The sequence below is a fragment of the Cupriavidus cauae genome, assembly GCF_008632125.1.
Taxonomy (GTDB): Bacteria; Pseudomonadota; Gammaproteobacteria; order Burkholderiales; family Burkholderiaceae; genus Cupriavidus; species Cupriavidus cauae.
This window is the reverse complement of the sequence record NZ_VWRN01000017.1, coordinates 57,393-161,934: the sequence shown is the minus strand read 5'-3', so window position 1 is coordinate 161,934 and position 104,542 is coordinate 57,393. Positions and strand designations below refer to the sequence as shown.

At 65.7% G+C, this 104,542-nt stretch carries 93 protein-coding genes and 3 pseudogenes (1 of these 96 running past the window's edge); 54 read left to right on the top strand and 42 right to left on the bottom strand.

The genetic code is table 11. From position 1 onward, the window contains the following. Positions 1-170: 170 nt before the first annotated feature. The 9 genes from F1599_RS05470 (at position 171) to F1599_RS05430 (ending at position 10,946) form a co-directional block, all read left to right on the top strand. Positions 171-1,700, top strand: a complete 1,530-nt coding sequence (locus F1599_RS05470) for a type II and III secretion system protein family protein (RefSeq protein WP_223819485.1) — start codon at positions 171-173, stop codon at positions 1,698-1,700. A gap of 14 nt (positions 1,701-1,714) precedes the next feature. Then, a complete protein-coding gene (locus F1599_RS05465; RefSeq protein ID WP_149319894.1) occupies positions 1,715-2,980 on the top strand; it encodes an AAA family ATPase in 1,266 nt (421 codons plus the stop codon). Between the two features lies 1 nt (position 2,981). Next, on the top strand, positions 2,982-4,307 hold the full coding sequence (locus F1599_RS05460) for a CpaF family protein (protein ID WP_149319895.1): 1,326 nt from the start codon (positions 2,982-2,984) through the stop codon (positions 4,305-4,307). Then, the gene (locus F1599_RS05455) at positions 4,300-5,226 is read left to right on the top strand and encodes a type II secretion system F family protein (protein ID WP_149319896.1); all 927 of its coding nucleotides are present in this window, start codon (positions 4,300-4,302) and stop codon (positions 5,224-5,226) included. The genes F1599_RS05460 and F1599_RS05455 overlap by 8 nt, the downstream gene beginning before the upstream one ends. Before the next feature lie 10 nt (positions 5,227-5,236). Beyond that, positions 5,237-6,400 carry a type II secretion system F family protein gene (locus F1599_RS05450; RefSeq protein ID WP_150082437.1) on the top strand — a complete coding sequence of 388 codons (1,164 nt, stop codon included), beginning with the start codon at positions 5,237-5,239 and terminating at the stop codon, positions 6,398-6,400. Between the two features lie 173 nt (positions 6,401-6,573). Beyond that, positions 6,574-7,383: a tetratricopeptide repeat protein gene (locus tag F1599_RS05445; RefSeq protein WP_190286312.1), complete on the top strand. Its 810-nt coding sequence runs from the start codon at positions 6,574-6,576 to the stop codon at positions 7,381-7,383. Positions 7,384-7,459: 76 nt separating this feature from the next. Then, positions 7,460-7,816, top strand: a complete 357-nt coding sequence (locus F1599_RS05440) for a DUF3613 domain-containing protein (RefSeq protein ID WP_223819484.1) — start codon at positions 7,460-7,462, stop codon at positions 7,814-7,816. After that, the gene (locus F1599_RS05435) at positions 7,817-9,526 is read left to right on the top strand and encodes a TadG family pilus assembly protein (protein WP_150082436.1); all 1,710 of its coding nucleotides are present in this window, start codon (positions 7,817-7,819) and stop codon (positions 9,524-9,526) included. A 49-nt stretch (positions 9,527-9,575) separates the two neighbouring features. Then, a complete protein-coding gene (locus F1599_RS05430; RefSeq protein ID WP_150082435.1) occupies positions 9,576-10,946 on the top strand; it encodes a sigma 54-interacting transcriptional regulator in 1,371 nt (456 codons plus the stop codon). 115 nt (positions 10,947-11,061) lie between these two features. On the opposite strand, the gene F1599_RS05425 is transcribed toward F1599_RS05430, so the two are convergent. Both F1599_RS05425 and F1599_RS05420 read right to left on the bottom strand, forming a co-directional pair. Next, the gene (locus F1599_RS05425) at positions 11,062-11,367 is read right to left on the bottom strand and encodes a helix-turn-helix domain-containing protein (protein ID WP_150082434.1); all 306 of its coding nucleotides are present in this window, start codon (positions 11,365-11,367) and stop codon (positions 11,062-11,064) included. 67 nt (positions 11,368-11,434) lie between these two features. Beyond that, positions 11,435-11,830, bottom strand: coding sequence for a hypothetical protein (locus tag F1599_RS05420; protein ID WP_317845730.1), 396 nt, complete (start codon positions 11,828-11,830; stop codon positions 11,435-11,437). A gap of 256 nt (positions 11,831-12,086) precedes the next feature. On the opposite strand from F1599_RS05420, the gene F1599_RS05415 reads away from it, so the two are divergent. Together F1599_RS05415 and F1599_RS05410 are read left to right on the top strand one after the other, a co-directional pair. Further along, a complete protein-coding gene (locus F1599_RS05415; RefSeq protein WP_150082433.1) occupies positions 12,087-12,380 on the top strand; it encodes a helix-turn-helix domain-containing protein in 294 nt (97 codons plus the stop codon). 2 nt (positions 12,381-12,382) lie between these two features. Continuing rightward, complete coding sequence (locus F1599_RS05410) at positions 12,383-13,732, top strand: type II toxin-antitoxin system HipA family toxin (protein ID WP_190286310.1); 1,350 nt, start codon at positions 12,383-12,385, stop codon at positions 13,730-13,732. Positions 13,733-13,838: 106 nt separating this feature from the next. Here the strand turns inward: F1599_RS05410 and F1599_RS05405 are convergent, their stop codons facing one another. Together F1599_RS05405 and F1599_RS05400 are read right to left on the bottom strand one after the other, a co-directional pair. Beyond that, entirely contained in the window at positions 13,839-15,953 is a 2,115-nt protein-coding gene (locus F1599_RS05405; protein WP_150082431.1) for a TonB-dependent receptor, read from the bottom strand. 278 nt (positions 15,954-16,231) lie between these two features. Then, positions 16,232-17,167: a LysR family transcriptional regulator gene (locus F1599_RS05400; RefSeq protein WP_150082430.1), complete on the bottom strand. Its 936-nt coding sequence runs from the start codon at positions 17,165-17,167 to the stop codon at positions 16,232-16,234. A 129-nt stretch (positions 17,168-17,296) separates the two neighbouring features. Here F1599_RS05400 and F1599_RS05395 point away from each other — a divergent pair, with 129 nt between their 5' ends. The 5 genes from F1599_RS05395 (at position 17,297) to F1599_RS26125 (ending at position 22,782) form a co-directional block, all read left to right on the top strand. Further along, on the top strand, positions 17,297-18,817 hold the full coding sequence (locus F1599_RS05395) for a CoA-acylating methylmalonate-semialdehyde dehydrogenase (RefSeq protein WP_150082429.1): 1,521 nt from the start codon (positions 17,297-17,299) through the stop codon (positions 18,815-18,817). 284 nt (positions 18,818-19,101) lie between these two features. After that, complete coding sequence (locus tag F1599_RS05390; RefSeq protein ID WP_150082428.1) at positions 19,102-20,088, top strand: Bug family tripartite tricarboxylate transporter substrate binding protein; 987 nt, start codon at positions 19,102-19,104, stop codon at positions 20,086-20,088. A 6-nt stretch (positions 20,089-20,094) separates the two neighbouring features. Then, positions 20,095-21,288, top strand: a complete 1,194-nt coding sequence (locus tag F1599_RS05385; RefSeq protein ID WP_150082427.1) for a CaiB/BaiF CoA transferase family protein — start codon at positions 20,095-20,097, stop codon at positions 21,286-21,288. A 315-nt stretch (positions 21,289-21,603) separates the two neighbouring features. Then, positions 21,604-22,410, top strand: coding sequence for an MFS transporter (locus F1599_RS05380; protein ID WP_223819483.1), 807 nt, complete (start codon positions 21,604-21,606; stop codon positions 22,408-22,410). Between the two features lie 24 nt (positions 22,411-22,434). Next, positions 22,435-22,782 (top strand): hypothetical protein, encoded by a 348-nt coding sequence (locus F1599_RS26125; protein WP_223819482.1) that lies wholly within the window; start codon positions 22,435-22,437, stop codon positions 22,780-22,782. Between the two features lie 161 nt (positions 22,783-22,943). Here F1599_RS26125 and F1599_RS05375 read toward each other — a convergent pair whose 3' ends face one another. The 4 genes from F1599_RS05375 to F1599_RS05360 form a co-directional block, all read right to left on the bottom strand. Beyond that, positions 22,944-24,413 (bottom strand): PDDEXK family nuclease, encoded by a 1,470-nt coding sequence (locus tag F1599_RS05375; protein ID WP_223819481.1) that lies wholly within the window; start codon positions 24,411-24,413, stop codon positions 22,944-22,946. Further along, complete coding sequence (locus tag F1599_RS05370) at positions 24,391-24,897, bottom strand: 2,4'-dihydroxyacetophenone dioxygenase family protein (RefSeq protein WP_150082426.1); 507 nt, start codon at positions 24,895-24,897, stop codon at positions 24,391-24,393. The genes F1599_RS05375 and F1599_RS05370 overlap by 23 nt, the downstream gene beginning before the upstream one ends. Before the next feature lie 82 nt (positions 24,898-24,979). Continuing rightward, positions 24,980-25,513 carry an ester cyclase gene (locus F1599_RS05365; protein WP_223819480.1) on the bottom strand — a complete coding sequence of 178 codons (534 nt, stop codon included), beginning with the start codon at positions 25,511-25,513 and terminating at the stop codon, positions 24,980-24,982. Continuing rightward, positions 25,471-26,547, bottom strand: a complete 1,077-nt coding sequence (locus F1599_RS05360; RefSeq protein ID WP_223819479.1) for a Bug family tripartite tricarboxylate transporter substrate binding protein — start codon at positions 26,545-26,547, stop codon at positions 25,471-25,473. The genes F1599_RS05365 and F1599_RS05360 overlap by 43 nt, the downstream gene beginning before the upstream one ends. A gap of 87 nt (positions 26,548-26,634) precedes the next feature. On the opposite strand from F1599_RS05360, the gene F1599_RS05355 reads away from it, so the two are divergent. From F1599_RS05355 to F1599_RS05345, 3 genes are all read left to right on the top strand, one after another. Then, positions 26,635-27,174, top strand: coding sequence for a VOC family protein (locus F1599_RS05355; protein ID WP_150082425.1), 540 nt, complete (start codon positions 26,635-26,637; stop codon positions 27,172-27,174). After that, positions 27,171-27,947, top strand: coding sequence for an SDR family NAD(P)-dependent oxidoreductase (locus tag F1599_RS05350; RefSeq protein WP_150082424.1), 777 nt, complete (start codon positions 27,171-27,173; stop codon positions 27,945-27,947). The genes F1599_RS05355 and F1599_RS05350 overlap by 4 nt, the downstream gene beginning before the upstream one ends. Before the next feature lie 97 nt (positions 27,948-28,044). Further along, positions 28,045-29,118, top strand: coding sequence for a LacI family DNA-binding transcriptional regulator (locus tag F1599_RS05345; RefSeq protein ID WP_150082423.1), 1,074 nt, complete (start codon positions 28,045-28,047; stop codon positions 29,116-29,118). Positions 29,119-29,182: 64 nt separating this feature from the next. Here the strand turns inward: F1599_RS05345 and F1599_RS05340 are convergent, their stop codons facing one another. After that, positions 29,183-29,647 carry a YaiI/YqxD family protein gene (locus F1599_RS05340; protein ID WP_150082422.1) on the bottom strand — a complete coding sequence of 155 codons (465 nt, stop codon included), beginning with the start codon at positions 29,645-29,647 and terminating at the stop codon, positions 29,183-29,185. A gap of 129 nt (positions 29,648-29,776) precedes the next feature. After that, positions 29,777-30,661 carry a LysR family transcriptional regulator gene (locus F1599_RS05335; RefSeq protein WP_149319911.1) on the bottom strand — a complete coding sequence of 295 codons (885 nt, stop codon included), beginning with the start codon at positions 30,659-30,661 and terminating at the stop codon, positions 29,777-29,779. Between the two features lie 137 nt (positions 30,662-30,798). Here F1599_RS05335 and argC point away from each other — a divergent pair, with 137 nt between their 5' ends. Beyond that, on the top strand, positions 30,799-31,722 hold the full coding sequence (argC, locus tag F1599_RS05330; RefSeq protein ID WP_150082421.1) for an N-acetyl-gamma-glutamyl-phosphate reductase: 924 nt from the start codon (positions 30,799-30,801) through the stop codon (positions 31,720-31,722). 298 nt (positions 31,723-32,020) lie between these two features. Beyond that, a complete protein-coding gene (locus F1599_RS05325; RefSeq protein WP_150082420.1) occupies positions 32,021-32,488 on the top strand; it encodes a septation protein IspZ in 468 nt (155 codons plus the stop codon). Positions 32,489-32,578: 90 nt separating this feature from the next. Here F1599_RS05325 and F1599_RS05320 read toward each other — a convergent pair whose 3' ends face one another. The 6 genes from F1599_RS05320 to F1599_RS05295 form a co-directional block, all read right to left on the bottom strand. Then, positions 32,579-33,544 carry a Bug family tripartite tricarboxylate transporter substrate binding protein gene (locus F1599_RS05320; protein ID WP_223819478.1) on the bottom strand — a complete coding sequence of 322 codons (966 nt, stop codon included), beginning with the start codon at positions 33,542-33,544 and terminating at the stop codon, positions 32,579-32,581. 240 nt (positions 33,545-33,784) lie between these two features. Next, on the bottom strand, positions 33,785-35,266 hold the full coding sequence (locus tag F1599_RS05315; RefSeq protein ID WP_150082419.1) for an FAD/NAD(P)-dependent oxidoreductase: 1,482 nt from the start codon (positions 35,264-35,266) through the stop codon (positions 33,785-33,787). A gap of 17 nt (positions 35,267-35,283) precedes the next feature. Continuing rightward, entirely contained in the window at positions 35,284-35,592 is a 309-nt protein-coding gene (locus F1599_RS05310) for a (2Fe-2S)-binding protein (protein WP_150082418.1), read from the bottom strand. Further along, a complete protein-coding gene (locus F1599_RS05305; RefSeq protein ID WP_150082417.1) occupies positions 35,576-36,721 on the bottom strand; it encodes an NAD(P)/FAD-dependent oxidoreductase in 1,146 nt (381 codons plus the stop codon). The genes F1599_RS05310 and F1599_RS05305 overlap by 17 nt, the downstream gene beginning before the upstream one ends. A gap of 247 nt (positions 36,722-36,968) precedes the next feature. Then, on the bottom strand, positions 36,969-38,036 hold the full coding sequence (locus F1599_RS05300; RefSeq protein ID WP_223819477.1) for a LysR substrate-binding domain-containing protein: 1,068 nt from the start codon (positions 38,034-38,036) through the stop codon (positions 36,969-36,971). A 64-nt stretch (positions 38,037-38,100) separates the two neighbouring features. Next, positions 38,101-39,780, bottom strand: a complete 1,680-nt coding sequence (locus F1599_RS05295) for an amidohydrolase (protein WP_150082416.1) — start codon at positions 39,778-39,780, stop codon at positions 38,101-38,103. Between F1599_RS05295 and F1599_RS05290 the strand changes: the two genes are divergently transcribed. Both F1599_RS05290 and F1599_RS05285 read left to right on the top strand, forming a co-directional pair. Continuing rightward, entirely contained in the window at positions 39,767-40,048 is a 282-nt protein-coding gene (locus F1599_RS05290) for a hypothetical protein (RefSeq protein WP_150082415.1), read from the top strand. The genes F1599_RS05295 and F1599_RS05290 overlap by 14 nt on opposite strands. Positions 40,049-40,186: 138 nt before the next feature. Then, positions 40,187-41,251, top strand: a complete 1,065-nt coding sequence (locus F1599_RS05285) for a VWA domain-containing protein (RefSeq protein WP_150082414.1) — start codon at positions 40,187-40,189, stop codon at positions 41,249-41,251. A 334-nt stretch (positions 41,252-41,585) separates the two neighbouring features. Here the strand turns inward: F1599_RS05285 and F1599_RS05280 are convergent, their stop codons facing one another. Both F1599_RS05280 and F1599_RS05275 read right to left on the bottom strand, forming a co-directional pair. Then, positions 41,586-43,322 carry a UvrD-helicase domain-containing protein gene (locus F1599_RS05280; RefSeq protein WP_150082413.1) on the bottom strand — a complete coding sequence of 579 codons (1,737 nt, stop codon included), beginning with the start codon at positions 43,320-43,322 and terminating at the stop codon, positions 41,586-41,588. Beyond that, the gene (locus tag F1599_RS05275) at positions 43,315-45,384 is read right to left on the bottom strand and encodes an ATP-dependent nuclease (protein ID WP_150082412.1); all 2,070 of its coding nucleotides are present in this window, start codon (positions 45,382-45,384) and stop codon (positions 43,315-43,317) included. Before F1599_RS05275 ends, F1599_RS05280 begins: the two co-directional genes overlap by 8 nt. 239 nt (positions 45,385-45,623) lie before the next feature. Between F1599_RS05275 and F1599_RS05270 the strand changes: the two genes are divergently transcribed. Beyond that, a complete protein-coding gene (locus tag F1599_RS05270; protein ID WP_190286309.1) occupies positions 45,624-45,965 on the top strand; it encodes a DUF6572 domain-containing protein in 342 nt (113 codons plus the stop codon). Between the two features lie 425 nt (positions 45,966-46,390). Here the strand turns inward: F1599_RS05270 and F1599_RS05265 are convergent, their stop codons facing one another. Further along, positions 46,391-46,795: a VOC family protein gene (locus F1599_RS05265; protein ID WP_150082411.1), complete on the bottom strand. Its 405-nt coding sequence runs from the start codon at positions 46,793-46,795 to the stop codon at positions 46,391-46,393. Between the two features lie 124 nt (positions 46,796-46,919). Between F1599_RS05265 and F1599_RS05260 the strand changes: the two genes are divergently transcribed. From F1599_RS05260 to F1599_RS05245, 4 genes are all read left to right on the top strand, one after another. Then, on the top strand, positions 46,920-47,132 hold the full coding sequence (locus F1599_RS05260) for a ParD-like family protein (protein WP_150082410.1): 213 nt from the start codon (positions 46,920-46,922) through the stop codon (positions 47,130-47,132). Beyond that, on the top strand, positions 47,129-47,902 hold the full coding sequence (gene map, locus F1599_RS05255; protein ID WP_150082409.1) for a type I methionyl aminopeptidase: 774 nt from the start codon (positions 47,129-47,131) through the stop codon (positions 47,900-47,902). The genes F1599_RS05260 and map overlap by 4 nt, the downstream gene beginning before the upstream one ends. Before the next feature lie 102 nt (positions 47,903-48,004). Continuing rightward, positions 48,005-48,574 carry an isochorismatase family cysteine hydrolase gene (locus F1599_RS05250; RefSeq protein WP_150082447.1) on the top strand — a complete coding sequence of 190 codons (570 nt, stop codon included), beginning with the start codon at positions 48,005-48,007 and terminating at the stop codon, positions 48,572-48,574. Between the two features lie 115 nt (positions 48,575-48,689). After that, entirely contained in the window at positions 48,690-49,043 is a 354-nt protein-coding gene (locus tag F1599_RS05245) for a YggL 50S ribosome-binding family protein (RefSeq protein WP_150082408.1), read from the top strand. 1,332 nt (positions 49,044-50,375) lie between these two features. Here F1599_RS05245 and F1599_RS26660 read toward each other — a convergent pair. Continuing rightward, a pseudogene (locus F1599_RS26660) lies at positions 50,376-50,444 on the bottom strand (YaiI/YqxD family protein); the annotation flags it as partial. 279 nt (positions 50,445-50,723) lie between these two features. Between F1599_RS26660 and dgt the strand changes: the two are divergent. From dgt to F1599_RS05220, 3 genes are all read left to right on the top strand, one after another. Continuing rightward, complete coding sequence (gene dgt / locus F1599_RS05230) at positions 50,724-52,172, top strand: dGTPase (RefSeq protein ID WP_190286308.1); 1,449 nt, start codon at positions 50,724-50,726, stop codon at positions 52,170-52,172. Next, on the top strand, positions 52,169-52,732 hold the full coding sequence (locus F1599_RS05225; RefSeq protein WP_150082406.1) for a primase 1D-like protein: 564 nt from the start codon (positions 52,169-52,171) through the stop codon (positions 52,730-52,732). The genes dgt and F1599_RS05225 overlap by 4 nt, the downstream gene beginning before the upstream one ends. A gap of 148 nt (positions 52,733-52,880) precedes the next feature. Further along, positions 52,881-53,348 (top strand): VOC family protein, encoded by a 468-nt coding sequence (locus F1599_RS05220; RefSeq protein WP_150082405.1) that lies wholly within the window; start codon positions 52,881-52,883, stop codon positions 53,346-53,348. Here the strand turns inward: F1599_RS05220 and F1599_RS05215 are convergent. After that, on the bottom strand, positions 53,326-54,255 hold the full coding sequence (locus F1599_RS05215; protein WP_150082404.1) for a LysR family transcriptional regulator: 930 nt from the start codon (positions 54,253-54,255) through the stop codon (positions 53,326-53,328). The two genes, F1599_RS05220 and F1599_RS05215, sit on opposite strands and share 23 nt — an antisense overlap. A 350-nt stretch (positions 54,256-54,605) precedes the next feature. Here F1599_RS05215 and F1599_RS05210 point away from each other — a divergent pair, with 350 nt between their 5' ends. Both F1599_RS05210 and F1599_RS05205 read left to right on the top strand, forming a co-directional pair. Next, positions 54,606-55,538, top strand: coding sequence for a pyridoxal-phosphate dependent enzyme (locus tag F1599_RS05210; protein ID WP_223819476.1), 933 nt, complete (start codon positions 54,606-54,608; stop codon positions 55,536-55,538). 25 nt (positions 55,539-55,563) lie between these two features. Next, positions 55,564-56,533 (top strand): annotated as a pseudogene (locus F1599_RS05205) (tripartite tricarboxylate transporter substrate binding protein). A 129-nt stretch (positions 56,534-56,662) separates the two neighbouring features. Here the strand turns inward: F1599_RS05205 and F1599_RS05200 are convergent. The 10 genes from F1599_RS05200 to F1599_RS05155 form a co-directional block, all read right to left on the bottom strand. Beyond that, positions 56,663-58,099, bottom strand: a complete 1,437-nt coding sequence (locus F1599_RS05200; protein WP_395894922.1) for a 3-deoxy-D-arabino-heptulosonate 7-phosphate synthase — start codon at positions 58,097-58,099, stop codon at positions 56,663-56,665. A 165-nt stretch (positions 58,100-58,264) separates the two neighbouring features. Further along, the gene (locus F1599_RS05195; RefSeq protein ID WP_150082403.1) at positions 58,265-59,383 is read right to left on the bottom strand and encodes an NAD(P)H-dependent flavin oxidoreductase; all 1,119 of its coding nucleotides are present in this window, start codon (positions 59,381-59,383) and stop codon (positions 58,265-58,267) included. A 26-nt stretch (positions 59,384-59,409) separates the two neighbouring features. Beyond that, positions 59,410-60,297, bottom strand: coding sequence for a LysR family transcriptional regulator (locus F1599_RS05190; RefSeq protein ID WP_150082402.1), 888 nt, complete (start codon positions 60,295-60,297; stop codon positions 59,410-59,412). 239 nt (positions 60,298-60,536) lie between these two features. Then, positions 60,537-62,003 carry an MFS transporter gene (locus tag F1599_RS05185; protein WP_150082401.1) on the bottom strand — a complete coding sequence of 489 codons (1,467 nt, stop codon included), beginning with the start codon at positions 62,001-62,003 and terminating at the stop codon, positions 60,537-60,539. A 203-nt stretch (positions 62,004-62,206) separates the two neighbouring features. Further along, positions 62,207-63,160, bottom strand: coding sequence for a VOC family protein (locus tag F1599_RS05180; protein ID WP_150082400.1), 954 nt, complete (start codon positions 63,158-63,160; stop codon positions 62,207-62,209). A gap of 200 nt (positions 63,161-63,360) precedes the next feature. Continuing rightward, positions 63,361-64,713 (bottom strand): MFS transporter, encoded by a 1,353-nt coding sequence (locus tag F1599_RS05175; RefSeq protein ID WP_150082399.1) that lies wholly within the window; start codon positions 64,711-64,713, stop codon positions 63,361-63,363. Positions 64,714-64,826: 113 nt separating this feature from the next. Next, the gene (locus F1599_RS05170) at positions 64,827-65,726 is read right to left on the bottom strand and encodes an alpha/beta fold hydrolase (RefSeq protein ID WP_223819474.1); all 900 of its coding nucleotides are present in this window, start codon (positions 65,724-65,726) and stop codon (positions 64,827-64,829) included. Beyond that, positions 65,723-67,468 carry a benzoate-CoA ligase family protein gene (locus F1599_RS05165; RefSeq protein ID WP_223819473.1) on the bottom strand — a complete coding sequence of 582 codons (1,746 nt, stop codon included), beginning with the start codon at positions 67,466-67,468 and terminating at the stop codon, positions 65,723-65,725. Before F1599_RS05165 ends, F1599_RS05170 begins: the two co-directional genes overlap by 4 nt. 104 nt (positions 67,469-67,572) lie before the next feature. Next, the gene (locus tag F1599_RS05160) at positions 67,573-69,141 is read right to left on the bottom strand and encodes a 3,4-dehydroadipyl-CoA semialdehyde dehydrogenase (protein WP_149319934.1); all 1,569 of its coding nucleotides are present in this window, start codon (positions 69,139-69,141) and stop codon (positions 67,573-67,575) included. Beyond that, positions 69,138-69,632 (bottom strand): DUF4863 family protein, encoded by a 495-nt coding sequence (locus F1599_RS05155; RefSeq protein ID WP_149319935.1) that lies wholly within the window; start codon positions 69,630-69,632, stop codon positions 69,138-69,140. Before F1599_RS05155 ends, F1599_RS05160 begins: the two co-directional genes overlap by 4 nt. Before the next feature lie 491 nt (positions 69,633-70,123). Here F1599_RS05155 and boxC point away from each other — a divergent pair, with 491 nt between their 5' ends. After that, on the top strand, positions 70,124-71,782 hold the full coding sequence (gene boxC, locus F1599_RS05150) for a 2,3-epoxybenzoyl-CoA dihydrolase (RefSeq protein ID WP_150082398.1): 1,659 nt from the start codon (positions 70,124-70,126) through the stop codon (positions 71,780-71,782). 85 nt (positions 71,783-71,867) lie between these two features. Next, complete coding sequence (boxB, locus tag F1599_RS05145) at positions 71,868-73,295, top strand: benzoyl-CoA 2,3-epoxidase subunit BoxB (protein WP_150082397.1); 1,428 nt, start codon at positions 71,868-71,870, stop codon at positions 73,293-73,295. On the opposite strand, the gene F1599_RS25760 is transcribed toward boxB, so the two are convergent. Continuing rightward, positions 73,288-73,449: a hypothetical protein gene (locus F1599_RS25760; protein WP_190286314.1), complete on the bottom strand. Its 162-nt coding sequence runs from the start codon at positions 73,447-73,449 to the stop codon at positions 73,288-73,290. The genes boxB and F1599_RS25760 overlap by 8 nt on opposite strands. Between F1599_RS25760 and boxA the strand changes: the two genes are divergently transcribed. Next, positions 73,414-74,703, top strand: a complete 1,290-nt coding sequence (gene boxA, locus F1599_RS05140; protein ID WP_149319939.1) for a benzoyl-CoA 2,3-epoxidase subunit BoxA — start codon at positions 73,414-73,416, stop codon at positions 74,701-74,703. The two genes, F1599_RS25760 and boxA, sit on opposite strands and share 36 nt — an antisense overlap. Before the next feature lie 100 nt (positions 74,704-74,803). Here the strand turns inward: boxA and F1599_RS05135 are convergent, their stop codons facing one another. The 4 genes from F1599_RS05135 to F1599_RS05120 all read right to left on the bottom strand — a co-directional run bounded on the left by F1599_RS05135 (position 74,804) and on the right by F1599_RS05120 (position 79,913). Then, positions 74,804-76,003 (bottom strand): CaiB/BaiF CoA transferase family protein, encoded by a 1,200-nt coding sequence (locus F1599_RS05135; protein ID WP_223819472.1) that lies wholly within the window; start codon positions 76,001-76,003, stop codon positions 74,804-74,806. Positions 76,004-76,016: 13 nt separating this feature from the next. Next, the gene (locus tag F1599_RS05130) at positions 76,017-77,000 is read right to left on the bottom strand and encodes a tripartite tricarboxylate transporter substrate binding protein (RefSeq protein ID WP_150082396.1); all 984 of its coding nucleotides are present in this window, start codon (positions 76,998-77,000) and stop codon (positions 76,017-76,019) included. 83 nt (positions 77,001-77,083) lie between these two features. Next, complete coding sequence (locus F1599_RS05125) at positions 77,084-78,295, bottom strand: acyl-CoA dehydrogenase family protein (RefSeq protein WP_150082395.1); 1,212 nt, start codon at positions 78,293-78,295, stop codon at positions 77,084-77,086. 64 nt (positions 78,296-78,359) lie between these two features. Further along, complete coding sequence (locus tag F1599_RS05120; protein WP_150082394.1) at positions 78,360-79,913, bottom strand: AMP-binding protein; 1,554 nt, start codon at positions 79,911-79,913, stop codon at positions 78,360-78,362. Positions 79,914-80,020: 107 nt separating this feature from the next. Here F1599_RS05120 and F1599_RS05115 point away from each other — a divergent pair, with 107 nt between their 5' ends. Next, on the top strand, positions 80,021-80,911 hold the full coding sequence (locus tag F1599_RS05115) for a LysR family transcriptional regulator (RefSeq protein WP_150082393.1): 891 nt from the start codon (positions 80,021-80,023) through the stop codon (positions 80,909-80,911). Positions 80,912-81,151: 240 nt separating this feature from the next. Next, positions 81,152-81,526, top strand: a complete 375-nt coding sequence (locus F1599_RS05110) for a hypothetical protein (protein WP_149319945.1) — start codon at positions 81,152-81,154, stop codon at positions 81,524-81,526. On the opposite strand, the gene F1599_RS05105 is transcribed toward F1599_RS05110, so the two are convergent. Next, entirely contained in the window at positions 81,498-83,591 is a 2,094-nt protein-coding gene (locus tag F1599_RS05105) for a TonB-dependent receptor (RefSeq protein WP_150082392.1), read from the bottom strand. The genes F1599_RS05110 and F1599_RS05105 overlap by 29 nt on opposite strands. A 492-nt stretch (positions 83,592-84,083) precedes the next feature. Between F1599_RS05105 and F1599_RS05100 the strand changes: the two genes are divergently transcribed. Next, positions 84,084-84,662 (top strand): DUF2062 domain-containing protein, encoded by a 579-nt coding sequence (locus tag F1599_RS05100; protein WP_149319947.1) that lies wholly within the window; start codon positions 84,084-84,086, stop codon positions 84,660-84,662. A gap of 76 nt (positions 84,663-84,738) precedes the next feature. Here F1599_RS05100 and F1599_RS05095 read toward each other — a convergent pair whose 3' ends face one another. Continuing rightward, on the bottom strand, positions 84,739-85,563 hold the full coding sequence (locus tag F1599_RS05095; RefSeq protein WP_150082391.1) for an HpcH/HpaI aldolase family protein: 825 nt from the start codon (positions 85,561-85,563) through the stop codon (positions 84,739-84,741). 273 nt (positions 85,564-85,836) lie between these two features. On the opposite strand from F1599_RS05095, the gene F1599_RS05090 reads away from it, so the two are divergent. Further along, the gene (locus F1599_RS05090) at positions 85,837-86,022 is read left to right on the top strand and encodes a hypothetical protein (RefSeq protein ID WP_006575737.1); all 186 of its coding nucleotides are present in this window, start codon (positions 85,837-85,839) and stop codon (positions 86,020-86,022) included. 378 nt (positions 86,023-86,400) lie between these two features. Here F1599_RS05090 and F1599_RS05085 read toward each other — a convergent pair. The 4 genes and pseudogenes from F1599_RS05085 to F1599_RS05070 all read right to left on the bottom strand — a co-directional run. Next, positions 86,401-86,679: pseudogene (locus tag F1599_RS05085) on the bottom strand (2Fe-2S iron-sulfur cluster-binding protein); the annotation flags it as partial. A 69-nt stretch (positions 86,680-86,748) separates the two neighbouring features. Continuing rightward, complete coding sequence (locus tag F1599_RS05080) at positions 86,749-87,042, bottom strand: ferredoxin (protein WP_150082390.1); 294 nt, start codon at positions 87,040-87,042, stop codon at positions 86,749-86,751. A gap of 25 nt (positions 87,043-87,067) precedes the next feature. Beyond that, the gene (locus tag F1599_RS05075) at positions 87,068-87,436 is read right to left on the bottom strand and encodes a 2Fe-2S iron-sulfur cluster-binding protein (RefSeq protein ID WP_149319950.1); all 369 of its coding nucleotides are present in this window, start codon (positions 87,434-87,436) and stop codon (positions 87,068-87,070) included. 111 nt (positions 87,437-87,547) lie between these two features. Next, complete coding sequence (locus F1599_RS05070; protein ID WP_149319951.1) at positions 87,548-89,086, bottom strand: hypothetical protein; 1,539 nt, start codon at positions 89,084-89,086, stop codon at positions 87,548-87,550. 345 nt (positions 89,087-89,431) lie between these two features. On the opposite strand from F1599_RS05070, the gene F1599_RS05065 reads away from it, so the two are divergent. The 14 genes from F1599_RS05065 to F1599_RS05000 form a co-directional block, all read left to right on the top strand. Beyond that, on the top strand, positions 89,432-90,229 hold the full coding sequence (locus F1599_RS05065; RefSeq protein ID WP_150082389.1) for a sulfite exporter TauE/SafE family protein: 798 nt from the start codon (positions 89,432-89,434) through the stop codon (positions 90,227-90,229). A 149-nt stretch (positions 90,230-90,378) separates the two neighbouring features. Further along, complete coding sequence (locus F1599_RS05060; RefSeq protein ID WP_150082388.1) at positions 90,379-91,329, top strand: ornithine cyclodeaminase family protein; 951 nt, start codon at positions 90,379-90,381, stop codon at positions 91,327-91,329. A gap of 184 nt (positions 91,330-91,513) precedes the next feature. Next, a complete protein-coding gene (locus F1599_RS05055; protein ID WP_149319954.1) occupies positions 91,514-92,245 on the top strand; it encodes a TenA family transcriptional regulator in 732 nt (243 codons plus the stop codon). A 72-nt stretch (positions 92,246-92,317) separates the two neighbouring features. Beyond that, on the top strand, positions 92,318-93,763 hold the full coding sequence (locus tag F1599_RS05050) for an aldehyde dehydrogenase family protein (RefSeq protein ID WP_150082442.1): 1,446 nt from the start codon (positions 92,318-92,320) through the stop codon (positions 93,761-93,763). A gap of 69 nt (positions 93,764-93,832) precedes the next feature. Then, positions 93,833-94,312 carry a GlcG/HbpS family heme-binding protein gene (locus tag F1599_RS05045; protein WP_006575728.1) on the top strand — a complete coding sequence of 160 codons (480 nt, stop codon included), beginning with the start codon at positions 93,833-93,835 and terminating at the stop codon, positions 94,310-94,312. Positions 94,313-94,412: 100 nt separating this feature from the next. Continuing rightward, on the top strand, positions 94,413-95,414 hold the full coding sequence (locus tag F1599_RS05040) for a 2Fe-2S iron-sulfur cluster-binding protein (protein WP_150082387.1): 1,002 nt from the start codon (positions 94,413-94,415) through the stop codon (positions 95,412-95,414). 187 nt (positions 95,415-95,601) lie between these two features. After that, positions 95,602-96,306, top strand: a complete 705-nt coding sequence (locus F1599_RS05035; protein WP_150082386.1) for a GntR family transcriptional regulator — start codon at positions 95,602-95,604, stop codon at positions 96,304-96,306. A gap of 317 nt (positions 96,307-96,623) precedes the next feature. Then, entirely contained in the window at positions 96,624-96,815 is a 192-nt protein-coding gene (locus F1599_RS05030; protein WP_149319957.1) for a hypothetical protein, read from the top strand. Positions 96,816-97,456: 641 nt separating this feature from the next. After that, a complete protein-coding gene (locus F1599_RS05025; protein ID WP_190286313.1) occupies positions 97,457-98,887 on the top strand; it encodes an amidase in 1,431 nt (476 codons plus the stop codon). A gap of 167 nt (positions 98,888-99,054) precedes the next feature. Continuing rightward, complete coding sequence (locus tag F1599_RS05020) at positions 99,055-100,389, top strand: MFS transporter (protein ID WP_150082385.1); 1,335 nt, start codon at positions 99,055-99,057, stop codon at positions 100,387-100,389. A 474-nt stretch (positions 100,390-100,863) separates the two neighbouring features. After that, a complete protein-coding gene (locus tag F1599_RS05015; protein WP_223819470.1) occupies positions 100,864-101,181 on the top strand; it encodes a cobalt-zinc-cadmium resistance protein in 318 nt (105 codons plus the stop codon). Positions 101,182-101,335: 154 nt separating this feature from the next. Further along, entirely contained in the window at positions 101,336-102,625 is a 1,290-nt protein-coding gene (locus F1599_RS05010; protein ID WP_149319960.1) for a TolC family protein, read from the top strand. 2 nt (positions 102,626-102,627) lie between these two features. Beyond that, the gene (locus F1599_RS05005) at positions 102,628-103,788 is read left to right on the top strand and encodes an efflux RND transporter periplasmic adaptor subunit (RefSeq protein ID WP_150082384.1); all 1,161 of its coding nucleotides are present in this window, start codon (positions 102,628-102,630) and stop codon (positions 103,786-103,788) included. Between the two features lie 5 nt (positions 103,789-103,793). Then, positions 103,794-104,542: the 5' end (the start) of an efflux RND transporter permease subunit gene (locus tag F1599_RS05000; protein ID WP_149319962.1), read on the top strand. The gene runs 2,371 nt beyond the window's last position; only the first 749 of its 3,120 coding nucleotides appear in the window; it begins with the start codon at positions 103,794-103,796; its stop codon lies off the right edge, out of view.

Below are 104,542 nucleotides of genomic sequence, written 5' to 3'. Positions count from 1 at the left end.
GGCCTGGGTCGCGCTGGCCGGCCTCGCCGGCGGTGCGTCCAAGCCGCGCACGCTCGTCGCGCGCCCCGAGCCGCCGCAGATCGCACAGGCCAGGCCCGCCGCCGCGGCCTCGCCTGCCGGTGTCGAAGTGATCCGCGCCGGCAAGCGCGCCATCGAATAGGGACACGACGATGACCTCCCCGCTGCCGACGGCGCGTCGATTCCACTTCCAGGCCTTTCCCGCTGTGTCCTTCCACATGAAGTCATTCCACCGGCCGCGCCAATCCCGTACGCTGACGGCGCTGCTATTGGCGGCAAGCCTGCTCGGCCCCGCGCCGCTGGGCGCGCAGCCTGCGCCATCCCGCGCGCCGGCAAACGCTCCGGGCAGCGCGCAGGGCAGCGCTCAGGCCGGCGATCAAGTCAGCGATCGCGCCGAGCCCACCGCGCAAGGGCCGTCGCAGCGTGTGACCCTCGCCGTCGGCGCGCAGCGCGAAATCCGTATCGGCCGGCAGCTCGAACGCATCGCCATCGGCAACCCCGACGTCGCCGACGCCCTGCTGCTCAAATCGCGCGGCGCGAGCACCGCCGTACTGCTGGTCGCACGCAAGCCCGGCAATACCGATCTGATGGTGTGGCCGTCCGGCGAGGCGCCGATCCGCTACGCGGTGCAGGTCGATGCGATGGCCTCCGACGGCCAGGGCGCGCAGATCGACGTCGCGGGGCAGGGCGCCATCATCCGCGGCCAGTCCGCCGATGCCGCGGCCGCCGCAGGCGCGCAACAGGCGGCGCGCGCGACGGTGGGCAACGGTCCGGTGATCGACCGCTCGACCGTGCCGGTCAGCGGCACCGTGCAGGTCGACGTGCGCGTGGTCGAGATCAGCAGGAACGTGCTGAAGCAGGCCGGCTTCAATTTCTATCGCAACCGCTCCGGCTTCGCGTTCGGCAGCTTCTCGCCGTCCACACTGACCAGGGCCACATTCACGCCGCGGCCGGGCGGCAGCAACACCGGCGGCGGCCTTGCCACGGAATCGACCGCGCCGATCAGCAGCGCCTTCAACCTGGTCGCGGCCTCGATGAGCCACGGCATCTTCGCCAACCTGAGCCTGCTTGAAGGCAACGGCATGGCGCGCATCCTGGCCGAGCCCAGCCTGGTTGCGCTGTCCGGGCAGAGCGCCAGCTTCCTTGCCGGCGGCGAGATCCCGATCCCGGTGGCGCAGGCACTGGGCACCACGACGATCCACTACAAGCAGTTCGGTATCGGCCTGACCGTCACGCCGACCGTGCTGTCGCCGGACCGCATCGCACTGAAGGTCGCGCCCGAGGCGAGCGATCTCGATCCCTCGCGCGGCATCGTGATGAACGGCGCGACGATCCCGGCGATCGTCACGCGCCGCGCCGACACCACGGTCGAACTGGGCGATGGCGAGAGCTTCGTGATCGGCGGCCTGGTCAGCCGCAATACGGTCAGCAATATCGACAAGGTGCCGGTGCTCGGCGACCTGCCGCTGATCGGCGCCTTCTTCAAGAACCTGAACTTCCACCAGGAAGACCGCGAACTGGTGATCATCGTCACGCCGCACCTGGTGCGACCGCTGGCGAAGGGTTCGAGCGCGGCGGCGCGGGTCGGGGCCGACGGCCGCACCTCCGCCAATCCACCGGTCTGGGGCAAGTTCCTCGGCGGCGAACTGGTCGATCCGGCCTTGCCGGGCTTTTCGAGGTAGAGGAAGGCATGGACATGACGCTGCCCCCCATCGATGCGGCCCCCGTGGCCAGCAATGCGACCTTCCTGTTGAACACCACCGGCGAGGCGCCGCGGCGCTGGCTCGAACGTGCGCTGGCGCCGCTGGGCCAGGTGCATGCGGTCGATGGCGTCGACCCCTCGCGCGACGGCATCGTCGAGCGCATCGGCACCGCCAATCCGGGCATCGTGTTCCTGCATTTCAGCGCGGAGCATGCCCAGGCCTCGACCCGGCTCGGCCAGCAACTGGCCCGGCTGTTCCCGAACCTGCCGCTGGTCGCCCTGGGCGAGGCGCAGGAGCCCGAGCTGATGCTGGCGGCGCTGCGTGCAGGCGTGAAGGACTTCGTCGACATGCGCTCGCCCGCCGCCAATGCGATTGCCACGGTGCAGCGGCTGCTGGCCACGCGCGAGGTCGTGCAGCCGGCGCGCCGCGGCAAGGTGCTGGCGGTGCTCGGCGCGCGGCCCGGCGTGGGCGCGACCACGCTGGCCACCAATCTCGCGGTGGCCGCGCGGCGCCGGCAGAACGGCGAGGTGCTGCTGCTCGACCTCGGCTTGCCGGCGCGGGACGGCGCTCTGTACACCAACGTCGCGCCGGGCTTCCACTTCGTCGAGGCCGTGCGCAATCTGCGCCGGTTCGACCAGGTCTTCGTGCAGACCGCGCTGACCCGGCATGCCGGTGGCGTCGCGGTGCTGCCGCTGCCGCAGACGCTGGCCGAACTGCGCGACATCTCGTTCTCGGAGGCGCTGTCGCTGCTCGGCACCCTGCGCAGCCATTTCGATCTGCAGGTAATCGACCTCGGCGGCTTCAGCAATCTCGACTTCATGGCCCAGCTGATCAAGGTCGCCGACGAGGTGCTGGTGGTGGCCGAGCAGAGCGTCGCGGCGATCGTGTCGGCGGCCGAGCTGCTGGAGGAACTGGGCCGTCGCGAGGCGGGCCGCGAGTCGATGCGGCTGGTGGTGTCCCGCTATCAGGCACGGCTCGGTCTCGACGCGGAGCAGATCGCGCAGCGGCTCGAGCTGCCGCTGGCCGGCACGCTGCCCGATTGCCGCGAGACGATGCTGGCCGCGATGAACAGCGGCGTGGTGCTGGCCGACCGGCAGCCCGCCGCTCCTTACGTCCGCGCGCTGGCGCCGATGCTCGAGCGCCTCGGCTACCGCTGCGAAGCGCGCGCCTCGGGCCCCGGATGGCTGGAGCCGATCGCGCAGGCGGTGCAGCGGCTGCGCCTGGGCCATGCAGCAGGCAAGAACAAGGCAGACCATTGAGATGACGCAACCGATCGAATTCTCCGACAACGCCGCCGCGCCGTTTCCGACCTCGCAGGAATTCCACACGATCAAGGAAGCCGCGCACGAGCACCTGCTGACGCGCATCGAGGAACTGGGCGCGGAGTTCGGCCGCTGGTCGCGCACCGCCATCCAGCGCTTCGTCGATCTCGAACTGGAGAGCTTCACGCGCTTGCGCCGGATTCCGATCAACGAGGCCGAACTGCATCAGATCGCCGAGGCGCTGACCAAGGAACTGGCCGGCTTCGGTCCGATCGAGGACCTGCTGAACGATCCCGCGGTCGAGGACATCCTGGTCAATGGCCATCTCGACGTCTACGTGTCGCGCCACGGCATGCTCGAACGCATCCCGGTGCGCTTTGCGGATGCCGGGCATCTGCTGCGCATCGTGCGCCGGATCCTGGCGCCGATCGGCCGGCGCCTCGACGAATCGAATCCGATGGTCGATGCCCGGCTGCCCGACGGCGGCCGCATCAACGTCGTGATCCCGCCGCTGGCGCTGCAGGGGCCGGTGGTGTCGATCCGCAAGTTCCGCAAGGATCCGCTGACGCCGGAGGCGCTGCTCGGGCTGGGCACCATGAACCAGGAGATCGGCGATCTGCTGGAGGCCGCCGTCAAGGCGCGCTGCAATATCCTGGTCAGCGGCGGCACCAGCTCGGGCAAGACCTCGCTGCTGAACGCGCTGGCGATCTTCGTGCCGGACAGCGAGCGTGTGATCACCATCGAAGACACCGCCGAACTGGCGCTGAACCATCCCCACGTGGTCCGCCTCGAAAGCCGGCCCGGCGGATTCGAGGGCACCGGCGTGGTGTCGATCCGCGACCTGCTGCGCAACAGCCTGCGCATGCGGCCGGACCGGATCATCGTCGGCGAAGTGCGCGGCGGCGAGGTGCTGGAGATGCTGCAGGCGATGAGCACGGGCCACGATGGCTCGATGGGCACCATCCACGCGAGCAGCCCGCGCGAGTGCCTGTACCGGCTCGAGATGCTGGCGGGCTTCGCCGGCTTCCAGGGCAGCGAGGTCAGCCTGCGCCGGCAGATCGCCAATGCGATCGACTTCATCGTGCAGATCGGCCGGTTGTCGAACGGCAAGCGCCGCATCCTGTCGATCACCGAAGTGACCGGCATGGGCGACAACATCGTCACCACGCAGGAACTGTATCGCCACGACCCGTATATCGGACCGGATGGCGTCGAGGTCGACCGCTGGCAGTCGCTCGGCATCCTGCCACATTCGCCCAAGCTGGCGCGCCTGCGTCAGGCCGGTTTCGGCATGGACGATCCGCTGGGCCGCTTCGATGTCTAGCGCCGCCCTGGCCATCGCCGCCATCGCCTTGCTGCTGCTCGGCGCCGGCCTGCTGTTGCTGGCGCAGGCCGGCACGCGTGCGCAGCGCGAGGCGGCGCGGGCCTTCGTGCAGGCGCAGACCGAGCAGGTACGTTCTCGTTATGCGTCCGCGGCCGAGCTGCCTCCCGTCACCGGGCCACGCGACTTCAAGCGCCGCTGGGCCGATCTGCTGCGGCGCGCGGACCTCGAGCCGACGCGCCGCACCTATCTGCTGTGGGGCGGGCCACCGCTGCTGCTGTGCGCCGCGGCCTTGATCGGCGGCGGGTTGGTCGCGGCCGCCGCGATGGCGGTGGTCTGCCTTGCCATCTGTGCCTGCCTGTTGTGGCGCCGCACGATCCGTTTTCATCAGCGCCTGTGCGAGCAGCTGCCGGGGTTTCTCGATGGCGTGGTGCGGCTGATGACGATCGGCAGCGCGGTACCGGCGGCGTTCCAGCATGCGATCGGCAATACCGAACTGCCGCTGCGCCAGTGCCTGGTGCAGGCGGTGCATCTGCAGCGCGCCGGCAAGGAACTGGACCAGGCGGTGATGCAGGTCGCGCGCAGCTATCGCTTCGACGAACTGATCCTGCTGGCCTCGGTGCTGCGGCTCGCCACGCGCTACGGCGGCCGCGCCGACATCGTGATGGAACGCACCGCCGCCTATATGCGCGACCGCGAGCAGGCGCAGCGCGAACTGTCGGCGCTGTCGGCGGAAACGCGGATGTCGGCGTGGATCCTGGGTTTGCTGCCGGTGGTCGTGGCCGGGCTGATGTTCGTGTTCAATGCCGGCTACCTGCTGATGATGTGGAACGATCCGTCGGGCCGCCTGATGCTGATGGCGGCGTTCGGGCTGGAGATCGTCGGCGCGCTGCTGCTGTATCGGCTGGCGCGTTCGGTATAGGGGCGATGCGATGAACCGTGACAGCCTGATCGCTCTCAGCCTGCTGATCGCCGCGCTCGGTGTGGCGGCGCTCGCCCTGCCGCTGTTGCAACAGTGGTGGCTGCGCTGGCGCTCGGCGCGCACGCTGGACGCCGCGCTGGCGCGGCAGGGGGCGGCGGCGGGGCAGGGCGCGAAGACGGCCGTGGGTGAGCCCGGGGCGGCGTCGTCGGGCGGAGCGGTGCCTGCTGCCGGGCGTCAAGGTGCGATGCCGGCGGCGAACGCGTCCGCCGCAGCAACCGGCGCGGTCAATGCGTCGGGAGCGTCGACAGCGCCGGCCGCGGGCGCGGGCCGTGCGGGTGGTGTGGGTGCGGGTGGTGTGGGTGTGGGCGGCGTGGGCGGCGCCGGCGGAGCACGGGCGCGCCTGGGCGCCCAGCTCGGCGGCCGCTTCGACGAACGCTGGCTCGCCAGTCCAATCGGCAAGGCCATCGTCGGCCCTGAAGAACTCCGCTTGCTGGAACAGTGCGGCTGGTATGGCCCCAAGGCCCGCGCCATCTTCGGCGGCCTGCGACTCTGTGTGCCGCTGCTGATCGCCGCGGTGCTGATGCTGTGGCGGCTGCCGGAATCGCTGCAGGGCGCGGTGTTTACCGCCTTCGGCGGCTTCGCGGTGTCCTTTCTCGCGTTCAAGTCGGTGCTGCGTCGGCGTGCCGCCGGCCGGATGCGCCAGCTCGACGACGAACTGCCGGTGCTGGTCGACATGCTGCGGCTGCTGCAAGGGGTCGGCATGTCGATCGACCAGAGCCTGCAGCTGATCGTCACCGAGTTCGGCAGCATGCTGCCCGTGCTGGGGCCCGAACTGAAGCGCGCCAACGACCAGTTCGCCTCGGGCCGCTCGCGCGAGCAGACGCTGCAACGCATCGGCAAGCTGTTCGAGAGCGAGGACCTGCGCAATCTGATCATGCTGCTGAACCAGGTGGATCGCTTCGGCGGCGCGGTGCAGGAGCCGCTGAAGCTGTTCGGCCTGCGGCTGCAGGAGGCGCGCAAGATGCGCCTGAAGGAAAAGGTCGGCCGCCTGACGGTGAAGATGACCGGCGTGATGGTGGTCAGCCTGCTGCCGGTGCTGCTGATCGTGACCGCGGGACCGGGGTTCCTTGGCGTGATCCGGATGCTGGCGAAGTTTGCTGGAGATATGCAATGACGGTGTTTGCTAGCGCGCTACGTGCGGTGGCATGTTTTCTTCCTTCTACCGCGAGCGGGAGGCATGTGGCGGCGTGTTTTCTCTCCTCTCCCGCGCGCGAGAGAGGGGCCGGGGGAGAGGGCAGTCTTCTGCCCGTGGCAACGCGTTGGCGTCGGACATTGACCGCGGTTACCGTGGCTACCGCAAGTTGGCTCGCCGCCGGCTGCGCCACCACCAGCGACCCAGCCTCGCTGATGAGCAAGCAGGCCGACGCACAGATCGCGCTGTCCAAGCTGCAGGACAAGCAGGCGCAGGAGCAGTACGACGATCGGGCCGTGTACCGCGGACTGATCGAGCGGATGCAGCAGCAGGGGCTGTACTACGCCTCGCTCGCGCATCTCGACGCCTATCAGCAACGCTTCGGCGACAACGCCGACGTGGCGATGCTGCGCGCCGATGCGCTGCGCGAAACCGAACAGGACGAGGCCGCCGCGGTCGCCTACCGGAATCTGCTGGGCACCGGTTACGCCGCGCGGGCCTATCACGGCCTCGGCCTGCTGGCCGGCCGCAGCGGCGATTTCGGCGAAGCGGTGACGCAGCTCGAAGCGTCGTTGTCGCGCGATCCGACCAATGCCCTGGTGGCGAGCGACCTGGGCTATGCGCTGATGCGCGCCGGACAGTTGCAGCAGGCCCGCGTGCCGGTGATGCAGGCCCTGCAGCTCGATGGGGCGAATCCCCGCATCGTCAGCAATGCCGCCGTGTGGATGCTGGCAAACCGCCAGCGCGACCAGGCGACCGCACTGATGGAGCGCGCGTCGATGTCGGCGGCGACCCGCAAGGCGATCGCGCAGGAGGCGGACCGCATCGCGCGCGAGGCAGCGCGGCAGGAGCGCGCGGCTTCACGGGTTGGCGGTGCACGGCCGCCCAAGCCGCAGCGCATCGCGCTGACAACGGCCGCGCAGCCGGGCGAGGGCGCGACACAGAACCCGGCCAGCGCACCGTGATCATCGCGAGACGATCCGCGATCGACGGCAAGCTGGCAGGGACGGGACAGCAAGCGGACAGCAAGAGGAGAAGTGCATGAACATCATGAGACCGTCGCGCATCGCGAGTACGGCCGCAATCGCCTTGTGTGCCGCGAGCTGGCTGCCCGTTGCCGGAGCGCAAACCATGGCGCCGGCCAGCCCGGACACAGGCGCAGCCGCGCAAATCCAGAAACCATCGAACACCGCCATCGGCACCGACACACGCAGCCTGCTGGCAATCCAGCGCGAAGGCAGCCAGGCCGGCGCCATGCTCCCCATGCCGGGCGAACAGGCCGCGCTGGCGCATGCGCGCTATCTGAAGAGCTTCCAGCACCCGATTCCCGAGCGTTTCGTCGGCCAGCCGAGCGGCGGCAGCGGCGTCAGCCTGCTCGGATTGACGCCCTCGCGGTAAATGATGATGGGTCGGCGTAGCAGGACACGCAGCACACGCGCGCAATCGCGCGGTGCGGTCAGCATTCTGATGGTGGTGCTGCTCGCCACCATCGGCATGGCCGCGCTGGTGTCCATCGACGTCGGCCATGTTTTCTACCGGCAGCGGCAGCTGCAGTCGGTTGCCGACATGGCGGCGCTGGCCGCCGCCCAGCAACTGCGGCGCGCCGACACCAACGCGGCGATGACCGAACGGGCGCTGGCGGCGGCACAGGCGTCCGCGGGCCAGAACGGCTTTACCGGCGCGGCGCGCCAAGACTGCGGCGCCAGCCCCGTGGGCGAAGACGGCATGGCCGTCTGCGCGGGCGTGTGGGATCCCAACGATGCGGCTGCCCCTGCCGATGGCCGTCATTTCCGCGGCAGCTTCGATCCGGCGCGATTGTCACCGAACGCGGTGCGGGTCGTCGTGTCGGAGACGGTGCAGATCCTGTTCGGGCTTCCCGGCGGCGACGGACGGCGGCTGCGCGCCGAGGCGATCGGCAACGCCAGCCCGCCTGTCGCATCGTTCTCGGTCGGCAGCGGGTTGCTCAATTTCGAATCGTCGCGCAGCGCGCTGGCGCTGCTCCTCGGCAATACCATCAGTCTGTCGGCTGCGGACTGGCAGGGGCTGGTCGATACACGCGTGACGCTGGACCAGTTGCGGCTTGAGGCCGGCCTCGGCACGGTCGACGAATTGTTGAACGCCGACTTGTCGCTATCGCGCTTCTATGCGCTGGTGCTCCGTGCCGCGAACAAGGAGTCGCTGCTCAATGCGATGCTGGGTGGAATGCCCGGGATCATCGATGCGCGAGCCCTGGCGGCGGGGCTAAGTGTCGGACGAGTGCTCGACCTCGGCGTGCTGGCGCCGGCGATGTCGTCGGCGGCGGATGTGGGGCTCAATGTGGCGGAGTTGTTGATGCTGGCGGCGCAGGTTGCGAACAAAGGGGCAGCGGTCGATCTGGCTGGCGCGGTCCCACTATTGCCAGGCACGCAATTGGCGTTGCAGATCGTCGAGCCGCCTCGCATGGCGGTGGGGCCGGTGCGGGCATCCAGCACCGATCCAATGGGTTGGGAGACCACCGCACGAACGTCGCAGGTCGATCTCGGTGTGAGGTTGAACCTTGGTGGAGAGATTCTTGGTGGCTCCTTGATATCGGTGAATCTGCCACTGCGCGTGCAACTTGGTACTGCTCACTCCGCGCTGACGGGCATGCGCTGTGCCTCTGCGCGATCAGACCGCCGAGCGACCCTCAACACGGTAACCACAGCGGCGACGGTTTGTCTTGCCCGCGACGATTTGAGCCAGTGTGCTACCTCGGATGTCGTTGTCACCAACCTTGCGGGTATCAAGATCACGGCCAGTCCCAAACAGCAAACCATCCCGGGCAACGGTATGACGTCGACGCTTGCGCCTGGCGAGCAGACCTCGACCGCCTCCCAAGGCCAATTGGCGGCATTGGTCGAAAGTCTGGCGCGCAATCTCGACGTGAAGCTCATCGTCGCTCCAGTTGGCATCCCGATCGTCAACCTGGATCTGAAACTCGGCGGCATTGTCAGCGCCCTGAGCTCCGTGATATTCGGCCTGCTTGGCCCCACCCTCGACGGCCTCCTCGCCGCCCTCGGCATCCAATTAAGCAACGCCGATCTCTGGGTTCACGACGTCGATTGCGACAACACCAGACTCGTCTATTGAACCGCGACATGAATACGACCAGCCGCCGCGCGGCAATTGCAGCATCGCCATGAAAACAGACCGCTGGGCCTACGAAAATCTCGAAGTCTACGTATGGGAAGGCAAGTACGAATTTGCCGACCGCGTAGCCCGCTTTCTCGCGCCGCTTGGCGCCGAAGTGATCCGCGCTGGTGGGCTCGAAGGCTTGCCGACCGAGCCGCGCCTGAAACTGTCGGTGGCGATCATCAGCGTGTCGGTGATCGGCGCCGCCAAGTTCACCGCCCTGGATTGGGAGGCGGTGCACGGCATGCCCGTGATCTGGGTCGCTGCCCCCACGCGAGAGAACGATCCGGGCCGCTTTCCGCCGGAATACGCACACATCCTGTCGGACGATTTCACCGGCGCCGACCTGCGTGCCCAACTCGGCAAGCTGCTGCCGCAACTGCTCGCGGCCAGCGAGGTGCAGCCGGAGATCGCCGAGCTGGTGGCCGGCTCGCCGGCGATGCAGCAGCTGATGTCGCATGTCGACACCTACGCCGACTTCGACAGCAACGTGATGCTGTATGGCGAGACCGGTGCGGGCAAGGAACGCATCGCCCGGCTCTTCCATGAGCGGCATAGCCTCTATGGCAAGGGGCCGTTCGTCGCCGTCAACTGCGGTGCGATTCCCGACGGGCTATTTGAATCGCAGTTCTTCGGCCACGCCAAGGGCGCGTTCACCGGCGCGATGTATGCGCACCGCGGCTACTTCGAGCAGGCCAACGGCGGCACGCTGTTCCTCGACGAAATCGCCGATCTGCCGCTGTTCCAGCAGGTCAAGCTGTTGCGCGTGCTGGAGGAGAACGTCGTCACGCGGCTTGGCTCGACGCTGCCGGTCAAGCTCAATTTCCGCCTGGTCGCCGCGACCAACAAGGACCTGCGCGAGGCGGTCGGGCAAGGCAAGTTCCGCGCGGATCTGTATTTCCGGCTGGCCGTCATCGAACTGCGGATTCCGAGCCTGGAGGAGCGGGGCGCCGCCGACAAGGTCGGACTGCTCCAGGCCTTCCTGCGGCAGATTCTCGGACGGTCCGGCTACGAGGCACTGCCGCCGATGCCGGACTGGCTCAAGGGCGCCGTTGGTACCGCTTACTTCGCCGGCAACGTACGGGAGTTGCGCAATCTGGCGGAGCGCGTCGCGATCGTGGTGCAGCACGACGGCCTGTGGGACCAGGATCGCATTCGGCCGCTGTTCCGCGCGCTGCGGCCCGGGGCGTTCGAGGGCAATGACCGCGGCGTCGACTGGCGCACCGAGGTCGAAGAACGTCGCCGCATCATCGCCGCGCTCGATGCCAACGGCTGGCGCCGCCAGGACACGGCCGCCAGCCTCGGCATCAGCCGCAAGGTGCTGTGGGAGAAGATGCGCAAGTTCCAGATTGCCGACAACGAGGCGGAACCGGCCTGAGCGCGGGCCGGTCCGCGCGGCCATGCGGCCATGCGGCCATGCGGCCATTCGGCCATGCGGCCATGCGGCCACGCGGCCACGCCTTGGCGCGATATCGGGACAGGGCTGCCGATCCTTACCGACTCCGCTTCGCCGCCTCGTGCTCCAGCAATTGCCGCAACTCCGCCCGGATCGTCCGCAGCAGCACGATCCGTTCTTCCGGCGTCGGCTCGCGCAAGAAGGCGTACGCGTGCAGCGTCAGCGGATGCAGGCCGAGGACACTGGCGATCTGCGCCACCTTGTCCAGCGTCGGGCTCTTCTGCCCACGCTCCAGGCTGCTGACATAGGTGCGGCTCGATACGGTGCCGAACGCCTGCTGCGACATGCCTCTGGCAGTGCGCGCGGCCCGCAGCGCCCCGCCGAAATGCAGCCGGAAGTTCATCTTTTTCAGGTTCAGGAGGACGTCGGGATCTGGGCCTTGCTGCATCTTCGGTAACTCGTCATCACATTCATCGCGCGCCCGCCGTCGGCTCGCGCACGGACAGCCCGCCGCCGAAGGCAAAACCCTGGCCGAAAGGCAGGGCGGGTTGCGCGGGCGCGTGCCGCGGGCGGGAGGCCGTATCCGCAGCCCGGTGGCCATCTGCCGATGAGCCGGACAGGATCTGCCGGATGCGCGCCAGATAGCGTTCGCCGACGGCCCGGTTGGCCCGCGTCGTTTCCATGCGGAAGGCACTGCGCGCCGGCGGACGAATGTCCAGCGCACGGCAGACTTCGGACACATAGGGCTTGGACTCGCCGTTCAGGCGCCTGGCAGCGAGCCGCACCGCGTCGTCACCGACCTGTTGGCGCAGCCACCGAAGGACGAGACGGTCGTATTCGTTCTGAATCCGGATCAGGTCTTCCATGGGCACTCCCGCAACTGTATGTTTGTACAGGTACTGTAAGGATATACAGTATCTGCGCGGATGCAAGGAAAAATTGTTGACGAGGCACACGATCTGTGTGGCTCGGCCTGAGGCGTTGCCCACGCGACATTTTACGCACCAAAGGCTGTATCTTTGTTTTACTGCTTGAAGCGAGTATTCTTTGGATACAAAGGAAAGCCAGTAAATCCGAAATACAATCGATCCGTTGTAAAGCAGGAAAACAGCCGAGGCCCGTATGCGCAACTTCACCGTCCGAACGTCCGACCAGTTACCGCAGTTGCTTCAAGCGTTCCGCAAGGAAGCAGGTCTGACGCAAGCCGAGGCCGCAATGCGCATGGGCGTCAGCCAGCAGACCTTGTCAGCGCTGGAACGCAACGCCGCGCGCATCAGCGTCGAACGGCTCATGCGCCTGCTCGGCATCCTTGGCATCGAGTTCGTGCTGCGCAAGGAGGCTCCGTCACCCGGCAATAGCGACAGCCATAGCGACAGCAATAGCGGCGAGGCGTCGTCGACCACGCAGGCCTGGTGACAATGGGGCGACGGTCGCACACTCGCGCGCTCGGCCTGTGGATGAACGGCGCCTTCGTCGGCACGTGGCGGTTCCATCCTCATGCGGGGGACACGCTGGAATACGCCCCCGAGTGGGTGGCCTCCGCGCAAGGACGGCCGTTGTCCCTGTCCTTGCCATTCACCCCCGGCAACTTGCCACATCGCGGCGAGAAGGTGCGGGCCTATTTCGAGAACCTGCTGCCGGATACCCGGGAAATCCGCGAGCGCATTGCGCGGCGGTATCGCACCGGCTCGATTGACGCCTTCGATCTGCTCGCCGAGATCGGCCGCGACTGCGTGGGCGCGCTGCAACTGCTGCCGGACGGTGCGTCGCCATCCGCGGGGCAGGCGGTACAAGCCGAGCCGCTGACCGAGGCGCAGGTCGCACAGGTGCTGCGCGGCACGCTGGCGCCGGCGCCGCTGAGCATCGTTCACGACGAGGACGAGTTCCGCATCTCGATTGCCGGCGCGCAGGAGAAGACCGCGCTGCTGTATCACAACGGCGCGTGGTGCCTGCCGCATGGCCAGACGCCAACCACGCACATCCTGAAGCTGCCGCTTGGCCTGGTGGGCGGGCTGAAACTGGACCTGAGCGAATCGGTGGAGAACGAGTGGCTGTGCTCGCTCGTCCTGAAGGAATTCGGCTTGCCGGTGGCCAGTTGCGAGCTGGTGCGGTTCGAGGACATGAAGGCGCTCAGCGTGCAGCGATTCGACCGCGTCTGGTGGCAGGGCCCGGCGGGCGACAGCCGCCTCGTCCGGCTGCCGCAAGAGGACATGTGCCAGGCGAAGGGTGTGCCGCCGACGGCGAAGTACGAAGCCGATGGCGGCCCGGGCATCGACACCATCATGGACACGCTGGCGGGGTCGATGACGCGCGAGCAGGACCGCAGGACCTTCTTCCAGGCACAGGTCATTTTCTGGATGCTGCGCGCACCCGATGGGCACGCAAAGAACTTCAGCCTGTTCCTGCGTCCCGAAGGGCGGTATCAGCTGACTCCGCTCTACGACGTGCTGTCGGCCCATCCCATCATCGGCGAAGCCCCGGGCCGGCTCTCTCCATTCAAGATCAGGATGGCCATGGCGGTGCGGTCGCAGAACGCACACTACAAGATGCGCGAAATCGAGCGCCGGCATTGGGTGGCCCTCGGCGAGCGGCATGGCGTACTGACGCCCGACGGACGGCCGGCACGGTATGTGGTGGAAGACCTCGCAGAACGCGCCCCGGCGGTGGCTCAGGCGGTGCGGGCGCAGTTGCCGGCGGACTTCCCCGAACGGCTCGCCGAGTGCGTCCTCGATGGGATGTTGGCGGAGGCCGAAAGTCTTGCCGGGTAGCGCCCCGGGGGTAATTGCCTGGGGTAATGCCCCGGGTAACGCCGGGCGGGCGGAGCCCTTCAGCGCGCCATCGTCATGAGGTCTTCATGAGCGGCGCGCCGCCGCCTCAGAAGTCCACCGTCATGGCGACCTTGAAGGTGCGCGGGGCGCCCATGATCAGGTAACCACCATATGCGGACGCCCAATACGCCTTGCCCGCGACGTTCTCGATGCCGGCGCGCAGCGTGTAGCGCTGCTGCGCCGCCTTGAAGGTATAGCGGGCGCCCAGGTCGAAGCGTCGCCACGACGGCAGGCTGACCCGGTTCGCCACGTCCAGATACTGGCGTCCCGTCTGCAGATAGCGGCCCGATACGGTGAAGCCCGGCACGCCGGGGATGTCCCACTCCGCGCCGACATTGAGCGTGTAGTTCGGTACGCCGACCGCCTTGTTGCCATCGTTCGCCGGCGTGCCGGTACGGTTCAACCTGGCGTCGATATAGGCCACGCCGGCCAGCAGGCGGATGCCGGGCAGCGGTTCACCGAAGCCGCTCAGTTCGATGCCCCGATTGCGCTGCTCGCCGGCCAGCGAATACACATCGCCCTGCAGGATGCCGGACGGCTGCTCGATCTGATAGACGGCCAGCGTGCTGCCGAACTTGCCGGCGTCCCACTTGACGCCGGCCTCGACCTGCCTGGACTTGATCGGCGGGAACACTTCGCCGCGGTTGGCCGCCGTATTCGGCGCGGTCGGTCCTTGCGCCAGGCCCTGAATGTAGTTGGCATACAGCGAGATCTGGCGCGTCGGCTTGACCACCAGCCCGAAGGCCGGCGACGTGGCCGACTCGTCGTAATTCGACTGTTGCACGCCCGTATAGCTGTAGCCGCGCACGCTCAGGTTCTGCTGCCGCACGCCGGCGGTCAGCAGCACGCGGTCGTCGAGGAAGGACAGCGTGTCCGAGATGGCGAACCCGCTGAGGTTGGTCCTGCCGGTGACGCCGGGATTGGCCATGTCGCCGCCGGTCAGCGTGGTGCCGGGCCGCGGCGTCTGCACCGGGTCGTACAGGCCGGTAGCGAAACGGCCCGACATCTCGTAGGCCGTGCGCTTGACCGATTGCATGCCCGACCACGCCAGATTGATCCGATGCTTGACCGGCCCGGTATGGAAGGCGCCGCGCACGCCGACTTCCTCGGACGTGGTGTTGGACTTGTACGGCACCGTCAGCCGCGCCGCGGTCCCGACGCCGCTCCCGTTCACCGTCAGCGAGGAATAGTTGCCGAACTCGTTCGTGTGGTGCGCGCCGACCGCGAGATAGGTGGTCCAGTCGGGCGCGACGTCGTATTCGGCGCGCAGCGTGCCGTAGGTGTCCTCCAGCATCGAATCGGTCCAGGCCTGCGCGAAGTTGGCGCGCGCCGACGGCACGGCGGGCAGCGTGGTGCCCGTCAGCGACACCATCGGCCGGCCCTGTCGAATGGTCTGCTTCTGGTAACCGAAGTCGGCCGACACGCGCAGCTTGTCGCCCTGGTAATCGAGGCCCGCGCTGAACAGGCGCTGCTGGCGGCGCTCGTCGTCGATGGCAGCCTCGCCGCCGCGCGCCAGCGCATTGATGCGCACGCCCCAACGCTGGTCCTCGCCGAAGCGGCGGCCGATGTCGACATGGCCACCGGCTCGGCCCTGGCTGGTGTAGTCGATGGTGGCCTGGGTCAGCGGCTGGTAGGGCGCAAACTTGGGAACCAGGTTGATGCTGCCGCCGATGCCCGTGCCGGTCGGCGTGACGCCGTTCAGAAAGGCGCTGGCGCCGCGGAAGACCTCGACCCGATCGAGCCCCTCAACGGCCACGAGCTGGCGCGGGGCAATGCCATAGAGGCCGTTGTAGCCGATGTCGTCGCCATTCAGCTGGAAGCCACGGATCACGAACGTCTCGGAGAAATTGCCGAAACCCAGGCTGCTGCGCACGCCGGGATCGTTCGCGAGGACATCGGCGACGCTGCGCGCCTGCTGGTTCTGGATGGTCTCGGCGGTGTATGCCGTGATGCTGAACGGCACGTCCATCATGTCCTGATTGCCAAGAATGCCAAGCCGGCCGCCGCGCGCCACCTGGCCGCCGGCATAGGCGGGCGGCGGCTGGTCCGGCGTCGTCTCGGCGCGGACGGTGACCTCGGGCAGGGTTTCCGCCGACTCCGCGGCGGTGGAGGACTGGGCTTGCGCCAGGGCCGTCAGCGGCAGGGCCCCGGCGACCGCCATGGCAAGGACATGCGGTCGAAACCGGTGCGCGCGGGACGGGCGGGCCCACTCGGGGCGGCTGGCATGGAGTCGGGCAGACGGGGCGCGAACGGGGAAGCGGAGCGGAGACACGGGAGGCAATGTCGTATTGAAAGGACATAATGATAATCGTTTTCATTATCATTTGTGCCGACAAGGCCGCGTCGAACATGGGCGTGGACAGGTGCTGCATTCCCGTTGCGCATCCGGTTGCGCACCCGGTTGCGCATAGGGCCGCGCATCGGGAGACCGGCTTCGCCTCACTGCGTCCCGAATCCCTCCTTCAACGCCTCGCGCAGATAGTCCACCAGCAGCCGCACCGGCCGCGGCAGCAGCGGGCTGTAGGGCCGGATCGCGTAGATCGTGTCGCCGAACGCCCCCGAAGGCCGCCAGCCCGGCAGCACTTGAACGAGCTTGCCCGCATGCAGATCAGCCTGCGCGGTGAAGTCGGGCACCAGCGCGATGCCCAGGCCGCCCAGCGCGGCATCGCGCAGCGCCTCGCTGTTGTCCGCCGCGAAATTGCCGCGGATGCCGACGCTCTGCCGGGCCGCACCGCCCCGGACCGGCTCGAAGCTCCAGGTCGGCTGCTCCCCCCGGCGGAAGTAATGCAGGCAGTTGTGCGCGGTCAGGTCGGACGGCGAAACGGGTGTGCCGTGGCGCCGCAGATAGGCGCGCGTCGCCACCAGGACCGTGCCGGTGCGGCACAGCGTCCAGGCGATGTGGGTATCCGGTGCGCGCGAGGCGTGGCGCACTGCCAGGTCGAATCCCTCGCGCGCCAGCGAGGCGAAGCTGTCCGACAGTTCCAGCTCCACGCGGATCTGTGGATACATCGCCAGAAACGGCGGCAGCCGCGGCACGATCTGCTGCCGGCCCAGCGCCACCGGTGCCGTCATCCGCACCAGCCCGCGCGGCTCGCCGCCCATGTCTTTTACGTCGCCGAAGCTGCGCTCGATCGACTCGAACGGTATCCGGGTCGCGTCCACCAGCCGCTGCCCCGCCTCGGTCAGCCGCACGCTGCGCGTGGTGCGCTGCACCAGCGGGATGCCGGCCGCCCGTTCCAGCTCGGCGATGCGCTGGCTCATCGCGCCCTTGCTGATGCCGAGTTGCGTTGCGGCGGCGGTATAGCTGCCCACGTCGCCCAGCACCACCAGCGAGTGCAGATGCACCCACAGCGATTCGATCTTTTGCTTGTCCATCGACGGATTGTTTAATTCATTGAACAGTGAGTCAAGCGCGGCGCTATTGAATGAGGCCGGGAGCGACGCCTACACTGGCCCCATTCCACCGATTCCAGAACTGATTCCAGAACTCCAAAGGAGCCCGAGATGACCCAAGCGCATGCCTATACCGACCGTGCCGACGTCGGCCACTACATCGGCGGCCAGCGTACGAGCGGCAGCAGCCAGCGCCGGCAGGACGTGTTCAATCCGGCCACCGGCGAAGCCGCGCGCAAGGTTCTGCTCGGTGAAGTCGCCGATGTCGACGCCGCCGTCGCCGCGGCCGCCGCTGCATTCCCCGCCTGGGCCGACACGCCGCCGATCCGCCGCGCCCGCGTGATGCAGCGCTTCCTGCAATTGATGAACCAGCATCGCGACACGCTCGCGGCGATCATCACCGCCGAGCACGGCAAGGTCTTCTCCGACGCGCAGGGCGAAGTCATGCGCGGCATCGACGTGATCGAGTTCGCCTGCGGCATTCCCCAACTGCTCAAGGGCGATTACACCGATCAGGTCAGCACCGGCATCGACAACTGGACCATGCGCCAGCCCCTGGGCGTGGTGACCGGCATCACGCCGTTCAACTTCCCGTGCATGGTGCCGTGCTGGATGTTCCCGGTGGCGATCGCGGCGGGCAATACGTTTGTGCTCAAGCCAAGCGAGCGCGATCCGAGCGCGAGCCTGTTCATGGCCGATCTGCTGGCCGAGGCGGGTTTGCCGGCCGGCGTGTTCAACGTCGTGCAGGGCGACAAGGTGGTGGTCGACGCGCTGATCGCGCATCCTGAAGTGAAGGCCGTCAGCTTTGTCGGCTCGACGCCGATCGCACAGGCGATCAGCGAGCGTGCCGCGCAATTCGGCAAGCGCGTGCAGGCACTGGGCGGCGCCAAGAACCATCTGGTGGTGATGCCCGATGCCGATCCCGAGATGGCCATCGACGCGCTGATCGGCGCGGCCTACGGTTCGGCCGGCGAGCGCTGCATGGCGGTGTCGGTCGCGGTGCTGGTCGGCGATACCGCCGATCGCCTGATTCCGAAGCTGGCCGAACGCGCCCGTGCGCTGAAGATCGACAACGGCATGAACCCCGAAGCGGAAATGGGCCCCGTGGTCACGCGGCAGGCGCTGGAACGCATCGAGGGCTATATCGGCCTGGGCGTGGAAGAGGGCGCGACGCTGGTGCTCGATGGCCGCGGCCATCGCGTGGCCGGCCATGAAGGCGGCTTCTTCACCGGCGCCACGCTGTTCGACAACGTCACGCCGCAGATGCGCATCTACCGCGAGGAAATCTTCGGCCCGGTGCTGGCCTGTGTCCGCGTCAAGGACTTCGCCGAGGCGGTCGAGCTGATCAACGCGCACGAGTTCGGCAACGGCGTGGCCTGCTACACCAGCGACGGCGGCATCGCCCGCGAATTCGCGCGGCGGATCCAGGTCGGCATGGTCGGCATCAACGTGCCCATCCCCGTGCCGATGGCCTGGCATGGCTTCGGCGGCTGGAAGCGCAGCCTGTTCGGCGACACGCATGCCTACGGCGAAGAGGGCGTGCGCTTCTACACCAAGCAGAAGTCCGTGATGCAGCGCTGGCCGCAGAGCATCGGCAAGGGTGCCGAATTCGCGATGCCGACGGCGAAGTAAGGCGCGCCACAAACGGCGACATCCGGCGGCGCCGGCGGGGGAATACCCGCCGGCGCCGTTTTTTTTGCCGCGATTCCGAACGCTTCCACACGCGGATGCCGGTGCGGTGCGGTGGCAGAGGTCTCCCAACATTCTTGGCCGTTCAAGATAGCGAAACAACCGTGGCATGGATGACGCCTCGCGCGTTAGTTTGCATGCGCAAGTTCCCGGCGCGGGATCGACGTCCACGCCGATAGCGCCACGGAGCAACACCGCAAATATCGGCGGTTAAAGGGAGACAAACCATGAATACACGCAGGCAATGGCTGGCCGCCGTGCTGGCACTGACTGCGTCATCGATGGCTTCATCGATGGCATTTGCGCAGGATAACGAGGGCTGGCCGAACCGCCCGGTCAAGCTGGTCGTCGCCAGTGCGGCTGGGGGCGGTACGGATGCGCTCGCGCGCATTCTTGCCGAGCAACTCGGCTCGGTGTTCGGCAAGCCGTTCGTGGTCGAGAACAAGCCCGGTGCGAACGGCCTGATCGCCAGCGAAACCGTGTCCGCCGCCGCCCCGGACGGCTACACGCTGCTGCTGACCTATGCCGGCGCGATGGTCGTCAACCCTGCGCTCTACACGCGGGCGCCGGATCCGCTCAAGCGTTTCGAACCGATTGCGCAGATCGGCAGCTTCGGCAATCTGATGGTGGCTTCGCCCAAGGTGCCGATCCACAACCTGAAGGAGCTCGTCGCCTACGCCAGGCAGCGCCCGGGCCAACTCAGCTACGGATCGTGGGGCATGGGATCGGGTGGGCACCTGACCATGGAGAGCTTTCTGAAGAAGGCGAATCTCGAGATGGTCCATGCGCCGTACAAAGGTACCGCAGCCGTGGCGACGGACGTCCAGAGCGGCCTGTTGCCCGTCGGCTGGGTCGACGTCAGCTCCCAGATCGGCCTCGTCAAGGCCGGCCGGCTGGTGCCGATCGCGGTCAGCGGCTCCAGTCGGTTGCCGCAGTTCCCGAATGTGCCGACCATGGGAGAGCAAGGCTATCCGTTCCCGACCACCAGCTGGTATGGCATGTTCGCGCCGGCGGGCACCTCCGCGGCGCTGGTGGATCGGTTGAACAAGGAGGTGGTGCGCGCCATCGCGACGCCGGCGTTCCGCGACCGCCTGACCGCGCTGAACCTCCCCGTCGCTCCCGCCCTGACACCGGCGCAGTTCCGCAAAGTGGTCGCCGACGATACGGTGGCATGGCAACGCATTGCACAGGACGCCGGCGTCAAGCCGGAGTAAGAAGGTATGCAATCCAAGGATTCATTCGATAGCAGCGGCCTGGATGGGACCGTGTTGGACGGACTGCGCGTCGTCGATTTCGGCCAGTTCATCGCCGCGCCGTCAGCGGGTCAAATCCTGGCCGATCTGGGCGCCGACGTAATCAAGGTCGAGCCTCCGGGCGGCGATGCCAGCCGTCGCTCTGGATGGCAGGCCGATGCCTGTGGGCCCATGTTTTCCGCTTATAACCGCGGCAAGCGTTCGATCGTGCTCGATCTGCGCCGCGAAGAGGATCGAGATGTGGCGATGGATCTGGTGCGCCGCGCCGATGTGGTGCTGCAGAATGCGCGTCCGGGCGTAATGGAGAAATACGGGCTTGGCGCCGAACAGCTTCGGGGCGAGCTTCCGCGGCTCGTCTACGGCTCCGTCAACGGCTTCGGCGACAGTGGGGCGGCGGCGGCGCGGCCGGGCCTCGATATCGCCGCGCAGGCCGAAAGCGGCATGATGAGCATGAACGGCGATGCCCATGCCGATCCAACACGCGTCGGCTTCACGGTCGTCGATGTGCTGGCCGGCCGTACGCTGGCGACAGGCGTGCTCGCTGCGCTGGTGCGCCGTGGCATCACCGGACAAGGTGCCCATGTCAAGGTGTCCCTGATCGACGTGGCAGCGGATGCGCTGAGCCAGCAGTGGGCCGAGTACCAGATCCTCGACACGGTGCCGTCACGCTGCGGCAACGGCCAGCCGACGATGGCGCCGGCGGCGGATGTGCTAACGACTGCCGACGGCAGAATCGTGATTTCGGCCTATCTGCAGGAACACTTTGCCCGCTTGTGCGAATGCCTGGGACTGCCCGAACTCGCACAAGACCCACGCTTTCACGACAACGCCTCGCGCGTGGCGAATCGACCCGCCTTGCTCCGGGTGCTTGCCGGCGCGTTGTCGGCACTGACCACCGAAGACGCTTGCCGAAGGCTCAATGCCGCTGGCGTGGTGTGCGGCGCGGTGCGGGATCTGCAAGATGCCATCCAAACCGCGCAGGCCACGACACCGGAACGCGTGATCAACGTGCCGTCGCCCGGCAACCGGTCGCTGCGCATGCCGGCTTTGCCCATGACGATCGACGATGCAAGCTCGCGCGATGCCGCGCTTCCCGATCTCGGCCAGCATACGGCGGAGATCCTGGCCGAATTGGACCGGCAGCGGGAAACGATGGCATAAGCCGATGGCATAAGCCGCTTCAAACGAGCGCCTCGCGATGGACCATGAAGGTCCCGAGCCAGCGAATTCCGATTGGTAGCGGACCCGGGCGCCGGCATCCATAACAACGTCTTTGACAGGGTTAATGACCGCCGGCGCCGATGCTGGCAAAATTCGCACGGTAGCCCGTTGGGGCAAGCCTTGAACCTGCCGAATCGCTGATTGCATCGAGCAGGTTTTTTACTTCCTAATTTAGTACCGATCGATATATAAATAATGAAAAGCGTGTCCATCGCACCTTCCTCGACTCCTTCCTCGACTCGCGCGGCGGCGGCCATGCCGTTCGCCGTCTATATCCTCGGACTGACCGTTTTCTGCCTGACCACCTCGGAATTCATGGTGGCCGGCATGATGCCATCGCTCTCGGCGGCTTTTGGCGTGCCGGTCGAACGCATCGGCTATCTGGTGTCGATCTATGCGGCGGGCATGGTGCTCGGTGGACCGGTGCTGACCGTGGCGCTCGCACGCGTACCGCTGCGCCCGGCGTTGCTCGGCTTGCTGGCGACCTATATGGTCGGGCAGATCGCTTGCGCGATGGCCGACGACTATCTGGTGATGGCGATCGGCCGAGCGGTAACGGGCGTTGCTGCGTCGGCCTGCTTCGGCATCGTGCTGTCGATGTGCGCGGAGATGGTCGCGCCGGAGGTCCGTGGTCGCGCCGCGGCGATCGTGATCGGCGGCCTGATGATCGCTACCGTCGCCGGTTTGCCACTGGCGACGCTGGTCGACCTGCATCTGGGCTGGCGCGCCAGCTTCTGGCTGCTGGTCGTGCTGACCGGCCTGTGCGTGCTGGCGGTGCGGTGGAAGATTCCCGCGACGTTGACCACCAGCACCAACGGCATGCGCAGCGAGCTGGCATCGCTGGCCAATCGCGAACTGTGGGCCGCCTATACGACCAGCGCGCTGATCATCGGCGCGACGTTCGCCGGCTTCAGCTATTTCGCGCTGGTGCTGACCAAGGTGTCGGGATTCTCGCCATCTTCGATTCCCGCGGTGCTGGGCCTGTATGGCCTGGCGACGGTGATCGGCAATGCGGTGATCGGCCGCCTTGCCGACCGGCACACGATGCGCATCCTGTTGTGAGGATTGGTCGTGCTGGCGGGCGCGTTGGCATTGTTCGCCGTCTGCGCCGACCAGCCGCTGGTTGCGGTCATCGCGATGCTGCTGGTCGGGCTGACCGGGGTGTCGCTGAACCCGGCGATGGTGGTGCGCGTGATGCGCGCCGCGCCGCCCGGGCCGCTGGTCAATACGATGCATACCGCGGTGATCAATATCGGCCTGATGTCCGGCTCGTGGCTTGGCGGCGTAGGCATCGGCCAAGGTTGGGGGCTGCGATCGCCGCTGTGGGTCGGCACCGTGCTGGCAGTGGTTGGCGTGCTGGCGGTGCTGCCCTATGTCTTGCGGCGGTCGCAGGCTCTGAATGAGAGCTTTGAAGCGGAGTGTGCGAAGGGATAGGATCGCGAGCTAGCAAGCAAGCGCGACAGTTTAGCCGGGTGTCACAGTATGTCGCCGGATAGTCCGCTCGGTACACAACCGAGCGGACTATCCCCGAGGGCAACATACCGGTTCGATCCAATACTGACGGATGCAAGTTTACTTGTTCGTTGTGTCCGCGTCTAAGTCTCCCGAATGGCGGCCATAACGTGAGCCCCCAACTGTCTGGTGTTCAGTTCATTCCCGTTGGCGTTCTCGAGGCCAACATGCAATTGGGCGGCAAGCTGACGCAGTAGAGGCTTGACTGGTTGTATGGCTATGCCGTCTTGTTCAATCTCGATAGCGCCGCTTTCGCGTTGTCGTAACAGATACGGACCATACGTGACCACATCGGCGACTGCAGAAGTGGGAGCGTAATCGATCTCCTCGCCCTGCGGCATCACTTTGAGAACGTTCTCCACCGCTTGCAAAGTGCGGGAACCCCAGCGTGTTGTGAACGCATACGTTTTTCCACCGAAATAAATTAGATCTTCATCGGCGGTATAGCAGCGCAGCTTCTTCTGTCCGAAAACGGCGAGAAGCTCGGATTCCTTCAGTGTGCCATCGGCAGACACGAATAGGTTACCGTCCCACGGTATAGCACTCTCGATTTCTTGGGGAGTTATACCCCGCTTAATCGCCTCCGCCACGACCTCATATATGAGCCGACGTTTGGGAAGGTTGGTGAACGACATTTCGCCAATAGAAAGATCGTAGCGCGTCATGTCCCTGTCCTGGCTGCGCGCTGCGTCTTGCTCCATCGATTTCTCTCGAACGGCGACTTGGTATTGTTCCGCTTCAGGTAACGGGATGACCTGATGAATATCGAGCAATACGCGGCCTTCAATGGCGTGTGGACGCATTTGCACACACCGTATGTCTAGGCCCTGTTTGTTGAGCCAAAGAACAGCAGTGGTGATCTCTTGGGAGAATTCGGACGATGCCAAAACGATCCTAACGGTCTCTGAGAGGGCGATGGTGTCATCCCCCGTATCAAGGAATTCACGTATTGCTTGTTCCGCATCTTCCGTAGAGCCGATCGCATTCAGATACTTGCGATGAGCTTCTACAGCCTGCTCGAACCGCATGGTTGAAATCATCGCAGCGTATCGGAGGGCTTGCAGCTCCATATGGCCGCCATCGTCTCGCTTCAACTCGACGACGACGAGCCTCGCTTTCTCGTCCAGGCACAGCAGGTCAATACGCCTATTTGCTCCCACCCAGTCTCCGAATTCTTCGGCCAAGACCATCGTTCGGACGCCAGGCGTGATCGCGGTGATATGAGTTCGGATTGCACGCTGAATGTTCCCTCGTTCGAGCAGACCCAACTCGGTAAAGGTCTTTTGACTGATCGGCGTCAGTTTCTCGCCAGAAATTTCGTATAAAGCCATCTGATGCTCGTCCACGTCTTTTTTTGAAATGTGCGACAGCATAGCATCAACCGCGATGACTAGAGCCTTCCTCGCATTCAGTACAGAACGATAGCAACCGGAGACTATTCTTTCTTCTTTGTTGTTGGTTTCACCTAATAGAGCCTGACTTGTTTCGACAGGCAGGTCGTAGCAATGGACATCCCGCTCCAGGACGGTTCTAGCCTCCAGAGAACGCGGCACCCCCGCCCGGCCGGATATAGCGCGGCGTAGGGAGGCCCATCGCTTTCGCAGCATTCAAAATGCCGTCCTCGATCGCGCCCGCGTCGCGTACCCCTTGATATTCGCCGTCCTTGAAAATCACGTTGGCGCCGTAGACCACCATGAATCCCTCGGCCGCCTCCCTGGCGTCGGCCGGCACGGAGAAGGTATGGACGGACCCGCCGGGCTCGTACAAATAGCTGCCGGCGGTCTGGCGATCGTCGGGGTATTCGACGTAGTTCCACTCTCCCTTCGTCGTGAAGAAGTGGACGGTGCCCGTGTGGAAGTGCGGGGGCAGCGTGGTGCCCGGCTCGAACTTGCCGTACAGCACCCAGACGCCGTTTTCACGGTCGAGGAACAGCGGAATGATGGTCGACCCTGACTCCGATCCAGGGAATTCGACTGCTTCATGGATGTTCACCGTCAGCAGACGGTCTTGATGCGTGACGACCTTGGGCAAGGCCATGATTCAACTCTCCTTTGCCAGTAGCGGCAGAGCTGGGACCCATAGCCCAGCGTGATATGGGAATGGCCAGGCCGGTGGCGCTTTACAACAGCCCCAGCGCGCGCAGCTTCGCATCCGGGGCGGAGTACGGCCGTTCGCAGATGATCTTGTCCGAGCCCGGTGCGAACTCGAACGTGGCGGCGATCCGGATGCGGAACGTGCGGCCCGTCGGCGCATAGGTCTTTCCGTTGGCCTTCAACGGACCCAGGTGCGTGCCTTGCAGCCAGAACTCGACCAGCACGGTATCGCCATCGGCCGCAATCGCGATGATCTCGTTCTTCAGATCGGGGAATGGCACGCGCGATGAATCGAAATAGCCCCGCACCTGGGCTTCGCCATCGAATACCGTTCCACTGCCGTGCATTTCGTAGCGGGGATGCGCGAAGGTGTCGATCACCGCGTCCCAATCGTGGACGCACTCCAGCGCCATATGATCGCGTACGGTCTGGATGCGGGCTTCATTCAGTGTGGAAGGCATAAATCGTTCTTGTGGTGTCGTCATGAAAGAGGGGAGAGCACGAGCGCCGCGATGCGTCAGTCCAGCGCCATCTGCGCCTGTTTTGCGATCGATTTCCACATCGGGATATCGCGCGCATTGATTGCTTGCTGCTCGGCCCCGGAAACGTATTTCGCCGTGATGCCGAGCGACAGCAGCTTGCTGACGACCTCGGGTTCCTTCAGCGTCTTCTCGAGCACGGCCGACAGCTTGTCGACGATCGGCTTCGGCGTCTTGGCCGGGACATACATCGCCCATGTCAATTCGCGATCGAAGTCGACGCCTTGCTCCTGATAGCTGGCCACGTTGGGCAGGCTCGGCGAGCGTTTGGTGCAGACGGCCAGCGCCTTGACCTTGCCCTCCTTGACGAAGGGCGTAGCGGTGACCATGTCGACGAACGCCACGGAGATGTGGTTGCCGAGCAGGTCGGTAATGATTTGCGCGGTGCCTTTGTAGGGCACGTGCTGCAGCGGGATGCCGGCCTTCTGGCTCAGGATCTCGCCGCAGAAATGTCCGGTCGATCCCGAGCCCCAGCTGGCGTATTGCACCGGCGCCTGCTGCTTGCGGGCGAGAGCCGTCAGCTCTTTCAGGTTGTTCGCGGGGTACGAGTTCGACGCGACCATCACGATGGACGAGTTGCCGATGGTCCCCAGGCTCTGAAAGTCGCGCACGGGGTCGTAGGGCAGCTTCGCGTACGTCGCGGCCGCCAGCGGATGCGTCGACATGCCGCCGATCATGATCGTGTAGCCGTCGGGCGTCGCGGTGGCAACGGACTGGGTTCCGATCGTGCCGGCCGCACCGGGCTTGTTCTCCACCACCACGGGCTGCTTCAGCTGCGCGGCAAAGCGTTCGGCGAGAAAGCGCCCCAGCGTATCGCCGCCGCCGCCGGCGGAGAAGGGCAGCAGCATGCGGATGGGGCGCTCGGGATAGGCCGCGGGGTCCGCCGCGTGGGCGGCCGTGGCCGCCAGGGCCAGCAGCGCGGTGGTGAAGAGTGTCTTCATGTCTGTCTCCATGGGGTTCGCCCGTTCTGCGATGCGGGGTGTGGGATCACGCTTCCGGTGTTGTGGAAACGTTTCCATCGAAGTGTGGCGAAGGTGGGTGCGAGCAGCAATCATGGTTAACGCTATGCTGCATAACGCCGCGCCGTCGGCTACCGTAGTGTAATGGAAACGTTTCCAACGTTGCAATGACATGGAGCCGAAATGAGCTTGCTGTTCGGAGGCGTATGCCAGATCGGCTACGTCGTACGCGATATCGAGAAGGCGATGCGCCACTGGAGCGAGGTGCTGGGCGTCGGACCGTGGTTCTACAAGAAGGAAGTCGGCACGACCGAATTCCGCTATTACGGCGAGGCGTCGGCCTTGCCGGATCTCTCGATCGCGCTGGCCAATTCGGGCGGCGTGCAGATCGAGCTGATCCAGCAGCGCAATGATGCGCCGTCGCTGTATCTCGATTCGCTGAGGCAATTCGGCGAAGGGATGCAGCACATCGCGTACTGGACGGACGACCGGTTCGACGAGTTTGCCGAACGATTGCGCGCCAGCGGCTATGTCGAGCGCCACGGTGGCCGGATGGGCATGCGCGGCCGATTCGCCTATTACGTGCATGCGGACCTGCCGGGCAATATCGTCGAGATCTCCGAAATGTCCGGCGGCAAGGGCGAATATTTTGCCGCGATTGCGGAGGCCGCGAAGAACTGGGACGGCAGCGATCCGATCCGGCGGATTGGAGCACCGCAATGAACGCCACCGAGGGCAGGGATTCGGAACGCCGGATCGCGGTGGTAACCGGCGCCGCGCGCGGCATCGGGCTCGCAATCAGCAGCCGGCTCGCCGCGGACGGATACGCGGTCGCCCTGTGGGATCGCGATCGCGCGCTGCTCGATGACGGCGTTCAGGCCCTGCGCAGAGACGGCGCGCACGTATTGGGCGTCGCCGTCGACATTACCGATCGCGGACAGATAGACCGCGCATTTGCGCAAACCGTCGAAACATTGGGTACGCCGACGGCGCTGGTCAACAATGCCGCCATCCTCGGTCGCAGAGGCCCCACGGTCGACGCGTCGGTCGACGAATGGAAGCTCGTTTTTGACGTCAACGTATTCGGCGCGTTGCAATGCGCGCAAGTAGTCGTGCCCGCGATGGTGAAAAATGGCTGGGGCCGCGTCGTCAACGTGGCGTCGGTCGCCGGCAAGGAAGGCAATCCGTTTGCCGGTGCCTATGCGGCATCGAAGGGCGCCTTGATATCGATGACGAAGAGCCTCGGCAAGGAACTGGCGGAAACGGGCGTGCTGGTCAATTGCATCACGCCCAGCGCCGCAGATACCGATATTTTCGGCGAGCACGACGAGAGCCAGCGGGCGCAACTGCAGGCGCGCCTGCTCGAACGTGTGCCGATGAAGCGCTTTGTGCGAGTCGAAGAAGTGGCGGAGATGGCCGCATGGCTGTGTTCCGAGCGCTGCAGCTTCAGCACGGGCGCGGTGTTCGACATCAGCGGCGGGCGTGCCGTCTACTGAGAGAAACGGCACGGCCTGGCCCTGGCTTTCGACGATAATAGCGGGCCAGGAAGCCTGCGAAGATTGCCGCATGCTTGGACATTCCAGCGGATCATCAATGACCAGCCGAACGCGCACCCCCAGCTCCGATACGCCCGCCCGCGTCACCATCCGTGACGTGGCGCGGGCCGCCGGCGTTTCGGTGGGGACGGCATCGCGCGCCCTGAACCGCAGCGGCCCGGTAAGCGAGGCCGCGCTGCAGGCCGTCGAGCGCGCCGCCAAAGCCCTGGCGTATGCGCCCGATCCGATTGCGCAAAGCATGCGCACCGGCACCTCCGGCGTCGTGGGCCTGCTGGTGTCCGATCTGGCCAATCCGCTATACGCCCGCATCATCACGGCCGTGGAGACGCGGCTGCAGCGCGAGGGTTATGCGATGGTGGTCGGCAACACGCATAACAACAAGGCGCAGGAAGAGCTGATGGTGGACCTCTTCCGACGCCGCCGCGTCGATGGACTGATTCTCGGGCCCTGTGAAACCGAGCGCCCCGATTACCTGGCCCAGATCTCCCGCGATCTCGCCGTTGTCGCGATGGACCGCGATTTCGGCGCGCAAGGTGTCGGCGTTCATGTCGAACACGCCCGCGGTTCATACGAAGCGACACGATACCTGCTCGACCTGGGGCACACCCGCATCGCGCTGATGACCTCCGACGGCGCATTGCGCCCGGGCCGAGAGCGCATCAACGGCTATCGCGAGGCGATGGAAGAACGCGGCCTGACTGTGGACAACACGCTGGTGCGATCCAGCCGCTCGGCGATGGATCTGTCATTCAGCGATGCATTGGCACTTCTCTCGGCCAAGGATCGACCGACCGCTTTCATCTGCCTCGGTACACGGATTCTCTCCGGCGTCCTGCAGGCGATGAAGCAGACCGGGAACCGCGTGCCGCAGGATGTCAGCCTGATCTGCGTCGGCGACAGCGATCTCGCGCAGCTTTACTCGCCGGCGATCACGGCGATCAATTGGGATCTGGAGGCGGTGGGGACGGCGGCGGCGGAGATGCTGCTGCGATCTATTGGCGTGGGTTCGGGAAGAGGCGAGGGGAAGGTGCTGGAGGGCGAGGAGATTCGGCTGACGACGCATGTTGTCATGCGGGAATCTTGCGCGCCGCCTCGGGCCGGGAAGACGTAAAGGTCCGAGCATCCCCAGGGCGGGCCTCGCTTGTCCACCCATGCTCTTCTATGTCTGGTACGCGTTAAGGGACCGCTTTCGGCGGCGCATGGCGCGCCAGGAACCGATCCAGTTGGCCGGCAAACGCCTTGCTGTCCTGAGCGGAATACGGCGCCGGCCCGCCCGTATCGATGCCCGAGGCGCGGAGCTGGTCCATTACCTCACGCATCGTCAAGCGCTCCTGGATGTTCTCCCGGGTGAACCAGCTTCCTCGTGGCTCGAGCACGTGGGCGCCCTTGTCCAGGGCAGCCGATGCAAGTGGGATGTCCGCCGTAATCACAAGGTCACCGGCGTTGACCAGCTCGACGATCCGCTCGTCGGCGGCGTCGAAGCCCGCCGGCACCTGGATCGATTTGATGAAGCGCGAAGGCGGCGTGCGCATGTACTGATTGGCGACCAGCGTGACGCACACTTCTAGGCGTTGCGCCGCTCGGTACAACATTTCCTTGACTACGACCGGGCAGGCGTCTGCGTCGACCAGGACTTGCATCGCGGTATTTCCTTTGAATAGGGCGCTCATGATACCGCTTGAGTGGGCCATTTCCACGGCAATCCGCCACACCGATGCGACTACGATTGCGCCGCGGCGAGAACGAACCGAGGCGAAAAACGGGCGCTCCTACGCCAATCTCAGATCCCGCAGCATATCCAGTACGTGTTGCGTGGAACGTTCAACGTGCCCCGCACGATGTGCAATGCCGAGCCGACGCCACAACGCCGGGCGCAGCGGACGCATGACAATGCGCTTGTCCGGTAATGGCGCCGTCGCCTCGTGGGGCAACAGCGCCGCACCATAACCTGCTGCTACCAGACTCTTGATCGCATCGTTGTAGTTCAGCTGAATGCGAGGCGCAGGATGATAGCCCGCCGTCGCGAACCACTCAGCGGTCAGGCGGGAAAGCCGCGTGGTCGCGTCATTGAGAATCAGAGGTTGGGCAGCGAGCCATTCGGGCGTGACGCGCGCCGGGCAACGCCAATGCGCCGGCACAAAGGCCATCACGGGGTCGCGCCTCCACGGCTTGATCACGAGTCCAGCTACCGGTGGCTGAGGCAGTGCGACCAGTCCCACATCCAGCGTCCCATCCGCCAGCCGGGACAACGTTTCCTGTGAGGTCAGCACGGCAACCTGAATGTCGATAGCAGGATGGCGCTGGCGCAGACCCTCCAGCGCCTGCGGCAGCAGGTGCGCGAGCGCGCCAGTCGATGCAGCCAGCCGAACGCGTCCTTCGAGCCCCTGCACCTGGCGCTGAATATCGTCCAACGCCTGCTCCGCATCGGCCAGCAGCCGACGTGCGCGCTCCACCAGCACCTCTCCGATCGCCGACGGCCTGACATGTCCGCGCTTGCGCGACAGCAGTGGAGCCCCAATGCGGTCTTCCAGTTCGGCGATATGGAGGCTGACCGTTGGCGGCGCCAGGTGCAAGGCACGCGCGGCATCGGCAAATGAGCCCCGGTCCGCAATGGTGACCAGGGTGCGCAAGCGGTCCAGGCTGATCTCTCGCATGTCGGCGTCCGGGTTCAGGAAAGATGAATGTTCTCGTTGTGAAATTCAACTTTCCCTATTGTAGCGGTCCGCCGAAGATGGGGCTCGTTCGTCACGTTCGACTTCTTGCAACCCCAATCCCAGCGGAGTATCCACGTATGAGCTCACCCGTTGTTTTCATCGACGGCGACCAAGGTACCACCGGGTTGCTGATCCACGAACGGCTGCGTCACCGGACCGACATCCGGCTGATGACGCTGGCGGCTGCCGAGCGCAAGGATCTGCGGCGGCGCGCAGAAGCCTTGAATGCCTGCGATATCGCCATCCTCTGTTTGCCGGATGCCGCCGCGCGCGAGGCAGTGGCGGCCATTGTCAATCCCGCGGTCCGGGTCATCGACGCCAGCTCGGCGCACCGTACACACCCGGACTGGACATACGGATTCCCCGAAATGGCGCCCGAGCAGGCGGAGCGAATTGCAAACGCACGTCGGGTCACCAACCCGGGTTGCTATCCGACCGGTGCAATTGGCCTGCTGCGTCCGTTGGTGCAGGCCGGGCTGATACCGGGCGATTACCCCATCAGCATTCATGCGGTATCCGGCTACTCGGGGCGCGGACGCGCCGGCGTGGAGGAATATGAGGGGCTGGGCGCCGCCAGCGCGCCGTCATTCCAGGTCTATGGGCTGGAACTCGCGCACAAGCACACGCCGGAGATCCAGCAGCACGCCGGGCTCGCGCAGCCGCCCATTTTCGTCCCTGCGTACGGAGCGTTCCGCCAGGGCATCGTGCTGACGGTGCCGCTGGCGTTGCGGCTGCTGGCCCCGGGCGTCAATGGCGAGACGTTGCACGCCTGCCTCGCGCGCCACTATGCGAACGCGGACCACGTACATGTCTTGCCGCTGCAGGAATCGAGCACCTTGAAGCATCTGGATCCGCAAGCGCTGAACGGTACGAACGACATGCGCCTGAGCGTATTTGCTGGCGCGCAGCACGGCCACGTCCTTCTGTCCGCGGTCTTCGACAATCTTGGAAAGGGCGCATCTGGTGCAGCGATTCAGAACCTGGACCTGATGCTGGCATAGCAATCGTTGGCATTGAATTGAGGCAATGTTCGGCGGCGTCCCTCCGCCAACGACGCATTCACCCCTACGAATGGGGCAGTTACTTAATTTCTTGAGGCCTCTACAATCCGATGCTCCGCAATGGGCGAATTACCGTGGGGCTGTACCGTTTTAACGTTTGTTGACAAACGATTTGCCAAATCGTCAATAGCATTCGCCCTATGTAAAGCTGGGCCACATTCTCACTATGGTTAGTGCCGGAGAGCACGGCGGCGAGGACTGGGGATAAGAATAATAATTGGGGAACGGGGATAGGTGAATGGTCGGATTGAGTTGGGGTCTTCTGTGGAGAACCGTAGTCGTTCTGACGCCGGTGGGCATGGCAATTTCGGCGTTGATCAGCATGTGGCCGAGCTTCGGTCTTCGCCCTCACGTCGAATTACTCGAGCCGACAATCATTTTCGTTTCTTATGCAGCGATGTTTATCGTCGCCGATTCGCTGTTTCGTCGAAGCCCGGTACAGTTTGTCTTTGGCTGGAGGCTTCAGTTGACCATTGCGGAATGGCGCGAATTGTCCTTCGGCATGGCCGCGCTGATGTCTGTCATTGCGGCGCTGAATTTCGTAGTGGCGTCCCTCAGCACCTTCCTATGGGTCAACTTCAAGCTGTTCGCCATTCCTTTTGTTCTCTCGTTTGGCGTTGTGCTATTGGCGAGACGTATCCAAAAAGCCCGGTTTGAAGCCACGGTCTTGCGCCAGGTTGAAGCGAGAATGCCCCCTCGGCCATAGCGGACGGCTGACTACTACTGAAGAGAAAAAAACCCGGGCCGTCCTCCGACGCCCGGGCGAGTACTACAGGGGCACTGCAAATCAAAAAAATCAGTCCAGCTTGATCCCGACACTCTTCACGACCTTGTCCCATTTTTGGGAATCCCGGTTCACCAGTTGGGCGAATTCCACCGGGCCCAGTGCGCTGGGTTCCATGCCCTGCTTGGTGATGGAATTGCGGACCGAGGGGGTTGCCACTACCGCGGCGATTTCCTGGGCGAGGCGCTTCACGGTCGGCATGGGCGTGCCGCCGGTGGTGAAGACCCCATACCAGGACACCACTTCGTAGCCCGGCACGCCAGACTCGGCGATGGTCGGCACGTCCGGCATGGTTTCCACGCGCTTGGCGCTGGTCACCGCGATGATGCGGACCTTGCCGGAGTCGGCGCCGGCCTTGGCCGACGGCAGGCTGGCAAACGTCATCTGCGCCTGACCCGCCATCACGTCCTGCATGGCAGGCGCGTCGCCGCGATAGGGGATGTGGGTGATGGCCACGCCGGCCATGCTCTTGAACAGCTCCGCGGACAGGTGCGAGATCGTGCCGTTGCCCGGCGAGGCGACATTGAGCTGGCCCGGGTTGGCCTTCGCATAGGCCAGCAGCTCCTGCACGGTCTTCACCGGCAGCGAGTTGTTGACGACCAGCGCGTTGGCGGATTTCGCCACCAGCGAGACAGGCTGCACGCCCTTGACGGGGTCATAGGGAAGCTTGCTGTAGACCGAAGGGGCGATAGCCTGTCCGCCCACCGATCCGAGCAGCAGCACCGAGCCGTTGGGCGTGGCGCGTGCCATTTCCGCGGTGGCGATGGTGCTGCCACCGCCGGGCCGGTTTTCCACCACCATGGTCTGCTTGGTGTTCAGCTGGAATTGCGTGGCGACGACGCGAGCGATGACATCGTTGCCGCCGCCGGGCGCGAAGCCGACCAGCATGCGGATGGGCCCGGGAGGCAATTCCTGGGCGACGGCTTGTGTGGCAGCGAATGCCAGTACGACAGCGGGAACGATCTTGAAAAATGCCATGGTTGGTCCTCGTAGATGGGTGGAATCCTCTCAGGATGTCGCTGCTGCACTGGATCGTTGCGGCGCCTTGGGCGCGGGCGGAGCTTCGATATGCCCCGACGCTTGTCGCCTGCGGTGCTCGCTTTCTAGTTGTGTTGCGCCGTACCGCATGGCAGTCCGGCGACGCGTTCTTCGACGCGATAGTTTCCTGGTGGCGTTGGCCAGCCGCACCTGCATGCCGGGCACGCTGGCCATCACCCCTTACTTCTTGAAACGCACGACCGCCTCGCGCGATGCCGGGGTCTGCGGCAGCGTGGCGATTTCCCCCAGCGTCACGGGCTTGGTCGGGAAGCGCAGCCGGTAGTAGCCCACGTCGCGCGGATGGCGCTGCTGCTCGTCGGCGATAAGCTCGGTCACCGTCAGTCCGCAGAACCGGCCCTGGCAGGGGCCCATCCCGCAGCGCAGGAATGCCTTCATCTGGTTGGGGCCCTGGCAGCCGATGCGGGCGGCATGCCGTACTTGCTCGGCGGTGGCCTCTTCGCAGCGGCAGACGATGGTGTCGCCCACCGGGCGGCGGAACTGCGTCGCGGGGCGGTACAGCACCTCGAGGAATTCCCGGCCCCGCGTAGCGCGTGCGAGAGCAGCCTGATGCGGTGCGGCCTCGCGGTCGCGGGCGGCGGTGTCGATGCGTCCCAACGCCGCGGCGACGTGCACTGCTGCGATGCGCCCGCGGTGCTCCGCTGCCATCGCGCCCGCGATGCCCGCGCCGTCGCCGGCGATGCTCAGTTGCGGCACCGAGGTCGCGCCCCAGGCATCGACGACCGGTTCCCAGCAGTCCTGCAGGTCGTTCCACGCATGCTCGGCGCCGACAGCGCGCGACAGGTTGGTATTCGGGACCACGCCCTGATGCAGCAGCAACTGGTCAACGGCCATCGAACGGCTCTGGCCGCCCGCGGTATATCGCACTTCGGCCAGCTGGCCATTCGCGCCCGCCAACGCCTCCAGCGCGGTGACGCCGCTGACGATGGGCACCGCCTTGCGGACCGCGCGCATCAGCGTCAGGCCCTTGCCAAGGTAGGGCGATCGCAGGAAGCTCCACGCATGAGGCAGCGCCTGCAGCCATTGGCTGCTTGCCGTGGTTTCGAGAATGGCGTCCAGCTTCACGCCCGCATTCAGGTACTGATAGGCCAGCAGATAGAGCAGCGGTCCGCCGCCTGCGAGCACGGTGCGTCCTTCCGGCACGACGCCCGAGGTCTTGAGCAGGATCTGCCCGGCCCCTGCCGTGATGACGCCCGGCAAGGTCCAGCCCGGGATGGGGAAGGGCCGCTCCTGGGCGCCCGTGGCCAGGATGATGTGCCGGCAGTGCAGCAGCGAGGCCTGCGGTTCTTCCCCACCCTTGGACACGGAGTAGGCGACCTCGAAGCCCGCCGGCTGGCCGCCGGCCTGCGGCTCGAGTCGATTGATCGACCACACGGTGGCCGAGGACAGATAGCGTGCGCCGCTGCGTGCGAAGGGCTCCAGCAGCTCCAGGCCGTGCCAGTAGTCGGCGCCCAGGATGTTGCGATCCTGCACCGGGGTACTGCCGACCGCGCGATAGATCTGTCCGCCCGGCGCGGGCTGTTCGTCGATCAGTGCGGTGACAAGGCCGAGGCCGGCGGCGTGGGTTGCCGCGGCCAGGCCGGCGGGGCCGGCGCCAACCACCAGCAGGTCGTACTGCGGGATCTCGACGGAAATGGAAGCCATGTCGGAGGCCATGTCGTTCATACCGCCACCTCGCGCGCGCCCAGCTGGCGCTGCACCGTCATGCCATCGCGCACCGGCGTCATGCAGGCCTGCTGGTTGGGCCGGCCGTCGATGCGCACTAGGCAGTCATAGCAGACGCCCATCATGCAGAAGGGACCGCGCGCCGCACCCGACACGGCGGTGTCACGGCAGGCTTGCACGCCGGCTGCGAACAGGGCCGCGGCGACGCTGTCACCCTCGCGGCATTCCAGCGCGACGCCGTCGACGATGACACGCACCGTGCGGCCGGCAGCTTGCACGACGGGTGCATCAAGTCTTCTGAACATGAAATCTCCGGGTCGAAAAAGTGTCCAGCTCGGGCGCCAACGCGCCGGCGGCGATCATGGGGGCGAGCGTCATCGCATGCGTGGCGGCCAGCGTCACGCCGCTGTGGCACGTCACCAGGAAGGCCCCGGGGTGGCTGGCCGATTGTTCGTAAACGGGGAAGCCATCCTGCGCGCGCACGCGCAGGGCGGACCAGGCGCGCACCGCACGCACCTCGCGCAGCGCCGGCAGCGTGCGCACCGCGCGGTCGGCCAGCGTGGCGAGGATCGGCAACGTGGTCACATGGTCGGCGTAGCCCGCATCCTCCTGCGAATCGCCCACGAGCCAGCTGCCTTCGTCGTTCTGGCGCAGCGTCACCATCGGGGTATCGAGCAGGCGGCGCGTGCGTTCGAGCACCAGGATCTGGCCGCGCTGGGGCGCCATCGGCAGATGGGTGCCGACCATGCGGCCCAGTTCGCCATTGCGCAGGCCCGCAGCCAGCACGATCTTGCGGGCCCGCACGCTGCCCTTGGGCGTGTCCAGCACGAAGTCGCCGTCCGACAGCTGCGTGATGGCCGTTACGCCGTGATGGGGGAGGTAGCGCACGTCGCTCTGGCTGAAAGCGATATGGAATGCGCGCAGCAGCTTCAGCGGGTTGACGATGCCGTCGTGCGGGGTCCAGATGGCGCCGGTCACGTCGGGGCCGAGCCCGGGCACCAGCGAGGCCGCCTGGTGATGATCCAGCAGCTTCCATTCGTAGGGCTCGACGCCCGGCTGGGACATCAGCTTGTTGACCCAGGCCAGGCGCGCTTCGATCTCGTAGTCGCCCATCAGCGGGGTCAGCCCGCCTTTCTGCTCGAGCGCCACGTCGATGCCGGTTTCCGCCAGCAGTTTTGCCGCCAGTTGGGGCCACAGCCGCACGGAGCCCAGCGTCCAGCGGCTGTAGGCGCCCATGCCGTAGCCCTTGCTCTGCAGCCAGACCAGGCCAAAGTTGCCGCGCGAGGCGCGCAGGGCGACGTCGCCCTCGTCAAGCACGGCGATGGAGCTGACGCTGCCGCGCAGGCCATAGGCCACCGCGGAGCCGACCAGGCCGCCGCCGACGACGGCGACATCGAAGATCGGATGTTGGGAGGGAGTGGAGGCGTTGCCCATTCAGCACGCCCTCGCGCGGGTCGGGAACGGGCCTTGGGCCCTGTCAAAAGTCATGTGGGGACTCGCAAATATCGCGGCAGCCCTGGCCCGGAACCGTGGCTCCGGGCCGGTGTTGCCAATGCGAGCGAGTATGCGCACCGACCCCTGATACGCGCAAATACCAATTCGTGCGGTACCTATACGAAAAGCTGATGGGGTCTGAGGTGGGGTCTGAGGTGGGGTCTGAGGTGGGTTCTGCGGTGGGGGCTCAGCCGGCCAAGCCTTCAATTTCCGCGTCGATGACTTCGCGCAGGCGCGCGATAAAGCGGTCCACCAGCAGATTGGCCGGCCGATTGCGCGCCAGCAGCAGATAGCTGACGAAGGGCACGCGGGGCTCGAATGGCCGCACCACGATATTGGTGTGCCGGTACATGCGGGCGACCAGCGGATTGACGATGCCCACGCCCAGCCCAAGACCGACCATATTGCAGATGGTCGCGCCATAGGGCGTCTCGAAATGCATCACCCGGCGGTCGTCGCCGGCGAAGGCGGCATCCACGGCGGCGCGCAGCCCATCGCCATGGGCCATCGAGATGAACGGTTCGCCGGCGAGGTCGGCCGGCGTGATGACCTCGCGGGCCGCAAGCCGATGGCCGGGCGGCAGCACGCAGCAGCCGAACAGCTCGGCTACCGGATGCGCCTCGGTCACGGCGGCAGTGGGCAAATAGGAAACCAGTCCGAGCTCGCAATGGCGGTTGCCGACCTGCTCGGCCACGAGCTGCGTGCTGCCGGTTTCCATGGCGACGTAGACGTCGGGATGGTCCGCATGAAAGCGTTGCAGCACCAGCGGCAATACCGTCATCGCCAACGAGGGTACCGTGGCGATGCGCAGCCGGCCCGCGCCGAACTGGCGGATATTGCGCGCGGCGTCCTTCAGGGCTTCCAACCCGACGAAGGTGCGATCAACCTCCCGCAGAAAAGCCAATCCCTCTTCGGTCGGCGCGAGCCGGCCGGCATTGCGGGTAAAGAGCGTCAGGCCGGTGGAGGCTTCCAATTGGGAGATCAGCCGGCTGACATTGGGCTGCGACATGAACAGCTCATTGGCCGCGGCCGTCATGGAGCCCGTGCGCATTACCGCGCGAAAGGCATAGATTTCCTTGAATTTCATACCGAATCGATGAAGGGCGGATTCGGCGAATACTAGCGTTGTTTGCCTCCGGAGGCCGCAGCGAGGGCTGGGGCGGCCATTGGAATCGGCACCACGCACCAAAGGAGGCGATCGGCAGTAACCATCTGTCAGGCAGAATCGCCCGTCATTGCGAACGGCGGCCCGCAAAAAAAAGCCCTGCTGAACGATGGTCCAGCAGGGCTCTTGTCTGATGACGTTGCGGTCGGATCTATCAGCGCTTCGCCGCCTGATCGCCCTTTGCGTACACGCGCTCACCGGCCACCCAGGTCTCCAGCACCTGGATTTTCCAGATGTCGGCTGGTGCGACCTTGAAGAGATCACGGTCCACCAGAATGAAGTCGGCCCACTTGCCCGGCTCCAGCGAACCCAGCGTCTTCTCCTGATGCTGCGCGTAGGCGGCATCCATCGTGAACGCGCGGAACGCCTGCGGCAGCGTCATCGCTTCCTCGGGGTGCCAGCCCTTGATGGGGCGGCCCTCATGGTCGGTGCGCGTCACCGCGGCGTGCAGGCCGTAGAACGGGTTGGCCGATTCCACCGGGAAATCCGAGCCGCCCGCGATCACGGTGCCCTGCTTCAGGAAGGTCTGCCAGGCATAGGCGCCCTTGATGCGCTCCTTGCCGATGCGGTCTTCCGCCATGTTCATGTCGCTGGTGGCGTGGGTCGGTTGCATCGACGCGATCAGGTTCAGCGTCTTGAAGCGCGGGATATCGGGCAGCGAGACCACCTGTGCGTGCTCGATCCGATTGCGCAGCTCGCGGCCGCCCACGTCCTTGTAGGCGACTTCCATCGCGTCGAGCACCTGATGGTTGGTCTTGTCGCCGATCGCATGCACATTGACCTGGTAGCCGGCCTTCAGCGCGGTCTTCACGCTGGCCTGCATCGCGGCATCGCTCATGAACAGCAGGCCGCTATGCGCGTGGTCGTCGGTGTAGGGCTCCATCAGCGCGGCACCACGGCTGCCCAGCGCGCCGTCGCCGTAGAGCTTCACGGCGCGCAGATCGTAGCGGTCGTTGCCGTAACCGATCAGGGGGCCCTTGGCGGACAGCGTCTTGAAGTCCTCGCCGGTGTCGCGAATCATCCCGTAGATGCGCGTAGTCAGCTTGCCCTGGTCGGCGAACTCGCGATAGATGCGATCGTCGGCGACGGTCACGCCGGCATCGCCGACAGAGGTCAGGCCCAGCGCGTTCAGATGCGCGACGGCGGCGGCCAGCGCGGCACGCCGATCGTCGTCGGAGTAGGGCGGGATCACGTTGTTGACCAGCGCCATGGCCTTGTCGATCAGCACGCCGGTCGGATTGCCGTTGGCATCGCGCTCGATACGGCCGCCGGCGGGGTCCTTGGTGTCGCGCGTGATGCCGGCCGCCTGCAGCGCCTTGGTGTTCAGCCAGGCCGCGTGGCCATCGACGCGCACCAGGCGCACCGGGCGGTCCGACACCGCCGCATCGAGCTCGGCCGCGGTCGGGAAGCGGCCCAGTTTCCAGTTCACCTGATTCCAGCCATAGCCGAGCAGCCACTGGCGCTGCGGATTCTTCTGCGCATAGTCGCGGATCTGGCCCTGCGCTTCCTGCAGGGTCCGCGTGCCCGACAGCGAGATCTCGGTCGTCTTGAAGCCCAGCCGGAACACGTGGCCGTGGGCATCAATCAGGCCCGGCAGCAGCGTCTTGCCCTGGCCGTCGATGCGCTTGGCATCCGGATACTTCGCGCGCAGCGCGGCAGCATCGCCGGTCTCCAATACCTTGCCCTGGTCGAACACCAGGCCGCTGAAGGTGACGATCTTGTCGTTCTGCAGCGTGTAGCCCTGAACGGACTGCACCAGCGTGGGAGCGGCATGTGCGTGAACGGCGGCCATGGCGGCCAGCGCGAGCAGACTCGTGCGGATGGACTTCTTCAAGGTGACTCCTTGTTGTTGTGCTGATTTTTTATGGTGTGTCAAAGACGCCCGGGATGGCGCCGAACGCTGGCAAAGCGCCGTCATTTACCGACCGGCGGTCGTCCTTCTACCGGCCGATATGACGCGCGGCATCATAAGAGAAAACTGCGGTGCGGGAAAGGGCGAGGGGATGCCTGAGCTAGTGCCCGAGCGCGAATGGCAGGGCGCGAATGCCCGGAGCAAATGCTCGGACGAATGCCGGAAGCGAATGCCCGAAGCGGATGCCTGAAGCGGATGCCTGAAGCGGATGCCTGAAGCGGATGCCTGAAGCGGATGCCTGAAGCGGATGCCCGAAGCGAATGGCCGGAGCGAATGCCGGACTTGGAAACGCAGTACCATCGTCATACCACGCGCCATGGAGCAGGGCATGCAGTTTCTCTGGCCACAAATGCTCTGGCTGCTGCTGGCTCTCCCCTTGCTGGCAGCCGCCTACCTCTACGTGATTGCGCGGCGCAAAAAAGCCGCCTTGATGTACGCCAGTATTGCGCTGCCGCGGGCCGCCCTCGGCCGCAAGCAACGAGTGCGGCGCCACATCCCGCCGTTCCTCGTCTTGCTGGGGCTTGGCGTCGCCCTGCTGGCTTGCGCCCGTCCCACCGCCACGATCACGCTGCCCTCCGACACCGTCACGGTAGTGCTCGCGATGGATACCTCCCGCAGCATGGCAGCGGCCGACGTGGCACCTACCCGAATCGCCGCCGCCCAGCACGCTGCGCGCGATTTCATCATCGGATTGCCCGCCAGCGTGCGCCTGGGCATTGTGTCGTTTGCCGCCACCGCGACCGTGGTGCTTCCGCCCACCGAGAGCCGGCAGGACATGCTCGACGCGATCGACCGCTTTCAACTCCAGCACGGCACGGCAACCGGCAGCGGGCTGATCCAGGCACTGGCGGTGCTGTTGCCCAACGATGGCATCGATCTCGAAGCGATTATTTTCGGTGGCGAATCACTTGCCCCCGGACCCGGCGGCAGATCGCTGTCAGAAGCCGCCGCGGCGGAAGCCGTCCGCAAGCGCGAACAAGAGCAGCCTTCGGCGAGCCCCGGCTCCTATCGCCACGGCGCAATCATCCTGCTCAGCGATGGCCGCCGCACCACCGGCCCGGATCCGCTGGACGCGGCGCGCATGGCCGCCCAGCGAGGGGTGCGGGTCTACACCGTGGGCTTCGGTACACCGCTAGAGGAGGGCGCAGCACCGCCGGGAATTTCTTCGCCCGTGCAACTGGATGAGGCGACCTTGCGGCAGGTCGCAATGCTGACCGATGGTGAGTACTTTCAGGCCAGCTCCGCGGCTGACCTGACGCAGGTTTATCGGCGGCTTACCAGCCGGTTTGCGTTGGAGCGGAAAGAGGTTGAGGTCAGTGCGTTGTTGGCGGCGGGGGCGGTGGTGTTGCTGGTGGTGGGGTGTGGGTTGTCGGTGGTTTGGTTTCGGAGGTGAGGGCGAGGGTCGAGTACCAGAATGGGTTTCCGTCATTTGCGCGTCCATATGTCTTCTTTCACGCCGCCGTCGAAGGCCAATGGCAGACATTGTTGCACCGCCCTAGATGGGCCGGAATTGGCTAGGAGCGATGTTGCTCGATGGCCGGTTAGCGACCCATACCAAGTCTTCGATCAAGCGTGCCGTCAAAGACTGCTACCAAGTACAACGGTTGTTGGGCCGTCACATGGTTGGGGTCGACTGGAAACGGCCGAAGCTCGACGGAATTCATGCGAGAGATGAATGCCATAATTGGTCACATAAAGCTCACTCGATGGCATCAATGGGTCTCCCGTCAGAGCGGGACCGCCTGCATGTTCTCTGGCAAAAACCATTGTTCCAGCGTGCCAAATGCTTCCGGCGACAGTAGCTGGGTGAATAGCAGTGCGAGGCGCCGTTTGGGACGGGAACAAGCGACATAGAAGAGATTGCGGTTTCGCTCAAAGAAGTCCTGCCTTGCCGCCGGAATAGCTTGCCCAGCGGCCAAAGCTAGCATTTCGCCAAAGTTATACTGGTTCCATCCCCGACCGATAACAACCAGGACGTTTTCGAATTCGGCCCCCTTCACTCCGTGCTTGGTTTCAAAAGGCGAATGACCATCCAGATAAGTTCTCAGCGCCGATATCTCCGCGTATGGAACAGCGCGCAGTCGTTTGATTTCGACGAGGTTTTCCGGCATGTCTTCACCAGGCGCTCCAACGAATTCGCGTAGTTCGCGCTCACGCTTTTCGACCGCGTCTGGAAGGCGGGGCCTGCGTCGCTCAAGGACGTGATCGATCACATCTCCAACAGTGCCCGTCGAACGAAGCTCCAAGAGTCGAGTCATCGCATTGTGCCAAACAGCCTTGTCCGCATGGCTGCGAAGAAGCGGGGTAGTCGCGCCCAGAGCTTCGAACATCGACCCAAACCGATTTGCCGCGAACGCGTCGCAGGCCGGTTCGAGCTCATCAACCAGATAAGCGATATGCGGATGCTCCTTCTTGGTGAAGGCGTCGTTGTAGCGAAAAACGGTTGGCAAGCTTGTGTAGCCCTGTTCGTGTGCGAGCAGCCTGTGCGTCAACATCAGGATCTTCGTACAAGCGGGCGCAAGATCCCATCCTTGCTGCATCAGAATATCCTTGACGCGCTCCAGCGCCTGGTGAGCAGTTTCGGCGGGAAGGTCACCGCTCCAATGTCCGCCGGTTCTGCGTTGCCCCGCCCAGTCATTCGTGTGAAAAACGCTAACCTGGCCTGTCGAATCCGGATCTTTCACTTCCTGTCGTAATTGAGGGCGCATCCGGTTAAGACAATCCACAATCGTCTTGACCGATCGGAAGTTCGCTTCCTTTCCGATTTCTCTCACAGATTGGTGTTCAAGTCTGCCGCACCCATCGCCATATATCTTCTGCCAGTTGTCTCCGAAAAAGCCGAACAGTGGCCCACCTGAATTGCTTAGAAAAAGCCGCTTGATGGCCTCGACCCAATCCTTGTCAGTGTCCTGGTATTCGTCCACCAGTATGATAGGGAAGCGATCTGCAACCATCCGACGGAATTTCAAATTCTCCATCAAGGAAATCGTGAGGGGCAGTACATCATCATGGTGGATCGATACACGGTCCTCGCGAATGGAGCGGTGGCCAAAGTTGTACTCCACCACGCGAGGGCCGAGACTGCCCCCGATCTCTGCAAGTCGCTCTTGCCAATGTGGCATTGCCTCGACCAGAGATCGTAGCTGCTTCTGGAAGCCACTAATCAGGGACCAGCAGAAAGCGTGGTTGGTCTCGCAGTACACCAACGGGCTCTTGTCGGTGCGAGCAGCAATCTCGTCTCTAGCAACGTTCGTGAACGTAATGCATGCAATCTGTTGATTTTTCCTCGGGAAATTATGCTCATTTCGCTCGATAAGATACTGCAATGCCTTGATCAAAGAATACGTCTTACCGGCACCAGCGCCAGCTTCCAGCCGGAAACTCAGTCCTTGATCGAGACATTGGAACATTGCGTCGAGGGCACGTCGACTCGCCAACTCGGCCGGGGATTGCGTATCAACCATGGGGAGCGGCCTCCGCCTTCGCAACGATAGCGTCTGCTGCCAAAGCCAGTGCAGGATCGGATAGATCAGGTTCGATGCCTGCTGCCAGCCATCGCACACCGTCAACAAGATACCTCGGAGCACTCCACCTTTTTTCCTCAATGGCATACTTAAGTGCGAATTCCGATTTCTTGAATTCTCCTGCTTTGCCACGGGCGGCGACCTCCAACTCCTCTCTAGTATCGCCCGACAGCCCAAACAGTGTCTGATTTGCGAGGATGAAGGCGTCCTCGAAAGTCCGTCCACATGGACCGTGTTCGACTTCAGCACATTGATATGCTATTCGATTTCCGTCTTTTATCTTGTCGGTCTCGCGCTTTGTCAACAGTCCCTGGAGGGTGAATGGATCATCCTCGGAAAACCACGCTTTCAGGCATGCGTTGCTTGAATATGTTCCTTTATGGACCTCGCATGCCGAACCGCCTGCTTCTTCGACAGCATCAAGGTCAGTGATAATCAAGCTACGGAGTTCGAGGAAGTGTAGAAGCCTAAAGAACAAATGCGCGTACGCTCCCCCCACTTCTATCGTGGTTACGTACTGACTGGACAACTTCGGAGCGTCGGGCTCAGTCTCTTCGAGCTTGGCAATGACGGCCGGCAAAAGAAGACGTTCGCTCAAGCCTTCAACAAGAATGGCCTTGTCTGCAAAGAAAAGATCGCAACGCGTCAGTGTCATGTACTGGTGAAGGAATTTCTTGTCTGGTTCAGAAACGCCATCCAGCCCTCTGCGCAAATCCTTGATCTTGGTCTGCCGGATGCCGGGTTGCGCACCAGGCACGTCTCGTCCGAGGAAGTAACGGATGCTCTCGAAGCCCGCTTCGTTTGCGATGTGTGAAGAATGCGTTGATACGACGAACTGGACCGGCCAGGGCCCCTTGTCTTCCGAGCTGTCCACGAGCAATTGTGCCGTTTTGGCAAGTTGCCGAATGAATACTTCTTGCATCTGCGGGTGCAAATGCGCCTCGGGCTCCTCGATGAAAATGAGGTGGACACCAGGAGCCGTCGCTTCAGCTCGAAAGGCTTTATAGAACCCGGCCAACTGCAAGAGGATGAAGATTAGATTTCGTGCGCCGAGACCGTTGTACGATTCGGGCAATGCGACGCCGCTGTAGCCGGCGTAACGAACTTTCGTGAAATTCGACAGCAGCTTTCGCACGTCGAGAAGTGTTTCAGTATGCAACTCCTGATTTCCTAAACCAGGGTATCCGAAGCTTTTCAGTGCAGGGATTAACCCTTTCAGTTGTCCTCCGAAGTTTGTATCAATCTGCGATTGAATACCTTGGACGGCTTCCGTCAAGGCGTCAGCGATCTGTTTGTCAGCCGCGCCCGCCGAAGCCGATGACGCCGTAGCAAATAGAAGCTCGATAGTCTTTGCAAGCACGTCCGACTCTCTTGACGTGACATCGTCCAAGCCACGCTGTGCGTTAATAAAACCGGTCTTGATCAAACCCTTCACCGCATTGGGGGGCAGGTGGCGCTGGTTTCCAGCATCATTGGGGTCTTCCGCCCATACACGCATCGCATAGTTGCCTGGTATCCGCTCCCGCAACATGCGAAAAAACTTCAGTCGAGCTTCCGCAGGCAACGGTGTCGGGGGCAGGCCGTCAAAAAGCTGGGAGAGATGACCGTCTTTTAGCTCGTAGCGGAGAACGACAAGTGCCTCGGTGCAGTCAGGATCGAGGTCGATAACAAACGGACTCAAGGGACCGAATTCAGGCTCATTTGGATTGTACTGGAGCGTCAGGCGCAGCTCGATGTACGGGACGAGGGCCCGGACGGTATTGTCGTGTTCGCCTTTAACCCGGGTTTCCCAGGCGAGAATGAAGGACTCATAACAAGAGCTGGAGAAGTCTTCAAGCTGAAACTGTGGGCTGCCATCTGCTAGTAGCCGCCGGATGACTTCGGAAAGCGACGTCTTGCCGCTGTTGTTGCGACCCACAACAACCGTAGTGAGATCCTCCAAAGCGAGGTCGACGTCCGACAGAAGGCGGAAATTCTTTATCTGAGCATGGCGCAGCTTCATTTATCCCCTCGAATTATCGATTTGAAGCGTCAGTTTCACGTATGGTAGCTCACAAGGGTGATCCCTCCGGGTACCAGAAGGTTTGTTCAGGACAAAGAAAGCGGAAGGCGGTCGCTGGCGCCAATTTACCGTCAGCAAATACGCTTGCAACTGCAGAGTGAGTCCTGATCGCTAGATGTCTGCAAAGTTCGCAACGTAGGGACTAGAATATCGGTGGCGAACTCTTTCGGAACATGGCAATGGCGGTGGAAACTAGCTCGACAATTGATGCCGTCGGCGTTTATCGGCTGACTGGCGCCATACACCTGAGCATCATCGACGCTCTGCCGTGGGACGACCGTCACCTCGAGCTACTTCAAGAGAAGCTAAACACTTACCTTGCGTTCATAGAATCGGGCGAGATTTATCGAAGCTATCCCGACGCGACTGAAAGGAGCCTTGTGATCGATATCATTATGCGGTTTCGTCCTAGTCAGAGGGCAGAGTTCTTCTTCGAGCAAGCAAGGGCAGTAATCGAAAGCTACGGTGCGACCCTGACCCTTCGTCACGCGGGAACTGGCTATGCAGACGACTCTGCATAGCACCTCAACTGACCGCCTCGGGTCGAGGTGGCAGCGCCGGCCAGCCCATCATCGCCGCTGCTCCCCGCAATGGCGCTGACGTCCAGCGCTCACATGGTCACCGTTAGCTCGATATTTCGGAGGACTCGTTCAGCGTACTGGAGCCGTTCTAGAATGCGGCAAGCATCCATAGGAGTCCCCACGGCCGTTTGTTTGGTTCCACAGCGCTTACCCACTAAGTAGCCCGCATAGAAAAATCGCCAATCGAGTGCTCATTCATGTTAAAGGAAGTCCAGCATGACGAGATGTGCGTGACGCAACGTAACGGTCGTGTCCATCGAGACTTCCATGCCTGCTCTCGTTCCTTGGCAAAGAAAGCTGTGTGGCTCCAGCGTCTACTACTTCTCCCTGTGTTTCGCCTGCGCTCGTATTGCTGAAATGGCCTTCTATCGCGGATCGAAACTGAGCTCAAGTCTCGCACCACCCGGTTCCATCACCATCGCATGCCACTTCGGACCGTTGCCGGATGGCTCAGGTGCGAACTCCACCTGAACGCCGGGATAAGCGCGCACCCGTTCGAAGAGGCCGTCGAGTGATGACCGGTCCGGAACTTTCAATGCAAGGTGGTGAAGGCCGACAGCGTTCTTCCGATCGAAGGCCGCGAACGCGGTTGTATCCGCGACCTGCCACAGCGTGATCTTGGCTGTGCCGTCGGTGACGTACGTAGCGGGGTAGGCAGGGTCGCTGCCGAATACGCGCCACCCCAGGCATTCCGTAAAGAAGCGCGTCGAGGCTTCGAGGTTTGCAACGGTAAGGCCAATGTGGTCGATGCCCATGGTCGTGGCACTCATCGCGTCTACTCCGTTTTTGTGTTGGCTGGCGAAGATTGTGGCATGCGCAGCAGGCGAATCTTCCCTTGCGCAGCAAATCGACTTGCGTATATGATTCGTATATGGACCATATAGAGATACCGCAATGGGCATAGTCAATATCGACGACGATCTGCACGATCAAATCCGCAAGGCAAGCGCCGTGTCATGTCGGTCGATCAATGCGCAAGCGGCGTTCTGGATCAAGATCGGCATGCTGTGCGAAATGAATCCCACGCAGAGTTTCAATGAGATCGTGGCGGGGGAATTGCGGGCGGCTGGTGTGGTGTCGCAAGGCATCAAGGTCGCTTCGACATGAGAAAGCGGCCGGAAGAAATCGCGATTCTGGCGGAGTCGGGCAGGTTGCTGGCGCAGGTGTTTGCCTATCTGGACGGCCTGAACCTGATCGGCATGTCGACCATGCAGGTCAACGACCTGGTCGACAGCTTCATCGTCAACGAGCTGCAAGCGCGCCCGGCAAGCAAAGGGCAGTACGGATATGCGTACGCGCTGAACTCTTCTCGCAACAACGTGGTCTGCCACGGCGTTCCATCAACGTCGGACATCCTGCAGAACGGGGATATCGTCAACTTCGATATCACGTTGGAGAAGAACGGCTATATCGCCGATTCCAGTAAAACGTATCTTGTTGGCGAGGTGTCACCACTGGCCAAGCGGCTCGTGCAGGTCACCTACGAAGCCATGTGGAAAGGCATCCAGACTGTTCGCCCTGGCGCCAGGCTTGGTGATGTCGGGTACGCGATCGAGCAGCACGCGCGGAAGCATGGCTATTCGGTCGTCAGGGAATATTGCGGGCATGGCATCGGGCGTGAAATGCACGAGCCGCCCGAAGTCCTGCACTGGGGAAGGCCGCGAACAGGGTTGGAACTGCGCGAAGGCATGGTGTTCACCATCGAGCCGATGATTAACCAAGGCGGGCACGCCGTGCGGACCGAAGACGATGGCTGGACGGTGGTGACGCGCGATGGCCAGCTGTCCGCGCAATTCGAGCACACGGTCGCTGTCACGCGAAACGGCGTGCGAGTCCTGACGCTGCGGGCCGGGGAAACGCTGCCGAATTTCGGCTGATGATGGCGATGGTAGAGTGCATCGTTGTGCCAGCGCCCCGGTTTGATTCAGCAGATCGTCAACGAAGACAAGGAACGCGCCATAGATGCGCGCGACATGACCATGCAGATTCCGGCAATCATTCCCGCAAAAACCGCTCTGTTGGTCATGCACTATCAGACCGACATTCTTGCGTTGTTCCCCTCGGTCGCGCCTACTTTGCTCGGAAATACGCGCAAGCTGTGCGATGCTGCGCGAGCCAACGGCGTCAGCGTCTATTTCGCGAAGTTCCATTTCAGTCCCGGCTATCGGGAAGTCAGTCCGTTGAACAAGAACGGGCAGGGCGTCAAGAAACTCGGTCTTTTCGTAGAGGACCAGATTTCGCCGGAGCTCGGCCGGCGTGCCGACGAACCGATCATCATCGCCCACCGTGCCTCCGTGTTCTTCGGTACTGACCTGCAGGTACGGCTGTCCGCGCAAGGTATCGATACGCTGATCATGGTTGGTATTGCGTCGACCGGCGTGATGCTGTCTTCGGTCGCGTACGGGAGCGATGCGGATTTCCGCCTGTTCACGGTCAAGGATTGCTGCTACGACCCGGATCAGGTCGTGCACGATCATCTCTTCTCGACAGCGTTTGAATCCCGTACGACGGTGCTTTCGCTGGCTGACGCCTTGGCATTGCTTGCCTGAGACTCGGGCGACTCAATCGGGGTAGGTTCGGTGAAAACTTCGGAGGATGGACGGGAACGAGGCCGCGAACGCTGGCACAATTGCGCCTTTCTCATGAAGCATCAAAGGAATCCCCATGAAGTCTTCCCGCCGCTACAACCACCGCCAACGCAAGAAGCTCCATATCGGTGAGTATCAGGAGCTGGCGTTCGAGGTGATGGCCGATGTCTCCGAGTCGGCGCGCCAGGGCGATCCTGAGGCGCTGCTTGATCGGTTCCTGCAAGGGGCCATCGAGGCCAACGGACTGCTGATGGCGGGCGCCATCGACGATTACCAGTTGTCCGCCTATGTTCTGCTGAACGCCGCTCGCGGTTCGGTAAGCGCCGAGCAGCGCGAAGCGGTCGAAAAGTGGTTGCAGGCGTCCGCCGATTTCGAGAACGTCCGGGTCGGGCCGCTGCGTGACGCGTGGTATGGCGTGGACCAGGAATAATCGGAGCAGCGCGAAAGAAGCAAGGCCCGGCATTGCCGGGCCTTCTTACTGGTCATCACGCAACCCCACCTTCTTCGGGAGAGCCCCCATGCTCGACACGTAAAATTTCGGCGCCACCTACTATGCCGCGAGCAGGGCGTCCTTCCTGAAGGCACTAGAGCGCTCGGCGTAGCCGAAGCCATAGCCTCTGAGGGTCACCGTCGTCCGGCGTTGAGGTTTGCCGACCAGGCTAGCCTCCCCTATGCCTGTTCCAAACCAACAAGAATCCAGCTCATCTTCAGTTGGCGTTCAGGACCGACACAGGACAACAAGTCGAAGCCCATTTATCGCACGGCATCGCGCCGGTGGCTACGCCAGGACTACCACGCCAACTAATACGCATCGTTCATCATCGGTCCGGACGGGCGCAATATTGAACTGGTTTGCCCCGAGCTTGAAGCTACCGCTGCACCAAATCACTCTGATCACCGGCCAACAAAGGCTTACGAACTGCTAGCCGCACTATCCGCGCGAGGTATCGATACGCTGATCGTGGTCGGCATTGCGTCGACCGGCGTGAGCTGTCTTCAGTCGCGTGCGGGAGCGGTGGGGATTTCCGCCTGTTCACGGTCAAAGATTGCGGCTTCGACCGGATCCGGTCGTGCACGATCAGCGCCTTCCGACAGGGTCGAGGAGCGTGCGATGGTGCTTACGCTGGCTGACCAGACGTCGCGGAGGCCATTAAACAAAGCAGCAGTATGCAGTTTGATGGCTGAGGAGTGGCCTCCCTCCATGAGTCGACTGGTGCTCGCCGTCCGGCTATGGACTGACGCTGACGGCGGGATGAAGGTCACGGGACGACAAGTCGCTCGTCGTGCTGTGATGTACGAGCCCATCGGCTGTCGGAGGCTCACGTTCACCTAAGTCAGATCCTGTTATCGGCTCTGCCGCAAGAGAATCATTCTTTCTCAAATCCGGACCAGGTCGTGCATGATCACCTCGTCGCGATGGCATTCAAGTCGCGTATGACAGCTTTCGCTGGCTAATGCATCGACATTGCTTGCCTAGCATTGCAGCAATTCGGCCATCAAGATTGTTGGTCAACGATCGGAGTTCGGCTGGTGCACCGTTTATCGGGGCATTCTCCTTATGACACGTGCACGTCAGAGGGGGCTAGGTGGTCGCGTGCCAGGGATCGATCCAATTGACCGGCGAGCGCCTTGCCATCCTGCTGCGAATATGGTGTAGGCCTGGTGCTCGATGTCTGAGGTGCGAACCTTTATCACCTGCTTGGCGGGAAGGTGGCGTGCGCGTGTACTGCTTGGGCGCCAACGTGATTCCCACTTCGACTCATTGGGCTGTGCGATACAGCATCTCCTTAACGACAGCCGGGCAAGCGTCCGCGTCTAAAAGTATTTGCATTGCGGTACTCGGATTGGCTGGGCGATCATGATGCTGCATGGGTAGGGACTGCCCCAACACTGCCTCCTCCTGCGTGATATTCAAGGTCCCGTTACCGCGATATCGAGGGATGCGAAAGCAGACGCTATGGAAAACTGCTATTGGCTGAGGTTGCGGAGCCATTATCATGGCACACCGAGCGCTGTCAAAAAAAGATCGATAGCTACCGGGGGATTGTATTGGAGCGGCGGATGCAATCCGTTACAATTGCCACTCCAGACTAAAACAAGAGAAACTAGAATGACATATTCCCGCTGGATTACCGAGGAACGGGCACAACAAAGTAGTCGAACATTCGCCAGCGTAAACCAGGCGATAGAGAGCGACCGTGGACGGATTCTGTTCTCAAGTCCATTTCGTCGGTTGCAAAACAAGGCACAAGTTTTTTCCCTTGAGGGGAATGCAGCTGTCCGCAGCCGCTTGACCCATTCGCTGGAAGTCGCACACATCGGACGCTACATTGCGCAAGAGGTGCTTTCCCGGTTCGAGAAGGGTAGTAAGCTGAGTGAGATTGGCCTCCTGGACCGTCAATCGGCATTCGTTACCTTGGTGGAGAATGCGTGCCTTCTGCACGACATTGGGAACCCGCCATTCGGGCATTTCGGCGAAGCCGCTATTCGTGCTTGGTTTGGTGGTGCGGGGCGAAAGGCTTTTTGTGAGGCTACAGGTTTATCGGAGAAGGAAGCTTACTTTGACGGCGAATACCAGGATTTTCTCCGGTTCGATGGCAACGCACAGGGTTTTCGAATTATCACCCGGCTTCAAGGGGAGGATGGCACGACCGGATTGAATCTGACTTTTAGTCAACTTGCTAGCTACCTAAAATATGTAACGCTACCTCAAGATGTTAATGGCGAACTGAGAATATGCAAAAAACCGGGTTATTTCAACACAGAAGCGGATATTGTCGATAAAATCCGTGCTGTGTTTTCGCTTGGAGCGTGGCAGCGATTCCCGCTGGCGGCGTTGATGGAAGCAGCTGATGATATCGCATACTGCCTCAGCGATATCGAGGATGGGATTGAAAAGCGATTAATCACCTTCGATGAATTCATTTGCGCCGTTCATAGCACCGCGGCCGAGACAGTTGGTACGGACCCGTTAAACGCAGAACTGCAGTCCTTGCTTGCCTCCTTGGAGGACGGTAGGCTGTCAAAATTTGTCCAGGTTAGAACGCGAGTTTTCAATCATGCAGTTCAGCACGTCGCCCAGCGATTTGTCGAGCATCATGACGCAATCTGTGCGGGAGAACATGTTGAACTCATCGAGCCAAAATGCGCACTCGAGCGGCTATTCTCCGCCATTCGAAAAAACGTCGCACGACGAGTATACAGTTCTCCGGAAGCTGAGCACGTCGAGCTCGCAGGGAATGCCGTTGTCTATGGGCTTCTGGAGAATTTTGCACGCATTTTGCGGCTACCGGCTGAACAGGCGAAAGCAGTTCTTGAGGATGACGTGGAGTTCTGTAAGCGGCATCATCTCGATTTGGAAATGCGACTCGCCCACATGCTGCCAGACGCCGCACTGCGAGCATATCGAGCGATCCCTCACGGAAATACCGAGGCAATCGCAGAATGGCATGCTCGTGCTCATTTGATTTTAGACTATATCTGTGGAATGACGGATAATTTTGCGTTGAAGACTTTCCAATTGCTTTCCGGAATTCGAGTTGGTGAGGGAAATGGATGAACTTTGATGCCCATCCGCTATTGGTACTGAAGCAGCTTAGGCAACACTATGGCGACGCAGTGTCGTGCACTTTTAGTGTGTACGAATACCAGCCACAGAGTATCGACGATAAACGGCAATCATTCAGTGTGAAGATATCAGAAGTAACCTACGCTTGGCTTGAGTCGGTGCTCGCGGGGTTGCCTCCCAAAGTGGAGCTGGCGCTTCATTCCAATGTAATTTTGGAAGGGAAGACGCTACATATTCCAATGGTAGATTTTGCAACGCGGAGCCGTGCGCAGTTGCCTAAGCTTAAGGAATTTCTTGGTCAGAAGATTGTAGATAGCATACTGTGGTTCGACAGTGGGCGCTCCTTTCACGGATATGCCGCTACTCTTATTACTGAGATAGAGTGGATCGAGCTGATGGGCAGGTTGTTGCTGGCTAACAAGCCAAATCAAACTCCTTTGACCGACCCTCGATGGGTTGGGCACCGGCTTATCGCTGGTTATTCCGCGCTACGTTGGAGTTGCAACACCAGGCAGTATATTCAGATCCCTCAATTGGTAACAGTACCGTAAGGCGAAGATTTCGAAAATATGCCGGTTTAAATTGGGTGATTTAATAGTGGAAAGGGCTGGTGAAATTTGCAAGAATGGATGCCGGCGATCTGCGGAGCGGCATCATTTCGCCGGCCGTGTCCATAGAGGGAAATGAGAGCGTTGCAGTATGAGGATTTCGGCAAGTCAGAGTTCACGTTTTTCGTGTCCGTGCCGCCGATTCGACTACATAAAACTCGGCGTCATCAGCTACGCCGCCAGCAAAGCCTTCTTCGTAAGAGCCCTCGAACCCTTCCGCGTAGCCGTAGCCTCGGACCGCTCACCGTCCTACGGCGTCGAAATTTGCCCTCCAGGCCAGCCCTCCCTCTGCCTCTTCCAAACCAACAAAAAAAAACCAGCGCATCTCCACCTCGCATTCAAAGCCGAAACACGCCAACAAGTCGAAGCCTTCTATCGCGCAGCGCTCCAGGCAGGCGCCAAAGACAACGGCGCCCCCGGTCTCCGCCCGCACTACCACCCTAACTACTACGCAGCCTTCGTCATCGGCCCGGACGGCCACAACATCGAAGTCGTTTGCCACGAGCCCGAAGCCGACCCCGCAGCCGAAGCTAAGCCTATCGCTGCACCAAATCCCTGACCCCCTGCCGGCAAAGACTGACGAAATGCTGGGCCGCCGATGACTGGCCGCGCCCCGGGTGAAACGCCAGGATCGCCCGGAATCGGACCGCGCCGGCGAACGGAATACTGCGGAGCCCAAGCGCCAGATAGGTCCGTGCGACAAGCGGATTGGTGATTGCGAGACCCGCGCCGGCCAGCACCAGCGCGCATTGCGTATGGCTGTACGGCGTCGTTGCGACGAAGCGTGGCGCGATCTGGCGCTCGGCAAAGGCGGCTTCCAGTTGTCGTTGGGCCGGGTCCGCGGCGTCGAGGCCGATCAGCGGGGCGTCGGCCAGGTCCGCGACGCCGACTTTGGCGCGAGCGGCGAATGGATGCGTCGCGGGCACGATGCAGACCGCCGGCACGGCATAGAACTCCGAGGCGGTCAGGCCGCTGGTGTCGACCTCGTCGCCCATGAAGGCCAGATCGAGCTCGCGTTGCAGCAGGCGTTCGCGCAGCGCGCGCGAGCTGTCTACCTCCAATCGGCAATGGCTGCGCGGATAGCTGTGGGAGAAGCTCGCCACCGCCATCGGCATCACGCTGGCGGCCATGGCGTGCAGCGCGCCGACGCGCAGCATGGTGTCCTCGTGCTGGCGAAGCAGGTCGATCTTGCGCTGCACGGCGTCGAGGCCGATATAGACGCGTTCGACTTCGTCCATCAGCGCGGCGGCCTCGGCGGTCGGGACCATGCGGCCCTTGCTGCGGTCGAACAGGCGCAGCTGCGCAATCTTCTCCAGTTGCAGGACGATCTGCGTCACCGCCGGCTGGCTGATATGCAGTGCCTCGGCGGCGCGGCGCGCGGAGCCGAGGCGCATGACCATGCGGAATACCTCGATCTGCCGGGCGCTGATGGACGGTTCGCCAGCGCCTGTTGCCGCCTCTTTCATAGGGAGCCTATAAGTTCGTCTTATTGAAAAGCTGCAATGGCTTTGATCGCAACGGCGTGCCGGGCCGTAGACTTCGCCTCATGCAATCGTCGTCTTTCGCCATGCCTCTCGACCGTTCATCGAAGCCGCTTTCGGCCATCAACCCGACTCTCAACCCGGCACTGCACGCGCTGCAATGCATCAGTTGCGAGGCGATCTATCCCGTTTCCGATCTTCCGGAAGGCTGCCCGGCTTGTCACAGCCGGGGCCGACCCAGCAGTGTCGAAGCGGTCTACGACGCGCGAGCCTTCGATTTTGCACCAAAAAGCGCAGGTTATCGCTGGGGGCACTGCCTGCCGTATCTGAACGGCGTGACGCTGGGCGAGGGCGACACGCCTTGTCTTCCGGTGCCGGCGCTCGCCGAGCTGGCTGGCGTCGCCTCGGTATGGATCAAGAACGAGGGCGCGAACCCGACCGGTTCGCACAAGGACCGCATGTCGGCCCAGGCCGTGAGCCGCGCGCTGGCGATCGGCGCGAGCGAAGTGGTGCTGGCCTCCAGCGGCAACGCGGCGGTATCCGCCGCGGCCTATTGCGCGGCGGCCGGCCTGGCGTGCGAGGTGGCGACCTATCGGGACCTGCCGCCGATCTTCGATGCGGCGCTGCGCTACTACGGCGCGAAACGTATCGTTTGCGAGACCGGCCATGCGCGGTGGCAGCATGTGCGCCAACGCGTCCGCGACGATGGCGCGTTCCCGCTGACCAACTACAGCATTCCCGCGGTGGGCAGCCCGGTGTTCGGCGTGGAGGGCTATCGCGCTGCGGCACTCGAATGGGTGCACCAGGGTTGCGAGCCGGACCATGTCATCGTGCCGACCGCGCGCGGGGACCTGCTGTGGGGCATCTATAGCGCGCTGCGCGATCTGGTGGCGGCACGGCGGCTGGCCCGCGTGCCGCAGCTCTGGGCGGTCGAGCCGTTTCCGCGGCTGTGGCGCGTGCTGGCCGGCGAGCCGCAGCAAGGCGATTTCTATGGCGCCACGCAGCAGTTCTCCACGGCGGGATCGACGGTGACCGCGCAGCAGGTCCTCGCGGTGACGCGCTCTGGCGGCGGCGCGGTGGTCGTGGGTGACGATGCCGCCCGCGCCGGCACCGCAGCGCTGGCCTCGGCAGGATTCTGGGTCGAGCTGTGCGCCGGGGCAGGGCTCGCCGCGGCGCAAATGCTGCGCGCCGATGGGCGCATCGATGCATCGCAATCGGTTCTTCTGATGTTGACGGCACGGGGCGATCGCGACCCCGCGCAAGGCTGACCCTCATACAGGCTGGAGTGTTCCCATGACGCTGCCCTATCTGCTCGCCTCCCTCGCAATCTGCCTCACCGCCCATGCCCCCGCGGCAATGTCGGCCTATCCGGAAAAACCCATTCGCCTCGTCGTGCCCTGGGCCGCGGGCGGCAGCACCGATGCGCTGGCGCGCGCCGTGGCGCAGCGGATGAGCGAATCGATGGGCCAGCCCCGTGGTCGTCGAGAACCGGGCAGGGGCCTCGGGCCGCATCGGCGCCGAGGCCGTGGCAAAGGCGGCCCCGGACGGCTACACCTTGGGCGTCATCGAACTGGCCCATACGGTGGCGCCGTCGGTGTTCCGCCAGATGCCATACGATCTGCTGCGCGATTTCACGCCCGTCTCGTTGCTCGGCGAATCGCCGCTGGTGCTGTTCGCGGATAGCACCCGCTATCGGCCCGGGGAGGCTCAGCGCTTCCTTGCCGATGCGCGCAAACAGGGCAAACCGCTGCAACTGGCCACGAGCGGCAACGGCACGATCAGCCATCTGGCGGCCAAGATGCTGGAGGCGCAGGCCACCATCCCGATCGATGCGGTGCCCTACCGCGGCTCCGCGCCCGCGCTTACCGATGTCTCGTCGCAACTGGTCGCCGGCCATTTCGCCACGCTGGCGAGCGGCAGCAGTCTGCTTGGCGCGGGCAAGATCACGGCGCTGATGGTCACCGGACCGGCACGCATTGCCGCGTTACCGAATGTGCCGACCGCCGCCGAGGCGAAACTGCCGGCGCTGCAGATCAGCCAGTGGTGGGCCATCGTTGCACCGGCACGGACGCCGTCGACCGTGGTTACCCGGCTGGGGGACGAGGTGCGGGCGGCGCTGGCCAGTCCTCAGACCAAGGCGCGGCTGGATAGCCAGGGCATCGAGCTGAAGGCCTCGTCGCCCGCGCAACTGGGCGACAGGCTGCGCGGCGAGGTCGATCGTTGGGCGGCGCTGGTGAAGCAGGCCGGCATTCAGCCGGAATAAGGATCGGCGCGGATCCCGCTATCGCAGCGGGATCCAATCGATCATCAGGCACGGTGGCCCGTGTCGCCGATCGCGGCCAGCAGGGTATCAGGCGCGTTGATCCGTGTCGCCGATCGCCGTCAGCAGGTATCAGGCGCGTTGGCCCGTGTCGCCGATCGCGGCCAGCAGGTCGTCCGCGTGGACCATCAATTCGCGTACGCGCCGCAGCGCCCGGTATTGATTCAGCACGGCGCTCCACTGCGGCGATTCCAGCAGTTGATGCCAGACCGGCTCGAGGTCCCGCGCTTCCGCCTGCTGCGTTTCGATCAGCTTGCTGGCGAATTCGAGCGTGGCCGGTGCCGACAGCAGCTGCATCCGGCTCGCAGCGCTCAGCACGCGTGGATGGGATTCGGCCGGCGCGTCGCTGCAATACAGGACCTTGCTGGCGAGGCCCGCCTCGTCGGTCGGCAGCGCGCTCAGCGACGCGCCACGCAGGCGCACGGTGCCTTGTTCCGTCTGGAATGCATACGTGACGTGTTGCTCGGCATGGGCGAGCAGGCGCAAGCCGCGCAGCAAGCGAGGGAGATCCGTCGTGGCGGCATCCACGGAAGCCTTGGCTTCGACGAGCAGGCAGACGTCCCAGGCCGGTGTTTCGTCGTCGGCCTCATCTTCCGTGTTGGCCTGCCTGAGCAATACCGCATCCCATTCGGTCTTGGCTCGCTCGTGGCTGGCCGGCAGCGACGCCGGCACGCGCATCGAAGTCACCACGCGGTAAGGCGCCGACGTTCCCTCCGCGTCGTTGAGCCGCTGTGCCAACGCCCGCAGCGCCTGCGCGGCCAGCGCTTCGGCGGCGGCCCCGCGCTGCCGCGAGGAAGCGCCCTGCGCCGTCGCGGTGGCGGTTCCCGAGCGAGGACCTTGCCGGTCCCATAGCGAGCGATATTGGCGGACCTGCGCATCCGAGCTCAGCGCTTCGAGCTGGCGCAAGCGTTCCAGTGCGGGGCTGTCCAGCAATTGCGCCAAGGCTGGCTGCAGCGGGGCTGCGTTCGGCGCTGCGTTCGGCACCTCGTTCGAGATCGCCGGCATGGCGAGCAGGCGTCGAACCGTATCGTGCAGCGCCGCCCACGAGGAGGCCGAGGCCGCCGCGTGGAGATGTGTCATGGCCTCACGCTGCGGGCCCGAAGCGCCTCGCTGCGGTTTGTTCGGGTGGGCCACCGCGTTGACGGCAGCCAGCACCAGCCTGCGGTCCTGCTCGGCACGGGCCGCCAGCGATGCGTACTCGTGCACCTGGGGCACCCGATGCCGAAGGACCATCGCCTGGAAAGCCGGGTCGCCCGCATCCGGCCGGATCGCTTCCCGCACCATGCGCGCGAGCGATTCGACGAACAGATGTTTCAGTGCGGCGCCCGGGATTTCGCCGTTGGCGAGGGCGAGGCGCGCCTGCTCGATGGTCACCGCCAGCGCCGTCGCCGGACTGGCCTCGTGGATCCGTTCCGATACGGCGCCGATCGCCGGCAGGCGATACCGGCGTGCTACGGTGCGCAGCGTGTCGTCGAGCAGGGCGGGCGGTGGCGGCAGCGGCAGGGACATGCGTGCAATGGTAGCAATGACTCACGCGCCCAACGATTCCCGCACCAAGGATGCCCGCACCGGTTAAGCCCGCGCCGATGACTTCAGCACCGATAACTCCAGCACCGATGACTCCCGCCCCCCAACGCAACCCGATGTCCCCCGGGGAATCGCCGTGCAGTCCCGTTACCCCGCACGTGCCATGGCACCGAGGCGCCCGAGCACGTCGTCCAGCTCGGCATTCAATGTCGCCACCAGTTCCGCCGCCGGCATCGAACGCGCCAACGGTGCCGCCTGGCCCGCCCATTGCGCGGCGAAGTCCGCGCTGCCGGCCGCCTTGGCGGCGGCGTGCAGCGCCTTGCCGGCGTCATAGGTGATCGGGTAATCGGGAATCGGCGGCGCATCGGCCGCGACGCCCAGTTCGGTGAAGCGATTGACGAAGCCGCGCGCGGCGCGGCCGGAGATGGCGCGCGTCAGCGTGGTGGGACGCGTCTGCTCCGCCAGCAGCGCTTCGCGATACGCGGCATCGGCCACCGTCTCGGGGCATGCCACGAACGCGGTACCGAGCTGCGCCGCTGTCGCGCCCAGGGCCAGCGCGGCCGCGATGCCGGCGCCGTCCATGATGCCGCCCGCCGCGATCACCGGCAGGCCGGTCTTGCGCACCAGCAGCCGGACCAGCGCCATCGTGCCCAGGCCCTCGTCGAAGCCCTGCGTATCGAACACGCCGCGATGGCCGCCGGCCTCGACGCCCTGCGCGACCACGGCATCGATGCCGGCCGCTTCCACCTTGCGCGCTTCCGCGATCGTCGTCGCCGAGGCCAGCAGCACGATACCCGCCTCGCGCAGCGCATCGATCCATGCCTGGTCCGGCAGACCGAAGTGGAAGCTGACGACCGCGGGCTTTTCCTGCAGCGCCATCTCGTACATGGCCTCGTCGGCGACGAAGCTGCGATAGATCTCGCGCAGCGAGGCCGGCGGGGTCGCGCCGAATTCGGCGAAGCGCGGCGCCAGGTAGTCGAGCCAGCCGCGTTCGCGCTGCGCATCGGCCTGCGCCGGCACATGGCAGAACAGGTTGATGTTGAAGGGGCGATCGGTCAGCGCGCGCGTGTCGCGGATAGCCTGGCGTGCGGCATCGGCGTTCATCGCGCCGACGCCGAGCGAGCCGAGGCCGCCGGCGTTGGAAACGGCCGCGGCCAGCGCCGGCGTGCTGACGCCCGCCATCGGGGCCTGGATGATCGGCGTCGACATGCCGAGCCGGGCCAGCAGCCCGTTCTCAGCGGAAGATTCAACGGAAGAGGGGGTCATCGGATGCTCCTTCGGGATCGGGCCGCTCAGCCTTGGCGCAGCTCGTGCAGCAATGCTTCGTAGGCGGCGGTGGTGAAGCCGGCGCGCTTGACCAGGAAGGTATGCGCGGCGCGCACCGGCACGGTGTGGAAGTCGTCGCTGTCGCCATGCAGCGCCAGCAGCGATTTGGGCAAGATGGCGAAGGCCGAGCCCGCGCTGACGCAGGCCAGGATCGCGTGATAGGAGGGCATTTCGCGCACGGTCAGGTTGCGGCGCAGGGCCTCGTCGGCCTGCGCCAGCCATTCCTCGGCGCAGCGGCGGTAGGTGCAGCCGCGCGAAAAGCCGGCGAGCGTGCGCAGCCTGACGTCCTGCGGCCGGCGCACGCGCGGATGGCTGGCCGGCAGCACCAGCACCAGTTCCTCGGTGAACAGGAACGTGCCTTCGAGCCCGGGCGCCATGTCCTCCATCGACAGCTGGCGCGGCGATCCGGTGCCAGGATGGGCGACGATCGCGCAGTCGAGCTGATGCAAGGCGACCGCATCGGCCAGCGCCTGCGCGGTGCCGGTGCGGATCTCGACGTCGACCAGCGGATAGCTTGCGTGATAGCGGGCCAGCGGCTTTGGCAGGCGGGCCGCCGCGGCGCTTTCCATGGTGCCGAGCCGCAGCTTGCCGGTGGGCACGTCGTGCCGCATCGCCTGCCGCGCTTCCTCGGCCAGCGCCAGCAGCCGCTCCGCATAACCAAGCAGCTTTTGCCCTTCGGCGGTCAGCGTCATGCGCTTGCTGTCGCGCTGGAACAGCGTCACGCCGAGGCTGTCCTCGAGCTGCTTGATGCGCGTGGTGACGTTCGATTGCACGCGATCGAGCGCGCGGGCGGCCCGCGTGACGCTCTGCTCCTGCGCCACGGCGCGGAAGATTTCCAGTTCGGCCAGTTCCATCCGGATGCGGCGCGGTGTCTCGCGCCGTTCTCAATTCAGGAATGAAGATGGATCAAATATCCTGTATCGAGAACGATAAGTCAAGGCGACCACAAAGGTCGAGGCGACCACGAAGGACCCACAAAGGACCCACAAAGGACCCACAAAGGACCCACAAAGCAAAAAGGGAGAACGCAGTACGCGTTCTCCCTCCTGGATTGTTCGACAGGCTGGTCCGGCGTGGCCGGCCCCTAGTCCGATCAGAAGTCCTCGGCGTCCACGTCGTAGTTCGCCGGCTCCCAGCGGATCGCCAGCAGCGCCAGCAGGCCGGCCAGCGGCGCCAGCGCGATGACCCAGAACACCTTGGTGCTCAGCGCGGCGGCCAGCACCGGGAACAGGAACAGCGACAGCGTGGAGCTGGCGCGCATCAGCGTCTGGTTGAAGCCCACGCCCACGCCGCGCAGCGAGGTCGGGTAGCTCAGCGAGGCATAGGTCATCGTATGCGCGCCCGGACCGAAGCCCTGGCCCAGCAGGAACACGGCCAGCAGCGCGATCGCCGCCACCACTTCGCTGACCCCGTCCGGTTTGCCGACCAGCGCCAGGCCGACCAGCGCGGCCAGCTGGAACGCGTAGCCGACCACGGTCAGCTTCCACGCGCCGACCCGCGGCACCAGCCGCACGCCGATCAGTCCGCCGACGAAGGCGAACAGCAGGTTCAGCGCCAGCGAGATCAGGATCGTGTTCAGCATGGTCTGCGCCAGGAAGCTGGCGATGATGACCGGCAGGCCGAAGGCGACCGCGTTGTAGGCGAACGACGAAGCGATCGACATGATCGTCGCCAGCACCGTGCGGCTGCGATAGACGCCCTGCAGCAGCACCGCGTAGTTGCCCCAGGACGCGGCGCGCTTGGCGGGCTTGGCCACCGCGTCGGGTGCAACCACCGCGTCGATGCCATAGGACCGCTTCAGGATCCGCGCGGCCCCTTCAAGGTCGCCCTGGTTGGCGGCCCACACCGGCGATTCGCTCATGTACTTGCTGCGCACCGCGATGATGACCAGCGCCGGCACCGCGCCGAAGCCGAGGATGATGCGCCAGAGCAGCCCGCTGTGCGACTCGGGCAGGACCGCGTAGCACAGCAGCACCAGTAGATACGACACGCAGATCGCCGCATACCAGGTGGGGCACCACATCGCCACGCGCGAGGCCTTGTTGCCGCGGCCCTGCAGCTTGGAGAACTCGGCAAGGAACGCCATCGCCACCGGCAGGTCGATGCCGACGCCCAGGCCCATCACGAAGCGGGCACCGGCCAGCACGTATTCGTTCGGTGCCAGCGCGCAGGCGATGGCCGCCACCACGAAGAACAGCATGTCGGCCATGAAGACGCGATAGCGGCCGATGCGGTCGGTGAAATAGCCGCCGAGGAACGCGCCGACGATGGCGCCGAAGGTGATCGCCGACGCGACCATGCCCGTGCCGGCCGGCGTCAGGTTGAATTCGCGGGTGACGTCCTTCAGGCCGAAGGCCAGCGCGCCGAGGTCGTAGGCGTCCAGGAACACGCCGCCCAGCGCGATCGCGACCACCATGCGCGCATTGCTGGCCTGGGCGCCGCCCTGGTTGACCAGTTGCGAGACATCGGCGGCGGAGCGGATGACGGCCTTGTTGGGTGGAGCGGCGGTGGCGGCCGCCTGTTGCGCTTCGGCAGGGGAGAGGGTGAGGTCGACGGACATGGGGATCGTGATGGGAGCATGCGCCGCGCGCCGGGAGGGGCGGCGGCGCGGCGAATGCTACGCCAGCACGATCGCTGATCCAAATGACTTATTGTTATATCTTTAAGGACGCTGGAATTCCGGGCCTTGGGGCGTCCCGTTTCCCATGTTCGGTATATGTTTCAAATGTTCCGTGGGCCTTGCGGTCTTGCCTGCATGCCGTCTTACGGCCGGCTGCTCCCCGTTCCCTCGAAGGCCGAGCGCAGCGCTGCCGCGTCCAGCTTCTTCATCTGCAGCAGGGCCTGAACCAGCCGGTCGATGCCCGCCTGGTCGCCGGAACGCATCAGCGTGTCCATCTCCGCCGGCACGATCTGCCACGAGACACCGAACGGATCCTTGCACCAGCCACACACCTCCGCTTCGGGTACCGCGGAGAGCTTTGACCAGTAATGGTCGATGCTCGCCTGGTCCTCGCACGGCACGACAAACGAGATGGCCTCGTTGAAGGCGAAGCCGTGCGGGTAGCCGCTGTCCATCGCCGCCATCCACGTATTGCCGAGCCGGAAGTCGGAGAACATCACCGAGCCCGCCGGATTCGGTTCCATGCCGGGCCCATAGCGGACCAGTTGCCCCGCCTGCGAATCCGGGAAGATCTCGCGCCAGAACTCGCCCGCCGCCTCGGCCTTGCCGCAGGCATCGCCGGTGAACATCAGCGCCGGCACGATCGGCGGCCGGGATTCGCTCGACGTATCGGTCAGCATCAATTGCCAGGACAGCCCGTAGCGGTCCTGTATCCAGCCGAAGCGCGCGCTGAAGGGGTAGGCGTCCAGCGGCATCAGCGCCTGGCCGCCATCGACCAGCTTGTCCCACATGGCATCCAGCCGTTCGCGCGCCTGCGGATCGCGGCCCGGATCGAACAGCACGAAGAAGGAGATCGACGGATTGAAGCGGAACATCGGTCCCGCCGAGATCGCCATGAAGGGCTGGCCCCATAGCGTGAACCGCACGAGATCGCAATCGCCGGACGGCGTATTGCGGATCTGACCGACGAAATCGACGGCCGACTCCGGAAATACCGATACATAGAAGCGCGCCGCTTCGACGGCCTCCTTGTCGTACCAAAGGTGCGGGACAAGGGTGGGCGGTGAGGCGACAGGCGGGGTGACAGGCGTGGTCATGTGCCGGGCTCCTTTTCAGGCATCTCGAAAGGAAAACGGCGCCATGTCGGCCGCCGTTTTGCGATGAAACTCCAGAGTAGTCGCCGCACGCGTCCGGCACAAATCCGGGGCGCAAAAAATCCCCAGGGTGGAGTGCCCTGGGGATCGGGTATTTCGGGATCGCGTGTTTCAGGGCCGCATATCTCTGCGGCCCCGCGCCGCTACTTCTGCACGGACGGCGCCGGCGCGCGCAGCGCCGCCTGGTGACTGGCCGAGGCCGAACGCCGATGGTCGATCATCGAGACCGCCAGCGCGGCGATCACGGCCGGAATCGCGATGGCGACGAAGTTCTGCTGCAGCGGCAGCGCCATGCCGACCAGCATGCCGATCACGATCGGGGCGAGGATCGCGCCGCTGCGGCCGACGCCCGAGGCCCAGCCGATGCCGGTGCCGCGCGCGGCCATCGGATAGAACTGGCCGGCATAGGCGTACGTCACGATCTGCGTGCCGATGGTCGACGCACCGGCCAGGCCCACCAGCACGAACAGCACCGGCGTCGGCACCGGGTAGCCGAGCAAGGTGATGGATACCGCCGCCAGCGCGTACATGCCGACCAGCACGTGCTTGATATTGAAGCGGTCCGCCAGCCAGCCGCCGCCGACCGCGCCGATCATCGCGCCGAAGTTCAGCACCAGCACGAAGGTCAGCGCCGAGCCCAGGCTGTAGCCGGCGCTGGCCATCAGCTTGGCCAGCCACGAGCTCAGCGCGTAAACCATGAACAGGCACATGAAGAACGCGACCCAGAACATCACGGTGCTGAAGCCGCGGCCGTCCTGGAACAGCTTGCCGATCGGCGCCTCGCCGGCCTTCAGCTCGGGCAGCGCAAAGCGGTCGTCCGCTTGCGGCCGGTAGGACGGCTCGAGCCGGCTCAGCACCTTCTTGACCTCGTCCAGGCGTCCCGAGCGGATCAGGAAGGGCATCGACTCCGGCAGCGACTTCATCACCATCGGGATCAGCAGCACCGGCAATCCAGCGGCCAGGAACACCGATTGCCAGCCGTAGCTCTCGATCAGGCCCTTGCCGACCACCGCGGCCAGCATGCCGCCGACCGAATAGCCGCTGAACATCAGCGTGACCATGGTGCCGCGGATCTTGCGCGGCGAATACTCGGTCATCTGCGCGACGACATTGGGCATCACGCCGCCGATGCCCAGGCCCGCGAGGAAGCGCGTGACGCTGAACGTCACCGGATCGCTGGTGAAGCCGGCAGCGGCGGTAAAGACCGAGAACAGCACGATGCAGATGGCGATGGCCCAACGCCGGCCGATGCGGTCGGCGATGGTGCCCAGGAAGATCGCGCCGAACATCATGCCGAACAGCGCGGAACTCACCATGAAGCCGGCCTGCGTCGCGTCGACGCCCATCGACTGCATGATCGACGGCAGGGCGATGCCGGCCACGGCCAGGTCGTAGCCGTCGAAGATGATGATCAGCGCGCACCAGAACAGCACGAGCCCATGGAAGCGGTTGAAGCGGGCCTCGTCGGCCAGCTGGTGGACGTCGATTTGACGCATGGTTGTCTCCTTGCAGTCCGGTTTCTACCGGCTCTGTGATGGGTGAACGATCGGGTACGGGGCCGACGGCGCCGCCAGGAAGCCGCGCCGGCGTTCCCGGCGGCGTGCGGCGACTATTGCGGCAAGTTCTGCGGCAAGTTCTGCGGCAACTCTTGCGGCAACTCTTGCGGCAAGTCGTGCGGCGACCGCGTGATCGGCGCCATCGCTGTCGACTGCGGATCGCGCACGAAATCGACGATCGCCGCGATCAACGCGTCGGGCTGATCGCGATGGGGCGAATGGCCGCAGTCGGGGAGCTCCAGCAAGCGCGTCTGCGGCACGCGGCGCGCGATGCCGCGGATCTGTTCGAGCGTGCCGTACTCGTCGTCGAGCCCCTGCACCGCCAGCAGCGGGCAGGTAATGCTGGCGATCTCCGCCTCGATCGACCAGTGGCGGAACGGCGGATGCAGCCAGATGCCATTCCATCCCCAGAACGCCGAGTCCGGATCGTCGTGATAGCGCGCCAGCCGCTGGCGCAGGTCGGTATTGAGATAGGCTTCGCGCGCCTTCTCGATGCTCGAGACCGACAGGTCCTCGACCAGGATGTGCGGGGCCAGCACGATGGTCCCGGCGACGCGCGACGGAAACCGCGCCGCGTACAGCAGCGCGATGGAGCCGCCATCGCTGTGCCCAAGCAGCCAGGGCGGTTCGGCCTCGGCGTCGATGCCGAGCGCCGTCAGCAGCGTGGGCAATACCTCGTGCGCCTGGCGGTGCATGAAATCCGGATGCCAGACCTCGTCCGCGGCCCGCGGCGTCGAACGCCCATAGCCGGGCCGCGAATAGACCAGGCCGCGCCACCCGAGCGCCTCGCAGACGCGCTGCGGAAAATCGCGCCACATCGCCACCGATCCCAGGCCCTCGTGCAGGAAGACCAGCAGCGGGGCGCCGGCGTTCTCCGTGCCCAGCCGCTGATATTCGATCCGCACCGGGCGGCCGGCCCAATCGATCTCGACGAATTCGACCGGCGCGCTCATTGCAGCCCCGCCAGTGCCAATTGCCCACTCGGCGAGATCAGCACGTTCGACGCGACGTCGCGGCCGCAGTCCATGGGCTGCTGTCGCTGTCGCTGTTGCTGCTGCTCCTGCTCCCGCAGCCGGAAGCGCTGGATCTTGCCGGTCGCGGTCTTCGGCAGGCTGTCGACGAACTCGATCAGGCGCGGGTACTTGTAGGGCGCCAGCCGTTCCTTGACGAAGGCCTTGAGCTCGGCGTCGTCGCACTGCGTACCGGGTTTGAGCACGACAAAGGCCTTGGTGCGCGTCAGCCCCTGCGGGTCGTTGACGCCGATCACCGCGGCCTCCAGCACGGCGGGATGCTGCATCAGCGTGGCCTCGACCTCGAACGGCGAGACGTAGATGCCGCTGACCTTCAGCATGTCGTCGCTGCGGCCCGCGTAGCAGTAGGTGCCATCGGCGTTGCGCACGTACTTGTCGCCGCTTTTGGTCCAGCTGCCCTGGAAGGTCTCGCGCGACTTGTCGCGATTGCCCCAATACATCAGCGCCGCGCTCGGCCCCTGGATATAGAGGTCGCCCACCTCGCCGTCGGGCACCGGCCGGCCTTCCTCGTCGCGCAGTTCGATGTTGTAGCCGGGCACTGGCCAGCCGGTGGTGCCGTAGCGGACCTGCCCCGGGCGATTTGACAGATAGATATGCAGCATCTCGGTCGAGCCGATGCCGTCGATGATCTCGCAGCCGAAATGCGCGGTGAAGCGCTGGCCCAGTTCGGCCGGCAGCGCCTCGCCGGCCGACGAGCACAGCCGCAGCGCCACCTGTTCGCGCGCCGGCAGCGCGGGCGAGGCGAGCATGCCGGCATAGCCGGTGGGCGCGCCGAAGAACACCGTAGTGCGATGGTCGAGCCAGCGCCGGAAGATCGCCTCGGGCGTGGGCCGCTCCGCCATCAGCACCACGGTGGCGCCGACGCTGAGCGGAAAGGTCAGGCCGTTGCCCAGGCCATAGGCGAAATACAGCTTGGCCGCCGAGAAGCAGACGTCGTCCTCGGTCAGGCCGAGAATCGGCTTGGCGTAGAGCTCCGCGGTCCAGTAGGGATTGGCCTGGCTGTGCAGCACGCCCTTGGGCCGGCCGGTCGAGCCGGACGAATACAGCCAGAAGCCGGGGTCATCGGGACCGGTGGCTGCGGCCGCCGGCTGGGGCGCATGGTCGGCGATCAGCGCGTCGAGCGAGACCATGCCGGCAGGCAAGGTGCTCCCATCGCGCTTGGCGCCCTTGGGGCGGGACACGATCACGTGGTCGACCTCATGGCCGCCTTCGCCCATCGCCTTCGCCATGGCCTGCTCCAGCACCGGCAGCAGTGCCGCCGACACCAGCGCCGCGCGGGCGCGGCTGTGCTGCAGCATGTAGGCGTAGTCGTCGGGCGTCAGCAGCGTGTTGACCGCGACCGGCACGATGCCGGCGTAGATCGCGCCGAGGAAGCAGACCGGCCAGTCGCTGCAGTCGTGCATCAGCAGCAGCACGCGTTCCTCGCGGCGTACGCCGAGGGCTTGCAGCGCGGTCGCGAACCGGCGCACGCGCTCGGCCAGTTCGCCGTAGCGCAGGCGGCCGTGGTCGTCGATATAGGCGGTCTTGTCGCCGCGGTGCGCGTTGGCTTCCAGCAGGTGCTGGGCGAAGTTGAAGGGCGTGGTGGGCGCGACCACCGGCGGCGGGTCCGAGCCTGGCGCGGTGGCGGTGATCGTGGTCGCGGTAGTCGTCGTTGCGGCTGCCATGCGTTGTCTCCCCATCTGTTCTATGGATGCTGCGAATGCTGCGAATACTGCCGGTGATGCGATGTGCTGCGTGTCTCCTTGAAACGGGTCCTGGCAGCGGACCCCTACAGCCGGTCGAGCACCGCCGTGCTGGCCTGCACCGCGCTGCGGCGATGGTAGAAGTTCAGCGCCCGCAGGCCGCCCAGTTCCTCGCCGCCGCCGGCGCGGCCGGGGCCGCCGTGCAGCGATTGCGGCATCACGTTGCCGTGGCCGGTATGCAGCTGCGCGACATCGGGCGAGATCACGTGGACGCGGCCGTGGCTGTCGGCCAGCTGAAGCGCCGCGGTGGCCAGCGCGGCCGGATCGCTGCCATAGAGCGACGCCACCAGCGAGCCTTCGCCGCGGCGCGCCAGTTCGAAGGCATGGCCGGCGTCGATGCTGTCTTCGCCTTGCCGCTCCCGATAGGACATCAGCGTGGCGACCGGGCCGAACACCTCGATCTGATGCACCAGCGCATTGCCGTCGGGATCGCGCGTGCCGAGCAGCGTCGGACCGATGCAGCAGGCCACGGCCGGATCGGCGTCGATCAGCGCCTGGCTCGCGCCGTCATGCAGGGTTTGCGTCTGCGCCTGCAATTGCGCGAGGCCCTCGCGCACGGTGGCGAGCTGCGCGCGGCTGACCAGCGCCCCCATGCGTACGTCCGGGTTGCGCGGGTTGCCGACGGTGACTTCACGCAGCTTCGCGACGATGGCTTCGGCGGCGGCGTCGTACAGCGACTCGGGCACCAGCACGCGGCGGATCGCCGTGCATTTCTGTCCCGACTTGACCGTCATCTCGCGCACGACCTCGGACGCCAGCAGCGGCAGCGCATCGTTGCCGCCGGCCTCGCGCGGCAGCAGCAGCGCCGAGTTGACGCTGTCCGCCTCGATATTGACGCGCACCGAGCGCTGCGCGATGGCCGGATGCGTGCGGATCTGCGCGGCCGTCTGCGCCGAGCCGGTGAACGACACCACGTCGAAGGGCTCCAGCGCGTCCAGCAGGCCGTCGGCGCTGCCGCAGACGATCGACAGCGCGCCAGGGGGCAGGATGCCCGCCTCGAGGACATCGCGGACCATGCGGTGCGTCAGCCAGGCGGTGGAGGTGGCCGGCTTGACGATCACCGGCACGCCCGACAGCAGCGCCGGCGCGGCCTTCTCCCACAGGCCCCACGAAGGGAAGTTGAACGCGTTGATGCACAGCGCGACGCCGCGCGTGGGGACCAGCACGTGTTGCGACTGGAACAAGGGATCCTTGCCCAGGCGCGCCGCCTCGCCATCGAGCAGATAGCGCCGGTCGCCCAGCGTCTCGCCCAGCTTCGCATAGCTGCCCAGCGTGAAGATCGCGCCGTCGATATCGACCGCGGAATCGCGCTTGACCGTGCCGCTGTTGGCGGTCGCGATCTCGTAGTAGGCGTCGCGGTGTTGCTGCAGGACCTGCACGATGGCGCCCAGCAGCGACGCCCGTTCGCGATAGGTCAGCGCCCGCAGCGCCGCGCCGCCTTGCTCGCGCGCGAAGGCGAAGCCTTCGGCCAGATCGAGCCCGGTGGCATCGACACGCGCCAGTTCGTCGCCCAGCACGGGGTCGAACAGTGCCGTGCCCTTGCCGTTGCCATGCTGCCAGCGGCCGGCCAGATAGCTCGGTAGCGATTCGCTCATGCTGCCTCCTGTCGGGTGAAGTCGATGCGCCCTTCGGGCAGCAGATAAAGAACCAGCGCGCGCCCGTTCGACACCGTGGGGCGATGGGCGCTGCCGGGCGGGCACACCAGCCAGCCGGCGGGCCTTCCGTCGAAGCGGGCCTCGCCCTCGATCGGCATGATCAGGTCGATCTCGCCATTGGGATGGGTGTGATGCGGGCCGGCGATGTCCTGCATGTCGACCACGTCGACCGAGAAGCCGTGCAGGTCGTCGGCGGGTTTGAAGATGCGGCCGTAGCGGATACCGCCGCCTTCGCGATCGCACAGCCAGCCTTCGGCGACGCCGGTTTCGCAGGCGGCCTTCAGCGCGCGATAGGACTCGGTATCGGGGCCGTATTCGGCGTTGAGCCAAGCGTCCAGCTCGGCATCGAGCGGACGGCCGGCAAGGCGGGCCGTCAGTTGCGCCAATTGCTGGCGGAAGGCCTGGGCGGCCGGTGGGAGGGTGGGGGACATCGGCAAGCGCTCCGTCAGATCGGGAAGAACGTCACCGGTTGGCGTAACCGGTTTGCACGTCCGCGGTGTTCAAGTCTGCGGTTTGCACGTCTGCTGTTAATGCATTATTGTGCATGGGCGAACCATAGAGGTCGACGTCGGCTCTGTCAAGAACTATATTGCAGGAGTGTCGGCGGAAGCGCTGCGAAAACGCCGGCGTGCATTCGGCAAGCCGCCGGCGCCATAGGCCACGACGGGCGGGCGGCTAACGGATGGCCACACCGCCAAGGCCGCGTAATGGCGGGATCGCCACGCGCTGTATGAAGTAAAGCGCAGCATTGCAGTCATTCGCTAACATGCACAATAATTCTTGACGTCGCGCGAAGCGATGCACTATGATGCGTGGTATCGGATCCCGATCCATGCACTATCGTGCTTCGCGGTGCTTCGTTGCACCACGCGCCCAGGCTGAACAGACAGCGATGTCAGCACAGAGAACAGGAGACAATGCCGTGACCCAGGTCCCCCGCGTCGACTACCAGACCGACCCCTCCCAATACAAGCACCTGAAGCTGCAGTTCGACGGACCCGTCGCCACGCTGGTGCTCGATATCGACGAGAACGCCGGCCTGCGTCCCGGCTACAAGCTCAAACTGAACAGCTACGACCTCGGCGTCGACATCGAGCTGAACGATGCACTGAACCGCATCCGCTTCGAACATCCGGAAGTGCGCAGCGTGGTGGTCACCAGCGGCAAGGAGAAGGTGTTCTGCTCGGGCGCCAATATCTTCATGCTGGGCGTCAGCAGCCACGCGTGGAAGGTCAACTTCTGCAAGTTCACCAACGAGACGCGCAACGGCATCGAGGATTCGTCGCGGCACAGCGGCCTGAAATTCCTCGCCGCGGTCAACGGCGCCTGCGCCGGCGGCGGCTATGAACTGGCGCTGGCCTGCGACGAGATCCTGCTGGTCGACGATCGCTCCTCGGCGGTCAGCCTGCCGGAAGTGCCGCTGCTGGGCGTGCTGCCGGGCACTGGCGGCCTGACCCGCGTCACCGACAAGCGCCATGTGCGCCACGACCTCGCCGACATCTTCTGCACCACCACCGAAGGCGTGCGCGGCCAGCGTGCCAAGGACTGGCGCCTGGTCGACGACATCGCCAAGCCTGCCGTGTTCGCGCAGAAGGTGCAGGAGCGCGCGCTGGCGCTGGCCGCGCAGAGCGACCGTCCCGCCGACGCGGCCGGCATCGCGCTGACCCCGCTGGAGCGGACCGTCGAAGCCGATGCGCTGCGCTACGGCTATGTCGACGTGCAGATCGACCGCGCCGCGCGCACCGCCACCTTCACGATCCACGCGCCGCGCGGCCCGCAGCCGCAGACCCCGGCCGCGATCGCCGAAGCCGGCGCGGCCTGGTATCCGCTGCAGCTGGCGCGCGAGCTCGAGGACGCGATCCTGTCGATGCGCACCAACGAGCTGGAGATCGGCACCTGGCTGATCAAGACCGCCGGCGATGCCGAGGCGGTGATGCAGATGGACGCCACGCTGCTGGCGCATCGCGACCACTGGCTGGTGCGCGAGACCATCGGGCTGCTGCGCCGGACCTTCAGCCGTCTCGACGTGTCCTCGCGCAGCCTGTTCGCCCTGGTCGACGAGGGCACCTGCTTTGCCGGCTCGCTGCTGGAACTGGCACTGGCCTGCGATCGCATCTACCACCTGGCGCTGCCGGACGACGAGGCGCGCGCGCCGAAGATCACCGTCGGCGAGACCAACTTCGGCCTCTATCCGATGGCCACCGGCCAGAGCCGCCTGGGCCGCCGTTTCTATGACGAGGCGCCGGCGCTCGAAGCGGTGCGCGCCAGGGCCGGCCAGCCGCTCGATGCGGATGCCGCCTTCGCGCTGGGCCTGGCGACCTCGAACCCGGACGACATCGACTGGGCGGACGAGCTGCGCATCGCGATCGAGGAACGCGTGGCGATGTCGCCCGACGCGCTGACCGGCATGGAAGCGAACCTGCGCTTCAACGGCCAGGAGACCATGTTCACCCGCATCTTCGGCCGGCTGACCGCCTGGCAGAACTGGATCTTCCAGCGGCCCAACGCCGTCGGCGACAAGGGCGCACTGAAGGTCTACGGCAAGGGCGACAAGGCGGCATTCGACTGGAATCGCGTCTGACGCGCAGGTCCGCGCGCGCAGCGACACAAAGACACAGCGACACCACGGCACAACGACACGACGACATATCACCGGGAGACCAACGATGTCCGGTATCAACTACAGCGAGAAGATCCCCAACAACGTCAACCTCAGCGAGGACCGCACGCTGCAGCGCGCGCTGGAGCAGTGGCAGCCGAACTACCTGAACTGGTGGAACGACATGGGCCCGGACGGCTCGCAGAACTTCGACGTCTACCTGCGCACCGCGATCAGCGTCGATCCGCAGGGCTGGGCGCAGTTCGGCTACGTCAAGATGCCGGACTATCGCTGGGGCATCTTCCTGAATCCGGCGGAGCAGGGCCGCAAGATCCATTTCGGCGACCACAAGGGCGAGGACGCGTGGCAGGACGTGCCGGGCGAATACCGCGCCAACCTGCGCCGCATCATCGTGACGCAGGGCGATACCGAGCCGGCCTCGGTCGAGCAGCAGCGCCATCTGGGCCTGACCGCGCCCAGCATGTACGACCTGCGCAACCTGTTCCAGGTCAACGTCGAGGAAGGCCGCCACCTGTGGGCGATGGTCTATCTGCTGCACAAGTACTTCGGCCGCGACGGCCGCGAGGAAGGCGAGGCGCTGCTCGAGCGCCGCAGCGGCGAGCAGGACAACCCGCGCATCCTGCAGGCGTTCAACGAGCGCACGCCGGACTGGCTGTCTTTCTTCATGTTCACCTACTTCACCGACCGCGACGGCAAGTTCCAGCTGTGCGCGCTGGCCGAGAGCGCCTTCGATCCGCTGGCCCGCACGACCAAGTTCATGCTGACCGAGGAAGCGCACCACATGTTCGTCGGCGAGTCGGGCGTGTCGCGCGTGATCCAGCGCACCTGCCAGGTGATGAACGAACTGAAGACCGACGATCCGGGCAAGCTGCGCGCCGCCGGCGTGATCGACCTGCCGACCATCCAGCGCTACCTGAACTTCCACTACAGCGTGACCATCGACCTGTTCGGCGCCGACGAGTCGAGCAATGCCGCCACCTTCTACAGCACCGGCCTGAAGGGCCGGTTCGAGGAAGGCAAGCGCAACGACGACCATCTGCTCAAGGACAGCACCTATCGCGTGCTGCAGGCCTCCGGCGGCCAGTTGGTCGAGAAGGAAGTGCCGATGCTGAACGCGCTGAACGAGGTGCTGCGCGACGACTACATCAAGGACAGCGTGGCCGGCGTCGAGCGCTGGAACCGCGTCATCGACAAGGCCGGCATTCCGCTCCGGCTGAAGGTTCCCCACAAGGCCTTCCACCGCAATATCGGCGCGCTGGCCGGCGTCAAGGTGTCGCCGGACGGCCGCGTGATCTCGGACGCCGAATGGCAGGCCAATGTTGACCAGTGGCTGCCGAGCGCGGAGGATCGCGCCTTCGTCGCCAGCCTGATGGGCCGCGTGGTCGAGCCGGGCAAGTTCGCCAACTGGATCGCGCCGCCGGCGATGGGCGTCAACCGCCAGCCGGTGGACTTCGAGTACGTGCGCTTCAATTGAGCGGCGAGAGCAACGGCAATAACGGCAGCAACAGCGCCATCAATAGCGCCAGCAACAACGACAGCGACCGCGCGTGACCGAACGTAGCGCCGAGCCGCGGCAGCATCTGGAGACGGCCATGGATATGGCAGACATGCAAATCATCAAGCAGCATCTGATCGACCCCGAGATCTGCATTCGCTGCAATACCTGCGAGATGACCTGCCCGGTCGGCGCGATCACGCACGATTCGCGCAACTACGTGGTCGACGCCGACAAGTGCAATCTGTGCATGGCCTGTGTGTCGCCGTGCCCGACCGGATCGATCGACAACTGGCGCATGGTGCCGCGCACGCGGCCCTATACGCTGGACGAGCAGCTGGGCTGGGACACGCTTCCCGAAGAGCTGAGCAGCGAGCAGCTGGCCGCCAGCGGCGTCGGCGCCGAGGCGATCGCCGAAGCGCAGGCGCTGGAGGCGGTCGACGAGCCGGTCGATCCCGCGCTGGCGCAGATCGCGCCGTTCAACAGCGCGCAATACGGGGCCACGCTGCCGCCATGGTCGGCAGCGCATTGCTACACCAATCTGTACGGGCCGAAGGCGGCGATCAAGTCGGTTACCGCCACCGTGGTCGGCAATGTGCGCGTGACCGAGGTCGGCCGCGACTACGACACCCATCACCTGGTGCTGGACTTCGGCGCGATGCCGTTCCCGGTGCTGGAGGGCCAGTCGATCGGCATCGTGCCGCCGGGCGTCGACGAGCAGGGCCGCCCGCATCATGCGCGCCAGTACTCGGTGGCGAGCCCGCGCAATGGCGAGCGGCCGGGCTACAACAACCTGTCGCTGACGATCAAGCGCGTGCTGGAGGACCATCATGGCAATCCGGTGCGCGGCGTGGCCTCGAACTATCTGTGCGACCTGCAGGTCGGCGACACGGTCGAGGTCATCGGCCCGTTCGGCAACAGCTTCCTGATGCCGAACCATCCGCGCTCGAACATCGTGATGATCTGCACCGGCACCGGCAGCGCGCCGATGCGGGCGATGACCGAATGGCGCCGGCGCCTGCGCAAGTCGGGCAAGTTCGAGAGCGGCAAGCTGATGCTGTTCTTCGGCGCCCGCACGCGCGAGGAGCTGCCGTACTTCGGTCCGCTGCAAAGCCTGCCCAAGGACTTCATCGATATCAACCTGGCGTTCTCGCGCACGCCGGGCCAGCCCAAGCGCTATGTGCAGGACGTGATGCGCGAGCGGGCCGCCGACCTGGCCGCGCTGCTGGCCGATCCGGACAGCTACTTCTATGTCTGCGGGCTGAAGAGCATGGAGGAGGGCGTGGTACTGGCGCTGCGCGATATCGCCGAGCAGGCCGGTCTCGATTGGGAGGCGGTGGCCGCTTCGCTCAAGCGCGAAGGGCGGCTGCATCTGGAGACGTACTGAGCTCGGGACGTACCGAGCAAGCGGTCGCGCGGACCGGGTTTGATGTTCTTGATGTGGCCAGGGCCGGCCGCCGCGGAAACGCGGGGCCGGCCTCGTTCGTTCAGTCGGCGGACCAGCTTGGCGCGTGCTCGCCCAACGCCGCCACATGGTCGTCGCCATCGGGAAGACCCAGCGAAAAACGGACCGGAAAGCGGACGGCGACGCGATCCTGATCGGGGTCCGATACCTGACGCACCGCGCCACGCGCCTGCACATGCGGGTCCCGCAGCAGCTCTTCCGCGTTCAGCACCGGCGAGATCGGCAGGTCGACGCCGGCCAGCGTGTCCAGCCACTGCGCCAGCGTGCGGCTGACGAAGATCTGCGCCAGCAGCGCATTGACCTCGACCTTGTGGCGCTGGCGTCCGGCGCGCTCGGCGAAGCGCGGATCCATCAGCGAAGGAAATTTCTGGCCCAACGCATCGCGCAGGTTCAGCCAGAACTTGTTCTCCAGAATGCCGAGCGCCAGATGGCGGCCGTCGCGCGTCTCGAACAGGTCGTTCTCCGGCATCACCGTGGGCGAGCGCGGCGGCGCGTCGGCATGTTGTTGCGCGGCCCAAGCGCCATGGGCCGTCCACGACAGCACCGCATCGTGGATCGATACGTCCAGATGCTGGCCGCGCCCGTGCTGACGCGCGCTGAGGATGGCGACGGTCAGCGCCAGCGCCGCATAGCTCGACGCCGCATAGTCCGATACCCGCACGCGCGGCCGCGCGACCTTGTCGCGGACCTGTACCGGCGCGGCCCAATAGCCGGCCAGGGCCAGATAGTTCAAATCGTGGCCGGCATGGTCGGCATAGGGGCCGGTCTGGCCGAAGCCCGAGATCGAGCACAGCACGATGGCCGGATTGACCTTGGCCAGTTCGGCGTAATCGAGGCCGAGGCGCTGCATCACGCCGGGACGAAAGCCTTCGACCACCGCGTCGGCATCGCGCACCAGCTCAAGGAAGGCCGCGCGGCCCTCGGCATCCTGCAGATCGAGCGCGACCGAACGCTTGCCGCGATTGAACTGGGCGAACACCGAGGCGCTCAGCGTGCGCGAGGTATCGCCGACGCCGGGCCGCTCGACCTTGATCACCTCGGCGCCCAGCTGCTGCAGCTGCAACGTGGCGTGCGGGCCGGGCAGCAGCTGGCTCAGGTCGATAATCCTGACGTCGTTCAGGCAGGACCAGTCCGGTTTGGTTGGCGGCTTTGTTGGTGGCTTCGCTGGCGCCTTGGTTGGCGGCTCGCTCGATGGCTTGCTCGATGGCTTGCTCGATGTCATGGCCGGCGCCCGCTCAGCCGATGTCGGCCGTCATGCCGATATCGCGCATCAGCGACGCGTAGCGCCTGGTCTCGGCCGAGACCATCTCGCGGAACTGCGCCGGCGAGGCGCTGCGGCGCAGCTCGCCCGCGCTGGCTTCAAGCATCGCATCGAGCTTGCCGCTGGCCTGCACCTCGTTGATCGCGGTGAACAGGCGCTGCGTCAGCGCGGCGGGCATGCCCGCCGGTGCAAAAAGCCCGCTCCAGTTGTCCAGCACGAAGCCCGGCGGCAGCGCCTCCGCCAGCGTCGGCACGTCGGGGAAGTAGCGCGAACGCTCGGCGGTGGTCACCGCGAGCGCGCGGACCTGGCCATTGCGCAGGTACGAGGTGGCCGTGCTGAGCACCGGCATGCCGAACTGCGTCTGCCCGGTCAGCATCGCCGTCAGGATCTCCGGCGCGCCCTTGTACGGCACGTGGACCGCTTCGGTGCCGGTCTGGTGCAGCATCGATTCGACGGCCAGATGGGCGATGCTGCCCTTGCCACCGGAGCCGTAGTTCAGCTTGCCCGGCGCGCGCTTCATCGCCGCGATCAGGTCGGCGGCGGTGCGGTACGGCGAGTTCGCAGGGACTACCAGCGCGGTGGGGCCGCCCGACAGCGGCGCGATGCAGGTGAAGTCGCGCGCCGGGTCGTACGGCATCTGCTTGTACATGTGGATGTTGATCACGTGCGTGTTGGCCAGCACGCCCAGCGTGTAGCCGTCCGCCGCGGCCCGCTTGAGCGCGCGGCCGCCGATGATGCCGCCCGCGCCGGGCATGTTCTCGACCACCAGCGGCTGGCCGAGCTTCGGTGCCAGCTCGGCCGACAGCGCGCGCGCCATGTTGTCGGGCGAGGTGCCGGCCAGGAAGGGGACGATCAGCCGGACCGGCCGGTTCGGATAGCCGTCGGCCGCGTAGGCGCGCGGCAGGATGCCGCCCAGTGCCGCGGCGCCCGCGGCGGCCAGCCATGTTCTGCGATGCATTTGCTGTCTCCTGTACTGATGGCGCAGTTTGGGCTGCGTCGACGTTCTGCTGCTGTTGCTGGTGCTGCGGGCAACCGGCGGCACTATGCCGCGCCGCGCCCCTTGCCCGCCTGCGCCGCCTGCTCCATCAGCGGCTCCAGGATCGCCCGCGCGATGGTGTTGCGCTGGATCTCGCTGGTGCCCGTGAAGATGCGGAACATGCGCAGCTTGCGGAAGGTCTGCTCGACCGGATGGCCGCGCGTGACGCCCACATTGCCGTGGATCTGCACCGCCTTGTCGGCGATCTCGAAGCAGCGCTCCGATACGAACAGCTTGCAGGCCGCGGCCTTCATGCGCAGATCGGCGCCGCTGTCGGCCAGCGCGGCGGTCTGCGCGATCATCGCCTCGCACGCCCACAGCGCCGCCGCCATGTCGGCGAGCATATGCTGGATGGCCTGGAACCGCGCGATCGGGCCGCCGAACTGGCGGCGCTTGCCCGCGTACTCGACGGACGCCCGATACACGCTGGTGGCCAGACCCAGCATGCTCGGGCAATGCAGCAGCCGGTTGACGTTGATGCGGGACATGCTGAGCTTGAAGCCATTGCCCTCGCCGCCGAGGATATTGCTGCGCGGCACGCGCACATCGACCATGCGGATATCGGCGTCGATATGCTGGCCCGACATCGGCGTGTATTCGGTATCGACGGTGACGCCGGGCAGGTCGAGATCGACCAGCACCGCGCTGATCGACGGCGGCGTGGTGCCGGCATCGGTCACGCACAGCACGATGGCGAAGTCGGCGAACGGCGCGCCGCTGATGTAGTGCTTGTGGCCGTTGATGACCAGCTCGTCGCCGTCGGCCACCGCCGTCGTCGAGATGCTCATCGCATCGGAGCCCGAATGCGGCTCGGTCATCGCGAAGCAGGTCGAACGCTCTCCGCGGATCACCGGGCCGAAATAGCGCTCGATCTGCCCGGGCGTGGCGTACTTCAGCATATTGCCCACGCGCGGCGGACCGCCGAGGTCGCCCAGCACATGCGGCGCCAGCGAGCAGCCGCTGGCGGCGATGTCGGCTTTCAGCGCGCACTGCTCGGCGATGTTCAGGCCCTTGCCGCCCAGTTCGATCGGCAGGCAGGCGGCGTAAAGACCCAGCTCGCTGGAGCGGCGCCAGACCCGGCGCAGCACCTCCTTCGGCCACGGGTCTTCCGAGCCCAGGCCAAGCTCTTGCTCCATCGGGCGCAGTTCCTCGTCGATGAAGCGGCGGATGGCGGCCCGCGTCTGGACCAGCACGGGGTTGGTCAGGTATTCGAACATGGCGTGGTTCCTCGGTGTCGTGGGCTTTGGGTCGCGTTTGTCAGGTCGCGTTTCAAGCCGCGTGTCAGTTCACGCGGCGTTCCTGACCCTGCCAATAGCGCTCGCGCACCAGCTTGCGGGCCAGCTTGCCGCTGGCGTTCTTCGGCAGCTCGCTGACGAAGTCGATCGAGCGCGGGGTCTTGTAGTCGGCGATGCGCGCACGGCAATGCGCGATCAGGTCGGCCGCGCTCAGTTCGCGGCCCGGCCACAGCGTGACCACGGCCTTGACGCTCTCGCCCCAGGTCGCATCCGGCACGCTGATCACGCAGGCCTCCATCACGTCGGGATGCTGGTACAGCGTGGCTTCGACCTCGGTCGGATAGACGTTGAAGCCGCCCGAGATGATCATGTCCTTCTTGCGGTCGACCAGATAGATGAAGCCTTCCTCATCGACGCGGGCCAGATCGCCGGTATGCAGCCAGCCGTCGATCAGCACCTCGCGGGTCAGCTCGGGCTCGCCCCAGTAGCCCTGGAACACGTCCTCGCCGCGGATCACCAGCTCGCCGATCTCGTCGCCGCTGACTTCCTCGCCGCGATCGTTGACCACGCGAACCTCGGTTTCGCCCAGCGCGCGGCCGCACGAGGCCAGGCGCTCGGGGCGATTGGCGAGCGCATCGGCATGGTCGGCGGTGGACAGCCGCGTGACGCCGGAGGTCGATTCGCTGGCGCCATAGCCCTGCGACAGGATCGGGCCGATGCGCTCCCACGCCTCGCGGATGCGCGCCGGGGCCATCGGCGCGGCGCCATAGGCCAGCGTCTTCAGGCTGGAAAGATCGGCGCTGGCGAGCGACGGCTCGGCCAGCACCATATTGATCATCGCCGGCACCATGAACACGTGCGTGATGCGCAGGCGCGCGATCTCGGCGAGGAAATGCGCCGGCTCGAACTTGTCGAACAGCACCAGCGTGGCGCCGCAGTACAGGTAGGGCTGCATCAGCATGCCCGAGGCGTGCGTGACCGGGCCGATCAGCGCCAGCCGGTCGCCGGAGCGGGCAGGGCGGTCCATGCCCAGCACGATCTTGCGCAGCGACGCGATGCGGTTGCCGTAGCTCTGCATCGCCGCCTTGATCTTGCCGGTCGAGCCCGACGAGAAATGCAGCACCGCGAGATCGGACGCTTGCGGCGCGTAGTCGGGCGCCTCGGTGCCGCCACGGCTGACGACGTCCTCGTAGTCCAGATAGCCCTGGGCTGCTTCGCCGATCGCGATAAAGGTCTCGACCGAGCCGAAGCCAGGCGTCTGCGGGCTGTAGCCGGTGTAGCCGCGGCCGGCGATCATCACGCGCGGTCCGCAGTTCTCGACCACCTGGGTCGCCTCCGCGGCGGTGAAGCGCGGATTGAGCGCCGCCTTGACCAGCCCGGCCTTGAAGAGCGCGCATTCGATCTCCACCAGCTCGGTGCAATTGCGCGACTGCACGGCGACGCGGTCGCCCTTGACCAGGCCCAGCCCCAGCAGCGCATTGGCCAGCCGGGTCGAGCGCGCGTCCAGCTGGCGATAGCTGAGCGCGCGGTCGCGATACAGCACCGCGGGGCGGTCGCCCCAATAGCGCGCGGCACGCCGCAGGAAATAGGCGAAGGTCATCGAGGTCTCCTTGATCGGCTTTGGCGGCAGTTTGGAAGACGCGGGACATCACTACAATGCTGCATTGGAAATAAAGCCATAACCGACTGGAATGCGAGGGAAGCGGCATGGAGACACGCGATCTGGAGTACGTGCTGGAGGTGGCTGCTCACGGCGGCATCGGGCGCGCCGCCGAGGCGCTTGGCATGAGCCAGCCGGCGCTGACCAAGGCGGTGCAGCGGGTCGAAGTGCAGATCGGCCTGCCGCTGTTCGAGCGCACCGCGCTGGGCATGCGGCCGACGCAGGCAGGCGCGGCATTTATCGACCGGGCCCGGCGCATCCGGCTCGAATACGAGGATGCGCTGGCCGAGATGCGCGGCATCCGCACCGGCGAACAGGGCGTGCTGCGGCTCGGCTATTCGCCGTCGATTCCAAACCCGGTGGTGCTGGACGCCTGCCGCCAGCTGATGCAGGAGCGGCCCGTCGCGCGGCTGCGGCTGACGCGGCGGATGGCGCGCGACCTGATGGATCCACTGCTGGCCGGCGAACTGGACCTGGCCATCGCGCCGGTGCCGCGGCAGCGGACCGAGGCGTTCGTGGTCCACGACCTGTTCGACGACACGCTGGCGGTGGTCGCCGACGAGTCGCACCCGCTGCACGGCAAGCGCGGCCTGCGGCTCGCCGATCTGGTCGACCAGGAATGGCTGCTGCCCGGTGCGCATATCGTGCTGCGCCAGCAGCTGGAGGCCGCCTTCCAGCAGCGCGGCCTGCCACCGCCGAATCTGCGCGTCGAATCGGATTTCGGCAGCGCCTCGCTGTTCTATCTGATGCGGGGCACGCGGATGCTCAGCATTGCCGGCGCGCAGATGGCCAGGCCGCTGGCGGGTTTTCGTGCGTTGCGGTTGAGCAGCGAAGAACTCGATCTGCGCCGGCGGGTCGGCGTGATCGCGCGGGCCAGCGCTTATTTGTCGCCGCTGGCGCAGCGGATGGTGGCGATCCTGCAGGCGCAGGTGAAATAACGATTGCAATACCGATTGCAATACCGACTGCAATAACGATGGCGAAAACGAATGCCGGTATGACGAATACAACAGATTACGTGATTTAAAAAACTTTCATATCGGCGGCCCCTTACCTGTTGTATTTGTATTGGGCAAAACGGGTTTCCCAAAAATATAAAGGGGTCGGCGCGAGCCAGCGCCAATGCCGATACGATGAAACTTTCTCTCTTCCTGCTGGGAGCAGGAACCCTGGCCGCGATGCTGATGGGCGCCGCCCAGGTAAAGGACACGCTGACGAATGCGCCGATCGCGGCCCTGGCGCCCGGTTTTCACGCCGACGGCGATCATTTCGGCGGCCGGCCTTGCGCCGCGCCATGCGCCGATCTGTTCCAGGGCTATGCATGGGCGCTGATGCACGACGTGCGCCACGCCAGGTCGTGTGAAGCAGTACAGCCGGCCTTTCGGGCCGGCTGCATGCAGTACGTCGACGATCTGATCGTGCGGCGCGGCGCGCGAGCGATGGCGCAGCGCCAAGCCGATGCCGAACCCGCGGGCGAGGCTGCGCAACCGATCGGCCCCACGCCAACGCTGGTTCGGCCGATTGCTACATCCGGTACCGCAGCGTCGCCATGACGCTGCGCGGCGCGCCCGGCAGGTTCAGGTTCGCGTTGGAACCGTGCGCGGACACGATATAGCCCTTGTCGAACAGGTTGTACAGGTTCAGCTGCAGCTCGACGGGGCCGCGCCGGTACCACGCCATCATGTCGGCGGTGACATAGCCGGGCAGCGTGACCGTGTTCTGCGGATCGGCCATGCGCGCGCCGATCAGGTTCAGGCCGCCGCCGATGCCGAAGCCGTGGCCCAGCTCCTTGGTAACCCAGAAATTGCCGCTATGCCGCGGCGTCAGCGTGGCGCGCTTGCCTTCCAGTGCGCTGCTCGAGCGCGTCACCCGCGCATCGAGATAGGCGTAGCCGGCCAATACCTTCCAGCCCTGGCCCAGGTCGCCGGCGAACGTCAGCTCGGCACCGTCGGTGCGCTGTTCGCCGATCGGCATCAGCGCGGTATTGGTGGCATTGGCGACCTTGATATTGGTGCGCTCCAGCCGGAAGACCGACACCGTGGTGCTGGCGCGCCCATCGAAGAAATCGTATTTGGCGCCGATTTCGGTATTGCTGGTCTTTTCCGGTTCCAGTTCGGCGTTATTGGCCGCCAGCGAGAATGTCTCGCCGGAAGGCTGGAATGAACGGCTCCACGACAGGTAGTAAGACTGCGTCTTCGACGGCTGCCACACCAGGCCCGCGCGCGGGCTCCAGGCATTGTCGGTACGCGACAGGCCGCGCTGGTTCGGGCGGCGGTCGACGGTCTCCTGCTCGAAGCGGTCGTAGCGCACGCCGACCAGCGCCTTCCACTGTTCACTGAGCGTGATCATGTCCTGGGTGTAGAGGCCCAGGGTCTTGAAGGTGCCGCGGTTGGTGGTGCCCGGCGTGCCGCCGATCAGCCGCGGCAGCGTCGGCAGCACCGGATTGAACAGGTCGACGGTGGCGACGTTGTTGCGCGAATAGTTGACCAGATCCTTGTTCTGCTGGCCCACCTCGACGCCGTACAGCAGCTCGTGCTTCATGCCGAACAGCGTGGCCTTCTGCGTCAGGTCGGTCTGGTTGAACCAGCCATGCTCCTCGCGATAGACGTTGGAGCGGTTCAGCGACACGGTGCGGCGCGCCGCGTTGACGGTGCCCGGCAGCGTGTTGTTGCGGTCCAGCGAATAGTTGTAATAGCGCGTCGCGTTGCGGATCGACCATTGGTCGTTGAAGCGATGCGTCAGCGTGGCGGTGCCCGAGTACACCCGCGATCGGCTGTAGTCCACGTCGCGTGCATTGGCCGCGCCGTAGTAGGTGGACGCCGGCACCTCGACCGGCCGGCCATTGAAGGCCGGAATGCCGAAGTCGGTCACGCGGCGGTCTTCGAGGTAGTCGGCCTGCAGCAGCAGCTTGGTGTCCGGCGCGAGCTTCAGGTCCAGCGACGGCGCGATCGCGGTGCGGTCCAGAAACTGCTGCGAGCGGTAGCTGTCGGCGCGTTGCACCGCGCCGGTGATGCGAAACGCCGCCGCGCCGTCGCCGAACACCCGCCCGACGTCGACCTCGCCGCGCCGGTCGGCCCACGAGCCGTAGCTCAGGCTCAGGTCGGTGATATCCAGCCCGGGCTTCTTGGTGACCCGGTTGATCAGCCCGCCCGACGAACCGCGGCCGTACAGCACCGCGGCCGGTCCCTTGATCACCTCGATCCGCTCGACGTTCGACAGGTCCCGGAAATACAGCGCGTCGTCCCGGATGCCGTCGACGAACTGATCGGCGATCGCGGTAAAGCCGCGGATCGTGACCTGGTCGCGCTGTCCGTCCCCATGCGAGAAGCCCACCCCTGGCACGTTCTTCAGCGTGTCCTGGATCGAGGTCGCGTGCTGGTCGCGCATGACCTCGGCCGTCACCACGTTCACCGTCTGCGGGACGTCCCGCAGCGGGACATCCATCTTGGTGGCGCTGACCGTATCGGGCGGGTTGTAGCCCTCGCCCAGCTCGCGGTTCGCGCTGGCCTTGACGGTGACCTCCGGCAACGTCTCGGCGCCCTGGGCGCGGACAGCCGCGGGTGAGAGAACGGACGCCGCCAGCAGGGCAGCGGTAATAGGGTGACGCTTGGCTCGCATTTTGTAATGAACTGTAATATTTTTAAGGGAATGCGAATTATTATCATTTCGTCATATGTGGTCAACTGCCTAATCACCCGTTCGTGGGGTGCCGCCAACGGTGTTCCAGGTGGAGTGCTGCTTGAGTAACGTGCCCAAAGACGGGCGGAAAGATGCGGCGAGGGAGAAGGCGAGAAGGCGAGAGGGCGAGAGGGCGAGAGGGCGAGAGGGCGAGAAGGCGAGAAGGCGAGAAGGCGAGAAGGGGACAATTTCCGGTACATTCCCCGCGCTCCGCCGGAGAATTCGCGCCAGATGGCATCGGAGACGCGCCGCGGGGGTATGCTTGCACGGTGGTCAGCCGTCCCCAGCCGTCCCTCCTTACCCATGCCTCCGCTTCGCAACCGCCGCCGATCCGCCTCCTCCCCTCATCCGCGCAGTCCCTCGCCGTTCCGCCATTTCCGCCGATTCCTTCCCGATCCCGAACGGCTGCAACAGCATCGATGGCTGCGCTGGATGGGACCGATCCTGCAGCACCCCCGCCTATGGCATGTCAGCCGCCGCGGTATCGCATTGGGCGTGGCGCTGGGGCTGTTTTTCGGCCTGCTGCTGCCCATCGCGCAAATTCCGATGAGTGCCGGCGTGGCCGTGGCCCTGCGCGCCAATGTGCCGGCCGCGGTGGCCAGCACCTTCGTCAGCAATCCGTTGACCTTCGGCCCGATCTATTACGCCGCCTGGCGGTTGGGCAGCGCGGTGCTGGGAGAAAGCGGCGAGCCGCCGGCGCCGGAGACGCTGGCGGCTGTCGCGGAACCGGGGGCGATCGTCAATCTCGTTCCGGGTGGCGCCGACCCGGCCGCGCAGCCCGCCCAGGTGGAAGAGGAGAGCTGGTGGACGCAGACGCGTCGCCGCCTGCTGGGCGTCGGCAAACCGCTGCTGCTCGGTCTCGCACTGATGGCGAGCGTGACCAGCGTGTTGTTCTATTTCGGCGTGTCGTGGGTGTGGGCGCTGCGAACGCGCCTGATCCGGCGCCGCCGCGTCAGGGCGGCGCGCGCGCAGGACAAGCTCGACGGCCGGGGGCCAGCCGACAGGCACTGAAGCCGGCGCGCGTCGATTCCCCGATTCGTCGATTGGCCGGCTGGCGGATACCGTCCCAGGATGGAGCGGCTGCCCCTCAATAGCCGCTAGTGGATGCCGGGCTCGCTGGCACTTGGCCCGGCGCCCGGAAGCGCGCGGCGGTGCCGTCCAGGCCGTCGCGCAGCAGCACCGTATCGAGCGCCACCGCGACGAACTGCGCGCCCAGATCGAGGCATTGGCGCGCGCGGGCCTCGTCGACCATCAGAATGCCCGGAGCCTTGCCGCAGGCCCGAATGCGGCGGATGGCGTCGTCGATCGCCTGGTTGACAGCGGGGTGGCGCGCCTGGCCCGGGTAGCCCAGGCTCGCAGACAGATCCGCCGGGCCGATGAAGATGCCGTCAATGCCGTCGATTGCGGCGATGGCCTCGATCTGGGCCAGCGCCTCGGCGGTTTCCACCTGCACCAGCAGGCACAGCTCCTCCGCCGCGCGGGCCGCATAGTCGGTGGTGCGGCCGAAGTTCGAGGCGCGAGTCGAGCCGCCCATGCCGCGAATGCCCTCGGGCGCATAGCGGATCGCCCGTACCGCCGCCTCGGCCTCCTGCGCGTTCTGCACGAAGGGCAGCAGCAGCGTCTGCGCGCCGATGTCGAGGTAACGCTTGATCAGCACGGGGTCGTTCCATGCCGGCCGCACGACCGCATGGGTCGGCGGCGATCCCGGCGCGGGCTGCGCGGCGGCGACCGCCTGCAGCTGGCTCAGCATCAGCGGCACGTCGGTGGGCGTGTGCTCGGTGTCCAACAGCACCCAGTCGTAACCGGCGCCGCCGATCAGCTCGGAAACGAAGGGCGACGGAATGGTGGACCAGACGCCGATCTGGGACTGGCCGGCGCGCAGCGCCTTCTTGAAATGATTGATGGGCAGCATGCTGTCTCCGGTGATGACGTTTTCGCAATCATTCCATGGCTGGCGCGCGGATACTCATTCGTACCTCTACGGAGCCGGCATCGAGGGCCGGATATCGCGAAATATGTTGCTTCCAGCACAAATTGGGCCCTGTCGGCCCGATGTGACCTTCCCGCTCTCGCTTTAGGTGTTGCTTTCCGGCATACGCATTTCTACCTAATGTTGCAATGCGTCAATCCTTTGCCTACAATTCGGGAAAACCCCATAAGGGTTATCCCTGAAAGGAAGGACGCCATGAACACCCAATCCGATATCAAGCTGACCGACCAACTCGAACGCGACCTGATCGAGCGTGAACTCGACGCTCCGCGCCTGGGCTTCGCCTACGACGTCAAGCGTGCCATCGCCGCCGTGCAAGGCGTGCTGGCTCGCCTGCAGTCGGACGCACGCAAGGCCAAGATCGTCTTCGCGAACGGCTAAGCAGCCGGCTCGACCCCTGCATCGCGACGGTCCCCCGCCGTCGCGCGGCGGTCCGTCCGCGGTTGGCCTCTGGTCAACCCGCGGCCACCTCTGGCGAGCCCGCAGCTCGCCCGGAGCTAGCCCGGAGCTAGCCCGCAGTTAGCCAGCCGCCAAGGTCAGCCAATAGAAAACCGGCCCGGTATCGGCCTCGCAGCCACGCGCTGCGGGACCGATACCGGGCCGGTTTTTTTGCGTCGCGGCTCAGCCCGCGCTGCTTTCCGGTTCTTTCGTGTCCCCGGAAGCGGAAGCGGCGGCGGGCGCAGGAGCAGTGCGAGCGGTCGCAGCAGCGGAAGAGGCCGGATTCGGCGCAGGCCGGCCCGCCGCCGCGGTGGCGCGCGGCTGCCACGACACGCTGATGTCGCCGTTGACGAAGGTCTGGCAGGCAAGCCGGTGGCCGCTGGCCAGTTCCTGCTCGGTCAGCAGCTTCTTCTCCTTGGCCTTGACCTCGTCGGTGTGTTCGAGGCCGCTGTCGATGTGGCATTTGCAGGTCCCGCAAAGGCCGCCGCCGCACTTGAACGGAATGCCGCCCTGTTCGCGCAGCGAGACGCGCAGCAGGTTGCTGTTGGGCGGGGCGGTGGCGGTCTTGCCGTTGTTGCTGACGAAGGTGATCTGGATCATGGCAATGCGCTGCTATCAGGTATCGGGCGTGTTCAGGATTCGAATGGCGACCGGCGATTCGAATGCAATTCAAATGGCGACCAGCGCCAGCTCCATGCTGCCGAACGAGGCGAGCCGGCGCAGTTCCTCGCGCGCCGCTTCGACGGTGGCGTACTTGTCCAGGAACTTGGTCGGGACATGGTTGACGATGCCGGGCGGCGTTTCCTCGACCACGCGGACCTTGGTCTCGCGGTCGAGCTGGGCGATGACGAAGCGCACGGTGGGTTTGCCGTAGAAGCGGTACTCGTAGCGTTCCACCGGCGTGATGCCGTCGACGGGCTCCGTGCGGAACTGGCCGGGGCGGCTGGTCAGGATGATGTACATGGCGTCGAAGTCGGGAACAGCGCCATCAGGTCGGCGACGAGCAGGCCTTGGCGCCGGCCGGCACGCGGCCCGCGGCGGCCGCGGATTCCTCGGCCGGCGACAGTTCGTCCTGCGCCAGCTCGATGTCGTGCTCGATCCAGAGCTGGCAGATCAGCCGGTAGCCCTGTTCGAGCCGCTCGCCCAGCTGCTTTTTCTCTTTCCAGTTCGGCGGCGGCAGGTGCTCTGCGCCCGCCAGCACGCGGCAGGCGCATTTCGAGCACTTGCCCATGCCGCACTCGTAGCGCAGGTTCGGATAGGGAAACTGCCGGATCCCGGCGCGCACGACGAGGTTGGTGCGGGGCGCGACCTCGTCGCTGTGGAGCTGGCCGTGCCGGTGAAGAAGAACCTTGGGCATGATGTTGTCCTGCTTGTTGCTGTCTACGTGTCTGTCAATCTACGAATGCCGCTATCCACGGATGCCCGTCCACAGACGGCTCGCCGATGGCAGGGCATGGCGGCGGCCAGGTCAGGACCACAGCAGCATCGCCGCCACGGTCGAGCACGCCAGCCCGATCACCACCGGGATCAGCAGCGCCCGCACCGCGTCGAGCACCGGCACCCGGGCGAAGCCGGCCACCGCGATCAGCGAGGACCAGGCGATCAGCGTGCCGCCGCCGGTCCAGACCGCACCCATCTGGCCGACCGCCGCCAGCGTGGCCGGATCGAAGCCCACCACCGGGCCCAGCGCGCCGGCCAGCGTGCCGGTCAGCGGCAGGCCCGCGAAGCCGGAGCCGTCGATGCCGGTGATCATGCCGACCAGCAGCACACCGAACGCGACGAGCATGTGGTTGTCGGGAATCAGGTGCTGGTACGACTGGATCAGCTCGAACAGCAGGCTGGGCGCCTTGCCCGGCGGCAGGCCGAGGATGTGCGCCGCGGTCTCGCCGGCGCCGACGAAGAAGAAGCCCGCGATTGGCAGCACCGATCCCATCGCCTTGAAGGCGAATACGAAGCCGTCCGTGATGTGCTCGGGGCAGACGTCCAGCATCCGGCGCGGGCCTTCGGCGGCCAGCGTGGCCAGCATCATCAGCACCGCGGCCACGCCGCCGACCAGGGCAGCGGCCTCGCCGCCCTTCAGGTCCTGCACGCCGGTGCCCAGCTTGGGCAGCACCATCACGGTGACCACGGCGAGGAAGGCGATCGGCGTCACGATGGCGAAGCACTTCGACCATTTGATCCGCTTGCGCTCGACCATCGACAGGCTGGCCTCGATATTGGATTCGGTGGCCAGCGGCTCTTCATGCGCGGTGGCGCGGGCGATCTCCGCCTTGTCGAAGGTGCCGCCGCCATCGACGCCCAGCGTCGTGCCGCTGGCGCGCTGTTGCCAGCGGTCCAGCAGCGTGCCGCTGGCGGGAACGATGTGCTTGCGCATCGACAGATAGGCCAGGCACAGCGCGATCGCGCCGGTGATGATCGACAGGGTCAGCGCGCGGTCCGCGACCACGGCGGCGCTGACCGCGGCGCCGGCCGCCTTGGCGCTGATGCCGGGGGCGACGCCGATCACATAGTCGGAGGACAGCGCCATGCCCTGGCCGGCGATCGCGATCGCCATCGCGCCCGCCAGCGGCGGCAGCCCGGCCGCGATCGCCGCCGGCAGCAGGATGGCGGACACCAGCGGCACCGCGGGCGTCGGCCAGAAGAACAGCGAGATCACATAGGTCACGCCGGCGAGGATGAAGAAGGCGCTGTGCCCGTTCTTCATCACCACGCGGAAGGGCTCGACCATGCGGATATCCGAGCGCAGCGTCTTCAGCGCATTGAGCAGCGCGGTCATGAAGGCGATGACCAGGAAGATATTGAACAGCTCCTTGGCGGCCACCAGGCTCGCCGAGAACACGCCCGCCAGCGCGGACACCGGGCTGCCGGTCAGCGCGAACACGACCAGCGCGGTCCCCACGATGGAGGGCACGACGACATTGGCGCGCAGGATCATCGTCAGCACGATGACCGCGACCCCCATGAGATATATCCAGTGCGCGGCACCGATCACGACTTCGTGTTGCATGAAAGCTCCGTGGGGCGAGAGGTGGTTCGTGTAGCTCGACCGTCCTTCGGGTGGGGGTCTGAACGGTATACTATATTCCGTATGGCGGTGTCGCCAAGCGAAATCGTATACGGATATACGCTGATACCGGAGTGGGGTGCGGCGCCGGGAAGCCGCACCAGAACTGGGAAAGATGCGGACAAGGGAACACCGTTGCGGTGCGGCGCGCGGCGAACCGGGTTGCGTTTTGCCTGCGCCGGTATGTAGACTGTATACCAACATGCGCTGCTCAGGTATTCCACCGCTGTGCAGCCCACGCGACGCCCGCATCGCGGCCGCCTGTCCTGTTCCAACCGCCGCTTCGTCATGACCACCACGTTGCCCGCGCTGATTGCGAGTCTGTTGCCGACGCTGTCGCCGGCCACGTCGTTGCTGCCGGCCGTGCCGTTGTCCGAGTACGGCTGGATGGGCGTGACGATCTTTGCCGGTGCCTGCCTGCAGGGCGTCGGCGGCATCGGCTTCGCGATGCTGGCGGCGCCGCTGGCCGCGATGTTCTTTCCGCAACTGGTGCCGGGGCCGCTGCTGACGATGGGTGGTTGCCTGTCGCTGCTGGCCGCGCTGCGCGAGCGCGAGGCGATCGCCTGGCGGCTGACGGGAACGGCGCTGCTCGGCCGCACGATCGGCGGGCTGATCGGCGTGCTGGCCATTGCGTGGCTGCGGCCGCAGTGGCTGGCGGTGGTGTTCTCGCTGTCGATCCTGGTGGCGGTCGTGCTCAGCGCCCTTGGCTGGCGCGTGCGGCCCTCTGCCGGCAATCTCGCCATCGCCGGCACCGCGTCGGGCTTCATGGCGACGTTGACGTCGGCTGGCGCGCCGCCCTTTGCCATCGTGATGCAGCACATGAGTCCGGCCGCAATGCGCGCCACCGTGGGCTGCATCCTCGGTGGCGGCGCCGTGTTGTCGCTGGCGATGCTGGCGGGCGCGGGGCGCTTCGGCATCGTGGACCTGACGCTGAGCGCGCTGCTTGCGCCGTTCCTGCTCGCCGGCTTTGCAGTATCCAGCCGACTGAAGGCGCGTGTCTCGGCCGTCGCCGTGCGCCGGCTGCTGCTGGCGTTGTGCGCGGCCGGCGCGATCGCCGTGCTGGTGCGGCTGGCGCTGCAGGGTTGAGCCGCGGGACCGCTCCGACTCCGACTCCGACTCCGACTCCGACTCCGACTCCGACTCCGACTCCGACTCCGACTCCGACTCCGACTCCGACTTCGATTCCGACTCCGACTTCATTCCAACTTCATCCATCCACCATCGCAGGAGACCCGATGCAGCACATCACAGACGAAATGGTCGATTGCCACGTCGCACCGGAGGACGTGCAACGCATCATGCTCGAAGCGTTCCGCAGCTTCGGGCAGGGCAGCGCCGCCATGCAGCAGCGCATCCGCACCGAGGCCGGCGGCGTCAAGCTGTCGACGCTGGGCGCGGTGATCCCGGAGCAGGGCGTGGCCGGCGCCAAGGTCTACACCACCATCGAGGGGCAGTTTTCCTTCGTGATCCTGCTGTTCTCGACCGAGGACGGGCGGCCGCTGGCCTCGTTCGATGCGGGGGCTATCACGCGGTTGCGCACCGCCGCCTGCACGGTGGTCGCGGCGCGCCATCTGGCGCGGCCCGACGCGCGCACGCTGGCGCTGTTCGGTGCCGGCACGCAGGGCACGGCCCACGCGAGGCAGCTGAGCGCCGCGCTGCCGCTTGAGCGCATCCTGCTGTGCGATCCGTATGCGCCGGCCGATATGGCCGGGCGCCTGAGCCAGAGCTGCGGCATCCCGGTGATCCAGGTGAGCGCGACCGAGGCCGAGGCCGCTGTTCGCGAGGCCGACATCGTCGTGACGGCCTCGCGCTCGACCACGCCGCTGTTTTCCGGCGAGGCGATCAAGCCCGGGGCCTTCGTGGCGGCCATCGGTTCCAGCCTGCCGCATACGCGCGAACTGGACGACGTGGCGCTGTCGCGCGCCTCGGCGGTGGTCGTCGAGTGGAAGCCGCAGTCCACGCGCGAAGCCGGCGACATCGTAATGGCGGGGCAGGGCGTGCTGCCCGAATCGAAGCTGATCGAGCTGGCCGACGTCGTGCTGGGCCGCGCGCAGCCGCGGCGGGGCGAGGACGACATCGTCATCTACAAGTCCGTCGGCGTCGGCCTGGAGGATGTGGCGCTGGCCGGCCTGGCCTGGCGGCGCCTGCAGGCCGCCGCGCAAACCGGCGCCACGACCGCGGCCTGACGCCGGCTGCCCGCGCTGCCTTCGCTTCCCCACGCACGGCCACCACCGAACCAAGGTAAACCCCGATGAATAAACCTCCGCAGGACCTTGTCCGCCCAGCCTAAGTGTATATAGTATACAAACATCGAGCGAACGACCCGCCCGACCCAACCCATTCCGAACGTCAGCCAACAAGGAGCCCCACATGGCCGAACTGATGAACCGAGAAGAATTCCGAGCCGCCCTGGAAGAAGCGATCAAGGGCAAAAGCGCCAACCAGGCGCCGTTCAGCAAGGCCTGGGCCACCGGCAAGCTCAGCCGTGCCCACCTCGCCCGCTGGGCCGAGAACCACTATCACTATGTCGGGCCGTTCGCCGACTACCTGGGCTACATCTACGCCCGCATGCCGGATCGGTATACCGAGGCCAAGGATTTCCTGCTGGCCAATATGTATGAAGAGGAAATCGGCGGCGATCGCCACACCGATCTGCTGATCCGCTTCGCCGAGGCCTGCGGCACCACGCGCGAGCGCGTGATTGATCCGGACAACATGTCGCCCACCACGCGCGGCCTGCAGGCCTGGTGCTATTCGGTGGCGATGCGCGAGGACCCGATCGTCGCGGTGGCCGGCCTGGTGGTCGGGCTGGAGTCGCAGGTGCCGTCGATCTACCGCAAGCAGACGCCGACGCTGCGCGAGAAGTACCAGTTCACCGACGAGGAGGTCGAGTTCTTCGACCTGCATATCGTCTCGGACGAGATCCACGGCGAACGCGGCTACCAGATTGTGCTCGAGCATGCCGATACGCCCGAGCTGCAGCAGCGCTGCCTGAAGATCTGCGAGATCGGCGCACAGATGCGGCTGCTCTATACGACCGCGCTGTACTACGACTATGTCGCGCACGAGCTGCCGCTGCCCGAGCTCGAACTGGCGGCCTGATCGCCCGGTCCGCGCACGGCGCCTTCGCGGCGCCGCGCTTCTTCCCCTAACCGCCTGATGAGCGCCGCACAGATGGAACCGTTCTACAACTACATCGATGGCGAATGGACCGCGTGCCAGTCCGGCCGAACCTTCGACAACATCAATCCCGCCGATACGCATGACGTGGTGGGCCGCTTCCAGGCGTCCGCCGCCGAAGATGGCCAGGCCGCGGTGGCCGCTGCCGCCGCCGCCTTCGACGGCTGGAAGAACACGCCGATCGGCCGCCGCGCGGCCATCCTGAACCGCGCCGCGCAACAGCTCGAAGCCAATGCCGACAGCATCGCGCGGGAACTCACGCGCGAGGAAGGCAAGGCGCTGAGCCTCGCGCGCGACGAGGTCCTGCGCTCGGCGCAGACGCTGCGCTTCTATGCCGTCGAGGGCCAGACCTTCACCGGCGAATCGTTCCCCAACGACGATGGCGACATGCTCGTCTACACGCAGCGCGAGCCGCTGGGCGTGGCGACGGTGATCTCGCCGTGGAATTTCCCGATCTCGATCCCGGCGCGCAAGATCGCGCCGGCGCTGATCACCGGCAATACGGTGGTGTTCAAGCCGTCGTCCGATGCGCCGCTGAGCGGCTATCGGCTGGCCGAGGCGCTGATCGACGCGGGCCTGCCCAAGGGCGTGCTGAACTTCATCACCGGCAGCGCCGCCGACGTGGGCGCCGCGATCACGCAGGCACTCGCGGTGCGCGCGATCTCGTTCACCGGCTCGACCCGTGCCGGCGAGCAGATCCATCGCTCGGTGCCGCTGACCACGCGCACGCAGATGGAGCTGGGTGGCAAGAATCCGCTGCTGGTGATGGAGGATGCCGACCTCGACCAGGCCGTCGAACTGACGATCAAGGGCGGCTTCTCGCTGAGCGGCCAGGCCTGTACCGGTACCAGCCGCGTGCTGGTCGCCGAGTCCGTGCGCGAGGCCTATACCGAGAAGCTGCTGGCCCGCGTCAAGACGCTGAAGATCGGCAGCGGCCTGACGCCAGGCATGGACCTCGGTCCGCTGGCCACGCGCAACCAGCTCGACAACGTGCTGCGCTATATCGACATCGGCAAGTCCGAGGCGACGCTGCTGTGCGGCGGCGAGCGGCTGAGCGGCCCGGAGTACGACAACGGCTTTTATGTGTCGCCGGCCGTCTTCACCGATGTCACGCAGCAGATGCGCATCGCGCAAGAGGAAATCTTCGGGCCGGTGATCGCGATCATCGCATTCAGCGACTACGCCGATGCGATCGCCAAGGCCAACGACACCGAGTACGGCCTGGCCGCGGCGATCGTCACGCGCAATCCGCGCTACATGCACCGCTTCGCGGCCGACATCGAGGCCGGCACGGTGAAGATCAACCGCACCACCACCGGCAATCTCGTCAACGCGCCGTTCGGCGGGCTCAAGCGCTCGAGTACCTCGACCTTCCGCGAGTCCGGCCGCACCGGCCTCGAGTTCTATACCCAGATCAAGACCGTCTACCGCGGCTTGTAAGCACCGCGGCATTGCAGCGCCGCGTTGCAGCGCCGCACTGCCACGCCGCATCGACCAGGAGAACATCGCATGAAACAAGCCATCAAGCTCGAACTGCGCGAAGCGCGCCATATGGTGGCCGCGGCCATCGCCAAGTCCGAGGAGATCGGCGTGCTCGAGTCCATCTGCGTGGTGGACGAGGGCGGCTATCCGCTGGTGCTGGAGCGGATGGACGGCGCCCGCATCACCGGGCCGCAGATCGCGTGGAACAAGGCCTTTACCGCCGCCGGCCACAAGCGCTCGACCCACCTGTTCACGACGCCGCCGAACGGGCCCGCGCTGCCGGGCAACGAGGCCTTCGGCATCCAGTGGAGCTTCGAGGGCAAGTTCGCTGCCTTCGTCGGCGGCTTTCCGATCGTCGTCAACGAGCAGGTGATCGGCGGCATCGGCCTGAGCGGCGGCAACGGCGAGCAGGACACGCAGGCCGGCCTCGCCGCGCTGCAGGCGCTGCAGGAACTGCTGGCACCGCAGGACCTGAAGGTGGTGGTGCAGGCCGACATCAAGCGCTGAACCTAGCGCTGAGCCAGGCGCTGAGCCAGGCGCTGAGCCAGGCGCTGAACGGCGCGCTGAACGCGCGCCGCCTCTTTCAACCGGCTATTCGGAACGCATCATGTCTCACCGCATCCAGATCCTCGAAACGCAGCAGGCCTTCTTCGTCGAGCGCGGCGAAACGCTGCTGCAGGCCGCGCTCAAGGCCGGCATCGCGCTGCCGCACGATTGCCAGCTGGGCGGCTGCGGTACCTGCCGGCTGAAGCTGGTCGAGGGCGAGGTCCGCTACGAGGAGGAGCCGATGGGGCTGGCGCCCGACGAGGCGGCCGCGGGCTATGCGCTGGCCTGCCAGGCACAGCCGGTTGGCGATCTCGTGATCAGCACCGCGCGCGAGGACGAGGCCTGCGCCGAGCCGATGCGGCATCGCGCGCGGATCGAGGCGGTTCGGCCGCTGACGCCCACCGTGCTGCAGGTCCGGCTGCAAGTGCCCGATCTCGAGGCGGCGCTGGACTATCGTCCCGGCCAGTACCTGAAGCTGATTGCGGCAGAGGGGCAGGCCCGCAGTTTCTCGATGGCGTCGGTGCCGCAGGGCGGCAGCATCGAACTGCATGTCCGCCGCATTCCGGGCGGCGCGGTCACCGACCGCATCCTGCCCGGCCTGGCGCCGGGCGATGCGGTCGAGGTCGAGCTGCCGCACGGCAACTTCTTCTATCGCGCCCGCGACTACCGCCCGCTGCTGATGGTGGCGACCGGCACCGGCATCGCGCCGATCAAGGCGATCCTCGAATCGCTGATGGACGATCCCGATTGCCCGCCGGTCTCCCTGTATTGGGGGATGCGGGAGGAGGGCGATCTGTATCTGCACGAGCAGATCGAGGGCTGGGCCGAGCGCCTGTACGACTTCCGCTATGTTCCGGTGCTGTCGCGCGGCGGCGCCGGCTGGCAGGGCCGGCGCGGCTATGTGCACCACGCCGCGGTCGACGATCTCGGCGATCTGTCCGAGCATGCGATCTATCTGTGCGGCTCGCCGGACATGATCCGCGACGCGCGCCAGGCCTTCCTGGATCGCGGCGCGAGCACCGAGCACATCTACGCCGACAGTTTCACGTTCCAGCGGGACTGAGAAGGCCGGCGATCGTCAAGAGCGGCGACCGCGCCGCTTCGCTCGGTAGCTGGTATACAATAACGCCAGCCTTTGGTGCGGGCCTTGCACCAGCCGGTGTCACCGGCCGGTGCCGTCCGCGGCGCCACCAAACCGCGCCACGGTCCCGCCAAATCGCGCTGTCCAATCCGATCGCCTCGCATCCGCCATGTCCCTCCGCCCCTCCGTTTCCGCCGCGCCCGATCAGGAAGTCGTGAGCCTGGGCGCCAGCCATTCGCCGCTGTTCGCGCTGGTCACCGACAAGCTGCGCGAGCGCATCCTGAAGGGCGACTACGCGCCCGGCGAACGGCTGGTCGAGAACAAGCTGTCGGCGGAGCTGGGCGTGTCCCGCATCCCGGTGCGCGAGGCGCTGCGGGCGCTGGCGAGCGAAGGGCTGGTGCTGATCGAACCGCGCCGCGGCGCCTCGGTGGCGAAGCTGTCGCCGGATATCGTCCGCGAGATGGTCGAGGTGCGCGCCACGCTGGAGGGGCTGAATGCCAAGCTGGCCGCCCAGCGGCGCGATCCGGGACTGATCGCCGAACTCGAGGCGGTATTGCAGCAGGGCATGGAGGCGGCGGCGCAGGGCAAGGCGGACGAACTGCTGACACTGAACTCGCGCTTCCACGAGGTGCTCGGCAATATCGCCGCCAACAGCGTGCTGCAGGAAATGATGCGCTCGCTGCGTGAGCGCACCGCCGTGCTGTTCGGGCCCGCCAACACGGTGCGTGCCCGGCAGAACTGGGACGAGCACGCGCAGATCCTGCAGGCGGTCATCGCCGGCGATGCGGATCTGGCGGCCCTGCTGGCGGCGCGGCATGTCTACAGCGCGGCCAAGGCGGCCGAGCTGCCGGTGGGCGAGCAGCACGCTGCTTGAGCCTGGGCGCGAACGCCTGACGGCTGACGGCTGACGGCTGACGCCTGACGCCTGACGCCTCACGCCTCACGCCTCACGCCTCACGCCTGCCACCGGGGCAAGTGCTCCGGTCCTTCTCCTTCCCTTCGGTTTTCTCTGTCGCGCCGCACCACGGTAGCGGCGCCGCATGCGCTCGTCCGCGGCTGCTTGCGGTCCGCTGTAGATGGGGACGGCATCGCGTGCACGCACGGCTTCGGGGCGTGCCGCCGCACCGCCATGGCGCAATGCACAAAATTTGTGTATACTGTCAACCGTTGTAAACGCAATAGAGAAAGACCATGACTTACCGCGACACCACCGCCCGGGCGTCGTACCTGGACACCCCGGTCGGCCAGCAACTGCTGCGCCACTACGCATCCCGCGATGCCGTCCGCCATGCCACGCCGCTGATCCCGCTGCGGGCGGCCGATGTGCTGCGCTTCGTGCAGTGCCTGTTCGGCCGCGCGGGCTGCGGGCATCGCCCGGCATAAGCGCCAACGTACCGGCAAAGCGCTGCTGGCAGCGCCCGAACCGCCCTCCGGGGCGGTTTTTCTTTTCCTTCTCCTGATTCGGCTCTGCTGACCCGCCCCGCCGACTCCGCCCTCCTGGCGCCGCTCTGCCGACGCCGCTCTCCGACGCCGCTCTCCGACGCCGCTCTGCCGACGCCGCTCTGCCGACGCCGCTCTCCGACGCCGCTCTCCCGACGCCGCTCTCCCGACGCCGCTCTCCTGACGCCGCTCTCCCGACGCCAAGCATTCGTCCGGGAGCGATTCCATCTCTCGGCCAACGCGGCGCACCGCATGGTGGCCCACGTCCCGCTGGGCCGATTCTTGCGTAAAGCGCATCCGCGACGCCGCCCGCGCCTGGGGCGCACCGGCGGTGCGAGGGTTTCCGCCAATGCCGGGGAACCTTGGTGCGCCCTAAACTATTGCATATAGTATACCGACGCAGCACAAACCCAGGACTCCAGCAGAGAGGCCGGGTGCTGCCGTCAGGGTCGCGGCAATAACAACAGGCAACAACAAGAACAGGAGCCGACGTGAGCCTGCCAACGTCCCCGTCCATTCCCGCCCCCGCCGGCGTTCCACCGCGCCCTAAGACGGCAACCGCCGGACCTGACGCGCGCTGTCGCCTGCTGTGGCAAGCCGTCGACGACCTCGCCGAAGGCCGCACCAGCGCCGAGCAGCTGCTCGATCTGTGCCACGCCGCCTGGGCCGAACGCAATCCGCTGTTGAACGCCATCGTGCTGGCCGATTTCGATGCCGCGCGCGAGCAGGCGCGGGCCAGCGATGCGCGCCGGCGCCAAGACAGGGCGCTGGGGCCGCTCGATGGCGTGCCCTTCTCCATCAAGGAATCGTTCGACGTGGCCGGCTGGCCGACCACCTGCGGCAATCCGGCGCTGCGCGAGCATGTCGCCCGTCGCGACGCCACCGTGGTGCAGCGGCTGCGTGAGGCGGGGGCCGTGCTGATCGGCAAGACCAATGTGCCGCTCGGCCTGCGCGACTGGCAGAGCTACAACGCGGTCTACGGCACCACGCGCAATCCGCACGACCCGTCGCGCACGCCGGGCGGTTCGTCGGGCGGCAGCGCGGCGGCGGTCTGCGCCGGCATGAGCCTGTTCGACATCGGCTCGGACATCGGTTCATCCTTGCGCAATCCCGCGCATTACTGCGGCGTGTTCTCGCACAAGAGCAGCCACGGCATCGTGCCGCTGAGCGGCCATGGCATCGGCGCGGCCTCGTTCGGCATCCAGGACATCAACGTGGCCGGGCCGATCGCCCGCAGCGCGCGCGATCTCGAACTGGTGCTGCAGGCCATCGCCGGTCCCGAAGGCGCCGATGCGGTGGCCTATCGCCTGGCCCTGCCGCCGTGCCGGCCCGATACGCTGGCGCAATTTCGCGTGGCGGTGCTGCCGTCGCACCCGCAGGCCGAGGCCGACCGTGAAGTCAGCGACTGCATCGAAGGGCTGGGCCGCTGGCTTGAAGGGCAGGGCGCCAGTGTCGCCTGGCATGTGCGTCCGTCATTCGAGGCCGAAGAGCTGTGGCGCGTCTACGTGCTGCTGCTGCGCGCGACCACCTCGGTCCATATGCCGGACGGCGCGTTTGCCGAGGCGCTGGACCAGGCCGCGGCCGCATCTCCGGACGATGCGCGTTACGCCGTGCTCCAGCATGCCGGCGCCACGCTGCGCCACCGGGACTGGCTGCTGTTGCAACACGCGCGCGAGCGCTTCGCCCTGGCCTGGCAACGTTTCTTCGACGACTACGACGTGCTGCTGTGCCCGGCGGCGGCCACGACCGCCTTCGAGCTGGACGAGGCCGGCGAGCCGTGGCAGCGCCATCTGAACGTCAACGGCAAGCCGCAGCCGATGACGACGCAGCTGTTCTGGGCCGGCCATTCGGGCCTGTGCGGGCTGCCATCGACCGTCGCGCCGATCGGCCCCGGCAGCAGCGGCCTGCCGGTCGGCGTGCAGATCGTCGCCGGACGCTACCGCGATCTGACCTCGCTGCGCTTCGCCAGTCTTCTGGAGGCGGCGGGCTTCGGCTTCCGGCCTCCGCCCGGCTGAGGACGCACGAGGCAACGGACGAGGACGCACGACGCAACGGCCGAGGACGCGGGGCAACGCGCCACGCCACTCGCCCGGCATCCCACCCCACCGAATTCGCACGCCACGCGGCCAACCACGCGGCAACACGCCGCCACGATGCCCCACACTGACAAGGAGCGACGATCATGCTGGACTGGTTCAAAGAGCTATCGCGGATGGAGCGCAAGGGTTTCTACGGCGCCTTCCTCGGTCATGCGGTCGACGTGTTCGACTTCATGATCTATTCCTTCCTGATCTCGACGCTGCTGACGCAGTGGCAGATGAGCAAGTCGACCGCCGGGGCGATCGTCACGTGGACGCTGGTGTCGTCGCTGATCGGCGCGATCGGCGCCGGCATGCTGGCCGACCGCTATGGCCGCGTGCGCGTATTGCGCTGGACCATCGTGGTGTTCACCGTCGCCTGCTTCCTGTGCGGGCTGGCCAATTCGCCCGAGCAGCTGATGCTGTTCCGCATGATCCAGGGCATCGGCTTTGGCGGCGAGTCGTCGCTGTGCATGGTGCTGGTGACCGAGATGATTCGAAATCCCGCGCACCGCGGCAAATACTCCGGCTTTACGGCGAGCAGCTATTCGTTCGGCTGGGGCGCGGCGGCGCTGGCCTATGGCCTGACCTTCAGCCTGTTTCCGGCCGAGACGGCCTGGCGCGTCTGTTTCTTCCTCGGCATCGTGCCGGCGCTGGTGGTGTTCTATCTGCGCCGCAACCTCGACGAGCCCGAGGTCTTCGTCAAGACGCGCGCCGAGCGCGCCGCGCAACGCGGCTCGGCGTGGCATGAACTGAGCCGCCTGGTGCGGCGGCCGCTGCTGCGCAAGACCGTGCTGTGCAGCCTGCTGTCGGGCGGCATGCTCGGCGCCTACTACGCGATCGCGACCTGGCTGCCGACCTTCCTGAAGACCGAGCGCGGCTTGTCGGTGTTCGGCACCAGCTCCTATCTGGCGGTGACCATCCTCGGTTCGCTGGTCGGCTACGTGGCGGGCGCCTATGCGACCGACCGCCTGGGACGGCGGCCGACCTATGTGCTGTTCGCCGCCGGCGCGTTTGCGATGGCGCTGATCTATATGGTGATCCCCGTTTCCAACCTGTCGATGCTGTTCCTCGGTTTTCCGCTGGGCGTGCTGATGCAGGGCGTGTTCTCCGGTATCGGCGCGACCATCTCGGAGTCGTATCCGAACGATATCCGCGCGACCGGTTACGGCGTCTCGTACAACCTCGGGCGGGTGATCGGCTCCTTCTTTCCGCTGTCGGTCGGCTGGCTCAGCTCGGGCCGGACCTCGCTGCCGCTGGCCATCGCCATCGTCGCCGGGGCCGGGTATGCGCTGGTCGTGTTCGCGGCGCTGATGCTGCCGGAAACCACCGGCATGGACCTGGACAAGGCGGGTGGCGATGAAGCCGACCGCGAGGAGACGGCGCCGGGCAAGGTCGGGCTGGCACCCGCGCCGGGTGTCGGCGGGACCGTGGCCTGACCGGCCGAACTGGCGAAAGCCGGGGGAGCAGGCGGGGCAGAGGCCGGGCGCAAGTCGGGCGCGGACCGGGCGCCGATCGGGCGCCGATCGGGCGCGGTGGGGCGCAATCGGGCGGCAAATCGGGCGGCAAATCCGGCGGCAAATCGGTCGGAACGGGCGGGGCGGAACACCCCGCCCGATATCCAGATCGTCACGTTTTCGGGAACAACCTAGGGCTAACCCTGTCCATGCGATTGCATTCGGTTACAATGCCGCTCTTGCGTCTTATTACGCAGGGCACCAGCCGTCATATTCCTGGCGTCGTGCGCTTGCCTGCATACCGACGCCAACTTCCCCTTGATGCGAGCCTTACTGCCCTTTCTGATCGCGTGCTGCCTGTTCCTGCTCTCCTTTGGAGCGCAGGCCGGCACGCGTCTGGACGCGGCGGCGGGGCTCGGTCCCGGCCAGATGCGGGTCGGACCGCTGGTTTGCAGCATGGCGGCGGTTGCCGCCGTGGCCGCCCGCACGCTCTCCAGCGATGAGGACGGCAGCCGCATCGTCGCCCCCGGCGACGACGGCATCCATGCCGACGACGTCGTCGAATCCGCGCCCTCGCCAGGCTACTGCAATATCTGGTCGGCCGATCTGCTCGATCCGCCCGACGTGCTCGACGAAATCGAGGAATCCAGCGCGCTGTTCGCCCTGCCGACGGCGCCGCTCGAACTGCCTTCCGGCGATGTCTCTCCGCCTCGCCACGGTCGCGCGCCGCCACTGCCCGCGGCGCTGTTCAAGCCCCCCATCCTCACTGCCTGATCGCTGACGCGCCGGTCCAGTCCCGTATCGGACCGGCCGCGCCTCCTATCTGCGTGTCTTGCTCGCGGCCTTCGCCGCCGTGGGCCGTGTGCTTGTCGCGGTAACGCCGTCCGCGCGAAGCCGGCATGCAGTGGTCCGGCTTTTTCTCGTTGCCATGAAGATCTCTACGCTTACCCTGATAGCGTCGCTTTCGCTTGGGGTGTCGTCGGCCTTTGCCGCCGATGCCTTCTCGCTGGAGCAACTGCTTTCCCTGTCCCAGAACTCGAACAAGGGCGTGGTCGCCGCGCATGCCGGCGTGGACGCCGCCAGCGCCGCCGTCACCAGCGCGGGCGCCTATCCGAATCCCCAGGTCGAAATGATGTACGGCCGCCTGCGCGGCCGGCAGGCCGGCGTCGCCGAGGGAAACGCGCCCAGCTTCTCGATCACGCAGCGCCTCGACTACCCCCAGCAGCGCAGCCTGCGCCGCTCGATCGCCGAGCGCAATCTCGACGCGACTGAAGCCGGTCTGCAGGCCTTCTACGCCGACCTCGCCGGCCGGGTCAAAACCGGCTACTACGGCGTGCTGCGCCGCGAGAGCGAACTGGCGGCGGCACGGGAAGACCTGGCGATGATGAAGCAGGTCCATTCGCGGGCGCGCCTGCGGGTCGAGGTCGGCGAGGCGCCGCGCTATGAGCTGATCCGTGCCGAGACCGAGTTGCTGGCCGCGCAGAAGTCGCTGCAGAGCGCCGAATACCGCGTCGACCAGGCCAAGGCGGCGCTGCGCCAGCAGGTCGGCGGCGCGCTGCCGCCGAAGTTCGCGCTGGCGGGCAGCCTGGGCCAGCTTCCGAGCGTGCCCGATCTGGCCGTGATGCGCGAGCGGCTGAACACGGCCAACGCCGAACTGGTCCAGCGCCGCATGGAGCTGGAGCGCGCCAATCTGGCGGTCGACTACCAGCGCTCGCTGCGGCTGCCGGAGCTGGCGGTGCGCGCCAGCACCACCCGCGAACCCGACAACAGCGTCTCGCAGGTCGGCCTGGTGCTGACCATTCCGCTGTGGGACCGTCGCAAGGGGCCGGTGGGCGAGGCGGTCGCGCAGGCCACGCAGGCGCGCAATGCCTACGAGCTGCGCGAATTCGAACTGGGCCAGGAGCTCGAGTCGGCGTACCGCCAGCTGGAAATCACGCAGGCCCAGGTCACCGCGCTGGAGTCCGGCATCGTGCGCGAGGCCGAGAACGCGCTGCAGGTCGCGCAGGCGGCCTACCGCTACGGCGAGCGCGGCATCCTCGAGGTCATCGATGCCCAGCGCACGCTGCGCAACGCGCGCAACGAACTGATCGCCGCGCAATACGACCAGCAGATGGCCGTGATCCAGATCGAACGCCTGCTGTCGATGGCGCCCGGCATGACGCCGCCGGGCATGGCCCCGACCGCCGCGACCTTCTCCACCGAATCGAAACAAGACTGACCATGCGCCCCTTTTCCCTCCGTACCCTGGCGGTGGCTGCCGCCATGATGTTGACGCTCGCGGCCTGTTCCGAGGAGCCGCCGCCCGCGGCCGAGGCACCCAAGCTGCCGCCCGGGGTAGTCAAGCCCGAGCCGTCGCTGCAGCAGCAGCTGAAGATCGCGCCGGTGACCACCAGCCCGTTCAGCGAGATGCTGCACGTGGCCGGCCGCATCGACTTTGACGAGCAGCGCGTCGCGCGCATCGGCGCGTCCGTGACCGGGCGCGTGACCGACCTCTACGCGATGCCCGGCCAGGAAGTGAAGGCCGGCCAGGTGCTGGCGCGCCTGCACAGCAGCGAGCTGGGCGCCGCGCAGATGTCGTATCTGAAGGCGCTGGCGCAAACGCAACTGCAGGCGCAGAACGCCGAGCGCGCGCGCCAGCTGTTCGCCGCCGACGTGATCGGCCGCGGCGAGCTGCAGCGCCGCGAGAGCGAATATGCGATCGCCAACGCCGAGATGCATGCCTATCGCGACCAGCTGCGCGTGCTCGGCATGTCCAAGGCGGCCATCGCCGAGCTGTCCAAGGGCGGCAGCATCAATTCGTATTCGCCGGTGTACTCCAGCATCAGCGGCACCGTGGTCGAGCGCAAGGTCGCGCAGGGGCAGGTGGTGCAGCCCGCCGATTCGCTGTACACGGTGGCCGACCTGTCGCGCGTCTGGGTCGTCGCCGAGGTGCCCGAGCAGCAGGCCGCGCTGGTGGCCGAGGGGCAGACCGTCGAGATCGACGTGCCGTCGCTGGGGGCCGGCACGGGCCGCAGCCGCATCGCCGGCAAGCTGATCTATGTGGGCCGCACCGTCAATCCCGAGTCGCGCACGGTGCTGGTTCGCACAGAACTGGACAATCGCGAGGGTCGCCTGAAGCCCGCGATGCTGGCCAGCATGGTGATCGCCAGCCGGCCGACCGAGCGGCTGGTGGTGCCCGGCTCGGCCGTGGTGCGCGATGGCAACGAGGAGCAGGTCTACGTCGAGCAGGGCGAAGGCCTGTATCGCGCCGTGCCGGTCAAGCTCGGTGCCGAGAGCGACGGCATGCGCGTGGTGCAGAGCGGCGTCAAGGCTGGCGACCGCATCGTGGTCAATGGCGCGTTCCATCTGGATAACGAGCGCAAACGCCTCGAGCAAGGTTGACCACGATGATCCAATCCCTAGTCCAAGCTGCCATCAACCAGCGGCTCGTGGTCTGCGTGATCGCGGTCGTGCTGTTCTTCTTCGGGTTGCGCGCCGCCGGCAAGCTGTCGGTCGACGCCTTCCCCGATGTCACCAACGTGCAGGTGCAGATCGCCACCGAAGCGGCGGGCCGCTCGCCGGAAGAGGTCGAGCGCTTCGTCACCGTGCCGATCGAGATCGCGATGACCGGCCTGCCCGGGCTGGTCGAGATGCGCTCGCTGAACAAGGCGGGCCTGTCGCTGATCACGCTGGTGTTTACCGATGCCACCGACGTCTATTTCGCGCGCCAGCTCGTGATGGAGCGGCTGATCGAGGTCGGCGGGCGCATGCCGGAAGGCGTCTCGCCGGTGCTCGGCCCGGTCTCCACCGGCCTTGGCGAGGTCTACCAGTACACGCTGGACCGCGCCGACGACGGCGATCGCGAACTGACGCAGGAGGAGCTGTCCGAACGCCGCATCGTGCAGGACTGGGTCGTGCGTCCGCTGCTGCGTTCGATTCCGGGCGTGGCCGAGATCAACTCCCAGGGCGGCTACGTCAAGCAGTACCAGGCGCTGATCAACCCGGATCGCATGCGCCACTACGGCATCTCCGTGCAGCAGGTGTACCAGGCGCTCGCGCAGAACAACGCCAACTCCGGCGGCGGCGTGCTGCCGCACTATGCCGAGCAGTACCTGATCCGCGGCGTGGGCCTGGCGCAGGGCGTCGAGGACCTGAA

Bases quoted from the DNA above. Each gene is read 5' to 3' on its own strand.
- F1599_RS05470 (WP_223819485.1), top strand. From the start codon at position 171: ATGACCTCCCCGCTGCCGACGGCGCGTCGATTCCACTTCCAGGCCTTT.
- F1599_RS05465 (WP_149319894.1), top strand. From the start codon at position 1,715: ATGACGCTGCCCCCCATCGATGCGGCCCCCGTGGCCAGCAATGCGACC.
- F1599_RS05460 (WP_149319895.1), top strand. From the start codon at position 2,982: ATGACGCAACCGATCGAATTCTCCGACAACGCCGCCGCGCCGTTTCCG.
- F1599_RS05455 (WP_149319896.1), top strand. From the start codon at position 4,300: ATGTCTAGCGCCGCCCTGGCCATCGCCGCCATCGCCTTGCTGCTGCTC.
- F1599_RS05450 (WP_150082437.1), top strand. From the start codon at position 5,237: ATGAACCGTGACAGCCTGATCGCTCTCAGCCTGCTGATCGCCGCGCTC.
- F1599_RS05440 (WP_223819484.1), top strand. From the start codon at position 7,460: ATGAACATCATGAGACCGTCGCGCATCGCGAGTACGGCCGCAATCGCC.
- F1599_RS05435 (WP_150082436.1), top strand. From the start codon at position 7,817: ATGATGATGGGTCGGCGTAGCAGGACACGCAGCACACGCGCGCAATCG.
- F1599_RS05430 (WP_150082435.1), top strand. From the start codon at position 9,576: ATGAAAACAGACCGCTGGGCCTACGAAAATCTCGAAGTCTACGTATGG.
- F1599_RS05425 (WP_150082434.1), bottom strand. From the start codon at position 11,367: ATGAACTTCCGGCTGCATTTCGGCGGGGCGCTGCGGGCCGCGCGCACT.
- F1599_RS05420 (WP_317845730.1), bottom strand. From the start codon at position 11,830: ATGGAAGACCTGATCCGGATTCAGAACGAATACGACCGTCTCGTCCTT.
- F1599_RS05415 (WP_150082433.1), top strand. From the start codon at position 12,087: ATGCGCAACTTCACCGTCCGAACGTCCGACCAGTTACCGCAGTTGCTT.
- F1599_RS05410 (WP_190286310.1), top strand. From the start codon at position 12,383: ATGGGGCGACGGTCGCACACTCGCGCGCTCGGCCTGTGGATGAACGGC.
- F1599_RS05405 (WP_150082431.1), bottom strand. From the start codon at position 15,953: ATGGCGGTCGCCGGGGCCCTGCCGCTGACGGCCCTGGCGCAAGCCCAG.
- F1599_RS05400 (WP_150082430.1), bottom strand. From the start codon at position 17,167: ATGGACAAGCAAAAGATCGAATCGCTGTGGGTGCATCTGCACTCGCTG.
- F1599_RS05395 (WP_150082429.1), top strand. From the start codon at position 17,297: ATGACCCAAGCGCATGCCTATACCGACCGTGCCGACGTCGGCCACTAC.
- F1599_RS05390 (WP_150082428.1), top strand. From the start codon at position 19,102: ATGAATACACGCAGGCAATGGCTGGCCGCCGTGCTGGCACTGACTGCG.
- F1599_RS05385 (WP_150082427.1), top strand. From the start codon at position 20,095: ATGCAATCCAAGGATTCATTCGATAGCAGCGGCCTGGATGGGACCGTG.
- F1599_RS05380 (WP_223819483.1), top strand. From the start codon at position 21,604: ATGCCGTTCGCCGTCTATATCCTCGGACTGACCGTTTTCTGCCTGACC.
- F1599_RS05370 (WP_150082426.1), bottom strand. From the start codon at position 24,897: ATGGCCTTGCCCAAGGTCGTCACGCATCAAGACCGTCTGCTGACGGTG.
- F1599_RS05360 (WP_223819479.1), bottom strand. From the start codon at position 26,547: ATGATTGCTGCTCGCACCCACCTTCGCCACACTTCGATGGAAACGTTT.
- F1599_RS05355 (WP_150082425.1), top strand. From the start codon at position 26,635: ATGAGCTTGCTGTTCGGAGGCGTATGCCAGATCGGCTACGTCGTACGC.
- F1599_RS05350 (WP_150082424.1), top strand. From the start codon at position 27,171: ATGAACGCCACCGAGGGCAGGGATTCGGAACGCCGGATCGCGGTGGTA.
- F1599_RS05345 (WP_150082423.1), top strand. From the start codon at position 28,045: ATGACCAGCCGAACGCGCACCCCCAGCTCCGATACGCCCGCCCGCGTC.
- F1599_RS05340 (WP_150082422.1), bottom strand. From the start codon at position 29,647: ATGCAAGTCCTGGTCGACGCAGACGCCTGCCCGGTCGTAGTCAAGGAA.
- F1599_RS05335 (WP_149319911.1), bottom strand. From the start codon at position 30,661: ATGCGAGAGATCAGCCTGGACCGCTTGCGCACCCTGGTCACCATTGCG.
- argC (WP_150082421.1), top strand. From the start codon at position 30,799: ATGAGCTCACCCGTTGTTTTCATCGACGGCGACCAAGGTACCACCGGG.
- F1599_RS05325 (WP_150082420.1), top strand. From the start codon at position 32,021: ATGGTCGGATTGAGTTGGGGTCTTCTGTGGAGAACCGTAGTCGTTCTG.
- F1599_RS05320 (WP_223819478.1), bottom strand. From the start codon at position 33,544: ATGGCATTTTTCAAGATCGTTCCCGCTGTCGTACTGGCATTCGCTGCC.
- F1599_RS05315 (WP_150082419.1), bottom strand. From the start codon at position 35,266: ATGGCTTCCATTTCCGTCGAGATCCCGCAGTACGACCTGCTGGTGGTT.
- F1599_RS05310 (WP_150082418.1), bottom strand. From the start codon at position 35,592: ATGTTCAGAAGACTTGATGCACCCGTCGTGCAAGCTGCCGGCCGCACG.
- F1599_RS05305 (WP_150082417.1), bottom strand. From the start codon at position 36,721: ATGGGCAACGCCTCCACTCCCTCCCAACATCCGATCTTCGATGTCGCC.
- F1599_RS05290 (WP_150082415.1), top strand. From the start codon at position 39,767: ATGGACTTCTTCAAGGTGACTCCTTGTTGTTGTGCTGATTTTTTATGG.
- F1599_RS05285 (WP_150082414.1), top strand. From the start codon at position 40,187: ATGCAGTTTCTCTGGCCACAAATGCTCTGGCTGCTGCTGGCTCTCCCC.
- F1599_RS05280 (WP_150082413.1), bottom strand. From the start codon at position 43,322: ATGGTTGATACGCAATCCCCGGCCGAGTTGGCGAGTCGACGTGCCCTC.
- F1599_RS05275 (WP_150082412.1), bottom strand. From the start codon at position 45,384: ATGAAGCTGCGCCATGCTCAGATAAAGAATTTCCGCCTTCTGTCGGAC.
- F1599_RS05270 (WP_190286309.1), top strand. From the start codon at position 45,624: ATGGCGGTGGAAACTAGCTCGACAATTGATGCCGTCGGCGTTTATCGG.
- F1599_RS05265 (WP_150082411.1), bottom strand. From the start codon at position 46,795: ATGAGTGCCACGACCATGGGCATCGACCACATTGGCCTTACCGTTGCA.
- F1599_RS05260 (WP_150082410.1), top strand. From the start codon at position 46,920: ATGGGCATAGTCAATATCGACGACGATCTGCACGATCAAATCCGCAAG.
- map (WP_150082409.1), top strand. From the start codon at position 47,129: ATGAGAAAGCGGCCGGAAGAAATCGCGATTCTGGCGGAGTCGGGCAGG.
- F1599_RS05250 (WP_150082447.1), top strand. From the start codon at position 48,005: ATGCAGATTCCGGCAATCATTCCCGCAAAAACCGCTCTGTTGGTCATG.
- F1599_RS05245 (WP_150082408.1), top strand. From the start codon at position 48,690: ATGAAGTCTTCCCGCCGCTACAACCACCGCCAACGCAAGAAGCTCCAT.
- dgt (WP_190286308.1), top strand. From the start codon at position 50,724: ATGACATATTCCCGCTGGATTACCGAGGAACGGGCACAACAAAGTAGT.
- F1599_RS05225 (WP_150082406.1), top strand. From the start codon at position 52,169: ATGAACTTTGATGCCCATCCGCTATTGGTACTGAAGCAGCTTAGGCAA.
- F1599_RS05220 (WP_150082405.1), top strand. From the start codon at position 52,881: ATGAGGATTTCGGCAAGTCAGAGTTCACGTTTTTCGTGTCCGTGCCGC.
- F1599_RS05215 (WP_150082404.1), bottom strand. From the start codon at position 54,255: ATGAAAGAGGCGGCAACAGGCGCTGGCGAACCGTCCATCAGCGCCCGG.
- F1599_RS05200 (WP_395894922.1), bottom strand. From the start codon at position 58,099: ATGTCCCTGCCGCTGCCGCCACCGCCCGCCCTGCTCGACGACACGCTG.
- F1599_RS05195 (WP_150082403.1), bottom strand. From the start codon at position 59,383: ATGACCCCCTCTTCCGTTGAATCTTCCGCTGAGAACGGGCTGCTGGCC.
- F1599_RS05190 (WP_150082402.1), bottom strand. From the start codon at position 60,297: ATGGAACTGGCCGAACTGGAAATCTTCCGCGCCGTGGCGCAGGAGCAG.
- F1599_RS05185 (WP_150082401.1), bottom strand. From the start codon at position 62,003: ATGTCCGTCGACCTCACCCTCTCCCCTGCCGAAGCGCAACAGGCGGCC.
- F1599_RS05180 (WP_150082400.1), bottom strand. From the start codon at position 63,160: ATGACCACGCCTGTCACCCCGCCTGTCGCCTCACCGCCCACCCTTGTC.
- F1599_RS05175 (WP_150082399.1), bottom strand. From the start codon at position 64,713: ATGCGTCAAATCGACGTCCACCAGCTGGCCGACGAGGCCCGCTTCAAC.
- F1599_RS05170 (WP_223819474.1), bottom strand. From the start codon at position 65,726: ATGAGCGCGCCGGTCGAATTCGTCGAGATCGATTGGGCCGGCCGCCCG.
- F1599_RS05165 (WP_223819473.1), bottom strand. From the start codon at position 67,468: ATGGCAGCCGCAACGACGACTACCGCGACCACGATCACCGCCACCGCG.
- F1599_RS05160 (WP_149319934.1), bottom strand. From the start codon at position 69,141: ATGAGCGAATCGCTACCGAGCTATCTGGCCGGCCGCTGGCAGCATGGC.
- F1599_RS05155 (WP_149319935.1), bottom strand. From the start codon at position 69,632: ATGTCCCCCACCCTCCCACCGGCCGCCCAGGCCTTCCGCCAGCAATTG.
- boxB (WP_150082397.1), top strand. From the start codon at position 71,868: ATGTCCGGTATCAACTACAGCGAGAAGATCCCCAACAACGTCAACCTC.
- boxA (WP_149319939.1), top strand. From the start codon at position 73,414: ATGGATATGGCAGACATGCAAATCATCAAGCAGCATCTGATCGACCCC.
- F1599_RS25760 (WP_190286314.1), bottom strand. From the start codon at position 73,449: ATGCTGCTTGATGATTTGCATGTCTGCCATATCCATGGCCGTCTCCAG.
- F1599_RS05135 (WP_223819472.1), bottom strand. From the start codon at position 76,003: ATGACATCGAGCAAGCCATCGAGCAAGCCATCGAGCGAGCCGCCAACC.
- F1599_RS05130 (WP_150082396.1), bottom strand. From the start codon at position 77,000: ATGCATCGCAGAACATGGCTGGCCGCCGCGGGCGCCGCGGCACTGGGC.
- F1599_RS05125 (WP_150082395.1), bottom strand. From the start codon at position 78,295: ATGTTCGAATACCTGACCAACCCCGTGCTGGTCCAGACGCGGGCCGCC.
- F1599_RS05120 (WP_150082394.1), bottom strand. From the start codon at position 79,913: ATGACCTTCGCCTATTTCCTGCGGCGTGCCGCGCGCTATTGGGGCGAC.
- F1599_RS05115 (WP_150082393.1), top strand. From the start codon at position 80,021: ATGGAGACACGCGATCTGGAGTACGTGCTGGAGGTGGCTGCTCACGGC.
- F1599_RS05110 (WP_149319945.1), top strand. From the start codon at position 81,152: ATGCTGATGGGCGCCGCCCAGGTAAAGGACACGCTGACGAATGCGCCG.
- F1599_RS05105 (WP_150082392.1), bottom strand. From the start codon at position 83,591: ATGCGAGCCAAGCGTCACCCTATTACCGCTGCCCTGCTGGCGGCGTCC.
- F1599_RS05100 (WP_149319947.1), top strand. From the start codon at position 84,084: ATGGGACCGATCCTGCAGCACCCCCGCCTATGGCATGTCAGCCGCCGC.
- F1599_RS05095 (WP_150082391.1), bottom strand. From the start codon at position 85,563: ATGCTGCCCATCAATCATTTCAAGAAGGCGCTGCGCGCCGGCCAGTCC.
- F1599_RS05090 (WP_006575737.1), top strand. From the start codon at position 85,837: ATGAACACCCAATCCGATATCAAGCTGACCGACCAACTCGAACGCGAC.
- F1599_RS05080 (WP_150082390.1), bottom strand. From the start codon at position 87,042: ATGTACATCATCCTGACCAGCCGCCCCGGCCAGTTCCGCACGGAGCCC.
- F1599_RS05075 (WP_149319950.1), bottom strand. From the start codon at position 87,436: ATGCCCAAGGTTCTTCTTCACCGGCACGGCCAGCTCCACAGCGACGAG.
- F1599_RS05070 (WP_149319951.1), bottom strand. From the start codon at position 89,086: ATGCAACACGAAGTCGTGATCGGTGCCGCGCACTGGATATATCTCATG.
- F1599_RS05065 (WP_150082389.1), top strand. From the start codon at position 89,432: ATGACCACCACGTTGCCCGCGCTGATTGCGAGTCTGTTGCCGACGCTG.
- F1599_RS05060 (WP_150082388.1), top strand. From the start codon at position 90,379: ATGCAGCACATCACAGACGAAATGGTCGATTGCCACGTCGCACCGGAG.
- F1599_RS05055 (WP_149319954.1), top strand. From the start codon at position 91,514: ATGGCCGAACTGATGAACCGAGAAGAATTCCGAGCCGCCCTGGAAGAA.
- F1599_RS05050 (WP_150082442.1), top strand. From the start codon at position 92,318: ATGGAACCGTTCTACAACTACATCGATGGCGAATGGACCGCGTGCCAG.
- F1599_RS05045 (WP_006575728.1), top strand. From the start codon at position 93,833: ATGAAACAAGCCATCAAGCTCGAACTGCGCGAAGCGCGCCATATGGTG.
- F1599_RS05040 (WP_150082387.1), top strand. From the start codon at position 94,413: ATGTCTCACCGCATCCAGATCCTCGAAACGCAGCAGGCCTTCTTCGTC.
- F1599_RS05035 (WP_150082386.1), top strand. From the start codon at position 95,602: ATGTCCCTCCGCCCCTCCGTTTCCGCCGCGCCCGATCAGGAAGTCGTG.
- F1599_RS05030 (WP_149319957.1), top strand. From the start codon at position 96,624: ATGACTTACCGCGACACCACCGCCCGGGCGTCGTACCTGGACACCCCG.
- F1599_RS05020 (WP_150082385.1), top strand. From the start codon at position 99,055: ATGCTGGACTGGTTCAAAGAGCTATCGCGGATGGAGCGCAAGGGTTTC.
- F1599_RS05015 (WP_223819470.1), top strand. From the start codon at position 100,864: ATGGCGGCGGTTGCCGCCGTGGCCGCCCGCACGCTCTCCAGCGATGAG.
- F1599_RS05010 (WP_149319960.1), top strand. From the start codon at position 101,336: ATGAAGATCTCTACGCTTACCCTGATAGCGTCGCTTTCGCTTGGGGTG.
- F1599_RS05005 (WP_150082384.1), top strand. From the start codon at position 102,628: ATGCGCCCCTTTTCCCTCCGTACCCTGGCGGTGGCTGCCGCCATGATG.